The sequence below is a fragment of the Pseudothermotoga elfii DSM 9442 = NBRC 107921 genome (assembly GCF_000504085.1).
GTDB classification, from domain to species: Bacteria; Thermotogota; Thermotogae; order Thermotogales; family DSM-5069; genus Pseudothermotoga_B; species Pseudothermotoga_B elfii.
This window is the reverse complement of the sequence record NC_022792.1, coordinates 1,142,501-1,257,843: the sequence shown is the minus strand read 5'-3', so window position 1 is coordinate 1,257,843 and position 115,343 is coordinate 1,142,501. Positions and strand designations below refer to the sequence as shown.

The following is a 115,343-nucleotide window of genomic DNA, read 5'->3' as shown; positions in this document are numbered from 1 at the left end:
ACCCACAATCCCAAAAGGTTGATGAAGTGCTATTGAATTCAGATAGTTTATCTCTCTGGCCCTGTCCACCAAATATTCTGATTCACCTTCTCTGAGCGGTCTGTCTACCAGAACACTCAAAAGATCGGCTACTGTTCGTTTCACAAAATCACCCCTGTTCTGTTTTCTGTTTTGTTTAGATTATACTACAAATTCCTATCTACATCTCGACATCGTCGACAAACTCGACAGACACCGGACAGGTTCGACAGCTTTCACAGGTAGATGTGACTTGAAAATCAAACACGTCGGTATTTATCGAACAGATCCGATAAAATCGTACGTTTTTATCGAATGAAATAGAAAAATTCGCACGAATATGGTGAAATGAAATGATATCTCTCCAGGAAGTGGTTCGCAGTGAGGATGGACGAGCTTTACATTATGAATCCGTGGTGGCGAGATCTGGAGGTTATAAACACTGATTGGCACATATCGATGTTTGAAAACAGCAAATTCAAATACTTCCCAGAAAATCTCTTTAGGAAGATTCCGCCGAACAAACCCGGGATATACACAATAAGAGGGCCTCGTCAGATAGGGAAGACCACCTTCCTTAAACTCTACATCAAAAGGTTGATCGAAGATGGTGTGAAACCATCCAATATATTCTTCTTCACGTGTGATGGAATAAAAGACAGGTTCGATCTGATAGAAACTGTGAGGGTTTACTTTCAGATGTTCGAAAGAAAACAGGGAGAGATCAGGTATATCTTCATTGACGAGATAACCACCATTGAGGACTGGCAGAAATCGTTGAAGTATCTTGTAGATATCGGCTTGCTCGACGACTGCCTTGTTGTTCTCACAGGCTCTTCCGCTTACGACCTGAAAAGGTCCAGTGAAAGACTTCCAGGAAGAAAGGGTCATGGAAAAGACCTGGTTTACATTCCCATCACGTTCGGAGAATTTCTGAGAAGTTCAGGAATTGAAGTTGAAAGAAAAACGATAGAAGAAATTCTCGAAAGTACCATTAACGATCTGAACAGACTATACCTTAGAAACGCTTTTTTAAAAGAGCACTTCATGAAGTACCTGAACACAGGAGGTTTTCCAAAGGTAATAGATGATTTTCTGAGGAAAGGCAGAATCACCGATACGACAAAGAACGTGTACAAAGACTTCATTCTCGGAGACGCAGAAAAATATCTAAGGGCAAGAACAAACTTGCTGGAGATATTCAGAAAACTTCCAGACATCGTTGGTCAGAGATTTTCCTGGAACTCCCTGGTTGACGTTTTCACAGGTACCGTGGAAAGTGTTGATACGATTCAGAAATACTTCGAATATCTGGGCTACAGTTTTATACTCATGAACGTCTTCTTCATCGATATTTCCAGAAAGACCATCAGACCCAAAAAACAAAAAAAGACCTACCCGATCGATAAAGTGATTGCCGATATAATATCTGACATCAGTGGGAAAACAATCAAACTTCCACAACTCATAGAGATGTTCACGCTGAGGCATCTTTTGAAAGGTTCTGACGTTATCCACCACGGCATGAATCTCTACGACGGGCCGTTCTTCTGGTATTCAGAGAGAGGAAACGAGATCGATTTCATCTACAACCATGAAGGAACCCTGATTCCAGTCGGAGTGAAGTACCAGAGCAGGATAAACAAATCCGACTATACTGGCATGAAAAGGGTGTTCGGGAAAGGAATTCTCATCACCCAGGATACCATCTTCAAAGACGAAGGTATCGTAGGTATTCCCGCATGGCTGTTTCTGGCCCTGGTGGAGGCTGATTGAGATTTTTTACCTGTGCAGGTTTTTGAAATGGTTTTTCAGATAGATCATCTCGTCTCTGTAGAGAAGTAAGATAAGAAATATCCCTGTGACGGATAGAGAAGAAAAGATTAGGGAATTTTGTAGGAAGGTTCCGAAGAATGAGAGAAAGGGAATATTCTTTTTTGTCCTGCAAGGGGCACTCATCGAAAAAATTGTAAACTAGTGGAATACTTTCTTGAGAGATATCTTTACTTTCCCCAAAACAAGTTCGTTGATCTCGCTTCTTAAAAGTTTTTCGATGAGCATGTATGAAACTGTGAGTAAAACACCGTTGATCAATAAAGAAGAAAAACTTCCACCGAAGGATATCCATCTGTTAATGGTTAGATAAATCACCAGAGTTCCAAAAGCACTAAGGAAATGTTTCCAGGAATTTCTCAGAAGCCCAGGAACATCTATGATTTTTCTTATGAACATCATCTGTGATAGAGTTACAAGGAACTCTGCAAAAACAGTTGCAATAGAAGCACCGATAGCACCATACTTTGATATAAGAAATAGATTTAGGGAGAAATTGGTAATAGCGCCAATAAAAACAGAAAGTGTGAATTCTTTTTCAAGTTGCATAGGAACCATGAGCTGTATTCCAAAAAAGTTACTCCACGATATGAATAAGACAATTGGGCATACTACCTTTATTACATGAAGAACTGGTTGAAACTCTTTTCCAAAAAATATCGGAACAAAATCTGGAGTTAGCAAATAGAGTGCCAGCGTTAGGAAAAGCCCTGCGTACGTTACAAAGCCGAAAGTCTTGACAGCATAGTTTTTTATAAGATCTTCTCTTCGATTGGAAACCAGATTTGATATTCTTGGCAACATAACTGTCCCAAGAGCTGTAATTAAAGAAAGGGCTGTCTTAACCAGGGTTAAACCCGGTGTATAAATTCCCACCTGGTCTTTCGAAGACAAAATACCAAGCATGGTCCTGTCAAGTATTGTGTACACCTGAATGGCTATCAATGGCACAAAGAGTTTCAAGGAACCAGGCAGGTGCTTGAATAACCCTTTTATGGATAGCGATATTCCCTTTGAGATATGCCGAAACAGAAATTTCCACACTATCAATTGACTTATCAAATTACCAAGCGCACTGATTGATGTGTAGATTACAAAATCATCTTTCTCTTTCACAAAGACAAATATCAGCCCAGCTGTTATCAAACGAGCAGTGAATCCCCTCAGAGAAACTATTCTGAACTCTTCTATGCCCATGAATAAAAAAGAAAGATCTAAAACAGTAGCTAGTAGGTTCAATATCTGAATCAGATAAACTACCAGAAATGAAGGTTTAAGAAGAAGCAGGAAAATAATGTAAGCACCGCTGGCAATTGAAACTGTGATACACCTCAGCCAGAACAGTTCCCAGAAAGTCTTTGATAATTTCTCCCTATCATCACGAACGTAAGCGATCAATCTGTTACCGTACAAATTCAGGCCCAGCGTTCCAAAGAGTATAAAATATTGAATTATTGAATTAGCGAAAGAAACTATTCCAAAACCAGAAGGATCCAGAACACGTGTTACGTAGGGAGTTGTTATGAGAGGAACCAAAATGTTGGAGATTTGTAGAAGAACGTTATACAAATAGTTTCTGGTTATTCCCATTCATATCACCTGTTTTATCTTCTCCATCGCTCTTTCGATCACCTGATCCATGTTGTAGTATCTGTACTCGGCAAGTCTTCCAACGAAGATGAACTCACCCGTTCTTTCAAGTTTCTCCACTTCCTTCATGTAAAGGTCTCTCTTTTTCATGTTGTCCTGTGTCATGACTATGTAGTAGGGCTCTCCTTCAGGGAGGGGATATTCAAAGCACACGGTGGTTTTGCTGCTCTTTTCGTTCAAAAAGTGCTTGTATTCTGTCACCCTGGTCCAGTCGTAATCGTTTGGATAGTTCACAACCGCAACGGGCTGATAGTACTCTACATCCAGCGTCTTGAACTCGAGTTTCAAAGATCTGTACTCCAGTCTTCCATGAACGTAGTCAAAGAACCTGTCCAGTTCTCCTGTGTAAACGGTGAGCTTTGGTTTCAACTCGTCTTTTATCTCAAAGTAGTCCACTCCAAGAAGAACGGCTATGTTTGGATGGTCGAGCATTCTCTCCACCATCTTCGTGTACCCTTCTTTTGGTATGCCCTGGTATCTGTCCGAAAAGTATCTGTCGTCTCTGTTTGTTCTGACAGGGATTCTTTTTGCTACATCCGGAAGGAGCTCTTCAGGGTCTCTTCCCCACTGCTTGATCGTGTAGTTTTTGAAGAAGAGTTCGTACAGTCTTTCTCCAACCTGTGAAACCACAACGTCTCTGAAGTTCTTTGGTGGGTCGTTGTATTTTGATTTCTTCACTTCTTTTTGCAGAAACTCTTCCACTTCGTATGTGGCAAGTTCTATTCCAAAGATCTGCGCTATTGTGTCTCTGTTTATTGGAAATGGCACAAATTTTCCTTCCACATAGCTGAGCACTCTGTGCTGGTAGTAGTGGAACTCAGCGAATCTGTTGACAAAATCCCAAACTTTTTTGTTGTTCGTGTGGAATATGTGTGGGCCGTATGTGTGAATGGTGATGTTGTTTGTGTCTTTCTGGTCGTGGCAGTGTCCTGCCACGTGTTTGAGTCTCTCGACTACAAGAACTTTATGTCCTGCTTCTGCTAGTATTCGTGCCGCTGTGGATCCAGCAAGGCCGGAACCTACAACTATGAAATTGAACGTCATCGTAAATATACCTCACTCTCCAAAAAATAGTTTTCCGACTTCTTTTCTATACCGTTTTGCAAAAAGTTCTACTGTGTAAAATCGTTCGTATGTTTCTAAGTTTTTTTGGCCTAGTTTATCCAAAACACTTTTGGAACAAGAAGCTACTTCTAATATCTTCTGTGCAAGACTTCGTGGCGTTAGCTCTTCGAAAAGAAGTACTCCTTCGGACTGTCTGGCAACAAACTTATTGCCACCTGTTTTTGATGCAATAACAGGCTTTCCAATAGACATCACTTCCAATAAAACAAGATCAAAATATGTCCTTCTATTAGGTAATACAAAAACGTCTGCGGCATTGATAATACTGCCTGGATCATTTGTCCAACCCACCTCTACCCACCTTTTATCTTTCGGTCCTTTTAAAGGCTCCTGTTTCCCAGCAATTAGAAAATAAATACTGGAATTTTTTTTCCACACTTCCTCAGCTGCTTCACATAGAAGATCATATCCCTTCACTTTTGTATGCCTACCAACGTAGCTTACAACGAATGAATCTACTGGTATGTTGTACTTTTCTCTGATAAAATCTCTTTCTTCAAATACCGGTAGTCTTTCAACTCCTGTTGGTACATAGAATACCTTTTTTTGAGAAAACAATCTTTCAAATTCCTTCCAGGTTTCAAAATAAGGTTCAGTGGATTCCTCACAAGGAAACATCAGGTAATCACTATTCTGAAAAGCTAGGAAATCGATCATTTGATAGTATCTTTCCAATTTATTTATGTATCTTTCCAATTTACGTTCTTTTGATATATCATTTTGCAACAATCTATGAAAATTACCCTGGATAAGATTTATTACTTCGCGATGTGTTGCTTCAGGGGAATGAGATGTTAAAATGACTGGTGTTTCGGAAAAAGGATAGGGTAATTTTTTCCTTACTATGAAAAAACTCATTATATCATATACACTATGAAAGTGAATAAATCTGATATCATTCTCCGTTAATTCCATCAACACCTTTATGATTTGCTTATGTGCAGTATGTTTTAATATTATTTTATGGTTAATGATGTATAACTGTGCTAGCGCACTAGGGAAGATATTTAATAAAGTAGATTTAAGCCATTTTCTTATGGAAAATGCTAAATATCTGTCCTTAATCTCCTTTCTTCCGTTTATGTGGGACTCTTTAGAGGCACTTATTATAAATATGTCGTTTATTTGTGTTCTTTCAAGTCCTTGTCGCAGATTATAAAGATAAGTAGATGGTCCTCCTGCTCGTGGTAGTAACTTAAAAGAAGCAAAAATCAAACCCTTCATTTTTTATTTTTCCCCCTTATCAAACTATAAATCTTTATCTCCCTTTTCACTATCTCTTCCCACGTAAATCCTTTTGCTCTTTCTATCAACCTGTTTCTATCATAGCCTTTCTTCAGAACATCAACCACTTTTCTGGCAAACCTCTCTTCGAAGTTTTCTCCCTCTTTCACCACGTATTCTTCAAAGCCTATTGCTTCTGGAATTCCACCACTACTGCTTCCAACAACACACGTTCCACAGGCCTGGGCTTCCAGCACAACACATGGCCATCCCTCATTTCTGCTTGGAAGAACCATCACATCCATTGCGTTCATGTACTTTGCAACTTCCAGCTGTGGCACTCTTCCAGCAAAAACAACGTCAAGTCCTTTCATCTCTTTTAGTATTTTATCTCTTAGCGCTCCATCTCCGACGATTAGAAATTTGATGTTTGGAAGTTCTTTAGCTATTTTTCTGAATATCTCAGGCAGTTTATCTGCCCTCTTTATGGGTATGAGATTTCCAACAAAACCAACGTAATGTGTGTTTTCTCTGTATATTCCAAGTGCCTTTCTCACATGATCCTTGTCCATTGGTTTAAAGACCTCTGGATCATACCCGTTTGGTATCACAACCGCGTTTTTTCCAGAGTATCCAAAAGATTTTGCCTTCTCAAGAAGTGCTTTACTCACAAAGATACATTTTGAAGCGTTTTCAAGGATCGCAATGTATCTTTCTTTTCTTTTTGGCATTAGCAAATTCACATCACTACCGTGCAATGTTATTACAAAAGGCTTATTGTATTCTTTTGCCAAAAGATATGCAATCTCTCCAGCAGGAATTGAGTACATACCATGAGCATGTATGAGGTCGAATTTGGGGACTTCAAGGAGTGATTTTATTCTATTTGAATATTTTTTTATTAATCCATAGTAAGATATCAAGCCTGTTTTGAACAAAATTGCCTTTGAAAGGTTGCGCCGAATCAAAATTGGTGTAAGTTCCACTTTTCCCATTCGATTCAGAGGTGTGCCAGGATTTTTCTTCAGTATTTTCCTTGCCAGTTTTATGGCCCAGTTGTCTTCAAGCCCAAGCGATACGGCAGAATAATCAACATCAGATTTTGTAAATTGCTCAAGCCTTTTCACCACAAATATTCCGGCCATAGGGTTACTATTGGTTGGTGCAAGATTTGTGATCACTAAAATTTTCATCTTTTTCTCCCCAACAAGACTTGAATTAAATTTACCAAAGAAATTCTACCACATAGATAACACAGAAATGAACTTTTTGCGTTATTCCCAACGACATTTTATTTTAACCAACTTGGTACGTTTGCTGAAACAGGCATGAATAAAGAACAAATACCTCATTATCTTTCATTAGCCTTAACTAAGTTCCAGAACAAGCTTGAACAAAGGATTTTTTCCAGAAAAACATCATTTTTACTGTGATATTCAAAGGTACTCATCCCCAATCTTAGGCAGGTTTGTTATGTCTGCCGCACCCCTCAGGACTGTTTAGACCTGCACGACAGAGCCTGGAACTTGAGCAGCATTCCAGGGTGTCATGACCTGTCTAACGTAGCCACTTGTGTGGCTGAGGGTAGTCAACTAAGGCTTTTCAAGCCTCCGCCTTTACAAGCGGTGGGTAGTTGACTTTAAAACTTGCCAACATAGAGCGTAATTGCAGAGTCTGTTTATCTTGATTTGTATAATTTTAAAAAGTCATTAGGGGTATAAATTGTTAAACCATCAATTGCTTGAAAATGCTTTTCGTTTCCAGTAATTATTGGCACGTTTGTGAATAAAGCTACTTCTATAAATGGCAAATCACCTTCATCTATTAAATCCAGCAAAACCGGCGGTGGAGACACTAAAATCGCCGTGGATTCAATGAAGTCAATTAAATCATCAACTAACTTTTTTGGAAATCCAAACTTATCTCTCAACAACACATTTCTATACTCGTTAATTATCCTACTGTCAGCACATATCAATAGTTTTCCTGAAAGCACTAAATTCAAAACTTTAGCAGGAAGCCCTCCTGGTTTCAATATTCCAGAAACTATTACATTAGTATCAACGACTACCTTCATTTCGCACCTCATCGATTATCTCTTCTATTTCTTTATCACTGAGTTTATCCAAATTTTTTTGTTTTGAAATAAGTCTCATTTCTTCAACTGCTCTCATGGCTTTTACCTGCCTAAATGCGGCTAAATTACTTTCTATATCAAGATCGTTTTCAATACGAATAACAATTGCTATAGGCTTTCCATTTGAAGTAATGATGGTTTCATTTTCTTTCCACAAAATAGCAGGGTTGGAACGTATTTCTTTACTTTTTACATAACGTATTGCACGCATCATATCACCTCCTATATCCTACTTTTAATCATACCATATTCAGTACCTTAGACAACAAATATGGATTATGTTTTGTCTCTTGAACATCTCATTAACCCCCTGAAAATAAAGAGTCACTTCAATGAAATTCACTAAAAGGTTCTATCATACAAAATATATCTTTCCAGGTTCAGAAAGCCTATACTCAAGATTTTTATTTTTTACCCCTACTGGTGTTATCCCCAACAACATTTTATTTTAACCAGATTGGTACGTTTGCTGAAACAGGCATGAATAAAGAACAAACACATTACTGTCCTTCATTAGCCTTAACTAAGTTCCAAGACAGGCTTGAATAAAGAGTTTCTTCCAGAAAAGCGTTATTTTTACCGTGATGTTCAAAGGAAGGGGTATTCTACATAACGTATTCATTCGTATACTATATAGTGGGAAGAACACCCGGGTGCTCCCAAAAAATTTAAGGAGGTGTTATAGTGAAGCAACTTAGAATTGTTTACAACACTGGTGAACTGTCACAAACAGGTCGTCCCATCCTGCGCAGAAACAACATCGATGTAGAAGATTCTGTAGATTCCACAAAGGCTATGCAAATAGCTCAGACTATAGCTGCTCTTACAAACTACACTGTCCAGGAAGTTTATTTGATAGTCACCACACAGGTTATGTAAGGAGGTGTAAAAAATGAAAAGGCTGTTTCTTGATTTTGTGGACCAAGTAGAAGGTAAAAGAAGAAGGATAACTATCCAGTCACCAAAAGAAGATCTAACAAGCCAGCAAGTTTCAGATGCAATGGATACGTTCATAAGCCTTGGAGTAGTGCCAAGTACTTATGTAAAAGACAGAGCAGCGATAGTAGAAACAACCTCTAATGAATTTTTCAACTTACTCTGAGGAAGTGATTGAATGAATCTGTTTGAGACTTTTCAAATTATTGGAAGGATCGTGTCTTTGGGAGTGTTTCTTGTAGAAAGGCCAAAAGATGGAGTAAACAAGAAAGAGGAAGTCAAAAAAATGGTTTTCGATTTTCTGGATGATTTCAACATAAGGCTGCCTATACCAGATATTGTCCTTGATTATGTCCTTGATTTCATGATCGACAATTTAGTGGATTTCCTAAACCAAACTTTATGGAAAAAGCAGGCAGCATAAGAACGAGGAGGGGTCATCCCTCCTCTTTTGAAGAGTATTTTGAAAAATACCAGCCTTTGCTGAAAAAGATCTGTAAAGAGTTCTGGAAAAAGTATTGTTATAAGATTGATTCATGGAATGATTTGTACCAGACAATACAGTATTTGTTTATCTATGCATACAATATCTGGCAGCCTGAAAAAGGTTCTTTTGAAGGTTATTTGGAAAAAGTGATCAGATACAAATTGAAATCTATGATGAACGGAGAATATGCACCGTGGAGTAACAACAGCCCATTTACGTTTTTGAAAGACAGAAAAATGCAGCTTTGTTTTATGGAAGAAGATATTTTAGAACAGTACATGTGAATAAAGATTGAAAGCAAAACCCCCTTTTCGAAGGGGGTTTTTCATTTGCCAAAGTTTCTGAACAGCAAAGAAAAACATTTATCCCTGAACGCCAGCAAAATGGTTGTGAGATCAACTTTGAACTTTGTGTATTTTCAATCTTTTGGTTATGAAGATACCAGAGGGCAGGTTTTTTCTGTTGGAAAGAGGTTGGTGAAGGTAATTGCTTTTCAAAGCCAAACCTTACTTTTCAAAGTGTTTTGAATAAAGGCTTATCCTATTATTCTTGCTTTTTCCAAAATTTCAAGCAATTCTTTTTTTCTACCTTCGTAGGAATAGTAATCAAAATCAATGTTATAATCGATCTTTCCAATTCTTTTGGCAGTTTCAACTTGTTTGGAAAATTCATCAATATCTTCCGCAAAAAGTACTGGTAAATCCCCAAATTCTTCAACCAAGCCTGGTTTGTAGGAAACAATTGGAAGATTAAAGTACATGAATAAGAGATATTTACTGTTTAAACCTATAAACTTGAAAGCTTCTTTTTTTCTATTATAAGGAACAATTGCAAAATCCGCATGTTTTACATATGGCAAATAATCTTCAGGCGTCATGTATCCATGAATAAAGATATTTTTTTTCTTTCTAAGTTCTCTCTTTTCAAAATAAGAAAGGCAATTACCAATTATATGAAATTCTACATCTGAATGGACTGAAGAAATATGCTCAAGGGTTTTGTAGTCAATAGGGGTAAAACCTACGTAAACAGCTTTTTTTAAGCCATTTGAACAATATGGATTATCCATTTTTCTAGGGATTGGTGCACTAAAACCATTTTTCCAAGTAAATACCTTGTTTCGAAAACCAGGGTCTATATAATTAAGGAATATATCTCTTACAATAAGCACTAGGTCGGATTTTTTTATAGCCCTTTCTTCTAGTTTCCTTAAGTACTTACTCTTCATTAAGACCCACACAGGATCAGACTGCCTGTATATTAAACTCACATTTTGGGGTATAATATCAACTAAAAACAAAGGCTTTCCTGATTCTATAACTACGAGATCATATGAGTTAAAATTAATATTCTTAACACTTCTAATGTGATTACAGTGAGTTAATTTCATAGCAATTTTCGGAAGCCAAAACATTGAGTTATCATCATAGGGAATTAAAATACTGTTGGCATATATTTGTTGTACGGGCTTGTTTGAAGGGAATTTTGTGTTTTTTTTCATTCTGTACACAGGAAAAACAAGATGCGTCACACTGTGCCCTTCTTCAGCAAGTGCTTGGCAGAGAATATCAATTCCTCTATTAGAATTACTCCAAGGAATTGATGATATTACTAAAACTTTCACTCAAAGCACCTCCTTATTGAATTGAAATATTTTATTGTGTTTGCGAAAGGATTGTTCAATAACCCATGAGAACATTAAAATGATAAATGGATATATAAATACGTTTAAGAAAAAGTAATTTATTCTTATGCAAGAAAAAGTCCCGGGATAGACTATCGAATATAACAAATTCCAGAAAAAACTGGTTCTCGTAATCAAATACATTTTGTATGAAAACCCTATAAGGAAACCTATTAAGGAAATCACAATAAGCCCACCCCATCCCCAGTCTTCCCAAGTCAGTGCTGTAAAATCTACAGTTCCATGAGGACCAAGATAGTATGATGGAGTAAAATGTGGAGGAGATACTATTTTTTCAATGATGCTATATATCAATCTACTACCTGTGCCAAACATAGAATAAGTAGGGTTACTATCAAAAATGATCATCGCGTTATTTACATTCTTACCTAAATAGGCGACCAAAATATATTTAATGACATCTGAGATATTTTCTAATGAAAATAATCCTATATCCCTTCTTGTTGCGTTTAAAACGCCAAAACGAAGTATTTCGGAAAATACTATTAAGAATAAAAGTAGTATAACCAAAGATAGTATTAGTTTGATACTTATTCTCTTGTTAAAACCTATTTTATATTTGGCATATAAAGCGACAAATACTAACAAAATAACAATTGTTAGTTGCCTGGCACCCCTAAAAAAAAGCATCATAGATACTATGAAAGAGATTACAAGCTTTATTTTGAGCCTTTTTTTTGTAAGGTTATATCTTTCTGCCGGCAGACTTGAAAGAAAATAAGTATATATGCCCACAACTATTGGAAGGAAATTATAAAAGGTTCTAAACCAATTGCTTTCATCCTGTAAAGTCACATAAGCAAGATTAGCTAAACCAAGTCCTTGTGAAAACAATATTGTTGGTTTTTTGAGTAAATCCCACATAATGTAAAAATTAATTATTTCTGAAATCAACACAAGGAGAAGTAATAAGTCTGCAATTTGTATTAAAAAAATATTAGACAATTTAATACATTGCGCTGAATGTTGGGCATTTCTAACTCTCAATTTTTGTATATTTTTAATCGAAAAGAACCCTAATATTATGAAGAAGTATAGGAATCCAAAAAAGAGCATATATTTAAGAAAAGCAGAAGCTGTTAAATGGTAAGAAACACTTTCTAATCCGGGGACAGTATTTTTAAGTCTCTCAAAAGTTAATAACCATATAAAAAATTGACTTAAAAATATCAAGGGTGTAATCACTATTGGTGAAATAAGTGTTTTGATCTTCATTTTTTAAAACCTCCTCGAAGAGATCAGAAATAATTGTGCTCTCTCATAATTTTGTATACCTTTATTAGAGATAAAATAGCTCTTTCCCATGAGTATTTTTCGAGAAGATTTTTGGCTTTATCTTCATCGAATTTTAAATTCTCGAGTGCTTCTTTTAAGCTTGATACATTGAATGGATCAAAGAATGTAACAACATCAGAGAACAATTCTTGAAAAGCCTCTATTTTAGAGGCTATCACGGGTGTTTGTAGTGACAAACTTTCCAATATTGGCAATCCAAAACCCTCGAAAATAGAAGGAACTATGACTGCCTTTGCATATTTAATAAGTGAAAATACCCCTTCATCATTTATATAATTTGTAAAAATGATATTTTTTTGATCGATAGTATTTACCTGTAAATTCAAAGATCTTAAGACTTGATTACTTGGCTTTTGGCCAATAATCACAAATATCTTATCCTTCTCTTCAGAGGCAACTTTCAATACTATTTCAAGATTTTTATGTTTTGTTAAAGTGGCTAAGACCACGTAATATTGATGTTTCTTAACTCCCCATTTTACGCAAACTTCATCACTTAAGTTGTATCGCTTTGTATGTTCCCAACCAGGATATACTATGGAAATTCTCTCTTTTAAGGACGGAAACCACCGCAGTATGTTTAACTTAGTATGTTCAGAGTTAGTCAAAACGAATATATCTTTAGCTTTTGAGACATGATTGACAATGATTTTTTGATATATGCTATATCTTCTTGAGAAGTATTGCTTATATTGGATAGGATGAATATCATGCAAATAATAAACCCCTCTTTTCACAAACAATGGAAAGGCACCTGAGAACGAGAAACAGATTGCATCGTTTTTTTGTACAAATCTTGCAAGATTTATATGCTCCCATAAAGATCCTTTAAGATTGCCTATTGGAATCAATAAGATGTTTTTCAAGCACAAATTTTCAGGAATTTTTTCTCTATTGGGAACTGCAACTACTATCTTATCATTGAAATGGCTGTAATATTCGTCCATCTTTTTCAGAAGTTCGAATGCTACACGTTGCGTGCCTGTTATGTTTTGAAGAAGAAATTTTCCGTTTATAACTATCACGAGATTTACACCTCCGAAATATAACTTACCAAGACAATTTTTGCCAAGAATGTGTCAAACATACTGTTGGATGAATATCCTCTCTTGATTGATAAACCCTCCATCAATCGATCACTTCCTATAGATCGATATATGATTTTCTATGAACCTGTCGTATATCTCTTTATATCTATGACTTACATAGTCGTTTTCATTCAGTATCTTGAGGAGATTTAATGCAAGATCCTCTTTTTTTGAATAAACGCTGTCTATCATCTCTCCCACACATCCTACATCTGTGCTCACAACGGGTACTCCCTGGTTTAACGCTTCAAGTACCACAAGCGGCATTCCTTCAGAATCGGAGGTGAGCAGAAACACATCAAAATCTGCCATGAGTTCCACAGCGTCCTTTCTGAAAGGAAGAAAATACACTTTCTTTGCCACATCCGGATGCTCGTCGAGCCATTTTTGTACGAGTTTTCCGTAACTGTCGTCGACGATGCTTCCACCAATCCATACAAAAACGACATCGTCTCTTTCTTTGAGAACCAACTCTGCCACTTCAAGAAACCTGAGAGGATTTTTTGGGGGATCCAGTCTTGCCACGTTTCCTACTATTTTTGTGTTTTCTGGTATGCCGAGTTCTTTTCTCAGTTTTCCTCTGGATGCAGGTGGCTGAGGAATCAAAGCGTTTGGAATGATAACGTACTGTGAGTCTTTTCCTATATTCCATTCTTTGGCTTTCAAAAGTTCTCTGTGGCACAGCAGTACGATCTTATCACAGAATTTTGCGGCGAACCTTTCGGCAAGGATGAGGAGTTTTCTTTTTAAACCTCTGTACTGTTCTATTCCCCACCATCCATGAACCGTGTAGATCACGTTTTTAACACCGGCTCTTTTTGCGGCTATTCTTCCCAAAAAACCGGCTTTCGAAGAGTGACAGTGAACAACATCGTATTTTCCATCCTTTATGAGTCTTTTTATTTGAAAATAAGCCCTCAGATCCTTAACTGGAGAAATCTCTCTTACAAGATCAGGAATGACATGTACTTTCACATTTATCTTTTTTAATTCTTCTATCAATTGACCGTTCTCTGGACCACAGGCAACTTCAACTTCGAACTGATCTGGATAATACTTTTTCAAACCATAGACTATGGAATAAAGTACTTTTTGACCTCCTGCCCAGTCTGATCGTGTGATCAGTTGTAAAACTTTTATCTTATCTCTATTTTCCACAACATGGCCTCCAGTGTTTGAAATGCCATTTTCACCCAATCTTTCCCAAACCTTCTTTTATTCTTTCAAGTTGTTTTTCATCGGCAATCAATATGCCGTTTTCTGTTTCCACGACGATTACGTCTTTCAAACCAATAACCATCGTTGGCTTTGTAGTTTTAACAAATGCGTTGCTGTCTATTAATACCACACCGGGTGAATTTTTTATTCCAAGGTCTTTTAATGATTTGAAATTTCCAACATCAGACCAGATAAAGTCGCTTTTTACCATGTATATTCTATCTGCTTTTTCCATCAATGCATAATCGATGCTTACAGATGGTACTTTTTGATAAACACTTTCTATATCTGTCTGGTTTAAAAATGGTTCAATTACCTGCGGCGCATGTTTTTTCATCTGTTCTACAAAATAATCTTTTTTGTACATGAACATACCGCTGTTCCAGTAAAAACTTCCTGAATTTACATACTCCACAGCTGTTTCGTAATTTGGTTTTTCCCGAAACAGTTTCACAGAAAATATATCTTGCTCGATCTGTTCATCTATTTCTATATAGCCATAACTTGTTTCAGGCCTTGATGGAACTATTCCAAAAGTAATTATACCTTCGTGATCTTCGAGAAATCTTTGAGCCTTTTCAACACAATGCCAGAATTTTTCCGTCTGGGGTATGTAGTGATCTGCAGGAACTATGAAAATGGTTTCGTTATTCTGAAAATTCAGGCTTGCAAAAGTGCATGCAGGTGCGGTGTTTTTCTTTGAAGGTTCAAGGAGGATGTTTTCTTCAGGAAGCTCGGGTATTTCAGAAAGGGTTTTTTCTTTGTAGTTTTTGTGTGTCACTATGTATATGTCTTTTGGACTGGCTCTGAAGGAGAGTCTTTCAAAGGTCTGTCTGAGTAATGTCTTTTCACCAAAGACTGTTAGAAACTGCTTTGGTGTCTGGACCGTCGACAACGGCCAGAAACGTTCCCCGCTTCCCCCAGCCAAGATTATTGTTTTCATTATATGCCTCCTGATTGTATTGTATCTCTAACTTACAACATTAGTATATCACACAGACATTGCTTTTCAAATCTCACGGTTTTTATTGATATTTGTTGATTACTGTAAGAATAACACCAGATTCTTGTTCTTTCTCGGTGTGGCTTGTAATTACTTGTGCTTATGATGTTTGGTGTGTGAAAATTTTTTCTGTATAATTTTTCAAGGTGATAAATATGTACGAATATGGTGAATTGATCAAGGTAGCAAAATTATATTATTTGAAGAGAAAACCCCTTCGGGCGATTGCAAAAGAACTGAAAACATCTATAGCTACAGTATCAAGAATGCTTGCTGAAGCCAGCCGGGTGGGAATAGTTAAATTTGAAATAACTGACCCCCGCGAGCGCGTGGAGATTCTGGAAAGATCTCTTGCAAGGCGCTTTGAATTGGTAAAAAGTCTTGTTATTTCTCAAAATGTGAATGAGAGCCAGTCGAGTTTGAAGAGATTACTGGCGCTCCATTCTACAAATCTGGTTATCGAGACTTTATCCCCCGGTGTAATTGTTGGTATTGGACCTGGTGAAACAATAGCAGAATTAGTCAGTTCTTTCACCAGAGATCATTTTATGGAAGATATAAAATTGGTGCCACTGATGGGAGGCTGGAGTTTATACGATCTTGAACACGAGACAAACAAGCTTGTGACAGAATTTGCAAGCGTGCTCGGAAGTGATTATCACATTTTGCCTGCACCTGCTTATGTGAGCAGTCAGAACCTTCGAGAATTAATTATGAAAGAACCTCAAATTTCTGCAATAACGCAATTGTGGAAACATATTGACACAGCAATATTTTCAATAGGCCCCGAGATAGAACACGGCCTTTTTCGACAGTTAGTTCCAGATGAAAATCATATCCATGAGGCAAAGAAATTAGGGGCTGTGGGTGATATTCTGGGATATTTAATAGATGAAAATGGGAATGTACTGGATATTGATTTCAACAGAAAACTTGTTTCAATTCCTCTTGAAGAACTTCGCAATATACCTGTGAGAATCGGTATTGGCGGGGGAAGGTTAAAATACAGGGCTATAAAAGCTGCTTTGAAGGCTAAATACGTCAATATTCTCGTCACAGATAGCGAAACAGCATCAAGACTGTTAAATGAAGAAGGGGGTATATCATGACTGAGATGCTTAAAGAAATGTTTGGTACCTCAAAACCTATAATCGGTATGGTGCATTTTCCACCATTGCCTGGATCACCTCTGTACAATCCAGATGTAACTTTGAATGAAATTTCAGATCAGGCTTTGAAAGAGGCATCAATACTTGTAAAACTCGGTTACAATGGTATAGTTTTCAGCAACGAGGGGGATAGACCTTATCTGCGTAATGTTTCGAAATACACTGTTGCAGTAATGGCCAGATTGATAGAAAAAGTTGTCTCAAAGGTGAAGATACCCTTTGGCGTCTCTGTCCTTGCCGACCCAGAGGCAGCCATATCTGTAGCAGAAGCGGTCGAAGCAAATTTTGTGCGAACTTTTCTTTCATGGGTTTATGTTGGTGATTGGGGAATAGTTGACCCTGATGCCGGCAACCTTCAAAGAATTAAGGCAAGCTTGCATGGTAAATGCAAAATCTTCGCAAATGTAAGCGGGCACACTACCCCGCTGGGAGGGCGAAGCATAGGGGATATCACAACGGGAGCTGTTTTCTTTGGCCTCGCTGACGCTATATGTTTAGCAGGAACAACTGCGGGAAAACCGGTGAGTGAATCAGATATTTTAGAAGCCAGAGATCATTCGGCAGGAAAACCCGTTTTTGTTGGAACAGGTGTAAATGTGAACAACATCGAGCGGATGCTGGAGCTTTCAGATGGAATTATTGTTGGTACAAGTATAAAGAAGAACGGAAATACTTTCAACCCAATAGATGAAGAAAGAGCGAGAATCCTGATTGAAAAAGCTAAAAAATGCATAAAGGAGTAACTTCCATGAATGTTGTAGAAATGCTGGGTATAAGCAAACAGTTTCCCGGGATTCTTGCGCTTAATAATGTAGATTTCGACTTGAAAGAAGGCGAAATCCATGGGCTTGTTGGAGAAAATGGGGCTGGCAAATCAACACTTGTCAAGATATTAACGGGAGTTATCAAACCGACTGCTGGATCCATTCTAATTTATGGTTCGAAGGTTTCAAAATGGGATATTTCAGAGGCTTACAAATACATAGGAGCTGTTTACCAGGAAAGAGAGCTGGTGCCCTTTTTCACCGGGCTCCAAAATCTTTTTCTGGGCTTTGAAATTTCTAAGGGCTCCTTTCTCATTGAGCGTGAGATGTTCAAACAAGCAAACAAGCTCTTGAACAGATACAAGATTGAAGTACCACTTGATATACCTGTGAACGAACTCAGTCCGGGGCAGCAGCAGATGGTGACGATTTTGAAAATCCTGTTCAGAAATCCAAAAGTAGTCGTTTTTGATGAACCAACGGCACCTTTAAGTTTATCTGAAAAGAAGAGTTTGTACGAATTGATTAAAAATTTAAAAGCAAAAGGGGTGACGATACTTTACATATCACATTACCTCTCTGAAGTTTTGGACCTGTGCGACCGAATAACTGTTCTTCGCAATGGAATAAAAGTGTCTACAGTAGAAAGTTCAAAAGTTACTGAAGATGAATTAATTGAATTAATGATAGACAAGAGCATTAAGGAACAATATCCCAAAGAATGTGTTGAACCTGGAGAAATAGTTTTCGAAGCAAAAAATGTGAGTTTCGATAAAATGGGTATTCATGATGTTTCTTTCAACATACGCTCAGGTGAGATAGTTGGATTTGCTGGACTTGTTGGAGCTGGAAGAACAGAGCTTGCACGTGCAATTTACCTTGGCAAAAAATTCGATCGTGGCGAAATCTACATTTTTGGTAATAAATTTGTATCTAAGTCAAGCTGGCATTCTATTAAAAATGGAATTGTAATGATCCCGGAAAACAGGAGAACAGAAGGTTTGATACTGGATTTATCTATAAAAGAAAACCTGACCCTGCCAGTATTGAAAAATCTTTCTAATATGGGATTTATTGCTGAATCAGTGGTTGCTCAAATAAGCGAAAGAATAAGAGAAAGACTTTCTATAAGATGTTCTTCATTGCGCCAAATGGTGAGAACACTCAGCGGAGGAAATCAGCAAAAAGTATCTTTGGGAAAGTGGTTTGCCGGTAAAGCAAAGGTGTGGATTTTTGATGAACCAACACAGGGAATAGATGTAGAAGCTAAAAGAGAAATTTATCAAATCATGGGAGATCTTGCTAAAAATGGAGCGGCTATCTGGTTCATCAGCTCTGATCTGAAAGAACTGGTAGCAATATCTGATCGTATATATGTCATGAGAAAAGGAAAAATCATCTCTGAACATCAAAGACCTTTTAATGAAGCGCAAATACTTCGGCAAATGCTGGGGGGTGAGGAGTTTTGATAAAAAAGGAATTCGGAATGACCAGTTTTTTTGCAAAGTACGGCACTATAGCAGCTTTGATTCTTCTGTTTATCGTTTTTTCAATAATTGTGCCTGGTTTTCTCAGTTATTCTAATTTTATAAACATACTTCGCCAGATGTCACTTCTTTTCATATTATCGGTTGGTTTTACTATGTGTCTTATAGTAGGAGAACTGGACCTGTCATTTGCCAATGTGGCAAGCCTTTCAAGTGTTATTGTGGCTAAGTTGATAGTCAGTGGTTTAAATTATTTGATAAGTATAGTTATTGCTTTATCTATAGGAGCTTCTATAGGACTATTCAGCGGATTGCTTGTGACTCTCGTTGGCATTTCTTCTTTGATAACGACTCTGGCTATGGGCATAATAGTGAGTGGCGTTACTTATATGTACACTAAGGGTGTTTCTGTCTATGGTCATATGCCAGCTCCATTTCTCCAGCTTGGCCGAGGGATGATAGGTTCTATTCCTATTCTTGTGATAATCATGTTTATTGTCCTGATAGCAGCACAGGTTTTTGTAAAGCAAACTCGTTTTGGCCGCTATATGCAAGCAACGGGCGGTAATCGTACTGCTGCACTGTTGGCCGGAGTGAATGTGACTGCATATAAAATTCTTGGCTTAGTTTTTTCAAGTCTGGGCGCTGCTTTTACCGGCATTTTATTGACATCTCGGCTTGGAGCTGCTAATCCTGAAGGAGCCGCTGGTTTTCTAATGGATGGGTTTGCAACAGCACTTCTTGGGCAAACTGTAATCAGTGTTGGAAGAGCCAGCCCTATAGGAACTTTTGTGGGGGCACTTCTTGTAGGTATCCTGAACAATGGCATGACTTTATTGGGGGTTCCTTATTATGTACATGATATTGCAAAGGGGATAATTATCATTCTTTCAGTAGTTATAACATCAATCCACGCCCTCAAATTGGAGAGGGCGTAACTGAAAGGGGGTGTTTCAATGAAAGCCACTGTGATTTTTGTGGTTATCTCTTTACTCTTAGTGGGAAGTGCTTTTGCAATTAAAGTCGGATTTATCGCCACGAATTTTGCTGCTGAATCTCAGGCAAGAGTGGCAAACGCATTTGAAAAACTGGCAAAGGCAAATGGCTGGGAACCAGTTATGCTTAATTCAAAAGGTTCATATGAGACACAAGCAAATCAGCTGGAAAACCTTGTTCAAATGAAAGTTGACGCCATAGTTATGGCAATGTCTCATCCTTTGGAAATCAAACCAGCGCTTGAGAAGGCATTTGCCGCGAAAATTCCTGTGATAACAATTGATTCAGGTTATGTTGAAGGAGTTGTTGCGGATATCACCTGTGACAATTTTGTCATGGGTGCGAAGATCTCTACATATTTTGTTGATTCACTGGGCGGTCAGGGCAATATAGTTGTGATCAAGTTTGAAAAACATCATGGTACGAGAAAAAGGGGAAAGGTTTTGGATCAGGTTCTCTCAGAATATCCGGGCATAAAGGTACTGGCTGAATACACTGTACCTGCATCGGCAAGATTTATGGAAGATACCCGCTCGGCAATGGAAACTTATGCGCAGAGATTTGGTAAACAGATTAACGGTGTCTGGTGCGCTTTTGATCAGCTGGCGTATTCGGCTTCTGACGTGCTTCAAGAATATGACCTTAAGGATGTTATCGTTGTCGGTGTTGATGGCAATCAGGAAACCTTCAGGAGGATCAAAGAAGGTATCATGACCGCAACGGTTGCTCAGCCTTTTGAAGAAATGGCGTCTGTTGCAATTGATTTGATCAGGAAAATAGTGGTCGACAAAATACCTGCAGCTGAAGCGGCTCCACGTAAGATTATATATGTGGATGCGCCGCTTGTTGACATTGGTAATGTCGATCAACATCTCACAAAAGGCGAGTAGATTTAAAACAATAAAGGGTGGGCGATTATCGCCCGCCTTTTTAATCAGGAAAGGAGGTTTTAATATTTTTTCTTGGTGTTGATGTTGGAACTTCAACAATCAAAGCAACTGTCTTGAATGAACTGGGAAATATTGTAACTTCTCACAAAAACAAAATCAAAATCTTGAATCCTCAGCCAGGTTTTTACGAAGTTAATCCTGTTGCCTCCTGGTGGAAAGGTTTTGTTGATGTTTTAAGGAAGATATCAAAAGACGTGGATTTATCAGAAATAAATTCTATTTGTTTGAGTTCTGTCTGTGGTTCATTTGTTCCGGTAAATAGCAATTTCGACCCTCTGTACAACGCCATTTTGTACGGAATTGATAAGAGATCAGCTTCTCTTGTTTCAAAACTCAATGATCGTTTTGGCGAAGATTATCTCACAAACCAATTGGGTTCATCGTTCACAACTCATTCTGTTTTGCCAAAAATACTGTGGTTAAAAGAAAATGTCACTGATGTATATAAAAAAACAGTTTTTTTCGTTGAAAGTGTTAATTTTATAACGGGGAAGCTAACAGGGCAAGCTGCTTGGGATTTACCCACAGCAGCTGGATGTCAATTGATCAATTTGCATAAGCTTAATTACCCCATCGAAATACTGGAATCTGTGGGCCTCGAAATAAATAAATTTCCAGAACTTACCTGGCCTTTGCAGTCGTTGGGTACAGTCACTGAAAAAGCAGCAAAAGAAACAGGATTAAAGAAAGGTACGATGGTTCTGACTGGCGCTTGCGATATAAATGCAGAAGCAATTAGTTGTGGAGCTATAAATCCTGGTGATTTGTTGGTTGTGCTTGGTTCCACTGTCAGTATTCTTCTTACTCTTGATGCATTAAATTTCGAAAAAGGTTTTGTTAGCGGAGTATCTGTTATTCCTGGACAGTATCGCTTAGGAGGTGCTACATCGTCGGGAGGAAGATTTGTAAATCATGCAGGTCAACTTTTTACAAGGCCTTCGAAATCTCTTTTACAAAAAATTGATTTATCTCCCACCGGTATAATTGTGCTTCCTTATTTTGATGGAGCGAGATGTCCCTTTCACAACCCTGATGCTACTGGTGTTATATATGGCATTTCAAGTAATAGTTCTTCGAAAGATTTGTATATTGCTGTTAGAGAATCTATTGGTTTTGAACTCGCTGTTATTCTGAAAAAATTAGAAAAACATCTAAAACAATCGGAAAAGATTTATGTAACAGGAGGTCTCTCGAAAGATGATGTGCTTCTTCAGGTAATATCGAATATCACAGGGATGGCCCTTAGAGTTTATCCAGATATTGATGCATCATTTGGAGATGCTTTAATGGCTATGAGCACTCATTTTTCGCTGGATGAGGTTCTGAAAATTCATAGTAGTACTCAAATTAAAATAATTTTGCCAGACCAGAATATTCATAACGTGTATACACACCTTGTAGAAAAATTTGAGATGCTTTATGATGCCCTCACAAAGTTATTTGAATTCAAAACAAATGAGTAAAGTGTATTAAGAAATACATACGGCTGTGCATTATTTCAGAGTGAAAGAATTGCTGAGAAATATTTGTGCAAAATCTGGCGAAGACATTTTTAGGCCTTCTCATACTTTCATTGACGCTTATACCCAAATCTCCCTGGTTGTAATGGAGAATAATAAATCCCTGCTGTTGCCATCTCGTGTAGGTATCTTGTCTATGTATATGTAGTTACCTTCTATGATTTGTTTGTAATCGTTTATTACTATTGGTAGTTTTTTCACTTTAGACCTCCTCTGATTTTATTTTTGCCAAAGGAACGTACAACGAGTTTCACTTGCTAAAAAGCTCATTTATCAAACGCTCTTTGGGTATTTTCAGATATTCTGCTATGTTGTTATTTAAGGTACCTATTTTGAGATAAGAATGATCTGGAATGGTGATTCTATGTTCATAACCCATAATATTTGAGGACAATCTCAGATGACTGCCGCTCTTTCTTGTGATCTCATAACCATACCCGTTAAGTAATTTGGCAAGCTCCCTACCTGAAAGGTTTCGTGGAAGTTTAGCCATATGTAAATGTTTCTTCTCTTACAATGTGGAGTCGAATAATATCTGGTCTGTCATCAATTTTTTCAAAATGGCAATTTATAGCGTCTTTTATATTCTCTTTGAGCGCTTCTAAGGTGTCTGATTCGGTAAAAATACTATAATCTAAAGCTCTGGCGTTATATCCACCCTCCGGATCTTCCTCTACTATGAAAATCATCTCTTTGAGTTTCATTTAACATCACCTTCTATAGACAGAATCTCATGTCTATCTTAACACGAAGCAAAAATTTACTCCTCAGACTCTTTCATATTTCCATTCTTTTATATTTCTTTCTTCACTTGAGATACTTATACCCACTAAATAACATCTTTTGTATCTGTATGATTCATAGTATCTTTTTTGTCTTATCTGTTCTATCGCTTTCCTCGCAGGTTGGTCTATTTTTAATTCGAATATGTACACTGTACCGTTGGTTTTCACCACTAAGTCTGCCCTTCCCGTATTCGTTATCTGTTCTTCTATCACTTTGTACCCAGCGACACCAAGTAAGGTCTTTATATATGTCTGGTAAAATGATTCAAGCTGGGTTATTTTATCTTCTTTCCCTGATCGTTTTATCCTTTCAATAACATCATAACTTATCTCTGCTAATGCTGATTGTATCGCCCCCATCAATTGCTCTACGTCTTCTTTTGCCATTGATTCACGTATTATGTATATCTTTTGGTTTATTTCACTTGTGTTCATGCCATATCTCGCTTCTAACAATACTTTATCTAACCCTGCCTCTACATCTATATTGGGTATACCCAATATGTACATCGGTCCTTGCTTGGGATCTGGTGATACTCTCTTTGTTAGTGTTAAATATCCCGCTTGAGTTAGAAAGATACCAGGTGATGTATCTTCTATTTCTTTGTCAGTAAAATCACTTTCAGGAACTATTTTCCCTACCAGATCATCTCTTGTAACTTTGTGAGTTTTGAAATATTCGAAAATGAACTGTGGAGCTCCAGATTCGTTCCAGTATGAAGCAAATTTTTTGTTGTACAGCGCAAGTAATACAGCATAGGGATTGTATACATGATGAAGACCATCAAAAGAAAAACCATCGTAATAGCTTTTCAAGGTTTCAAGGTATTCTTTTTCTGTCATCTTCATTTCTCTGCTCACTTTTGTTATGTGTTCACTGAAATAGTGTTCTATTTCTCGTTGTGTATATCCAAGCATCTGCGAATAAAATTCACTGAAAGTGATATCTGTGAGATTATTCAACGCGCTGAATACACCCATCTTTGTGAATTTGGTTATGCCTGTTATGAATACAAACCTCAGCGAACTGCCAAGACTCTTTATCTTCCCATAAAACTGCCTTAGTTCATTCCTCATCTCTTCTATCTTTGCCTTGTTTGTTATGTGATCCAATATCGGCTTCTCATATTCGTCTATCAGTAAAACTACAGGCTTTGATGTCTTTAAGTGAATGTTTTTTATCAATTCCTGTATCCTGTTCGATATCGTTTTGGTCTGAAATTCTATACCGTACTCCTTGGAGTAATCTAATAACATCATCTGAATACTCTCTCTCAATGTCTCAAGATCTGTACTGTCTATTTTGTTCATGTCCAATACAACAACAGGATATCTCTCTTTCTCCCAATCCCAGTTGTTGTATATCCATGTATCTTTGAACAGTTCTTTTTGTCCTGTGAATAGATAATAAAATGTGCTGACCGTTAAACTCTTCCCAAATCTCCTTGGTCGTGAGAGAAAATAATATATCCCTGTCGTTGCCATCTCATGCAGGTATCTTGTCTTGTCTACATATATGTAATTACCCTCTATGATCTGTTTGTAATCGTTTATACCTATCGGTAATTTCTTCACAGTTTCACCCCACCTTATTATGTCATGGATATTCTTGAGGATAATGTGACTTGTGTGACAGTTGTCTACAAACTGTGACAGTTGTGACAGATCAGGATGAGATCAAATAGAATATCTTCCCAGAAACCCTTAATTTTTCATCTCTTTCAATTATCAGCCCATCTTCTTTCAGACGGTTTATATAAGTATAGGCGGTTTGCCTTTTTACGTTTTTTTTCTCGAGTTCTTTTACTATAGCATTTCTACTTCCCTGGTGGTCCGCTACTATACGAAGCACCTTCTTCTGAAGATCTGTTAATTCCCAGGAACTTCCAAAATATCTTTTGACTATCTTTTTAATAGTTTCTCTTGCTATTTGTCCTGTTATTCTTTCGTTATCGAGATTATTCTGAACGATCTGTTGAGAAATCCAAAGGGCATCTCTTGGGTTTCCATCACTGTATCTCGCTATTTCATAAAGAGCGTCACCATCGAAATAGTCTGGATAAGCTATCAACCTTTTTGAGATCATTTGCTGTATTTGTTTATCATCGAGTGGCTCTATAAAAAATGTGTCTTTCAGTATATTCTCTAAATTCCCAGATTCGTTCCATCTCAATCTGTCTCTCACGTATTCCCTGTATATCGCAAATGGCAAAGAAAGTATTACCAATAGTCCGTTTTTACCAAAAACAGTTTTGAGCGAATCGAGAATTACAAGCACTTCTTCCTTTTTTTCTTTATCCAGTTCATCTATAAGCAAAACGACTTTATTGTATTTTTTCAATAGAGCCTCAAGGAGTTCATCAAACAATTCATAAGTTTGATAAATATTGAATTTCTTTGTGCGAGTTGTGCTTTTAGAAAAATTTCCTGTCACAAAAACTCCTCCAGCCGCTCCAAGAGAACTGGTTTCACTTCTTTCTTCGACAACGAAATCAATCACTTGCTTTGCAATTTTCGAAAGCTCTGTGGCTTTGCTTTTCTTTACTTCCATAGCGAGTTTGTAAAGCATATCGGCAATTATTATCTCCTTGCTCTCTTTTTCTGTGAGCTTCAGATAAATCCTTTCTCCTTCATCGGGATTAACGAAGTTCAACACAGTTGTTTTTCCAACACCCGTTTCGCCGCACACACCATAAACTCCCGCCGGCTGGAGTGAGCACACCATATTGAGAGAATCTATTTCTTTTTCTCTGTCAACAAGTAGATCCTTAGAGGAGAGGGGTTCATCAAAAAGTGCTTTCAGGATATGTTTTATATCATCTTTTTTCATTTGACCACCAGGTATAATTATAACATCACAGATTGTGACTTATGTGATAGTTGTCTACAAACTGTGACAGTTGTGATTGAAAAATTATCTTGAAAAAAAGATCTTCAGAAAAAGATAGTCAGAGTAAAAGTAAGTTGACATTATTTCGAAATAATGATAACATTTATTAAGCACAAGGGGGTGGTTGTGTGAAAATGGTGTTTCTAACTTTTCTGATTGCGGGCTTATTCGTACTTGCAGGTTGTGGGCTTATTTCTCCAACAGCTACAGATGTCAACCAAACGGCTGAAAATTTGCTAAATACTGTTTTAGATGCCTTCGAATCTGATATCCCTAACCCAGATTCAAGCCCAACAGAGTTCATGCAGTTGATCAAGCAATTCGTTTATATTCCTGATCAAGATGCTTCAGATACAGATGTGATCGATGGGGTAGAGGTGTTTGGTATTTTTCTTTTCGATTTCATTTGGCCCTCTACACTTACAAGTGTAGAGCTCAAAGGGCTCAGCGAAATTGACAGCAAGCTTTTGTCTTATAATTGGGCAAATCCACCAGATTTTGTCCAAAAGACTTATATGATGACTGTTCAAGGTGAGACTGAAGATGGCACAATAACTTCTTTCTCATTACCATTTCTGATAATTAATGATGATGGCTATTTCTTCGCGGTATTTGTCGATGATACAGGCAGTGCTACTGAAGCTATAATTTATCCAATTCCAATGCTGTTTTTATAGTTTTCGGTGATTTTGTGAAATATTAAATAAAAACTTTGAGGCACTGTTGAAACACGAGTATTTATAAAACACAATAAAAAATGGGGCAAGAGCCCCATTTTTTCACATTTTGTCAAATTTGCCGGTATATTAGACATAAAAAGTGAGTTGGAGGTGTTTTCCAACTACTTTGTGAGAGTCGTTAATTTTAGTATTGAGCAAACAGTTTAGATGAAACGTGATTTTGAGAATTCGAAACTAATGAAAAGATATTTCATGATACCAATGCTAAGATGAATAAGAGTTGAAATACTTTATTGCGAACTACCCTCGTTTCTACAAGTTGAGGCTTCCTGAGGAGTTTGCACTTTTTGGGTGCCTCATTCTCGCAGGGTGGTTCACATACACCTTTTGCCGCGTATGCCTTGAGAGGCATTTCGCCATATTTTTTATTACTCCAAAAACTGTACCTTGAATATTACCTTTGCCTTTTCTTACCATCTTTATTATAAAATCATGTCCATTAATTTTTTCAGGTCTTTGTTAAACTATTCATCTCTACCTTACAGAAGGTGGAACCTTCTGACTTAACATTGATAAATTTGCATATTTTGCATAACTCATTTTTTGATTATGTGTAATTTCAATTCTCCTTGTTTCAAGCTATGATATGCTTTATTCAACGAATAAAACAGATGTTTTTGATATTTGCGCTGCTTGACTTTCGATCTAAATATGTTATACTTATAGTGATATTTATTTGCATAATTTGCAAGGAGGATGTTTTGTGGCTGGAACATTGAAAGATATTTCGAAGATTACAGGATTTTCCATTTCAACTGTTTCCAGAGCGCTTAAAAATGATCCACGTATCAGCGACAAGACAAAACGGGAGATCCTCAGGGTTGCTCGCGAATTAGGTTACAAAACCAGTATTGAAATAGGAAACGATAAAATAATAATGCTCCTCGTTGCCAATCCTCATGAATCAATGGAAAGTGATGAGTTTTTTTCAAAAGTTCAAAAAGGCATTCTCGAAAACGCTACTAAGGAGAATTTTCATTACTTAGTTCAAACAGTTTCATCAATTGAAGAGTTCGACAACACTCTTGTGCCTCTAAATCTTGTTGATGGAATAATTGCTGGCGGTATCCCTATGCCAGAGTCCATGAAAAATTTTCTCCTCAAAATAGAGCTTCCAGTTGTACTTATAGGCAAATATGACGGACTTGAATCCTTTCCATCAGTGAATAATGACAATATTCGTGGAGGATACTTAGCGGGAGTCGAGATTCTAAAAACTTATTATGAGAAAGTGTGTGTTATAACTGGTCCAAGATCTATTTCCACCTTTTCCGACAGAGTAGAAGGTTTTCTGAAATCCTTTAAAGAAAGAGGAAAAAGCACTGATGATATTAAGATAATAGAGCTTGAAGAATTCGACGAGAAGGCAGGCAAAAAGGCTGTTTTAGAACATGAAAAATTTCTGAGATCTTACAGAACAGCTCTTTTTTGTACTACTGATTGGCTTGCAAAAGGTGCCCTCGAAGAACTGAATGTTTTAAAATTCAAAGTCCCTAAGGAAGTAGGATTGCTTGGCTTTGGGGGATTGAGTTTTTGCAAACACATCACTCCTAAGATTTCTACTGTTTCGCTCAATCCATATTTATTAGGGAAAATTGCTTTTCTGATGCTACGCGAACTACTTGATGGCAATACTGAAGCTAAAGGGGTTGTCTTTGTCGAGCCCACAGTAATAAATGGGGAGACTTTGGTCAGGGGTGATTTATGTTGAATTTTCATGAGCTTTTATCTTCAGAAAAACCACTTCTTATTGTGAGCCTTCCTGAGAATTCTTTGGATTATGCGAGAGCAGCAATTGATAATGGTGCTGATGCTATCAAGCTGCACGTAAATCTCAAACACAGAGTAACTGGTCAAATCCATACTTCATGGAAGGCAATAAAATCTGAGGTTGAAAAAATAAAGGAATTAAACTGTTGTATGGGCATTGTCCCTGGTACAGAAACAATGGCCTCTCCTTCTGAAATTAAGGAAATGGAAGATTCAGGTTTCTCGTTTTTCGACGTTTATATAGACTATGCTCCACTATATCTGCTTAACAGTAATATGGCAAAAATGTTAGCACTCAATTATACGTATGAACTTTATATGGTCAAACATCTTGTTTTGATAGGTGCTGATGCTGTGGAAGTTTCCATCATAAACCCAAGTGATTATGGAAAACCTCTTACACTCCTCGATATCACAAAATACAAAGAAATTCTTAGCATGACTGAACTACCTGCTTTTGTGCCCACTCAAAAGAAAATATCATCAACGGAATGTGAAAGGCTTTTAGAAATGGGATTTCGGGGAATAATAATAGGCCCTATAGTAACAGGAGTTAATTTAAGAGATTTCAGCAAGGCTGTAAGAGAGTATGGAAAAGTCATTCATGGATGATTTTTGAATATATATTTTTATCCAAAAGGAGGGATAATTATGAAAAAAGTAGTTGTTTCCTTGTTTCTAGTTCTGGCACTTGTGACAGGAATTTCGAAAGAGAAAGTTACCGTATGGTTTGCAGGTACAACGAAAAGTTTTATGGATGTTGTCGAGTCACAAATAGTACCAGAATTTGAGGAAAAAAATCCAGATATAGACATGGTAGTTGATTTTGTGCCATGGGGAGAGCTTTCTACAAAACTGATGACCGCTTTCGCTGGTGGTATAGGTCCTGACATATTCATGCATGGCCAGGCTGCAGTGGCTGGGTTTGCTGAGAAGGAATTGATTCTTCCACTGGATGAGTATCTCTCACAAATCGAAAATAGTGATGACTTTGGTACAGCTTTGAATGTGGGGACTTACAAAGGAAAGACATACTTTATACCTGTTTTTGGCTCTGGAAGGCTTCTTGCTTACAGAAAAGACTTTTTCAAGAGAGCAGGTTTAGATCCTAATGAACCTCCTGTTACTTGGGAGCAACTTAAAGCCTTTGCAGTTGCCACCACAGAATGGCAAGGTTCGAGATTAAAAATTGCGGGCTTAGACCTCCCAGTCTCAGGAATCGATTTGCAACAAGTATGGACAATGTTCTTAATTGCGAATGGTGGCAGGCTCTTTGATGAAGAATTTAATCCAATATTTAACGGACCAGAAGGCACTGAGGCCCTTCAATTTTATGTAGATCTTATACGAAAACACAAAGTTACTTCGGAATATGGACTCTCTGCAGTTGGAAACCTTGAACCAATAGCAGCAGGGACAGCCGCGATGGCATTTGTAACCTCCGAATCCATGAGTGCATTTAAAAAGTATGCACCTGATGCCTTTGACAACATACAGCTGTGTCTTTCACCAGCAAGATATACCAAAGCTGCGTTTTACTCATTTGCTGGTTTTATGGTTTCACGCACAACAAAAAATCTTGACTCCACAATTAAAGTTCTTTCTCATTTGACATCAAAAGATTCCATAATTAAAATCAATAGCTCACTGGGTGGTATCCCACCAAGGCAATCTGCAGCTGAGGCGAGCTTTGTGTCTTCTGACCCTGTAATCAAAATGTTTGTGCTTGGTACAAAATATGCATTTGGAAATCCAAACGTGCCATTCTGGGTACAAGCAAGGGATATTCTATCTAAGTACTTGGAACAGGCAATTAGAGGAGTTGTGAATCCAAAAGAAGCCCTTGATAAAGCTGCAGAGGAAATCAAAAAACTCAAATAAGATTTGCTTTGCCGATCCTTAACGGGATCGGCAAGTTTTCTTTGAGGTGATAAAAAGTGACCGGGAAAAGAAAATTGCACACATTGCAGAAGCGGATAATCTTTACTGCCTTTTTACTTATTGCACCTGTTTTCATATACAATATGATATTCAGAATAGTACCAATCTTTGCTTCGCTTTATCTCAGTTTCACCGATTTCTCGGGATTTGGAAAAGCTAATTTTGTAGGAATTTCCAATTACCTAAGAGCACTAACAGATTCCGAATTCTGGAATGCTGTTCTCAAAACCTCTCAGTTTTCCGCAGAAGTATTGCCACTGAATATGATCATTTCTTTACTACTCGCTCTTCTCGTAAATAATAGTATTAGAGGAGTTGGTATATTCAGAGCAATTTACTATCTGCCGGTAATAACCCCAATGGTAGCTGCAAGTATGATCTGGATATGGCTTTATGATGCACAATTTGGTATTCTTAATTATTTACTTTCGCTTTTCAACATACAACCTATTAATTTCTTAAAGGATACGAAATGGGCGTTACATTCACTGGTAGTGATGAGAGTATGGCGCGGGGTCGGCTGGAATATGCTTATTTATCTTGCAGGTCTTCAAGGAATTCCCAAATTCCTTTATGAAGCTGCTTCGATAGATGGCGCGACAAAATTCAAAAGATTCTTGAAAATCACACTTCCACTTCTAAGACCCGTTCATATATATGTTCTAATAGTTGGTCTTGCAAGCACTTTGCAGACTTTTACAGAAGTTTACGTTATGACCGGTGGAGGACCATTACAGTCCACTACGACAGTAGGATTACTTGTATACAGAACAGCTTTTGACTACATGAACATGGGATATGCCAGTGCAATGTCATTTATTTTAGGCATCATCATAATGGTTCTTTCCATTTTTAGTTTTATGTGGGGAAAGAGAAAAGAGGTGTAAGTGTGAAGAGCAGAAGAGTATGGACAATAATGTTATTGGTTTTCACTGCTATTATAATGGGATTCCCTTTTTTTTGGATGATCACCTCATCTGTGAAATCCAATGAGGAGATTTTCTTATGGCCTCCCACGTTCTTACCAAAAACTCCGACTTTTGAGCACTATCAAAATGCAATTATGACACGAAGTTTTGGTAGATACTTTTTGAATAGTTTCATTGTTGCTTTATCATCTGCAATCATAAATCTCATATTTTGTTCAGTCGCAGGTTATGCTTTTGCAAAACTTGAGTTTCCTTTTAAAAATATTCTTTTTCTCATTTTGCTGAGTACCATGATGGTTCCTATACAGATTACACTCGTTCCAACGTTTCTATTGGTCAAATCGTTCCCTCTTGTCGGCGGAAATGACATATTTGGCAGAGGCGGCACAGGTTTACTTAATACTTATTTTGGACTTATGATACCTCATATAATGAGTGCTTTTGGTGTGTTTGTTATGAGGCAGTTTTATATGCAATTTCCACGAGAATTGATGGAAGCTGCCAGAATAGATGGTGCAAGCGAGCTTAGAATATTTACAAAAATCTTCTTGCCATTAGGAAAACCCTCATTAGCCGCACTTGCAATATTTACTTTCACACAAGCTTGGGATGATTTTCTCTGGCCTTTGGTTGTAACAAGTGATAGCAATATGAGAACCATTCAACTAGGTTTGGAAACTTTTAAAAGCAGGTACACAGTAGATTGGGGACCTCTTATGGCTGCAACAACAGTGAGTATAATCCCGATTGTGATAGTATTCTTCGTTTTTCAAAAATACTTTACGGATATATCTTTAAGCTCAGGAATTAAATAATACTTATCCGAGGAGGAAAGCAGTTATGCCAGATTACGATGTAATAGTAGTAGGTGGAGGAATTGCGGGCGTTTGCAGTGCTGTTGCAGCAAAGCGTATGGGTGTTTCCGTTTTACTTTTAGAAAAAGATATGGCTCTCGGCGGTGTACTAACGAATGCTTTGGTTAATCCCATGATGACTTTTCATTCACCTCTGAGGCAGATAGCTGGTGCTATTGCTCAAGAGATAGTGGATAGATTAGTAAAGATCAAAGGAAGTTATGGACATATAAAGGACCCTATAGGTTTTGTAAAAACCATAACGCCGTTTGAACCGGAAAAACTTAAAACAGTGCTGATAAACATGTTGCATCAGGAGAACGTTGATTATTTATTTGGATGTCTCGTTAGTGATGTTAAAACAAAAAATGGAACAGTAACTCAGATAGAAGTAGCAACAATGCAAAAAAAGATAAATTTAAACGGAAAAATTTACATAGACTCGACAGGAGATGGAAATTTTTGCATAAAAGCTGGTGCCCCATATGTGGAAGGAAATAACGATAGAAAAAGATGCCAGCCTATGACTCTGATAATGAAGTTGAGCAGGGTAAATAAGAAAGAAATAATCAGTTACATACAGACGAATCCTGAGCAGTTTACTCTTGCAAATAGTCCAGATTTTTCTTATCTGGCTGTTTCTGGATTCTTCGATCACATGAAAAAACTTGAAAAATATAATGTGAGATTCAAACGTGATAGGCTCTTATTTTTTGAGGTACCTTTCAGAGAAGACGAGGTCTTCATGAATACAACTCGATATCCTGGATATGCGGCAGATCCAATGGAGTTAACCAGAGCTCAAAGCTGTGCAAGCCTTGATATATGGAACTTTTTGGAATTTCTCAATAATGAGATACCTGGTTTTGAAAGTGCAAAATTAGAACAAGTGGGATGCACGATAGGCATAAGAGAAACCAGTCATATAATTGGAGATTACCAGTTAACAATTAAAGATTTACTTGAGACAAGAGATTTTCAAGACAAAATAGCCATAGGAGCTTACCCTGTGGATTTACATTCACCGAATTCTAGTGGGCTGAAAACAATTAAAATTCCTTATCCGGGAGAATATCAAATCCCTCTAAGATCACTTTTCCCACAAGGGTTGAATAACGTTTTACTATCAGGTAGAAACATAAGCGCGGATCATTTAGCTTTCTCCGCAATTAGAACGAGTCCTCTTGCTGCTTCTATCGGTTTAGCAGCTGGCATTTGTGCCGCGATAGCCGTAAGAGAAAATTGCAATATCAGAGATGTAAGATACCAAGAATTACAAGGTGAAATTAAAAGGATGGGAGGTATACTTTGAAAATAATCATACTACCTATGGATAACAGGCCACCAAATTATCGTTTCTTAATTGATCTTGCAAATATATACAAATTGGATGTAACACTTCCTCCAAAAAATATTCTTGGTTTTTATAGAACACCAGGTGATATAAACTTGCTGATTGAGTGGTTGCTTAGACAAAGAGCAGATTTATACATAATCTCAACTGATATGCTTTGCTATGGAGGATTGATAGCATCAAGGGAAAATTGGACAACTTTTGAAGAGGCAGAAAAGAGATTATCAGTTTTGAAGATTATCAAAAAACTCAATCCGAATAGCAACATACAACTTTCATCAATAATAAGAAGAGCATCAACATCTGTCTTTTCAGAAAGTTCGTACGAGTGCTGGGAGAAAATGAACACATATTTGAGAATTTTCAAAACGAACCCCGAGCAAGCAAAAAAGGTAGAAAAAAACTTTCCAAGAGGCTATATTGAAAATTACTGGAAATCAAGAGAAAGGAATCATAAAATAAACCTGAAATGTCTTGAATTGGTAAAGAAAGGCATAGTTGATTTAATAGTGTTCTCCGTTGAAGATACTTTTCCAGGGGGTCCTCATGAGAGAGAAGAGGAAGCTTTAAAGCAAAAAATTACTGAATATGGAATTGAAGACAAGTGTTTTATACATAACGGGGCAGATGAAGCTTTACAGAATTTGTTAATCAGAACGTTTAACAAAGGTACTATCAATGTGATATACGATAGTGAGGAAACCAAAGTTAAGATAATGGATTACGAAGATAGGAAATTTCTGGAGAACGTAAATTCTCATCTGAGATTGACTGGTTTCAATGTGAGTGAAAATGCTGAAAATGTGGTACTCATCAGTGGTAATAGCAAAGAGAGAAGCTTGAAAATCATTGAAAAACTTAAGAAAACTGGAAAAAAGATCTATATACTTGATGTCTTCAAAGCAAATGGATCTAACCCCGACTTTGTTAACGATGCTCTGGCAATCGGAGGCAGCTCAATAAAGGGATATTCTGCCTGGAACACAGCTTCAAACAGTTTGGGAACAATACTTGCAGAAATAGCAGAGGCACCAAATAAAGATAAGATAGGTTTATTTAAATTTTACCTCGAAAGACTTCTGGATGATCATTTTTATCAGGGTGTTTGGAGAGAATGGCTTGAAAGAGAGTTAATGAAAAATGGAGAAAATATATATGACGTTTCTGAGAAGTCAAAAACATACAGAAGATTCGTCGATGAAGTTTTTAAGCCCTGTTGTAATAAATTCTTAGAGAAATATTTTAATGAAAACATTTGTGTGTGTAAACAGAAATCTTGCATTTTTGTCATTCATAAAATTGAACTCAAAGATTTTAAGCTACCTTGGAACAGAACCTTTGAATGCGAACTCCAAGTGGAATTGAATGGAGAATACAAACATTGAACTAACACGAAAATGGGGCTCTTGCCCCATTTTCATAATGATTTCATCAAATCTGCTGTATTTTCATAGAGTTTTCTGAAGATCTGGTAATATTTGTCATAAACCTGTTTGTTAGATTTGTCAGGAGAAATACTTTCTCTGTATTTTACCCAGTTTTTAATTGCCTCCGGTCTGTCTATCACGCCTGTTCCAAGGCCTGCCAGGAACGCATCGCCAAAAGGAGCTTCTACTAAACTTGCAACCTGCCTCATCTTAAAACCTGTAACATCTGCGAAGATTTTCACCCAAAGATTTGATTTTGCAACTCCACCCACGATCCAGCATTCGTCGTCTAATTTCAGACCAGCTTTGATGCCCTCTTCCATATTGTGTCTCAGCGCATATGCTCCACCTTCCATGAGTGCTCTGTATATGTGTGATCTGCTGTGGTACAAACTCAGGCCAAAAAATACACCTTTTGCAAATGGGTCCCAGATTGGTGATCTTTCACCCATGAAATATGGAAGTACGATTATGCCATCGCTACCTGGTGCAATTTTTTCAACTTCTTTATCAAACAGCTGATAGGGCGATGTGTTCATCCTCTCTGCCACAGCCGTTTCTGATTCACCAAATTGCTCTTTGAACCATCTTGCGAGAGCGCCTGTTGTTGCCGAGCCACCAAAAGTATAGATCCTTTCTGTATCGTAAACTACATATGGGTAATTGACAAGTTGTGGTGCGAGCTTACTGCCGTCATGTACCGTCCCCCAGCAGGTAGAAGTGCCCACCATTGCCACGTGCTCTCCTTCGTTGAGTGCACCTGCAGAAAGCTGGGCTACAGGTGCGTCTATGCCGCCAGCCACAACGGGAGTGCCTTCCAATAAACCGCAGTACTGCGATGCTTCCTTAGTGACACTACCAACCACATCTGATGACTTGACAATTTTTTCAGGAAGATATTCAATAGGTATGCCAAGAATTTCGCACATGTGTTTTGACCAGGTGAGGTTTTTCAGATCAAAAACTCCTCCGAGATTTCCTGCAGATGAATAGTCGATCACTATTCTACCAGTTATTTGATAAATCACATAATCTTTTGGTGATATGAATTTGTATATTTTTTTCCAAACCTCAGGAACATTGTTTTTTATCCACATCATCTTCGGAAATCCGAAATATGAGTCAACGTAATTTCCCGTTATTGAAAAAATCTCTTCTCTTGGGATATTCTTTTTTACCCATTCGGTTTCTTTCACAGCTCTTCTATCCATCCAGATCAAACAGGGGTAAAGTGGCTTTACATCTCTATCTACAGGTATACCTGCACCACCATATAAGCCACTAACAGCAACACCAGCTATTTCTTTTTTTGCTACATTTGATTTTTCTACCACTTCTTTTATAGTTTCAAAAGCGGCTTTTACCCAGATATCTGGCCATTGTTCAGCCCAGTTTGGTCTGGGTGTGTTCACTTCGTATTCTCTTGTTGCTTCACAGATTACCACGCCATTCTCATCCACAAGAACGCTCTTTGTGTTTTGTGTTCCTATGTCGCAACCTATCAAATACATCTTTCATCCCCCATTCTTAATGTTTGCAACTGCACTGATATGAAATAATCTCCCAGCCAAGATATTTTTCGAGTGCTTCTTGAACTATATAACCTACGTTGCTTTTGCTAACTGCCACATGGTGTTCAAAACCATTTTGTGTTATTGTCTTCAAAAGACTCTGCAGATTTGGAATCTCCACAACACCATAACCACCAAAGGTTTTAACATTGTCTTCTGTGAATCTGCCTTCTGCTATAACGCCGGCAATTATGCCTTCGTTATCAAAAGTAGAGAGTCTTAAAAAGGTTGCTGGACCCGGAGAAACTCTTCCCACACAGGTACCATACGTATTTTCTTTTCCAACTGTTCCTGCAATAATATCTTGATAGGACATCTGGCAACTTTCAAAGAAAGAAACCGGGAAATTACTGCAATGGAACATTATTGCTTTGTCTTCTTCGTCGTTGAAATTGTTATTCCAGTCCATCAAAGCAGATGGCTTATTTGATGCAAGTTGAAGTATGTACATTGAAAGAGCGCCCATTACATCTGTTTCGCACGCACTGGGCGTAAGCGATTCAGAGAGCATGCTCATGACGGCACATGGAACTATTCCATAAAGCGCTTCCAATGCTGTCCAGCACTGGATGGCAACTGCATCGATGTGGTTTTGTTCTATCCATTCATTCAGTGTTGCAGACAACCTTGCCATTCTGTCAAGAGATTTTTCTGGAACATTACCTGGTTTGAAAGTATCCTTCAATTTTTGCAGATGCTCTTTGTATTCGAGTGAATTTGAATCAAAACTGTTTGCGCGCGCTATAATTTCTGAAAGATCTATTGTTTCTACACTAATGCCATAGCTTTCTAAAATCTTTTCACTGAAACGCACCGTGTTGAAAGCTGCAGGCCTTGTACCAACAGCCCCTATTTTCAGATTTCTGACACCTTTGACTACTCTGCAAACAGCCAGAAAATCCTGGAGATCTTTCCTGAACTGTTCACTGTCTAATGCTTCTGTATGGTAGGTTGTGTCTGTAAATGGTATATGATACTGGACAAGATTATTGCACAGAGATATTTTCCCGCAGAAAGAATCCCGTCTGTGCTTCAAATCGAGTTTATCTGTTTCGTCTGGAAAGGCATGCACCAAAACAGGAACATTCAATCCAGACAATCTTATGGCTGTTGCGGCAGATCGTTCATCGCCAAAATTTGGAAGAGTCACAATGATGCCATCGATCTCTTCTGCGTGTTGTTTGAAAAGATTTGCACATTTTTCAGCGTCTTGCAAGTTTTCAACTGCTCCATATCTAGTATCTTTTTCTGTAAGCGTTATGACTCTTACATTCATTGATTCAAGAACATTCAAAAAAGCTTTCTTTCCTTCTTCAACTAACCAGCCGGGAAAAAAACCTCTGTTAGCCGCAATCAATCCAACTGTCATCTGCCTTAAATGCTTCATTTTATCATCCCTCCTGAATTTGTTATAAATTTGTGGTTCTCAATTATTTTTTACCACTTCTGAATTATTTTTACAACTATTCAATCTTTATTTCTAAAATCGTTAAAGAAAGCCTCTGCAACTCGATGTCAAAAACCTTCCCGGCAAGCTGAATAATTTTCTGTGAAGGTCTTACGATATTTGGGTTTTCAAAATCGTTTTTTGAAAAAGCATCAGGTCCAGTAAGTTCGTGAACAACAGCCTGTGTCGAGAGAGTTTTGAAGTCGCTTAAATCCACAGTGACTTTTACCGTGCCATCTTTGTAATTTACCAGTGCAAGTGAAACTGTTTTTGTTCTTTCATCATAGGTTGCTGAGCCATCTATATATGGAACATTTTCTAAACTGAAAGAAATACGGCCCTCAAAGAAACTTTTTGCCTTTATAGAATATGTATCACAGGCAAGCTTCATATCAAGGCGTGTACGACCTGTATGATTCACAAACAAATCAAAAACATGGTATATAGGCGTTAAAACAAGTGAAGTTTTATTTGTTTTGATAATTCCAAGGGCATTTACCATCTGTGCTACGTTTGCAATTTCAACAATATCACTCATTCTGTGCATCACGCAAAAAACACCTGCTGCAAACAGAGCATCTTTCAAAGCGTATGACTCTTCAAGAGTTACAATTCCCTGTTCAGCCATTTCTTTTTCGGGAATGGTCTGGTACCAGACGTTCCATTCATCAAATGCAATCTTTACGTGATCGAGTTTGAGATGTTTTATTAGACTTCGCAGGAGTTTCAATCTTTCCTCAATATAATAAACTGAAGAAATGGTTTCGTAGTGATCTTCTGAGCCGTGGTATTGATGAATCGATATGTAATCGATAACTTTCCCGGCGTGTTTTAACACGGTCATATCCCACTCTGGATCATCTGCCCCGACAGCTATGATCTTTATCGATGGATCGATGCCTTTCATAAACTGTGCAAACTGTCTGAGTTTTTCTGCATATTCAGAAGCGCTGCAATGACCAACTTGCCATGGACCATACACTTCATTTCCAATACCCCAATACTTGACATTGTAAGGTTTTTCATGACCAGACTGTTTTCTGAGAGTAGCATATTTAGTTGGTGTGTCAAGATTACAGTACTCTAACCACTGAAGGGCTTCATCAAGTGTACCTGTGCCCAGACTTACGGAAAGATAAGGCTCAGCACCTGCCTCTCTGCAATATTCAATAAATTCATCTGTACCAAATTCATTTGTTTCAATCCCTCCCCAGATGTAATTTAAAAGTTTCGGCCTTTTTTCAACAGGTCCAATACCATCTTTCCAATGATAAGCAGAAGCAAAATTCCCGCCGGGCCATCTTAGAATTGGACATTTGATTTTTTTCACAGCTTCAAGTACGTCTTTCCGAAAACCTCTCTGATCTGACAATGGAGAACCTCTTTCATAGATTCCACCGTAAATACATCTACCAAGATGTTCGATGAAATGCCCATAGACCATGTCACTAATCCTGGCGGTTTTTACATTCGACACCTTCACATAGCCCTGCATATTCTTACCTCCTCGAAAAATAAAAAATTACTGATTATCGTTGACATTCATCCTCAAAATTGTTACAGAGTATTTCTTAAATATGTATATAAAAGGATTTTCCGGTTCACTGATGAATGCATATGGAAAAACATTTTCAGGCGTAATAAAAGAATTCTCATCTGCATAGCTGTTTGAAGTTATTGTTATGGTGCGAGTGTGATGCAGATTTATTTTTCTATTGAATTCTATTTTGACTGTTTTATCATTTGGCCATGGATTAACAACCTTTAAAATAATATCTCCAGATTCATAATCGTAGCTGCAAACCTGGTATAAAGGTTTGTATTGATAGAAATCATTTATGTCATGGATAAGTTGCCTATTTAGATAGCACTTAATATTTTCGCCATTTAACTCTATTCTGATGTCGTACCATTTATTTGTGTCTATCTTTAAAGGCTTTGTTCCTGCCAAAATCATTTTTTCACCATTTATAGATTTTTGTACCGCAGAAATACTGTTGTTCCAGCCTCCAATATTCCAGCAATAATAATTCTGATCATCTTTTACACCAAAAAACACAAGAAAACCTTCAGTCCCAGAAATCTTCCTTGCCCGTACCTCGATTGCGTAATCTGTCCAGTTCTTTTCACCAAAATAAGCACGCCGATCTTCTCCCAAGCTTGTCTGCTTCAAAACGCCATTGTCTATTTTCCAGATACCTCTGTAAGATTGCCATGTTTTCTCATTTTTTGCGAAATCGTCATATAAAAGAATCTTTTCAAAATTGCTGATCTTTATATGATCGAACTCCACCTGTGTCTTCCAGCTGCCAAGCCCTGCCATACCAGATATAATTGGTTGATCTTCAGGGCTCAATATAGAGTAAATTATTACATCGCCGGGATTGGTGCTGAACATTTTCTGAACATAGTAACTCGGTGTACCATATACACGAGAAGCATCAAACCAGATCAAATCAGGTGTCCATTGTGACCACCCCACTCTATTGAACAGAGGAGCATAAGAAGCCATAACCACCACATCGCTGTTTCTTTCTAAGCCAGTCATAAAGGCAGCTTCAGCAAGAGCGGCCTGAAGATTGTTTCTTCTACCAGATACGTGACATGCATATTCTCCGATCATGACTTTGGGTCCGTTTCTGTCGTAACTATCATAACGATCAGCATTTGCAAGAAACCACTCAAAAGGAGCGTATATGTGTTCGTCTATTATTTGAATACCATTCGATTTCGCCCATGTAATTGCCTCGTCAAATATTGGACCTTCGTACTCGGGAGGGCACGAGAAAATCAGTTTAATATCAGGGTATTTTTCCTTTATAACTTGTTGAAAAATCTTGAAACGATTTTGATATTCCTCACCCCAATTTTCGTTTCCAATGCCAAGATATTTAAGATTGAAAGGTTTTTCATGACCGTTTATCATTCTTTTGTTACCCCAAACAGTTGATGTTGATCCGTTAGCATACTCAATGAGGTCCAGAGCGTCCTGAACCCACTCATCAATTTGATCTACAGGGCAAAATTGTGCTCCACGCACCTGACAAGATATACCTGCATTAACTACCGGGACAGGTTCAGAGGATAGATGTTCACATAAAAGAAAATATTCATGAAAGCCTACGCCATAGGATTGATAATATCCCCATAAATTGGCCTTTGTTTTTCTGTATTCAACAGGGCCAATAGTATCTTTCCATCTATATGCATTCTCCAAATTGTATCCCTCAACCAGACAACCACCTGGAAATCTCATGAAACCTGGTTGAAGATTTTGGAGCATCTCAACTAAATCATTCCTCATGATTTTATTCCACGAATTTGGTGAAATCAAAGAAATCATATCTAAGGATACATCAGATGGCTCATTTATCTCGATTGAGAATACCGCATTCTCGCATTTTTCGGCAGGAAAAAGCTCAAGTTCATATTTTCTCCAATTGTTGCTATCGATTTCCAAGCAAACATTTGCATAAATAATACCTGCGTTGTGAAGAATAATATTCAATTTTGACCTGCCTTTTGCAAATACCGAAAATAGATAATTTTTATTCTTTTCAAGTGAAAAACCATCATATCCTGCGTTTGAAAGGATGACCTTTGATTTCTCATCCCGGATAGATATTTTCATATAATTTTTATTTTGTTCACCAATTGGATCAACGCTTTCAATTACTGCATTAGCCTGACCTTCGATATTAATTAACCACCCTTCTAAAGGGTTTGTGTGTTCAAACGAACGATTTCTAACAAGTTCAGAATAAAGTCCACCATCGATGCCGTGATTGATATCTTCTATAAAAATTCCGTAAAGAGCCGGGCTTATTTGGGGACCTTTTCTATCGAGGTCAATGAATAGCTCATAATCAACCGAAAAAACAAATATGGAAACAGCTATTGCGAAAAAACAGAATAGTCTTCTCATTCTTGATCACCATTTATTTTCAAAATGAGTTCACAGGCTTCTTTGCCTACTTTGACTTTGAAGGTTTTTTCTTTATTTGCAGCTCTTACTTTAATTTCATAATCCCCTGAAAATCCCCGAAAATTCAGACTTCCATCGATGTTTGTGGTTAAATTAAGTGAAGTTCTCCATTTTTCCTGGATCAATTCTTTAAGAATATAGTAGATTGGTTTTACTGTAAAATCATCTCTTAAGAATCCACTACCAGACTGCCAGGCTCTGTAGAAATTCCAGTAGATAATTGCTTCAACAGCAGGATGGCTGAAGAAAACAGTGTAAAAAACCTGGGCAATTTCTGCTTGAAGCTTTTCAGCTGTTTCTGTATCTACTTGAAAAGCTTCCACAATTGCTGGTAGGGGTATTTGAAACTCTGTTATATGGATGGGTTTACCAAGTTCGGCTATTTCATCAAGTGCAGCATATATGCCATCGAGGTTTGCAAGTTGTGTTTTTAAATCCTCTCCAGTGAAAATATGCGCTTCAATCCCGATTATATCTATAGGAGCATCGTTTTCTATGAGGCGTTTTGCAAGATTTATAAATCTATTTCTTATGTTTTTATTTGTAAGCACTCCGAATTCATTTAAAACCAGTTTTGCATCGGGGTCAATCTCTCTGGCCAATTTGTAGGCCTCAAAGATGTAGTCATCGCCAATACCGTTGAACCATTCTTGAACAATTGGTTCGTTGACAATATCCCACATCTGCACCATACTCTTAAATTCATTAATTTCCCTTTTAATTCTCTCCATTAACAAAACTTTGACTTCCTGCCAATTTCCAGATTCTCCTATAGATCTGACCCATCCAGGAACGCCTACGCCGGGTGAATTTCCCCAGGCAAGGGTATGCCCCTTTACTGTGATACCACTCTCATTTAACCATTCTATGATTTGCTTACTTGCATCCAGCAAGGGTAGAGTATTTTTTCTTGGTTCGTAATCTGCCCAGTAAAAAGAAGGAACGGTAGCATAGTTGAAAAGATCTGCATATAGGGATTTGTATTGTTCCAGTTTCTCTGCAGATATAGGCGTTATTCCAAATCTTCTACCCCGCATATAATTAAAACGTGCATAGGCAAAAATTAGATACTCAGGAGCATTTCCAAAAAAGAATTGATGTGTTTTTTGTTCTATATGAACATCAACGTTGCTGAGAGGTCTGCCATCAAAATCAATTATATGAATGGTAACAGGTATTTTTCTTGTAGATTCAATAAGCTCATTGTATCTGCTTAAATCTATGTTCAATGAATTTGCAAATAACAATATTCCCTGCAGAAAAATACATAATGTGAAACCAGCAAATTTCAACCATTTCACCCCTTTCCAATAGCACCAAGGGAAATTCCACGTATCAGGTATCTATAAAATAAAACAAAGATAATCAGCACAGGTGCAACAGATATAAATGCAGCAGCCATGGTTGTACCTATCCCTCTGTATGGGTCTCCCCAGCCAGCACTAAAACGAACAAGTGCTATGGGCAAAGTAAACTTACTCGATGTGGTAAGCACAATTAATGGCCAAAGAAAACTGTTCCAGGAACCAAGGAAAGTCATGAGACCAAGGGTAACCAGAGCAGGCCTGATCAAAGGTATAACTATGCTTATCAATATTCTAAATCGGTTGCATCCATCAATCAATGCTGACTCCTCTATTTCTCTGGGAACTCCAAGCATATACTGCCTGAGCAAAAATACACCGAAAGTTCCTCCCAGTCCAGGTAAAATCAAAGCCGCAAAAGAATCCATCATTCCGAGACGGTTCACTATGTAAAAGTTCGGAACCAGAAATAGCACCGAAGGAAAAGCCAATATGGCTACATACATCCAAAAAATGACTTTCTGGCCCGGAAATTTCAGGCGGGCAAGAGCATACGCGGCTGGAGTAGCCACTACAAGACCAGCAATCGTAGCAAGTATGGCTACGATCAAACTATTGAGTAAAGCACGACTTACATTTATACCACTTGCAGCCTGAAAAACATTTTCAAAATTTTCAACAGTAAATGGTTGCGGTATCCAGTGAGGAATTTGTTCGGTAACAGCTGTATTTGTTGGTTTAAGTGAAGTGCTCAGCATCCAAAAGATGGGTGCAAACCAGAAAATACCAAGTACCCATATGCACACTGTGAATAACGTAGTTTTGATGCGTCTTCTTAATTTTTTTGGTATACGGCGTGGCATATTATTCCACCTCCGCTGTTCTGATTGATCTTGTTAGAAGTGCAAGCTGGATCAGGCCAAATATGATAACGACTATGAATATATACCAGGATATTGCAGCAGCTCTTCCCAATTGCTGTCTTTCAAAACCAACCAAGTAAAGGTAATAAACCATCGTTCGTGTGCTACCAGCCGGACCTCCTGCAGTCAATATATAAACCTGATCAAAAAGGCCGAAAGCCAGTATCACGTGCCTGACCACATCAAAAAACAGTACATTTTTCAGCCATGGTAACGTGATATGAAAAAATCTTTTAAAAGGTCCTGCTCCATCCAATTTTGCAGCTTCATATTGTTCTGGTGGTATTCTCTGCAAAGCACCAAGATACAACAAAACGCTGAAACCAACTATCCACCATGCCGTAATTACAATTATCCAGGCCCAGGCCATGGCAGAAGTTGCAAACCATGACATAGGTTCTTTTATTACGCCGAGTTTTCCCAGGTAATAATTTGCTAATGCGGCAGGTTGCGATCCTAAAATCCAGTCCCATGAAAACAAAATTCCAATCGAGCCAAAAAAAGCCGGTGAAACAAAAGCGACAAGTGGCCAGAGTTTTCCATACATTTTCTGATTCAATATTAGAGCAAGTACAATACCAAGAACGACCGTTACAGGCACGCTTATCGCTGCAAAAAAAACAGTATTTTTCACGGTTGCCCAGAATCGCGAATCGTTCCACACACGAATAAAGTTATCAAGTCCAATAAATCGAGCTTCCCCAATTAGTTTCCAATTATAGAAGCTCATAATCATACCATAAATTAAAGGAGCTGCTACAAATAGCGCAAAGAAGATAAGATGGGGGAGGAGAAACAGATAAGCTCCAACCCCCATACGCACCCTTCTGGAGAGTTTTTGTTTCATCAAGCTGCATCTCCTCCCCTCATCTCCTTTTATTTATTTGCCGCGCTCTGCCCAGTAATCGTCAATAATGTCCTGGACTTCTTCTGCAGCTGCTTCCATTGCATCCTCAGGTGTCATATTCCTTGTTATCAGTACATCTTCCAGATACACTGCAATTGAATCAAGCATTTCTGAAATATATGGGAACATCTGGAATGTCTTAACATAAGGTAATTGCTGTGCAACGGTGTAGATGTGTGGAAGTTTTTCTTTCAATTCCTGACTCTGCGCAATTGATATTCTTGCTGGCGTCTGACCAGCTGCATACCATTCTATGGCATGGTCCCAGAGATATTTGACCCAGGTCATTGCTGCTTTTAATACCTCTGGATCTTCCACCATTACTTTTGTCAAAGCCAGAACGTGTGAACCACCAAAGACTGCTTTCTCAGTACCAAGTAATGGTGCTGGCGCGGCACCAAAGTTTTCACCGAGAGCCTCTTTGAAAGCAGCAGCTGTCCAAATTCCGGTGATCAGAAATGTCGATTGACCACCAAGAAAAACTGGGCCTGGATCAACACTGGCTTTTGGTAAATACCCTTTGTCCTGAAGTTCCATCATGAACCTGAGTGCTTTCGCACCAGCTTCCATAAAAGCTGGTTTTTTGAAATCTGGCGTTAAAAGGTCTCCACCAAATTGCCACAGATAGTGTACCCATAACCAGCTCCAACCTGGGTTTTCATAGTATGGAGTGACATCTTTTGGTGTGACCTTTTTGAGAGCTTCCAGTGCAGCTAAAAATTCTTCTCTGTTTGTTGGTGGTTTATTTGGATCGAGGCCGGCTTTGACGAAATTACCACGATTGTATGCCAAGTAGAAAATCCAGCAATCGAGAGGAAATCCATAAATTTTTCCATCCTGCACAAGGCCTTCAATCAGTCCTGGATAGATATCGTTTACATCAATTCCGTATTTAACAAGCTCTTCTGCAGTAAAAGTCTTGAGCTGATCCATCAGCGCAGGTATAACGTATTTACGGCAAAACAAAACCTGCGGAGCCTGTTTTGTACTCACGCCTGTGAAAAACTTGGTCTTGTACTCAAGGTCGTTAACGAGAACAAGATGCACAACTTCAATATCCGGATGTTCGGCATTGAATTTCTGTATGATTTTATCCATATACGCACCATCTTCACCTGCAAGAGGCGTCATGAATGTAATAGTAACTTTTCCACTTACCAGAACCATCAGAGAAATCAACAGCACAGCGACCAGGAAAAATGATCTTTTACCCATTTAATCCACCTCCCCATATGAGTTCCAACAAAGGTTTTCTCAAAACCTTTTTGAACAATATCACCCCCTTAAGATGTTTGAATCAGATATAAACTCCAAAAAACAATCAGAAAACAAGACAACGATTTGGCGAATATCAATATTTATACATATATGTACATACAAATTAGACCACAACATTTAAACTGATTCAAGGCGCTTCTTATAAAAATAAGGATTGATTTCTGGTTATTTTCAGCAGTATTCTTGAAAATATGTTCAAAATCGGATTGTCACGTTTTATATCTTTGATTTTTTTCCCGCTTTAACCTTTGTAATAAATCTGACTTAAATGACGCTCATCCACCTATTTTCACCTTAAAACCGTTGTTTTCGAACAGTTGCTTTATAAGGTTCAACCTTTCCTTGCTGATTTTCTCATTGGTTCCAGTGAAAATCTTCCACAGAGCATCATATTTCTCGTTCACATTGTGATAGGGCAGGAGATTTATTTCGGATCTGAACCTTAATTCGTTCAGAAAATCAATTGTTTTCTGAATATCCTCGTCAGAATCGTTCACAGATGGTATAATGGGCAAACGTATTATCAAAGATTTTCTTTCCGAAAGGAGAAATTTCAAATTCTCCTTGATGATTCTGTTTGACACCCCTGTATGCTTTATGTGCTTTTTTTCATCGATAACTTTCAGATCGTACAAAAATAGATCAACATATGGCAGCACTTTTTTGAGATCCTCTGTTTTTGCATAGCCAGAGGTGTCGATTGCCACGTGCACGGCGCGTCGCTTCAATTCCGGTAGAATTTCAAGTAAGAAATCAATTTGAGATAAAGGCTCACCTCCTGAAAAAGTAACTCCACCGCCTGATTGGTCGAAATAAGTCGTATCTTTTTCAAGCTCTTTCAAAATATCTTCGCAGCTTATTTGTGTACCTACCATTTTCAGAGCAGTTGTGGGGCATATTTCTGTGCACGCACCGCACAGTGAACAGAGATCTTTGTTAAGAAATAATATGTCATCTTTGAAGCTGAGAGCTTCTTTTTTACACGAAACCACACAGCTCTGGCAATGAATACATTTGTGTTGGGTATACATCAATTCCCTGGAAAAACGGATGCCCTCAGGATTGTGGCACCACCAGCAAGATAAAGGGCATCCTTTTAGAAAAACTGTTGTTCTTATACCAGGCCCATCGTGTATGGCAAACCTCTGTATATTAAAAACAAGGGCTTCCATATTACAACTCATCCTGTTCTGTCCGAGCTATGATTTCTTCTTGAAGGCCTTTTGGCAAACTGACAAAATAATCACTGTAACCAGCAACCCGAACCATTAAGTCTTCAAAATCAGCTGGTTTTTTCTGGGCTTCTCTCAATAATTCTGAAGAAACTACGTTGAACTGAACGTGATGTCCACCCATTCTAAAATATGTTCTTATCAATTTACCAAGTTTTTCCAGATTGTCTTTTTCTTTGACTAAATCCGGTGTTAACCTCTGATTCAACAGAGCCCCGCCAGTTTTGTCCCAATCGCATTTACAAACAGAGTTGAAAACAGCTGCTATGCCTTTTCTGTCTACACCCTGGACAGGTGATATACCTTCTGAAACGGGCATACCGGCTTTTCTACCGTCTGGGGTTGCTCCTGTCACGCTGCCAAAATAGACATGAACAGTTGTTGGAAGGAAATAGCATCTTCGAGATGCCTTTCTCACCGGGGAAGGCTCATAACTTTCAACAATCTGGACGATATAATCGACAAGCTTTTTTGCTATATCGTCAGCGTAATCATTGTCATTTCCGTATTTTGGCGTTTTGTTCAGGAAAATCTGCCTCATATATTCAAAACCTTGAAAATCATTATGCAGAGCTTTTAGCATTTCTTCATAAGTAAAAAGTTTTCTATCAAAGATATTCCATTTAATGGACGCAAGTGAATCTGTAACGGTTCCAAGACCCACAAATTGAATGTACTGCGTATTGTATCGGGCTCCACCGGCGTTGTAATCTTTTGCATTTTCCACACAGTCCTGTATCCATAGCGACATGAATGGCACAGGCAGATATTTAGCATACAGAGCTTCGATGATATCGTTACCTTTCATCTTTATGTCTATGAAATATCGAAGCTGTTTTGCAAAAAAATCCCAGAGTTCATCAAAATTTTGTGGTTTTTTCGTTTCAAGCCCTATACGCTTGCCGGTTCCTGGATCTATCCCACCATTGAGTGTTATCTCAAGAATCTTCGGAAGATTGAGATATCCTGTCAGAATATACGCCTCTTTACCAAGTGCACCCGTTTCAACACAGCCACTCACACCTGATTCTCTGGCATCTTCAAGAGTTTTGCCCTGGCGTAGCATTTTTACAACTATCCTGTCGTAATTGAAAAGAGGTGGTTCCCCAAAACCAGGTGAGAGAGCTTCCAGGGCTTTCAGAAGAAAAGCGTCGGGATTCTTGTCACTTATAAGAGCAGCAGTGTTTGGTTGAAGCGTTCTCATCTCGGAAAGTACTTCAAGGATGAGATAGGAAAGCTCGTTCACGGCATTTGATCCATCCGTTTTAAGACCACCGATATTGATCTTTGAAAAATCGTTGTATGTGAAACTTTCTTCGGCGGTTATCTTCACTTTTGGCACCGATGGCTGGTTGTTGAATTTCAACCAGAAAGCCTGCAATAACTCTTTTGCTTTCTCGCGTGTTAAAACACCTGATGCAATATCTTTTGCATAAAATTTGTATACATGCTGATCCAGCCTGCCCGGAGTAAAAGAATCCCATGGATTTGTTTCATAAGTGATACCAACGTGGATAAACCAGTAATGCTGAAGGGCTTCCCAGAAAGTTTCCGGGGCATGTGCTGGGACTTTCTCGCAGATTCTTGACATTTCTAAAAGTTCTTGTTTTCTCTGAGGGTCTTTTTCATTCTCTGAAAGTTTTTTTAATTTCTCGCTGTATCTTTTTGCATATATTAAAATAGCATCACAGGAAATATTCATTGCTTTCAATTCTTCGAGTTTTTCAAAATATTCTGGATCGGAAGCAGAAAGCTGCTGGATTTTTTCTTCTATCCTTTTCTTTATATCCAGAACACCTGTTTTGAAAATCCATCCGCCACCAGAAGTATGTCCGGGGGCTCTTTGTTCCATAAATTCCGTCCAGATGCCAGCTTCATAGGCTCTTTTCCACTCAGCCGGCAAATTTTGAAAGAGAATGTCTCTCATTGCCTGTCCTTGCCAGAAAGGTATTATTTCTTCTTCATACACTTTACGTGTTTGACTATCGACCTGAAATGGCATGTTTTTTCTTGTTGCCAGTGTCTCGAGATCCTCCAGAGTGTGAACGCATATTTCTGGATAAGTGGGAACTTCTTTGGGGCCAGTACCTCTGATGCCAATTATTAACTGCCCATCTTCAACTGGAAGGCTGCAGTTTTCCATGAGGTATTTGAAAGCCAGCGCGCGTAAGACAGGGTATGAAACATTTTTCGGCGCCATTTTGTAAAAATCAGTTATAAGCTTCGCGCGTTCAAGAGAAACTTTAGCTTTAGCGCTTACACTTTCATCTCTGAGTTTTTTGATCCGCTTGTTGATCGGTTTTATAGCGGAGCGCCTTTTTTCAAGCTCTTCGTATATTTTGGTCCTTTCCACACTGGCCACCTCCAGAAATAGATCTTAAAGTACTGTCAGGTCCTCTGACAGAGTTGTTATTGTTTCAAAAGATGAACTTTTTACAATCACGTCGTTTTCGATTCTTATCCCAAATTCACCGGGAATATAAATACCAGGCTCAATAGTTACAACAGCATTCTCTGGCAATGGATCAGTAGCTTTAGGACTGAACCTTGGCTCTTCGTGAACCTCAAGTCCTATACCATGTCCTAAACCATATCTGAAGCAGAACTCGGAATATTTGCTTTTCTGAACAACCTCTCTTGCCACAAAATCGACATCTTTGCCACTCATACCGGCTTTGCCTGCCTCGGTTGCCTTCTTGAGAGATTGCTTTACAATATAATAGCACTCTTTGATTTTTTCAGAAGCACTCCCTATCACTACCATTCGTGTTATATCACAACAGTATTCATCTACTCGTGCACCGAAATCAAATAAAATCAGTTCGCCATTTCTTACCTGCTTATTTGTCGGCTTAACATGCGGCATAGATGTTCTTGGGCCAGAACCTATGAGCGTTTCAAACCCAACCTGCCCTCCAAGCTTTTTAATTCTGTACTCCAGTTCGGCACATATTTCAGCTTCTGTCACACCCTCTTTAATGAACTTTAGAGTTTCTAAAAATGCCTGTTCTGCTACCATGGTTGCTTTGCGTATGGACTCAATTTCTTCCTGTGTCTTGACAGACCTGAGTTGATGAATTGCACTGTCAATTGGGACGAATTTCACATTGATTTTCTCAGTCAGATCACTGTAACTTTTACAGTCCAGTCTCTGTGCTTCAAAACCAACAACTTTTGCAGATAATCTTTCGAGCAGATTTGATACAGTGTCTGCAAGTGTATTGTTTGCATGCCTGACGAGAACAAAATCAGTCTCGCTTTCTGCCTGTTCGAAATACCTTGAATCAGTTACTATATAGCAACTGTCGTCGCGCAAAATTAAGACGCTGAAAGATCCTCTAAAGCCAGACAGATAAATAGTGTTTGCTCTGGAAGAATTTTCGTAATTCCATATCATAATGGTATCTACATCTGGATTAATTGAGGACCTGACAAGATTCAAAAGTTGTTGAGATCTTTTCATTATCTATCCTCCTAATCTTGAGAAAATTTGATCCAGACTACCATGGGGGTAGCTTCTCTGTTAGCCCAGAGGTGGTAAGGTATCAATTTGTAGTTTACGGGTTTCGTTCTCGGATTTTGTGTGTTGACGGGAAGATAAAGTTTACCTTTCCATGCAGACAATTCTTCTACATGCCCATTGCCCGTTATCACAGGAATCTTTCCAAGACCACCGACTTGTTCAAAATCCACACTCATAGATTTATAAGATAATGAAAGAGCTCGAACATCAAAATCGTTGTCAACCCCTTCGGCACAATAAACAACTGGTCCTCTTTTAATAGCCACTCTTCCACGGTTTTCTTCAACATATGGATGACTTTGAATCAACTCAACTGGCATTACAAATTTTAGTTCTATCTGGTCTTTATTCTTCCATATTTTCCTTATTTCAACATAGCCTTTTTCAATTTTGACATCCACGGGTTCGCCATTAATCATCAACGAAAAATCTCTTACCCATCCCGGTATTCTGAGATACAAAGATAGAGATTGTTCTATATTTGATTCTAAAACAGTCAACCTTATATCACCCGACCATGGATATTCAGTTTCCTGCAAAAGTTTCATGGTTCCATGGGATGTGTTGAGATTGATCTCATTCGCTTCGTACAGATTTATCCAGAGCCTGGTTTCATCTTTTGAAAGGCTGTACAAATATCCGGGGAGTGATGTTATAAGCCTTGCTATATTTGGTGGGCAACATGCACACTCGAACCATTCGCGCCTTCGATGAGTTCCATCACTTTCAAGAGGGTTGTCATAAAAATAATGCCAGCCATCCGTAGATATGCCTGAGAGAAGTCCATTGTACAGCGTTTGTTCCATGACATCGGCATATTTTCCATCAGCGGTTGCAAACAGCATTCTGTAATTCCACATGAAATTTGCTATCGCTGCGCAAGTTTCTGTGTATGCCCTTTTGTTTGGTAGTTCATAATTTTCCCCGAACGCTTCCCATTCTGATCTCGAGCCACATCCACCAGTGATATGCATTTTTTTCTCCACCAGATTTTGCCAGAGTCTCTCGAGAGTGGTAAAAAGATCTTCTCTTCCAGTTTCAAGATAAAGATCAGTAACCCCACAGCATAAATAAAGCATTCTAACTGCATGTCCAACCATTTCTTCAAGTTCCACAAAAGGCTTGTGATCTACAAAATATTCAGGCGTTATACCTGGATATTTCTTGCTGCTCGCATTACCCTTGCCTCGCGCTCTGATAAAATAATCTGCAAGATCAAGATATCTTCTGTCAGCTGTTTCTCTGTAGAGTTCCACAAGAGCCATCTCAATTTCTGGATGGCCATCAAGCTCAGGTTTTTTACCCGGTCCAAAAAGTTTTTCGATAAGATCTGCAAACCTTTGAGCCGCTTTAAATAAAGTTTCTTTCCCGGTGATTCTCCTGTGTGCTATAGCACCCTGCAGCAAATGTCCAGCACAGTACATCTCATGAGACCAGCTTAATTCTGTCCATCTTTCATGATTTCTGCTCTTTGGATAGTAGCTGTCAAGATAACCATCTTCATCCTGAGCAGCTATGATTTCGTCTATGACAAGATCGACTTTTTCCTCAAGATCGGGATTTATTCGAGAAGCAAAGAGAAATGAGACTGCCTCAATCCATTTGTATGCATCCGTGTCATTAAATCTAAAGCCCTGAAAAGAACCTTCTTTCCTGTTAGAAGCAAATCTGAAATTGTCAATTCTCCCAGTTTTTTCAAGAGTTTCATACATCTTTGGAAGAGTAACATCAGCTGCTCTGTCAAAATACCTGCCAAGGAAACCTTTCATCACCACAGCGGATAGATCTACGCCTTTCATAACAGAATATGGGCTTTTCTCAGTTCTGATCACTTGTTTATTATCCATAAAGGTCGCCTCCTTTATTTCATACCAGTCATGACTATACCGCGCTGGAAGTATCTCTGACCAATGAAATACAGAATAATTGGCGGGACCATGATAACGGCTGAAGCTGCCATAAGTAAATTCCATTTTGTACTATAAGCACCACGAAATATAGTAAGTCCGACAGCGAGTGTGTATTTTTTTGCATCATTCAGATAAATTATAGGTCCCATCAAATCTCCCCAAACTCCAAGGAATGTAAACACAGCAACGGTAATCAAAGCCGGTTTAGATAGTGGAACGATTATTTTCCACAAAACATTCCACGGTGTGGCTCCGTCAAGATAAGCAGCTTCATCAAGTTCAATTGGGAGACCTGCAAAAAACTGTCTGAGCAAAAATATGTTATAAGCTCCCCCTCCAAACCACGCCGGAACCGTCAACGGTAAATATGTATTAACCCCACCAAGTGTTTTCCAGAGAATAAATGTCGGTATCAACGTAACAGCATAAGGAATCATCAATGAAGTTAATATTATGAAAAACATTAGATCTCTTCCTCGCCAGCGCAGTCTGCAAAAAGCAAAAGCAGCCATAGGTGCTGTGAGTAACGTTCCCGCTTCCACAAAAAATAAAACTATAAGTGTGTTGAACAAATAACGGAAAAAAGGCATAGCAGTGAGAGCCTGAGGGTAATTCTGCCATTTGAAAGGTTTAGGCATCCACTCAAGGGGCATTCGGAAAATCTGGCCAGTTGTCATGAAAGAACTCCTTATAAGCCATAAAAATGGCATCAAATAAATAATTGCTCCCATCACAAGAATGACAAATACGATTATTCTGCCTGTCAGATAATTTGATTTTCTACCAACGGTACTTATCACACTGTATACCCCCTTATCTTCTCAGTGCTTCGTAGTACACCCAGTAACGAGAGGTTCTGAATATTAATACAGTGAGACACATGATAATTAAGAACATTATTACAGATAAGGCGCAGGCATAGCCCATTTTTCCGTACTGAAACCCGTTCAGAAAAATATAGTATGTATAGAACATACTTGCATAATTTGGCCCGCCACTTGTCATAATATAAGCCTGCGTAAATCCCCCTTGAAGAGCACCTATTACACCCATCAGGAGGTTGAAAAAAATTGTCGGTGTCATCATGGGAATTGTGACATGCCTGAGTCTATGCCACCATGTTGCACCATCGAGCATGGCAGCTTCGTAGAGATAATTTGGTATACCCTGAAGGCCTGCCAAAAAAATTGTTATGGTATAACCTATTGTCCAGGTGCTCATCACAATAAAAGCAGGAATCACCTGTTTTTCATCATAAATCCATTTTAGAGCAGGTAAACCTATAGACTTGAAAAGATGATTGAGCAAACCAAATTGAGGATGATAAAGTGTCAACCAAACCATTGCTACTGCAACAGCAGGAGTTATTGATGGTATAAAAAATATGGTTCGAAAAATAGATCTCGCAGGAACTTTGGAATTTAAGAGCAGAGCCCAGAAAAAACTCACGACTAACCCTGCTACGACACTCCCAACAGCGTAGTAAAAAGTTATAAAAATTGATTTTTTGAAAATGAAATCATCAAAGAGCTTTGCGTAGTTTTCAAAACCTATCCATTGAGGATTTCCTGCAAGGGACCAGTTGGTAAAACTCATGAATATCGCAGCAATTGTTGGACCCAGAACCCAGATAAAATATCCGAGAATCCCAGGCAAAGCGAGCAAAATTCCCCATTTACGTTCGAACTTTCTCAAGTGTCCACACCCCTTTGTTCCAAATAAAAGGGGGAAAGCCCCCCTTTATTTTATTTATCGTATCTTCCTGCCAGAAGCGGTTTAATTTTCTCGGCAGCTTCCTTACATACTTTTGCGATATCTTCATTGCCGTAGAAAATCCTGCTCATTTCCTGAACAACTATAGTATTGATTTCGGCAACGTTCTTTAAATAAGCATTTGGATAAGGTCTGGCATATGGATAATAATCAATCACTGCGGCTTTGTATTCAGCCGGATGTATCTCAGGATTCAGCCATTTGTTTATGTATTCTTCTTTTGTGTACCAATCAAGTGTGGTTGGTTGCCATAAACCGCTTCTCACTACGTCAACAACCTGTTCAGGATTTTGAATAAATTTGTAGAATTCCCAGGTCGCCTGTAATACCTCCGGGTCATCTTTTACAGCATCTTTGAATATACCCATAGGGGCACCTTCTACGCCAGTGACGGGAGTTTTGAAATATGGCAGGGGTGCTACACCAAATCTCATGCCTTCTTCCTTTGCCATCTGAGCGGCCTCCTGCATGGCCCACTGCCCATCAAGTACCATTGCAACCTGGCCGGTTTGCAAAGCAACATTCAGACTTGGAAATGCATCTGCGGCAGCAGGTGCTATCGCCGCATGTTCTTTGTAGATAAGATCGTAAATTTTTTGCAATGCTTCCATCGTCTCAGGTGAGTCCAATCTTACCTCATATCCTGATTCATCAACTATATCTCCTCCATTGGACCACAGTAGAGGATAAAGAACCCATGGGCTTGTCCCTCCTCCACCTATTGCTGCACCATATTGAACGATATTTTTTGGATCGAATTTAGGATCATAGGGAGTTCTTCCCTTACTGTCAAAAGTCAGCTTTTTTGCCGTTTCAACAAATTTATCCCATGTCCATTCTTCGGGCTTTGTCGGTGGGTAGGGCACCTTTGCTTTGTCAAATAAATCTTTGTTGTAGTAAGTAATCATGAATTCTGCGGCAAAACTCACGCCAGCGAGTTTCTTTCCTCCGTCGTAATACCAGTAAAGCTGGGGTAATTTATTTTTGATAATAGGGTCAGGGTCTTTCTGCAAAAGTTCTGTTAAATCAACCAGAATACCTTCGGAAGCCCAGCCAAGAACACGACTTTCAACAAGATAAGCTATATGCGGTGGATTTCCTGAGGCAATCATTGCGGATATCTTTTCGAGATATTGAGGTATATGCATTGGTGTAACTTTGATATTTGGATGAGTTTTGTTGAATTTCTCGCAAGCTTCAGTTACTGCTTTTGCTTCTAATTGATCTCCCCAGAATGCAAACGTCAATTCAATGGTTTTAGCTGTTAAAAGAACAGAAAAAAGGACCGTCAATACTAAGATGAAAATTCTAAACCTCATCAAACTAACCTCCCCGAATTCACAGTTTTGTTTTGAAATTACCTGTCGTACCTGCCGACAAGTAATGATTTCAACCTCTCAGCGGCCTCATTGCAGACCTTTACAATATCTTCATTGCCATAAAAAATCCTTGTCATTTCCTGACCAAAAATCGTGTTGATTTCTGCCGAGTTCTTCAAATAAGATATTGGATAAGGTCTGGCGTATGGATAATAATCAATCACTGCGGCTTTGTATTCAGCCGGATGTATCTCAGGATTCAGCCATTTGTTTATGTATTCTTCTTTTGTGTACCAATCAAGTGTGGTTGGTTGCCATAAACCGCAGCGAATCAAAGGAAGAACATTTTCTGGATCCTGAATAAATTTATGGAACTCCAAAGCGGCATTCAGAACATCTGGATCATTCTTCACTGCATCTTTGAAAATTACTATTGGTGTTCCTATAACGCCTGTTACAGGTTTCTTGAAATACGGCATTGGTGCCAGCCCAAGATTGAGGCTCCCTTCTTTAACCATTTCTCCGGCCTCTTGCATAGACCACTGCCCATCAAGTACCATTGCAACCTGGCCAGTTTGCAAAGCTATGTTGCTGCTTGGAAATGCATCAGACACTGTTGGTGGGGCAGCTGCATGTTCTTTATAGATGAGATCGTAAATTTTTTGCAATGCTTCCATCGTCTCGGGAGAATTTATCATTGGTTTTGTTCCAGTTTCATCAGCTATATCTCCCCCGTTGGACCAGATAAGTGGAAGCAATGGGCACCACCATAAGGGTATAACTGCACCGTACTGTACTATGTTGTCCGGATCGAAATTAGGATCATAGGGAGTTCTTCCCTTGCTGTCAAAAGTCAGCTTTTTTGCCGTTTCAACAAATTTATCCCATGTCCATTCTTCGGGCTTTGTCGGTGGGTAGGGCACCTTTGCTTTGTCAAATAAATCTTTGTTGTAGTAAGTAATCATGAATTCTGCCGCTACAGTTATACCTGCAATCTTTTTTCCTCCGTCGTAATACCAGTAAAGCTGGGGCAACTTATCTGACAGCAGCGAATCATTTTTAATGGCTTCTGAAAGATCGTAAAGTATTCCCTGAGAGGCCCAGTCAAGAACCGTTGGTTCATATAAGTAACCTATGTGCGGTGGGGTTCCGGCAGCTACCATTGCGGTAAGTTTCTCGGTATAGTTGGTAGGTATATGCATTGGTGTAACTTTGATATTTGGATGAGCTTTGTTGAATTTTTCGCAAGCTTCAGTTACAACTTTTGCTTCAAGATCGGTACCCCAAAAAGTAAATGTTAACTCGACGACCTTCGCTTTTGCCGCAAATGCTGTAATAGCACATATCATGAGCAGTAAAAAAAGCTTCATTTTCACTTTATCCCTCCTCCCTTAAAGATACATGCCTGAATCAGCTGGTAAAAATAAAAAAGAACAGATAGCAATCAAAAAAGGAAAATGGATAATGTATTTATAGATACGTACATATATCAGTATATATTTGACCATAGATTCCAAAAGGTGTAAACATTCTTTAAGAGTGGATAATACCATTTAACAGAAAAAAGAAGACTCAACAAGGATGATCGTGGGTAAATTCTAAGATTTTCTCCTGTTTACTCAGAATATCTTGGATTTTCTTTTTATTAAACAGATATTGTTAATAATTTGTTTTCAGGTAAGTTCACTTTACTGCACCCAGGGTGAGGCCACGAATTAGATAACGTTGCGTTATCAGAGCGAAAATTATCACCGGTAACATAGTTACCAGCCCTGCAGCCGATAAAGGGCCCCATGCTACTCTCCAGCCTGTGATATATCTGCCAAGATAAACCGGTAAGGTCTGGGCAGATGCATTACTTGTAAGAATCAATGCAAGTAAAAACTCACCCCAGCTTTGAATAAAGGATAGAATGGCTGCTGCGGCAAGTCCGGGGGCACTGAGTGGCAAAACTACTTTAAGAAATGTTTGAGCGTGTGATGCGCCGTCTATGTAAGCTGCTTCTTCTATTTCCTGAGGAATTTCATTAAAAAACGAGATCAACAACCATATTGAAAGAGCCGTTGTAGGGACAAGATACGGCAATATTAATGCCCACCAGGTGTTTAAAAGGGATATCTTTGAAAATATTACATACAACGGAATAGCAGTGGCTATTGGGGGAAGAAATCTCATGGATATAAACCAACCGGCAAGAGCAGTACCGCCTATTTTGGTTCTTGAAATGGCATACGCTGCAAGTGCAGCAATGAAAGTTGAAATTAAAGAAGTTATTGTTGCAACAGCGATACTGTTTCGCAGGAAAGGTACTATACCTGATATTGATGTTGTGGTCGTTCCGAAAGTGGTTGAGCCTGTTCCTAAAAAGTTAGAGATAGTGAAATTAGATGGCCAGAAAATAGGTGGCATGGTAAACCATTCAGCTTCGGGTTTGAATGCAGTTATGAAGATCCAGTATATAGGAAAGAGGAAAACAGACAAAACGATAATAGCCGCACAAAATTTTATTGCCATTTTTATTTTTCTTTTCATTTATCTCACTCCTTAGAAAGCCCAAGCTCCCTACCTATATTCAAAACCTTTGTGAGGGTGTTTATCAAAATAGCACTGACAATTATTAAAATTACGCACAACGCCGAACCATATCCTATATTCCATCCATAAGATACTGTAACCTTGTACGCATAGAAACTCCAGGTTGAAGTTGCAGAACCAGGTCCTCCATATGTTGTCATATAAACAATATCGAAAGTTCTTAAAACGTCTATTACTCTCAACAATAGAGTCACATAAAATATAGGCCTGAGTAGCGGTAATTCTATATGAAGGAAAAGTTTCCAGCCACCTGCCCCATCAACCTTTCCTGCATCAAGGATATCCCTTGGTAATGCCTGAAGGGCAGCATAAAGTATCAGAAAAACAAAAGGCGCCCATTGCCAGATTTCAACTATCAATACAGCTATACGAGCGCTACCGGGCCTTCCAAACCATTCTACAGACTGAATTCCAAAAAGATTGAGAAAATAATTAACAGGACCAAAGATGAAATTGAAAAGCATTTTCCACCCGAAACCACCCACAGCAGCCGGTACCATCATTGGAATGAGAAAAAGGGCTCTCAGAATCTTTTCCCCAACCAGATTGCGAATCAGGTAAGATAGAGCCAGGCCAAGTACCATTTCTACAGGAACAGCTATCAAAACCATCAAAGCGGTAAATTCTATTGAAGAAATAGCAAGCTGATCTTTGAAAATATCTAAATAATTCCTTAATCCAATTATTTTGCCTGTGTTTGCTCTGGAAAGATCAAGATCAGTAAATGAAGCGTAGATCATATAAGCAAAGGGGTAGATGGTCATGATTATAAAAAGTATTATAGCTGGCAGTACCATTAGCAAGCCTATTTTCTTTTTGTTGGCCGTAATCACTGCGACTCCCTCCTGGCATGAATAAGATAGGGAGCAGGAAAAACCTGCTCCCCACCTGATCTACTTTGATAACACATCTTCCCACTGCGTGGCAATATTCTGTAGAGTTTCCAGCGTAAGAGGTAACTCGCCGGCAAGTATTTTTGCAAAATTGATGTTCGATATATCTTCCAATCGAGGTTCCTCAGGAATTCTTGGCCTGAATGTCTCATCAGCATAGATTGATGGAAGAACCTTTACCCACGGTATAGCATTCTGCGCTTCTGCATCTTCGAGCGTAGATTTTCTCACAGGGGCTATGGCAAACCTGATGAGTTTTTCCTTATCTGCCCATTTAGATGTGGCAAATTGAATGAATTTGAAAGCCGCTTTTTGTTTTTCAGGAGAAATAAATTTGTTAATTCCAAGGGCCCAGTTGCCCGCCACAGAACGACCCGGCATTGGTGCGATGCCTATCTTTTCTTCGTCAGGTTGAAGAGCCGGAGAAGACTTGAATTGCAAATATGGGTTGGTCCATTGTGGCACCATTGCGACTATACCTTTTGAAAAATACTCTATTGTTTCACCGTAATCAGAGCCAAGCGGGTCTGGTGAATACGGCATAAGGGCTTTCATATCTTCAAACGCTTTTAAGCCTAAATCGCTTGCGAAAGCTGGTTTTTTGCTGGCGGTGAAATAATCGCCATAATCCAGGTCCACTTCACCAAAACGAGTTATTCCTTCCACACTTCTTCTGTATGGTCCAAAGAAAATAAGATACATGTAAAACATCGTGTGTGTTGTTGGAAACATCAGTGCTATACCATATTGTGTTGGGGAATTTTTGTTATAAGATTTTGTGAAATATCGTGCAACGTCCACGGCTTCTGCCCATGTTGTTGGAACCCTTAATGGTCTACCAAACATTTTTTGAAATTCTTCTTTGTATTTTGGATTTTCAAAGAGGTCTTTGCGGTAATAAAAAAGCATAGTGTTGTTGAAATACGGAAAACCAACCAGTTTACCATCCCAGATGCCTAAGTTCTTCGCAAGTGGCAATAAATCGTTCATATCGTAGTTTGGGTCTACAAGATCTGGATTTTGCTTCATAAACTCGAATAAATCTACACACCCCTGGCTGACAGCTCCTGCTGTCATAACATCCCAGTTGAAAACATCAAATGCCCCTGATTTAGCGCTTATGTCTGCGAGAATTCTTGGATACAGTACTTCCCAGGACAATGTAGTGACTTCAACCTTGATGTCTGGATTTTGTTTCATAAACTCCTGAGCTAACCATTTCAGTGAATCAGCATTGTCAGAACAGGCAACAACACTTATGGTGATCTGGGCTAAAGTAAGCATAGAAAGCATAACCATGACTGCAAACAATAATTTGAGTTTCATGAAACCACCTCCCCTGATTTTAGTCGCAACAATCATTGATAAACGACAAAAATTCTAAGAAATAAAGCAAAGTGGAGAAACAACCACGGCTATGTTAATTAATTTTGTAATTTTCTAACCAATCTCACATCACAAATCATCAAGTACTGTCTAAAACAGCATTAGCTGCAATACGTATTGGTACGTACATTACTACACAAATTATACTCAATTGTAAACTCAAAGTTCAAACTCCAAATTTGGTTAGATAATGCCCAAAATACGTGTCTTTAGCCAGAGAAATGATCTTATTGACTAATTACTTCGATTTTTTTGAATTATCTTTGGCTATAGTGGGTTTTGGCAAGAACAAATAAAATATCCCTATCTTTCAGGGATATTTTACTGTCCGTATTTTGTGTGGTACTGTTGGTGTAATTTATTTATTTCATCTATATCGAGTGGGGTGACTTGCTGTTTTGCAAGAGCAAAATAGCTCATTTTCGCCACTTCTTCCAGAAAAATTGCCTTTTTGAGAGCGTCTTCAATTGAGGTTCCAACAACTATTACGCCGTGCTTTCTCAAAAGAACTGTTCCTGATTTTCCCATTACCTTTAAAACAGCCTTTCCAATTGCTTCAGATCCTACCGGGGCATACTCAGTAATTGGAATCTCTTCACCAAAAACATCTGCATGTGCAGTGCATAAAACAGGCAATGGTTTTTCGCGTACAGCAAAAACAGTTGCAAAGGTAGAGTGTGTGTGTATGATAGATTTTGCCCATTCTATATTTCTGTATAGATACAAATGCGTAGCTGTATCAACTGATGGCTTCATATTTCCATCTAAAATCTTCCCGCCTAAATCCACAAGAACCATGTCAGATGGTTTAAGAGAAGAGTATGGCACACCAGAGGGTTTAATCAAGACCTTATCGTCGATTCTCAAGCTAACATTTCCACTTGTATAAGCTACCAGACCATATTTTTCAAGGGTCAAATGAGCCTCATAAAGTAATTGTTTTTCTTTTTCGTACATGAAACCCCTCCTGATTATTCTGATGGTGAAGAAACAGAACTTCTTTCTATCAACTCCGGTTGTAGAATTATTTTCTCTGCTCTTCCACCATGAATCATTTTCAAGAGAATGTCTACCGCTTTTTTGCCTACGTCTTCTTTGGGGTGAGCAAATGTTGTCAGAGTTTCTCTGAAATCTCCCAGAGGAGCATCATCAAATCCTATAACTGAGACATCTTCCGGAATTCTCAGGCCAAGTCGTTTTGCAACAAGCTGTAGCTGAAGTGCCGTCGCATCATTATAGCAGAAAATAGCTGTGGGGCGCAGTTGCTTTGGCAGGCTGAGAAGCTCAAAAGAACCCTGCATTGGAGCTCCTGTAAATTCGGAAACATTGAATGATTTTTCATAAATTTTTTCAAACCCCAGCTCATTTGCTCTCTCCACAAAACTTTTTGCTCTTATAACACTTGGCAGGTGAATTGATTTATATAGTACAGCAACTTTTTTGTGACCAAATTGATGAAAAATCTCTGCAGCTTTTTTACCCCCGTATGAATCATCAAGAACAACACTGCCAGTACCATTTATATTCCAATCGCTGTGAACAAGAACTATTTTTATTCCTTCTTTTACCAGCGATTCTACATACTCTTTATTTGCCCTTTTTGTTGCGCTGCACACAGGGTCTATTATTAAACCGGTTACTCCCGATTCAATCCACTCACCGATAACTTGCTTTTCTTTGTTGGGATCTTCCGATGCGTTCCCAAGCAACATCTTGTAGCCATTTCTGAATAGATAATCTTCTGCTCCAAAAACTATATAGGGAAATATGTAGCTCGTTATCTGCTGAACTATTATACCAACCATGTGGTTTTCTTTCCCGAGGTTCACAAATGTCCCTACACCAGGTTTGCGGGTAATAATACCTTTGACAGCCAATCTATCAAGCGCTTTTCTCACAGTTTCTCTGCTGGCTTCAAACCGCTCCATCAATTCTTTCTCTGTAGGAAGTTTATCGCCAGAATTGTATTTCCCGGATTTCAGCTCTTTTATCAAAGTTTGCTCTATTATTTTGTATTTTGGTACTATTGATACCACCTCCACAGCATACGTAAACGTACGTACATAAATTGTACGCTTTTTTTCAATATTAGTCAAGTTAGGAAGAAGAACAGTTCCTGCTATCAATCAGGTTTCGATATCAACAAAAACCAATTTACCAGATCCTGAATTTTCAACAACTATTTTTGGTACTTCATTAGCACTGTTTAATTTGTAATTGTAAAACTGGCGTGGCTCAAAGACTGGCTCTGATTCCCTCAAGAACTTCACTTGTGGCTCTTTACAGTAGACAAAAATATTTTCAGCCTCGTTATTTCCCAAACTCAGATAACCTTCAGGGGACGAACCCGCTGTTACGGTTGTTGGAATAAATGCAACATTGGCCTCTTCCATTAATTTTGCCCCAAATCCCATGAAATAGTTTGCTTCGACATGAACTCTGGCATTTGTAGTAGAAGCAATCGCATACAATGGAACGACATTCCCGGAAACATTTGTTCTGAAACCTGCACTGTAAAAGTTGTTGAATACATGAACCGTGCCAAAACGCACCCTTGGCATCCGCTGAATACAGTTTTTGAAATAATTATGATGATAAGTAACTTTATAGCTATCTGAAGCCTTTTGAGGATCTTCTCTGTCACTACTTCCCACAAGTGATACTTTGTCATGATCGACAAATTTACACCAGGAGACAGTTACATAACTCGAAAATTTCGTGATATCTACTGCTCCATCATTTCCATTTACAAATGTGCAATGATCAATCCATACATGATGAGAACCTTCGATATTGATATAATCGTAATCGTATTTCTTCCCCTGTGGATCATCTTCCATATAGAAACCTTCAAAATGAATATTTCTTATAACGATGTTTTCTTGATTTTTAATGATAAAACCTGCTCCGATAAGTTTTGCATTGTTAATTCCAATAACAGTTTTGTTTGAGGTTAGCTTGATCTCTCTCCTTGGTTCAAAAATAATTTCACCGTCGATTACGATTATGTATTTTTCTTCTGAGCTGCTCCATTTTTCAAGTTCTTCACCTGTTTTAACATAAACTACTTTTCCACCCAGACCGCCGGTTGTCCCATTTAAACCAAGAGCATCGACTGACGCAAACCCAACAGGTTGCTCAGAAAGCGTTGTTTCCAGAGCAAAGCACATGTTTAGAGTTATCAAAATAGTTACACAGAGTAACAATCTCTTCATTGAAGATCCCCCCTTCAAAATTTAGCAAAAAATTTCTTTCTACCACGTATATATTATAATGTACAATCTGGATGCTTTTTAACCATAAAAATTGCTTATATTAAGCTGGAAAATCTGATTGAAATACTGTGATAAAATTTGATAAAATTTTTTTGGTTCACATCTTATCAATGGGGAGGGGTTATTATGAAGCGTTTTCTGATTGCTTTTATGCTTACGGCTCTATTCATATCAGGTATGGCGGCTGTGAAACTTGTTGTCTGGTGTGGCGGTGGTACGGAAAGAGAAGGCCTTGAAGCAGCGATAGCAGAATACAAAAAACTTAATCCTGATGTAGACTTCGAACTGGTTGATGTACCGTATGCCCAATATGAGCAAAAAGTCAGATTGGGTATAATGAGCGGTGATTTACCAGATCTTGTAACAATTACTTATCCTTATGCCCCCGGATACATGCAATATATGATCGATCTTGGCCAATACGTCCAGAAATATTTGAACATCAGCCTTGAAGAATTTAAAAACGCCATGTATGATGTTGTGCGAATTCGTGTTTCTGAAGGAGATGCTGTAAAATATGTTCCATTACATTTCACTTTGCAATGTTTGTGGGTGAACGATGATTATTTTAAGAAAGCAGGTATACCATATCCTCCGTTTGGCGGCAAACAGGAACCCTGGACCTGGGAAGAATTCATAGATGTACTTAAAAAAGTAAAAGAAGCCAACAATTTGCCATATGCGTTATCTATGCAGCGTACTGCTGAAAGGTTGTTCTGTTACCTTGGTATAAGAGGAGTCAAGATTCTTGATGAAAATCTTGACTATACCTTAGACAGAGATCCTAAAGCAAAACAGCTGTTCATAGAATTTGTAGATTTGTTCAAACAAAATATAATGGTGTCGGCTGAGTGGATAAGCGCACAGGATCCAAATATGGCTTTCACAGGTGGGTTGACTGCCGTTCTCTGGGCTGGTAGCTGGAGTACACTGGATCTTTTAAAAGCTGAAAAGAATTTCGTTCCCGCTTATCTTCCGAAAGATGTGGAGTGGCTCAGTTTGGAAGGCGGGAGATTTTTCGGGGCATTCAAAACAGGCAAAAAAGACAGAGAGGAAGCAGCTGCCAAATTTGCACTGTGGATTGGATGGAAGGGACTTGGTTATGACATTTATTTAAAAAAGACCTATCACATGTCTGCTTATAAAAATCACAAAGTTCAATACGATGCTACCGTGATGGATCAGGTGCAGAGCGTATGTGGCAAACTCGCTGAAGTGACTCCAGAATGGGTTGTTACTGTGAGAAATTCGACAATTTACTCAAGATTACAATCTCCTATAGTTAGCCAGATGTCTGCCGCGGTTGCCGGGCAGGTTTCTATCGATCAGGTTATAGAAAATTTGAAAAAAGAATACGAAAAATTGCTGTCAGAACTTGGAGAAAAGAAATAATGAGAAAGGGTGCCTGAGCACCCTTTCTTATCTGGGAGAGGATTATCTTGAGTGCCCTGGTGAAAAGCAGATTCATTTTTGTTTTACCTGCTTTGATCTTCCTTGGAATTTTTGTTCTGGCTCCTATCGTGAGTGTTTTTTTCACAAGTTTTTATAGCTGGGATCTTCTCAGTCCGGCCAGATTCACCGGACTGAGCAATTTCAAAAGGATGCTTGAGGATAAATGGTTCTGGAATTCTATCTGGGTTTCCATAAAACTTCTACTCTTAACAGTCCCTCTTACCTTCTTTGTTCCACTTGCTCTTGCGCTTGCTTTACACAGGGAAAATACCTCTTCGAAAATACTCAGGGCATTGTTTTATTGGCCTTATATGATGCCTGCCGTTGCAGGAACAACAATGTGGAAATGGCTTCTATCTTATGACCTTGGATTATTGAATCACATCTTGAAATCTTTGGGCATGAAACCTGTTGCATGGTTATTGAAACCTACACCTGCCCTTTTTTCCATAGCATTTCTCAGAACATGGGGCATGACAGGTTTGTTAATGATGATGTTTATAACAGGGCTTCAAAATATTTCCCAAGAATATCATGAAGCAGCAAAAATAGATGGGGCAAACAGATGGCAGATATTCTGGTATGTCACCTTCCCTTTGCTTAAAAATACCAATTTACTTGTCTTAACAACATCTATAGCTCATGTGTTCAGAGATTTTGCGGGTGTTTACGTTTTGACAGGCGGTGGCCCCGGTTATTCCACAATGGTAACGCCTCTGTATATTTACAACACTGCTTTTACACAATTTAGAATAGGATATGCCTATGCAATGTCAGTTGTATTTTTGCTGATATCGTTTGCAATAGCAATGGTTACTTTGAGAGTACGCGAATCTAAGTGAGTCTTCTGGGGGGAATTAAATGGCAAAGTTCATAAAATGGTTTTTCTTAATAGTTGCTTTGATTTTTTATATGCTACCTGTTTATTATTCAATTGCTTCGTCTTTCAAAAGCTTGAAAGAGGTTTATTCATACCCTCCTTCTATATTCCCAAAATCCCTGACTCTTGATGGATACCGTGAGGCCATAAAAAATCAGGAGCTTTTGACATATTTAAAAAATACTATTTTTGTTGCAACTACCGCAACAGTTATAACTGTACTTGTTTGCGTGATGGGAGGTTATGGTTTGGCAAAAGGTACATTCGTGAGTAGAATTGCTCTGAATAGATTGATAGTAATGACACTTTTTGTGACTGCTCAGGTCATAATGGTGCCTCTTTTCGTGGTGATAAGACGCCTGGAGCTGATCAACAGCCTCTGGGGTTTGATTCTACCTGCGATTTATACACCAACAGGTATGTTCACAGCTATACAGTATATGAAGGATATGCCAGATGAATTGCTCGAAAGTGCAAAAATAGATGGCGCTAACGAATGGCAGATCTTCTGGCGTATTGTTATGCCCCTTTCCAAGCCTTTAATAGCCGCACTTTGTATATTTTCTTTCACATGGAGGTGGAATGATTTTGTCCTGCCATTGCTTGTTGTAAATAGAAGGAGTCTTTATACACTTCAACTGGCACTTGCTGTTATTCAGGGCGAATATGGGGGTGTACCCTGGAATACGATTCTCGCATTTTCAACTCTGACTATAATACCAACACTGGTCATTTTTCTTGTCTTCCAGAAATTCTTTATGAAAGGTATTATGGCAGGTGGCTTGAAATATTAGGGTGGTGTTATTGATGAAACAAATATCGGTTGTTTTAGCAGGCATTGGTGGTTATAGCGCTAAATATGTGGAAAACATTCTGAAGAAAACTGACAGCTGGTTCAGAATAGCTGGAGTAGTGGATCCTTACCCAGAGAAAAGCACTATGTACAGCAGATTGGAAGATATGGATATACCGATATTCAAAACCCTCAAAGAATTTTATCGGCATAAAAAAGCAGATCTTGCCATTATATCTTCTCCTATACATTATCACTGTGAGCAAACTTGCGAAGCACTTGAAAATGGCAGTAATGTTCTGTGTGAAAAACCAGCAGCTGCAACTGTTCAAGAGATCAAAGAAATGATATACCAGAGAGAACGTCACAGAAAACTTGTTGCAGTAGGATTTCAGTGGGCTTATGACCCTGTTTTTTTAAAATTGAAACAGGACGTGATTGCAGGAAAATTCGGTGCTCCTTTGAGACTTAAAGCGCTGGTTCTCTGGCCAAGGGATATTTTCTATTACAAAAGAACGTCCTGGGCTGGGAGATTGATAATGAACGGAAAATTTGTACTGGATAGTGTTGCAAACAACGCAACATCCCATTTCTTGCATGCCATGCTTTTTTTAATAGGCAATGATTTACAAAATTCAATTACCCCCAAAGCTGTCGAAGCAGAACTTTACAGAGTAAATAAAATAGAAAGCTTTGACACCTGCTGCATGAAAATTAAAACCCTTTCTGCAGAAATTATGTTTTATGCATCACATGCAGTTAATGAACTCTGGGGGCCCCAATTTGCTTTTGATTTTGAAGGTGCAAAAATTGTCTACAATGATCCAGAAATACCGGAAAGCCAGGGAAAAATAATTGCAATTTATAAAAACAGAAAAGAGATTTATGGTCCGGTAGAACATGGCAGCATGAGAAAATTATGGGTGGTTATGGAAAACTTGGGAAAAGGCAGAAATGAACCTGTATGTACTCTTGAATCAGCTCTTTCTCAAACTCTCGTTATAAACGGTGCTCATGAGTCTTCTGAAATAATCGATTTTCCAGAAGCCGTAGTGAAATTCGATAAAGATAAATCGCTTTTCTGGGTTAAAGGACTTTCTGAATTTATGAAAAGTTGTTTTGAAAAAAATAAGCTTTTCTCAGAAATGGGCATATCGTGGGCAAAGCATGGCAGAAAAATAGAGCTTGACAATTACGAATTTTTCAAAGGTGGTACGAAATGAAAATTTGCATAATAGGTGCAAGTGGTCATTATGGGTATGTGCTTAAATCTTTAAGCAAAGGTATGAAAATATCTGGTATTGCACCTGGTTCAGCCGGGGAAAATATCGGTGTATTGAGAAACGATATGAAAAAAATGGGACTTTTGGCAAAAGAGTACAGTGATTACAGAAAAATGCTTGATATAGAAAAGCCTGATATAGTTGTTGTAAACACGTTTTTTTCCAATAATGGAAAAATCCTTAAATATTTGCTTGAAAGAAAGATAAATGCTTTTGTGGAAAAACCCATTGCGGCTTCTCTTGAGGAATTGAACGAGATTAAAAATCTGTATGAGAAAGTGAAAGAAGAAATGTTTTTCACTGCAATGTTTGGTTTACGTTATAAAGCACATTTTTTGACAGCAAAACTTTTAATAGACTCCGGTAAAATTGGTGAAATAAGACTTATAAATACTCAGAAATCATACAAACTTGGTACAAGGCCGGATTTTTACAAAAGACGAGACACTTACACAGGAACTATTTTATGGGTTGGCATACATGCAATTGATTGGATTAACTGGTTTTCAAAAAAGAAATTCTTAAAAATCTATGCAACTCATTCAAGAATAGCAAATAAGAACCATGGGGAACTTGAAAGCACGGCGCTCTGCCATTTCACGCTCGAAGACGAGGTCTTTGCCTCATTGAGTATTGATTATCTAAGGCCATCCAGTGCTCCTACTCATGATGACGATAGAATAAGAATTGCGGGGACAAAAGGGGTAATGGAAGTGATCAACGGGCGAGTTTATTTGATCAGCGATGAAGGGCCTGTAGAGCCAGATCTGGTTGAAGAAAAACAGATATTCACTGATTTCATTGCGCAGATAACTGGAAAAGGTCCTTGTATGGTTACACCACAGGATTCTATATTAGCAACAGAGATTGCGCTTCTGGCAAGAGAATCTGCCGATACAGAAAAGATAATAGAATTGAAGGAGGGAGATGATGAGTAAAAAAATAGTTTTCATAGGAGCAGGTAGTGTTAGATATACAATAAAGTTAATCGGTGATCTGGCAAAAACTTGTGAGCTGAATAACGTAGATATTGGATTAATGGATATAGATGAAGAACGTCTGAGAGCCACTCATATTCTGGCAGAAAAATATTCTGAGGAACTTGGGGCAAATTTGAATATACAGAGCACAACTGATTTAGAGGAAGCATTAAAAAATGCTGATTTCATTATCAATACTGCGCTTGCCAGGGCGGAAGGTCATGAAGATGGATATGTACAATACGAAATCGTGAGAAAAATAGGCGAGGAGCACGGTTATTACAGGGGTATAGATAGCCAGGAATTCAATATGGTTTCAGATTATTATACTCTTAGCAATTACAACCACCTGAAAATGAGTCTGGATATAGCGAGAACAATTGAAAAAGTATGTCCAGATGCCTGGCTTCTGCAAACTTCAAACCCTGTTTTTGAAATAACACAGCTGATCAAAGACCTTACAAAAGTGAAAGTAGTCGGCTTCTGTCATGGATATGCGCACATTTTCAAGGTAACCGAGGCACTCAACATAGATCCCGAAAAAGTTGATTGGCAGGTTGCCGGAGTTAACCACGCCATATGGTTAAACAGATTCTATTTTGAAAACTTGAACGGCTATGAGATACTCAAAAAATGGATCAAAGATAAATCCGAAAAATGGCAACCAAAAGATCCCTGGGATGTAGATTTATCTTTTGCTGCAATAGACATGTACGAATTCTACGGAATGCTTCCCATAGGAGATACTGTCAGAAGCGGAACGTGGAAATACCATTATGATCTTGAGACAAAAAAGAGATGGTATGGAAAATTTGGTGGTATAGACAATGAGATAGAAAGACCAAAATTTTATGATCAATTGAGAAAAACACGATCAAAACTCATAAAACTTGCTGAGGAATTGCGCGAGAATCGTAACTTGAAATTGACTGATGTTGCCCCTGAAATTTTTCCAGAATCAATTGACAGTCAGGAACAGCATATTCCATTCATAAATGCGCTTATTAACAACAAAAAGGCACGACTGGTGCTGAATGTTGAAAATAACGGTACGCTGAAAAACCTTCCCGACGATATTGTTGTTGAAATTCCTGTTACTGTTGATGAAAGCGGCATACACCCTGAAAAAATAGAACCGGATCTAACAGATAGAATAAAAGAGTGGTATTTAATGCCAAGAATTTTGAAAATGAAATGGGCACTTGAAGCTTTTAAAACAGCAGATTTGCGAGCCATAGAGGAGATTCTCCTGAGAGATCCGCGAACCAGATCATATAAACAGGTCAAAGGGGTTATCAAAGATATCTTAGATCTGCCCTTCAACAAAGAGATGAAAAATTACTACAGTTAGCTGCTTTCTCTTTCGATGAGCTCGACATCAAGAACTATCTGGGCAGGCTCAGTTCGTTTTTCGGTTAATCTCTCATGTAAAAGATCGAAAGCGATCATGCCCTCTTTGTACTTGTCGATTCTCACAGTTGTAAGCGACGGATTAACAAACGATGCATATGATATATCATCATAACCTACAACAGCAACGTCTTGAGGAACTCTTTTGTTGAGGGCTTTAAGCGCTTTGAGAGCCGCTATGGCAAAGACGTCATTGAAACAAAACACAGCATCGTAGCTCATGTTTTTAAGTTCCAGTATTTTATTGAAACACGACTCATACCCTTCTTCTATTTCCACCATAAAATAAGGTTGCAATCCAGATTCTTCAAGTGCTCTTTTATAACCGAGGTATCTCATTTTTGCTACAGATTTATACATATAGGCGTTTATCATCAAAATTTTTTGCTTTCCTCTTTCAAGCAGATGTCTGGTGGCTAAATAACCTCCCTTTAAATCATCTGAATAGATCTCATCAAATTGTGAGTTTTCGAAATGAACTCCCAGAACTACAAACGGATAATTCAAATTGATTAGATGCTCGATATCTTTTTTATCGAATTGGGTTGGGGAAATTATTATTCCATCCACCCGCTTTTCTATAAGGGTTTCAACAGCCTGGATTTCTCTTATGTAATCTCTTTCGGTGTTCATCAATATAACCTGGTAACCGTATTTTCTTGCCTGGTGCTCCACACCTTTAAAAACTTCCGCATAAAATGGGTTCGAACTATCTTCAAAAACAACTCCGATGGTTCTTGTCACACCATTTTTTAAAGACAGAGCGCTTAAATCTCTTATATAACCAAGTTCCTTAGCAATTTCGAGGACTTTTTTCTTTGTTTCTGGATTTATATCGGGTTTGTTGTTAAGGGCTCGAGAAACCGTGTTAATTGATACGCCAGCTTTCTTGGCAATATCTTTTATTGTGACAAATTTTTTCATCTAAAAACCCCCTTGAAAGTTATTCTACTCTTTTACACTTCCCATGGTTAGACCTTCTATGAAATACCTTTGAAACAAAAGAAATACGATAATCGGGACAACAGCTGCCAGAAGAGCACCGGCAGCAATAACATTCCAGCTTGAGATCCATTGACCTTGAAGTGACGTTAATCCAAGAGTAACAGTCTTTTTACTATCGCTCTGAATAAGTATGAGAGACCAGAGGTAATCGTTCCATATCCAGGTAAATTCCAGTATTGATAGAGCAGCTATTGCAGGTTTAACGAGTGGCATAATTATCTTCGAATATATCCTGAAAGCATTTGCACCGTCTATTCTGGCGGCTTCGAATATACTCGTCGGAATAGTTACCATAAAATTTCTGAGAAAAAATGTGCAAAATCCTATTTGAAAAGCCGCGTGGAATAGTATCAATCCCCAGAGGGAATCGTAAAGCCCAGTAGACAGAGAAAATTTGTATACAGGTATCAAAAGCATTTGAAAAGGTATAAGCATTCCAGCAACAAAAATCACAAGAATAGCAGTTCTCAATTTGAACCTATACCATGATAAGGCAAATGCACTCAAACTTGATAAAAACAAAGTCAAAACCACTGATACTGCGGTTACAAAAAAAGTATTTATGAAATATCTCCCCATATTTCCTTCAACCCAGGCTGTTTTGAAATTATCAAAAGTCCACGATTTCGGAACAGACCAGAAATTTCTGAGCATGAATATCTCATCCATTGTCTTAAATGCAGTAAAAATGGCTATGAGAAAAGGAATCATCCATAAAACAACAATGCTTGTTGAGAGAATATAAAAAGTCATAGCTCTGATGGATTTCTTCACTAACGTTCCTCCTTTTTAAGAACATTTATCAAATATAAGAGGATAAAACTAAATGTTATGAGAAATTGGACTACTGCTACAGATGCTCCATAGCCCATCCTGTAATTGTGAAAGGCCTGGACATACATGTAGTTAGCCATCACACTTGAGGAATAGTAAGGACCACCACGAGTCATGACAAAAACTATATCGAATGCCCTCAAAGAATCTATTATATTGACAGTTATGGCAATAACCATCGCGGGTTTCAACGCTGGTAATATAACATAAAAGAATCTTTGAAAAGCATTTGCGCCATCAACAACTGCTGCTTCAACTAACTCGCTCGAGACATTTTTTAATCCTGCTAAAAACAGGACCATCGCGTAAGGTATCTGCCTCCACAAGGCAGCAGCTATGAGTGAATAAGTCACAATTTTTGGATCACTTAGCCATGGTTTTGCCAGATTACCCAAACCAATGAAATTCAAGAATGCGTTGACAATACCACCAGTTGGCTCTAATATCCATGACCATATTTGACCTATAACAACAAAAGATAGAGCCATTGGTAAGTAAACAAGAGATTTATATATTTTATGACCAGCAAATTTCTGATCCATCAAAATAGCAAAGAATAATCCCAGGGGTATAGAAAGGATAACAAAACCTATCATCCATTTTATATTGTTCACAAGTGATAAACCAAAATATTTGTCATTGATCAATCTTTTGAAATTTTCTATACCTATGAATTTCATTTGTGTCATACCATCCCATTTTGTGAAAGAAACTATGAAGGTTTGTAAAATAGGAAAAATAACCCATATACAGTACATTAAAAAAGGAATTGCGAGAAATAGGTATGGTGTGATATTTTTTCGCATCATATACCTCCAAGAACCCGTGGGGGATTCCCACGGGCAAAGTCATTTGATTCCGTAAATTCTCTTTCTTTCCATCTCCAGATTATCGAGTATGGAGTTTATTTTTCCAGGATTCTGTAGAAATTCTATAAGTGCATTCATTCCAATTTCAGCCATCTCTGGATTGGTATCTCTATCGTAGAATTGCGAAACACCGGCAGAAGCAAGTATCATGTCAAGACCTTTTTTGGCATGTTCATCAGGCGGGGCAACTTCGATATTTGCAGCAAGCCTTCCAAGATCTCTGGCAAATTTCTCCTGTGCTTCTTTGGAAGCAATGAATTTCAAAAACTCTATTGCTCCCTTCCTGTTTGGAGCATTGGCTGGAATCATGAAACCATCGATGGGCGTTTCTTCATAAAGCGGTACAGAAGGATCGATGATTGGGAATCTGAAGAAATCCAGATCATTCTTCACTTCTTCCGGGGCTACATCTTTGATAAACTGCCCCATGTAATACATACCTGCCTGACCTCTAAAAAGAAAAGTAGCGCCTTCCTGCCATTCATAAGACGTGTGATTTGGCAATAAATATCCGTTATCCACAAGCTGTTTCCAGTATTCAAATACCTTTAAAAGTTTTGAATCGTTGTACGGGATTTTACCAGCCGTAAGATCAATATGATAATCAAGGCCGTTAATTCTGAGATTCAAGATATCAAACCAGCCAGCTGCAGTCCATGGAAATTTGCTACCAATCGCGATTGGCGATATTCCATTTGCCTTTAGAGTTTCGCAAACTTTCAGGAATTCATCCCATGTTTTTGGCTCTTTTATCCCATATTTCTCAAAGACCGATTTTCTGTAATAGACTCCCCACCAATACCAGCTCTGAGGTATGAAATAGATTCTGTCGTTATAGGAGCAGGTGCTTTTAAAGGATGCAGGAAAATAATTTTCCCAGGATGACTCTTTGAATACTTCTTCTACAGGTGTGATCAACTTCATTTCGGCAAAATATCTCATGCGTTCGCCTGCAAACCATGTTACTACATCAGCAGTTCCTTTTGGAGCAGCAAGCCATGTTCTTAAGAGTGTTTTGAAATCTTCATGGGCGAAAGTGTTCACAGTAACCTCGTATTCTGGATACTTCTCCTGAAAAATCTTCACAAGTTCAGCGAATGCTTTTCTTGGAGCTGGGTCCGACATATAGCTGTTGATAACTATTTTTTCTTTTGCAAAAATAAAAAGCGCAAGCAGTGTTAGAAGTAGGAAAATAAAAGTCTTCCTCACCTGAAACACCTCCCCTTGGTTTATAACGGTAACGTTACCGAGAAACAATTAGTAAAATACACATTTTTTGCGTTTTTGTCAAATAACATTACTATCTTATAAATAATCATTTGACAGGATTATTAACCAAAATCAGCAAATATCCACCTAATTCTAAATATTTCTCGCGATTACAATCTATTACATCTACGATAACTTCAAAGATTTTTAAGTTACCATTATGTAAACAAAAGATATTTTGTGAAGATACATTAAATGTGTAAAATCTAAGATGCCTGTACACAAAATAGCTGAATAAAGGTGATATGTTTGAGTAGAGATTTGACGCAAGGTAACCTGACCAAGAATTTATTTTATATGGCACTGCCCACAATGGGCGGTTTTGCGTTGCAAGCATTGTATGACGTTGTCGACATGTTCTGGATAGGCAGAATTTCCGCCAAAGCAATTGCCGGAGTAGCCGTTTTTTCAACGGTATTCTGGTTGATAGAAGTTCTCAATGAAATAATAGGCGTTAGTTCAATATCTCTCATTTCGCAAAATTATGGTGCAAAAGATTATGAGAGAACAAACAGGGTTATAGAACAAACTATTGTTTTTAAAGCTTTTGTTGCATTAATAGCTTCGCTTCTTTTGGTTTTGTTCCTCAAGCCATTGATGAGCTTTTTTAGTAAAGACAGGGAAGTAATACAAGCAGGCCTTGAATATGGATACTGGCGAAGTTTTTTCATGCCAATCTTTTTTGCAACTTATTCAACGTATACAGCGCAGCGAACCACAGGCGAATCAAGACTGCCTATGATTATAATGGGAGCAAGTGCCGTATTGAATATAATTCTTGATCCGGTATTTATGTTTGAAAAAATACCTGGTATCAACATGAAAGGATTCGGTCTTGGTGTAAGCGGTGCAGCAGTTGCGACAGTTATATCAACATGTGTGGCATTTATATGGGGATTTGGTCTTTTGCTGAAGGGAAGAGGAGAAATAAAGATTTCAATTCGTGGGCTTTTCAGGCTTGACAGAGAAATCGATAAAAAACTTATGACTATTGGGCTTCCAAGCGGCGTCGAAGTGTTCATGAGGAGTCTGTCAAATGCCGTTTTGATGAAATTTCTGGCAGCTTACGGCTCGACTACATTAGCAGTAGTAGGCGTTGTTAGCAGACTTATGGGGCTTGCATTCATACCTTTGATGGGTTTTTCAATGGGTGCAAGCACAATCATCGGACAAAATCTTGGCGCCAATAAAATTGAAAGAGCCGAAAAGACTGTGTTACTTGCAGCTATCTATAGTTCTCTGTTTGTTCTTGGATTTGTTGTTCTGGCAAACATTTTCCCCGAGACAATTATGAATTTTTTTGTTCATGAACCAGAAGTAATTGCCGAAGGAGTCAGTGCTGTGAGAATTGGTTCCTGGTCTATTCTTATCGCTGCTTTTGCAGTCGCACTAATGAGTAGTTTCTTCGGCGCTGGATATACGTTGCCAGCAATGTTATCGAGCATCATCGGCAGATGGTTTGCACAGCTACCTTACGTTGCAATCGTTACTCTGCTGTTCAAACTACCAAGCCTATACGTCTGGTTTTCTTTCATAATTGCAGAAATTGCCGAATTAGCATATGCCGCAATTGTTTTCTCAAAAGGCAAGTGGAAAGAGTATCGAGTTAGGTGATTTAATCTTTCCAATCAAGCAATCTCTTTTCGCCTTCCAATTTTTTTATATCGGTTATATCCTGCACTAATTCGATGGTGCCTGAATAATCTCCTTTGCTGTCATACACAGGAATATATCTTATGTAAACAAATCTACCATTCATTTGTATCCAGAATTCTGCAAAATTTTTTTCACCGTTTTTGAACGCTTTGAGAATTTTGTTTACTATAGGGACACTTTTTGGTGGATGGCAATGTTGAACAAACCTACCTATGATAGATGGAGTTCTTGGAAAAATTCTGTGGTTTGAGGAAAAAAATCTAACTCTGTCACTTTTGTCTATAAAAGTTATATCAAACGGAAGGTTGTTGAGTATGGTGTTGAGTTCTTCGATAGAAAGATAACCTATATCAAGCTTAATATCGCCCTCTCTTTGAATGGCCAGCTGTTCGGCTCGAGGTTTTGCGTTCTGCAAAACCATCTTTATCTCATCTGGTAATTTTTTAAATTGTTCATCGTCTATTTCATCTTGTGTTTCAAATGGCTGCAAAGGCTTATCTAAGGTTTGCCATTGATCTTCTGGTTGAATTTTGTAATATCCAAAAACGTGCTCTTGCTCTTTTATTGCTAACCATTCGCCTTCATTTAATAAAATATTTATCGTTGGATACAGAATATTATTTTCACGGAAAACCATGTCTATTATGGCACTTGAAAGTTTGTATGTTTTTTCATGAACTGACTTGAGGAATTCATCAGTTATATTGTTATTACTTCTTAGAAAATATAGCAATAATTTTATTTGAACTCTTATTTCATCGTGTTTTGTCCATAAAACTGTCGGTACAGCAGTTATCCCACGTCTTTCAAGGTACGGAAAGATTAACATTTCTTCACGACTGTAATGTGTTTTTCCTATTGAAGAAAGATCTTCCAGTATTTGGACCAGTTTATCAAGCAAATCTTTTTTAAGATCGCTGCCTGCTTTAATTGAAGCTGATATAAGGCTTGCTAATTCCGCATCTTTCACTATTTCTCTGTTTTCCAGAATCAATGTTTTCAAAGGATGCCCATCCGGTAAATTTTCAAGATTTTTAACAGAGTCAGAAACTGCATCTCTAAATAACTCAACGTGAATATCGCACATCTTTGCTATTTCTTTTGCCGTGATGCCTTCTTTCAAAAGTTCCTGTTCAAGCACCGGTATTTCAAGTGGGGAAATACCGCTCAGGAAATCTTTAAATTCTTTCTTTATAATTTTCACATCTTCTCCATCGTGGATCTTTTTCAAGAATTCCTTTATTTTTTGCTTTTTAAATTCACTATTTTTTAAGAATTCACTCATTTTATCACCTCACAATCGCATGGTAACATATTAAAAGAAGATTCACTGTATCAATTGTTACCACTTTTGGAGGTGAAAATATGAAGATTTTCCTTGACACTGCAAATCTGGAAGAGATAAAAACAGCTGCAGATTGGGGTGTAATAGATGGAGTGACAACAAATCCCACACTGGTGGCAAAAGAAAATGTGCCTTTCGAGAAAAGAATAAAAGAAATCTGTGAAATCGTCAAGGGGCCGGTTTCAGCTGAAGTAACAGCTTTAAACTGGAATGGAATGATTGAGGAAGCAAAAAAATTGGCAGAAATTGATAAACACGTGGTTATAAAAATTCCCATGACAAAAGATGGTTTGAAAGCAACAAAAGTTCTGAGCGAAGAAAATATAGCGGTAAATATGACGCTTATATTCTCTTCTGCACAGGCTCTTCTGGCAATGAAAGCAGGAGCAAGGTACGTTAGCCCATTTGTAGGCAGATTGGACGATATTTCTTCTGATGGTATGAAATTAATAGAAGAGATCGTGCAGATTATAGAGAATTATGATTTTCGCACAGAAATAATAGTTGCAAGTGTTCGCCATCCAATGCATATCGTTCATGCTGCTTTAATCGGAGCAGATATAGTAACTGTACCGTTCAAGGTGCTCCAATCAATGTTTAATCACCCGTTAACTGATATAGGAATAGATAGATTCATGAAAGACTGGAAAGATTATCAGAATAGAACAAAATAGTTTCACAAACCGAGATAAGCTTTCCTGACAAGTTCGCTATTTAGAAGAGCTGTGGCGCTATCTGCCGCCACAATTTTTCCTGTTTGTATTACATAACCCCTATCAGCTATCTCGAGTGCCTCTTGCACTTTTTGTTCGACGAGTAAGATAGCTACTTTTTTTTCTACATTGATCTTCTTCAATGTTTCGAGCACTTTATCGACCATGACTGGCATTAATCCCAAGGACATCTCATCAACAAGAAGCAGCTTTGGATCAACCATGAGTGCCCTTGCTATAGCAAGCATTTGCTGTTCTCCACCAGAGAGAGTTTCACTTTTTTGATTTTCTCTTTCTTTCAACCTGGGAAAAAGATCATATATGTCTTGTAAAAGTTTGTGTATTTTCTTTTCGTCTTTGATAGTATACGCTCCCATTAAAAGATTATCTTTGACAGTCATTTTTGCGAAAATATGCCTGCCTTCCGGAACATGAGCAATTCCAAGCTTTACTATTTCGTGGGGAGTCAATTTGTGGATCTTTTTACCCAGAAACTCTATTTCCCCAGAAAAGGGTTTCAGCAACCCTGATATTGTTTTCAAAATGGTTGATTTACCAGCGCCATTCGATCCAACGATTGCTACTAATTCCGATTCAGCAACTTCAAGTGAAATATTGAAAACAACAGGCACGGTGTCATAACCTGCTGTTAGATTGCTTAACCTTAGCATAATATCTCTCCCCCAAGTAAGCAGTTATTACTTTTTCGTTATTTACAATCTCCTCTGGTGTGCCTTCGGCGATTTTTTCTCCCGCACTCAAAACTATTACTCTCTGCGATATGGGCATGATAGCTTCCATAACGTGCTCTACTATCAAAAGTGTTATACCCTGTTTGTTGAGATTCACACATAACTCCATTGCTTCTTTTATTTCTGATTGGTTCAAACCCGCCATCACTTCATCAAGCATTAACATTTTCGGCCTGGTCGCAAGGGCTTTCGCAATCTCCAGTCTTTTCTTGTCTGCTATTGTGAGGCTTCCGGCTAACATATCTTTTTTTGGCAAAAGATTGGTCAATTTTAAAACACGATTTGCGATATCCTCGGCTTCCTTTCTGCTTGAAGTTCTTAGGAAAGCACCTGTTATAACATTTTCCATAACTGTCATATCTTTGAGAGGTTTCACAATCTGAAAAGTTCGAACCAATCCCATACTGGCTATCTCGTGCGGCTTTTTGTTTGTTATATCGGTGTGGTTGAAAAATATTTTTCCAGAGGTTGGTTTATAAAACCCACTGATGCAGTTAAAAATTGTGGTCTTACCTGCGCCGTTGGGTCCTATTAGACTGACTAACTCTCCTTCTTTTATTTCAAATGAAATATTGTTGTTCGCCACAAGATTGCCAAATTTCATTGTTACATTTTTGACTTCAAGCAGAACTTCTGCCATATACGGCACCCCGCTTTTTGCGCTTTGTTAGAATACCAATAACACCTTGGGGTTCAAAACATGCTATCAATATTATCAATGCGCCGTAAATCATCAAATCTATCCCCTTGCCTGTTCCCCCTAAGTAATTTCGTGTGTATTCTGAAAGTGGGATAAGAATAGAAGCGCCTATTATAGGTCCATAAACATTTCCAAGTCCTCCAAGCACAGTTAAAAGAACTATTTTCATTGAAATCTCCAGGCTGAAAACCATGAATGGATCAATATACAAAATATATTGTGCATAAAGAGTACCAAAGAGTGAGGTCAAAGCAGCACTTGTTATCATTGCAAAAAGTTTGTATCTGGTAGTATTGATCCCTAAAGCTTCTGCCGCCTCATGACTTTCGCGTATCGCTTTCAAATAGTATCCCGTTTTGTTTTTTTCAATCGTTATAGCAGCAAAGAGGCTGAGACAAAAAAGTGCATATACAATTAAAATGTAAGGAATTTTAGAGTTGTGAAATTGCATTAACCAGAAACTGTTATCAACAACAGGGATTGAAATGCCAGTAGCACCTTCAACATAGTCCCAGCTCACAAAAAGCTGTTTTATTATCTCCGCGACTGCCAATGTTGCTATGGCAAAGTAATGGCCTTTCAATTTGAAACATGGATAACTCACCAGAAAAGCAATCACAGCTGCAATAATCGAACCTGAAATCATGCCAACCCATGGCGAAATTCCAAATTTGTAAAACAGAACCGTGGAGGTGTAAGCTCCTATTCCAAAAAAAGCGGCATGCCCAAAAGATGTCTGACCTGCAAAGCCAGTAATTATGTTCCAAGATTCACCAAGACCTGCAAATAAGAGCAACATAATCATGATGTGTTGAAAATTTACATCTGGAATGATCAGAGGTAAAAGAAAAAACGCTGTTAGAATCACATACAAAGGAAGTTTTTTCATTTTATTTCACCATCCAAATAAACCTTTTGGTCTGAACTGTAAAACCAAAAGATATATCAGAAATGCTATTGCATATTTAAATTGAGTCCCAAAATAAAATCCCCCCAAAGCTTCGGCAAGGCCAATGAGTATACCTGCATAAAATGCCCCCCATATGTTTCCAAAACCACCAAGTGCTACTATAACGAAAGCAAGTAAACCATACATTGCTCCAGATTCAGGATAAACGGGAAAGATTCCCGAAAGAAGTGTACCAGCCACACCAACACAAATACCAGAAATTGCAAATGTAAGCATGTAAATTTTCTCAGTATCAACCCCCATTAATTCGGCAATATCCCTGTTCTGTGCTGTTGCCTGTATAGCTTTCCCTATTCTGGTTCTTTTTATAAAAAGTGCTATCAATAAGGTTATTAAAATACTTCCAACAGCGGCAAAAAGTTGTGGAAAGCCAATAATTATGTCGCCAAAAATGATCCGCTTTCCAGAAAGAATCGATTCACCGATGAATCTGTAATTCGGGCTCCAGAGAAATTGAGCAAAATTTCTTATAAACAAACTCAGCCCAAAAGTGGCAAGCAAAGCCATAAGACCTGGAGCATTTACCAAACGTTTGATGATAAGTTTATACGTGGTTAATCCAAGTGCAGCTGCAACTATAACTGCAATTGGAAGAGATATGAATGGATCCCATTTAAACAAGCTGTAAAGCCAGAAAACTGTGTACATAGAAATCATCATAAAATCGCCGTGAGCAAAATTTATGATATCCATCAATCCCCAAACAAGTGTAAGCCCAACTGAAACCAGCGAATATACACATCCTACAAGTATCCCTGTTAGGGCAATCTGAAGAATCATGGACATCCTCCTTACAAAACATCGGGGAAGGCCCCCGATGTTCACCTCTTATTCCATTCAGGAAAGTATGGAACTGGCTCCTTTGTCTGGAAAGCTTCTGGCCAGACAGCTTCATAAATACCATCAAGAATTTGAGTCATAACCGACGCAGAATAGAGATTCTGCCCATCGGGACCGAATTTGATTTTTCCAGAGACAAAATACGGTGCTGAAAAAGTTTGAGTTTGCAGTATTTCGAGTATTTTTGACGGATCTGTAGATTTTGCAATATTTATCGCTTCAGCTATAACCATTGCAGAAGCGAAATCTTCCAATGTTGGTCCGTCGATATCAACACCAGATTTTGCTTTGTAAAGCTGGTTTATTTTTGCAAGGATTGCCATTTTTGAAAAGAGTGCTGAAGTCGTTGCATTTGTTCCAGAGAAGAAATTGGCATCTTTTCCAAGGTTTATAACGAACTGTGGGTCCTGATATCCTCCGCAAAATGATAAAACTACTTTTGGCATCACATTAAATTCCTTGTATTTTTTCACAAACATTGTCATATCCCCTATATAAGAAGCATGGATAATAACATCTGGTTTAGCTGCTCGGATTTTTTGAACCTCAATATCAACATTAGTTACATTAGCAGGATATTTGATATCAGCTACTAAATTGAATCCACTGTATTTCTTTATTTTTTCTTTGACCATAAGAGAAGCATGGACGCCATATTCATTATCGATGTACACTACTGCCACTCTGCTCAGGTTCGCGCCGTATTTTTCCTTAAGATAATTAAGATACAGGAAAAAGAAATCTGTCTCCATTCCATCATGAGGTGCTATTCTGAAAAACCACTTCAAACCTCTTTCTGTGAGTGCTGCCGAACTCGAAGAACCAGCGACAAATGGTATTCCATATTTTTCTGCAATCTGACTTGCCGGCTTTGTTGCTGAAGAGTGGTAACAACCAATTAAGGCAACAACTTTTTCATTTTGAATAAGTCTTTCAGCTTCTGCCATAGCAAGTTCCGGATTTGCTTGATGATCTGCAAAAATGAACTGAATTTTTGCTCCATTCAAATTGCTGAGTCCCTGAGATTTTGCAAGATCAAGATCGACGTCAGGATAAACCCCATTGATTATTTCCTGAGCAACTTCTATGGCGTATTTTATTTTCACTCCTGTGGCTGCTGCTGGTCCAGTCAGAGGAAATATGGCCCCAATTTTGATGACATCTTCGGCAAAAATCAGAATGGATATAAACATAACAACCAGAGTGAAAAATTTTTTCACCTCAAACACCCCCTTGTGAAAAGTTAAACATGGCTAAAGTATAACATACAATATTTAAAAAATCAATAATTACGTAATGTGAAGAAATTAGATCGTCATATTAAAATCTTTCTTTTTAAAAAATTATCTGCCATACGCTCTTGCAAGGATAATATTTGAACCGCTTTTTTACGGCAAAATCAACAAGACATTTAATTAAGATCTTTTGTTGGAAACTAATTTATTGTTATCTTGTTGAAAATGCAAGAATTTTGAAGGTAAACAAAGAATATGTACGCAAATTTCTAATAAATGCTTTTTGTCAATTATTGTATGGTTTTATTGAATTTGACAGATCACGCGGTTTGTGTCTACAGTTAGTAAAGAAAGATAACTAACATACAAGGGGGCATATTTCTTGATACAGAAAAACTCCGAACGCGAGATTCTGAGAATTTTAAGAAGGTCAGGTCATATCTCGAGATCGAAATTATCCCTTCAAACTGGTTTGAGTAAACCCGCTGTTTCCGAGATTGTATCAGGGCTCATCAGTTTGGGAGTGATAAGGGAGGTGAAAAAGGGAAAAAGTTCTTCGAAAGGTGGTAAGAGACCTATTTTGCTTGAATTTAAACCAGACTACCGTTACATAATTGCAATCGATGTTGGTGGAACCAAGTTAAGAGTTGCCCTTACAGATCTGGAAAGCAGAGTAATTGAAACCAGAGTGGTTTCTTCAAAGGGCGTTACGAGAAAAGACGATCTTCTCAACTTAATTTGCAAAAATATTTCTCCTTTTCTTGAGGAAAGAGAAAAAATCCTTGGAATAGGCATTGGAGTTCCTGGAACAGTTGATATGAAAAATGGATTCGTATATTATATGCCAGCATTTAATCTCAGAAACATTGAATTAAAGTCGATGGTGCAAAAAGAGGTCGATCTCCCTACATTAGTTGCAAATGATGTAAATTTGAACGCACTTGGCGAAATGTGGAAAGGAGCTGCCAGAGGACACAAAAATGTTTTACTTATTTCACTTGGTACCGGTACCGGTGCTGGGATCATATTAGATAGGCACATGTGCAACGGCTCAAGAGGCATGGCAGGGGAAATAGGATACATGATTACTGATTGGTCGCGTGAAAAATATAATGATTTTCCATTCGGCAACTTAGAAAAATGGTTCTCTGGATATGCACTTGAGAAAAAATTAAAAGAAATCGGAGAAAATATGTCTTTAAAAGACTTTTTTGGAAGAACGGCAAGCTCAGAAGATTTAAACAACATCTTAAATGAAGCATGCGAACATCTTGCTCTTGCTATGGTAAATGCTATTTGCCTGCTTGATCCGGAAGTTGTGGTTATCACGGGTGGGATTGGTTTTAATCAATACGACAAAATTATTGAAAAAATCATGCCTGTTTTTGAAAAAACAGTACCGGCAGAAATATTCCAAAGCATATCGTTCAAAAAATCAGAGCTTGGAGATATGGGAGTGATTGTTGGCGCAAATTATTTGGTTCAAAAGGAGTTCTTTGTGGTGGATTGAGGAGGTGGATCATCATGAAAAGGGCATTTTGGGTGATTCTTTTGGTAATGTTTTTCTTGATTTCTGTTTCAGCAAAAACAAAGATTGTGTACTGGCAGTATTATTTCGAAACGAAAGTCAAAGCGATCGATGAACTGATAAAGGAATTTGAAAAACTTTACCCGGATATTGAAGTTGAACACGTTACATTCCCTTACGAGACATTCAATGAGAAAGTAGCCGCATCAGTTCCGGCTGGTACAGGACCAGATGTAGTGAACTTATATTATGGATGGATCCCGAAATATGTCACATCTGGATATCTTCAACCACTTCCAAGAGATGAATTCAACGATGAGTATTTTAATCAAAACTTCTTCGCTTTTGTACAAAAAGGAGTGGAATTTCTTGGAGAATATTATGCACTTCCAATAGCGGTCAGAAGTCTTGCATTGTTCTGGAACAAAGATCTTTTCAAAGAGGCCGGACTGGATCCAGACAGGCCACCGAAGACTCTTCATGAATTGGTTGAATATGCCAGAAAACTCACGAAATATGACAAGCAGGGTAATATCGTTCAGGCAGGTATGGCCACACAACCTTCGGGGCAAGGTCACCATTGGATCAGAGAAGTACTTGTAAGACAATTTGGTGGAGCCCCTTACAGCGAAGATTATAAAAAAGTTACGTACCAGAATGTACCGGAAGCACTCAAATTTTACACAGATTTGATAACTGTTCACAAAGTTGGTTATCCAGGTTTCATGAATGATGACATAACAGCTTTTATGTCCCAATCAGCAGCTATGAATATTGATGGCTCTTTCCGGATAGGCGCACTCAAGAATGCAGGGATAAACTTTGGTGTAGCAGAGTTACCTGAATACAACGGTATTAAATCCAATTTTGCCTCTTTCTGGGCAAATGCTATCACGAAGAACGCAACCGGTGAGAAATTAAGCGCTGCGATCAAATTTCTTAAATTCCTTGCAAGTGAAAAATCTATGCAATTATGGCTCGAGAAAGTAGGCGAATTGCCAGCAAATCCGAAAGTTGCGGAAAAATACTATGATGATCCAGTATATGGTCCTTTCTTGAAAGGACTTGAGTACGCCCATGCAACATTCTTTGTTGATGAAAAAGAGCAAAGACAGGTAATAATGGATGCTGTAGATAAGGTCTGGTTGAAGGGTATTTCTCCGGAAGAAGCTTTCAAGCAATCAGCAGAAACAGAACAGAAAGTACTTGATGAGTTCTGGAAAGGCATCGGCAAATAACACAAGCGCGGCTTGAAGCCGCGCTTTTTTGAGAGGTGATGGTTTTGAAACTCCGCCAAAAAAAAGTTTTGACCGCCTATATGTTTCTAAGTCTACCTTTAGCTTTTTTCATTTTTATACGTTTTTACCCTATGATTTACGCTTTTTATATAAGCTTTACTAACTGGAACATAATATCGCCCGTAAAAAAATTCGTGGGAATAGAAAATTATGTGAAAATTTTTCAAGATGAGGTTTTTAGAATATCGCTTTTCAACACGCTTAAATATGTTATCCTTGGGGTCCCAGTTGTGATAATTCTATCACTTGGCCTGGCGTTACTCTTAAATAACATAACGAAATTTCAAAGTTTATACAGGCTGGTATACGTAATACCGTACATAACACCCCTTGTGGCTGTAAGCTGGGTCTGGCGGTGGATGTATCAAAGACCGCCAATTGGTGTTATAAACAACTTTCTTTCTGCCATTGGTTTGCCGACCGGGACTTTTCTTTCAGATACAGCGCAAGCTTTACCATCAATAGTCGCGACAACTGTCTGGGTTGAACTTGGCTACTGTGTGATTATATTTTTAGCTGGATTGCAGACTATACCAAAAGAGTATATAGAAGCCGCCAGGATAGATGGCGCAAATAGAAGGCAAGTTTTAGTCAGAATAACTATTCCACTTTTAAACCCTGTGATTGTGTTTCTCACCGTCATGGAGACTATTATTTTTCTGAGAATCTTTACTCAAGTCTATAATATGACGGATCAAGGGTCTGGAGGTCCTTTAAATTCTACCAAGCCGCTCGTTTTGTATATTTACCAGAAAGCATTCAAATCTTTTGAGATGGGTACCGCGTCAGCAGCAACAACTATTCTTTTTTTGATAATACTTGGAATAACTGTGCTTCAATTAAGGGTGCTAAACAAAAAGGTTCAGTATTGAGGCGGTGATGTTGTGTCGAAGATGGATAAGACAGTAAAGATTTTGAGTTATGTAATTTTGACATTGCTCATTGTTGTGATGGTTTTTCCATTTGTATGGATGGTTCTTTCGTCTCTAAAGCCTTTTAGAGAGGTATATCGCCCAAAGATTCTACCAGAAAATCCTACACTCAGTAATTACAGGCAGATCTTGAGCTACTCATTGTTTCCAAAGTGGTTTTTGAACAGTCTGATCGTGGCTCTGTCAACAACGCTATCTGTTTTATTTTTCGACTCTCTCGTTGGTTATACTCTTGCAAAATTCAAATTTCCTGGCAGAAATATAATCTTTATATTCATACTCAGCACTCTGATGATTCCCACAGAAATGCTGATAATTCCCTGGTATGTGATGTCATCGAAGCTGGGGTGGATTGACACTTACTGGGGCATCATGTTTCCTGGCATGATAACGGCTTTCGGAATTTTCTTGATGAGGCAATTTATGGAAACGATACCGGATGATCTCCTCGATGCAGCAAGGATTGATGGAGTATCAGAATTTGGAATATTTTACAAAGTGGCTTTACCATTAGTAAAACCAGCTTTAGCCTCTCTTGCAATACTGAATTTCATAGGTAACTGGAATGCTTTTCTCTGGCCTCTTATAGTGGCTTCAAATTCTAAAATGTATACTTTACCTGTTGGCCTTTCATATTTTTCAAGCGAAAACCTAATGAGATGGGAGTTAATAATGACTGGAGCGACTGTCTCAACATTTCCCTTGATAATAATATTTTTGATATTCCAGAGACAAATAATACGGGGAATAATGCTTTCAGGGCTGAAAGGGTGATCTGATGAAGCTAATCGATTCGCATGTTCATTTTCCTTATATGTTTAAAATAAAAAAAGATATCGAAGAGCCATGGTTAAGACATGAGAACGAAAAATGGTTTAAGGCATGGAGATTTGAAAAACCAATCGAAATCAGCAATTTTGATGAAATTGCGGAACTCTGGTATCAGGAAACTTTGAAATATGACATCGAAAAAGTCGTTTTTGTAACGTCTGGTGGAAATGAGAACATGATAAATCTTGTGAAAAAACACCCTGATAAATTTATTGGCTATGCGCACCATGATCCTTCAACAAAAGACGCAGCAGAAATTTTAGAAAAATCTGTTGAAAAAGGGCTTAAAGGATACAAAATATTGGGTCCAACTGTCGATACACCGCTGAATGATAAAAGTTTGTATCCAGTCTGGGAAGTTGCGAATCACTTTGAACTGCCTGTGCTGATTCATTTCGGGATAATGGGCGCTGCAGGAGGGATTGCTTATCATGTGAATATCAATCCTTTGATAATCCACGATGTGGCAAAAAAATTCAGAAAAATTAAATTTATCGTACCACATTTTGGTTGTGGCTATGTCTTTGAGACATTGAATCTATGCTGGGCGTGCCCAAATGTTTATATCGATACAAGCGGCTCCAATCAATGGATGCGATGGATGCCGTATGAAGTTAATCTCGAGGCACTTTTTAGAAAATATCGAGAAACAATAGGACCAGAAAGAATTATTTTTGGAACAGATTCAAGCTGGTTCCCGAGGGGTTTTTGCAAGGCTTATCTTGACGAACAAATCAGAGCTATGGTCCATGTCGGCTATAGTGATGAGGAAATTGATATGGTTTTATACAAAAACGCTGCACAAGTACTGGAGCTGGTTCCATGAGATTTTCACAGGTTTATAAAAACATCGTTCTGGATAGCTCTTTTGAAAACTGGAAAAAGATGATCGACCATTATCATCAGCTGAATAAAGCTCATCTATTGATGCTTCATAAGTGTAGAATTCTTCCAGATGACGTGGTATTCAAAATAGCCACCGGGTTGAAAAAATTGCAGAATGAAAAAGTGAAAGAATTACCTGAGAATGTTGAAGATCTGGTTTTACTCTTTGAAAAAAAGCTTGGCGATCTCATGGGCGAAGATGTGGCGGGCTTTTTGCATACAGCAAGGAGTAGAAATGATATTGATGCAACAATATTTCGAATGGCTTTGAGAAACGTTTTAATCCAGTTTGAGAAAGAATTACTTAATTTGATAAAACAATTTATCAGGAAAGCTGGGCAAAATATCGACACAGTATTTCTTCTCTACACGCATGGTCAGCCAGCTCAACCATCAAGTTTTGCCCATTATCTGCTCGCTTTTTCAGGAGAATTGACTCAAGTATCGAAAAAGCTTATTGAAACATTTGACATTGTCAACGAGTGCCCTATGGGTGCTGGAGCGATAACCACTACTGGTTTTTCCATAGATAGGAATCTTGTGAGCAATTACTTAGGTTTCAACAGGCCTCTGGAAAATTCGTATCAGGCTATATCAACCTCTCACTGGATTACTTTACCAGGTGCATTGTTGAGAAATCTAATGATTGATATTACCAGGTTCATTCAAGATATAATGCACAAATCATCGAGCGAAGTGGGCGTGTTGCAATTTCCGAATGAACTTGTTCAAATCAGCAGCATAATGCCTCAAAAAAGAAACCCGGTTGTTTTAGAACATCTTAGACTAAGGGCAAACATGGCAGCAAACGCCTTCAGCAATATTGAAAATGTCTTTCTGAATGTACCGTATCAAGACGTAAATGAAAATGGAGATTTTGTCCTTCGTGAGTTTTTGAACGCGATGGATATTTCAAACCAGGTTCTAATTTTGCTGAGTGAAATGGTTGAAAAAGTCATCGTGAGAACAGATAGAGTGAGAGAAATAGCCGCCCAGTTTGGGGCAACATCCACTGAACTCGCTGACGAACTGGTCAGGCGTTTTGGAATAAGTTTCCGTAAAGCCCACCTGATAGTCTCTGAGGTTGTCAAAACTGGTTTGAACTTCGAAAACTTCAGCAATGTAATCAAAGAACATCTAAAAGAAAAACCAGAAATGGAAATCAATCCGGAGGAATTTCAACACATTTTATCGTGCGAGCATTTTATAGAGATCAGAAAAGTATTGGGAGGACCAGAGAAAAGCAGCATTATTTCAATGATAAATAAACTGGAAAACCTTATAATTCAGCATGAACAATTTATTGAATCTTTTGAAAAACAAATCGCAACATCTTTTGAAAACCTGAATCATGATTTTAACTTGCTCTTACTGTAACAGCTTCTCTGATCGGGGTGAGTTTACCGATATTGACATCAACCAAATTTACAATTCCCCCCCGGGAAGCCCTCTCTTTATTTAAAGGCTGAATGAAAGGCAAGCGCCCTGGTTTGAACTATATATAACGCAGAGTTGTAGTATAATAAAACGCAAACGAAAACTTGATAATTTGTCAATCAGTTGAGTTCAATGGAAGATCAAATCAAAAGTACTTATGGTATAGGAATCATTTATAAAATCCTGAAAAATCAATACCTCTACCTTGTATTATATTGATTTTATCTCTTATGTTATAATTTCCTACATGAAAAGATGACATTGGAGGGGTTGGAATGAAAGCAAGGATCCTTATAGTTTTGTTTGTTTTAATCTGTATGTTTTTGCTTGCAAAAGACGTGTTTTATATTACGGAATTCGAAAGCAAAACTGAGTACGAAATTGAATATATGCTCGATTCAGAGTTGCATACCTGGGTGGGAAAGAAAGAGTATATCGATATACACAGCGAGAAATTTGATCTAATTCTGTCGATTCTTCAGAAAAACAAAGGATATGTTGACAAGCTGGAAAATCAATTAGAAACATCGAACAAGCAGGTAGAAGATCTTCAAAATCAGCTTGAAAGTATGACTGCCAGTGTAACAAATCTGCAGACGTCTTTACATGAAAGAGACAGGTTAATAGCTGACCTGGAAAATCAGCTTAGAAAAAAAGATGATATGATAAACAATTTGAAACAGCAACTCCAGAATCAAGAAAATATCAACAAAAGTCAAAAAGAGTTAATTGAGAAAAAAGATGAATATATTTCTATTTTAGAAGGTACAGTACCTGCTACAGCAACAAAGCTTGTAAAAGAAAAAGATGAGCAAATATTCATGTTAACTGATCAACTCTCGGATGCACAAGCTTCCATAACAACTTTGCAGGAAATGCTTTATCAAAGAGAGAAACAAATCGAAGAATTGGAAGAAGAATTGGCAAATGCAAACGAACAAATTCAGTCTCTCACGATGCTTCTTGAAACAGCCGAGGGTTCTGTGACAAATCTGACAGATGCCCTGCAACAAAAACAAGATCAGATAGATGCTTTGGTAAAGAAGTTGGCAGATTCGCAAAAAAGGGAAGAACAGCTGCGAAATAAGTTATCAGAATCTTTATCAACATTGAATTCACTTCGGGAACTGTGGCTAAAGGCTCAGGATGCTGTATTTCAGTGGAAAAATTTCAATGAGGAAGCCAAACAAATGATAGAGCAATTGGGCAATAGTTTGTCGAGCGAATAATGTAAAATATAATCTATAAATTAAAATAAGCCGTGCGAACTCTATAATAAAGCAATATATCAATGTTACAAAATTAGAATTTAATCCACATTTTTTCATTATTTGACCGCCACAGTATTCCTGAGATATAATTTTCGTGGCAAAAATTATTTCAAATGGAGGAATACTGTGAAGAAGCGGTTTATGTCCTTGAAAACGTCGGTGTTTTTATTACAATTGTTTTCTTTGATAGCTGTTCAGCTATTAATAATCCCGTGGAGAACTTTTTACATATATGCTTTCTTAAATGTTTTTTTATTTGTTGTCATTTACTCTTTCAAGGGTTATGAAGTGGATATACTTTCCAGTCTGAGTAGCTGTTTCATATCTTATATTCTTGGCTCATTTTTTGCTCATCTCATTATGTTACTGATAGTTTTGTTAACCTCAGTTTCTTTCTCACAGAAAATGTTTCTGGTATCATTTTTGCTCAGTGCTATTTATTTTCCAATAATTTCAAATATTTTATGGAATATTCAGTTCAAGAAGATAAAACCTCAGTACTATCTTGTAATCGGTACGAACGAAAGAATTAAGGCAATCATGGCAGAAATAGAAAAAGCATCTTTGGGAAAGATAAGAGTTTATGCCTACACAAATCCTCATACGGTTGCTATGGAAGAAAAAATAAAGCTTTCTGCGGTAATTGATAAATTGTTGATTGCTGATCCTTCCTTGGAGCCACAGGCACAAGATTTAATAATGCAAGCCAGGCAGAATGGAAAGCGGGTGATCTACTTACCTCATTTAGCTGAAGACACCCTTAAAAGAATCCCTGTTGAATTGCTGGAGCTTTTCGAGGAATACTACAAAGCGGTTTTTCAACGAGAATATATGCCAAGTCCTGCAAAGAGAATTTTAGACATAGCTGGAAGTATTGTTGGACTGGTTCTTTTTTCTCCACTGGTGATTCTTATATCAATTTGCATACTGCTTGAAGATGGCCTACCTGTTATTTTTCGCCAGAAGAGAATTGGATTAAATTTAGAACCATTTACAATACACAAGTTCAGAACCATGAAAGGAGAGAACAAAGAGGCAAAATTGGCCAGTCAAGAAGTCCATAGAATGATGAAAATAAGTAAATGGATGCGGCCATTCAGGCTTGATGAAATTCCACAGTTTTATGACATTTTAATAGGAAAAATGAGTATAGTAGGTCCAAGACCGGAACAACCAGAATTTGTTGACCGCTATAGTGCCCTGATACCTTTTTATAGTTACCGTCATAACATAAAACCGGGCCTGACTGGCTGGGCGCAGATAAACTATCCTTATTCAGAAACAATAGAAGAAACCAGAGTCAAGCTAAGCTATGATTTGTGGTACGTAAAAAACCGAAATATATTGATCGATCTGAAAATCATATTACAAACACTTTATACAGTATTCTTTAAAAAAGGTGGTAGATAATCTTCACTCTTCGGGGTATTTGAACACCAGTATTCTCAGAACATCATTACCTATGTTTTCAATCTCATGCATTACATTTTTTGGAAATTCAACTATTTGGTCTTTCGATAAAAGTACCGTTTGATCATTTATTGTGACTTTCGCTTTTCCCTCAAGGACATACATCAAAGCATCTGTATCAGAAGAGTGTTTCTCCAGAACTTTATTGGGCTGTATGGAAATGTGCGCTACAACAACATGTTTTTCGTATATTTTTCTTGCATCGACGGCTTCGTTTTTTACAACAATCTTTGCGCTGTTCATATCATAAATCATATACACACCTCCTACATTAAGCTTACCAGTTGCACAGACCTGATTCTGTAACATATGCTACACTGGAAGATATTTCGATCTTGTTTGACATAAATCATGACATCATGGTATGATAATGATACCAAAAGAGGAGGTGAGTTCATGAGGCGTTTTTTAACAATCTCTCTGGTATTTTTTGCTGTCGTATTCATGTTTAGCATTACACTTACAATGGTTGAAACAATTACAAGTCCTGCCAGAACAGAATTGCTCAGGCAACTTCTTGACGAATTTGAAAAGGCACACCCAGATATCAAAGTTGAACTGATTTCCCCACCTTACGAAAGTTCAGATCAAAAGCTTATAATGATGCTGAACACAAAACAGAAAGTTGATGTGTTTGAAGTAAGAGATAATTTTCTGGCAATTCATGCAAACAACAAGAACCTGGCAGATTTAACCGATTTTGCCACTTCCTGGAGTGGATGGGACGATCTTTTAGATCTGACAAAGAAAGCCGCTACTAAAATTGATGGGAAAGTTTATTACATACCTTATGGATTTTTCATAAAAGCACTTTTCTACAGAAAAGATATCCTTGAACAAAATAACATGCCTGTTCCAAAAACTATGGAAGAACTTTATGAATATGCTAAAAAATTGACCAGCCCTTCTGAAAATAAATACGGTTTTGCTTTCAGAGGAGGATCAAGTGAGCACTCTTTTTCAGAGATAGTTATAATGTCATATGTTCCCAATATCGACCCTAACCCAGACAGAGGATATCTTACAACAGACGGAATTCCGTATCACGATACACCTGGCGCAATTGAAGGGTTAAAAATGTGGATTAATCTGTACAGGGATTGCTCGCCAAAAGATTCGCTTAACTGGGGATGGGCAGAACAGGTAAATGGTTTTGTTTCTGGCATGACGCCTTTTTTGATACAGGATCCCGATACTGTTCCAATAGTTGAGCGAAGACTTGGGGATAGCAATCTTTACGGTGTTGCCCCAATGCCTGTCGGACCTCACGGAAAAGTTTATTTAGACTATGGAAATGCTGGTTGGGGTATTGCTTCTTATTCAAAATATAAAAAAGAAGCCTGGGAATTGATTAAGTTCCTGTCTTCACCAGAAGTGAACGCTCGTTTTTCAAAACTCAACGGTACAATACCAAATTGCAAATCTGCGTTTTCTGATCCATACTACGCGACAGGCCCATACAAAGCCTGGTATGAGGAACTGACAAATCCTGATAAATACGTTTTTTACGAAAGACCTGTCCATATGCCGGGTTTCCCAGCTTACGCAGAGAAGCACAAAAACGACATTCAAAATATCATACTTGGAAGAAAAAATTTGAATGAAGCCGTAAAAGAGTGGGCTGATTTCTGGAAAAAAGAATACAACCTAGCAAAATGAGATTCAGGCGGGGTTAATACCCCGCCTTTTGAGGAGAGAGTGGTAACGTGCGAAAAGAGAAAAACTTCGTATTGAACATGATTCTCCCTACACTGCTTTTAATTTCTCTTGTCATTTTTGTACCTGCCATAAGATCTTTACTTATGGCATTTCAGGATTACAACATGTACTTTTTAACTAAAAAATTCATTGGCTTCAAAAACTTTTGTGATGCTTTCAAAGATCCTCTGTTTTTGTTAGCTATAAAAAATACATTTATATGGGTTTTTGTTTCTTTGATTGTGCAGTTTTCACTGGGTTTTTCACTGGCTCTTTTGCTCAGAAAACCTTTCAAAGGGAGAAGTATTTACACAGGACTCGTTTTTTATCCATGGGCTGTTTCTGGCTTTGTAATAGGACTTCAATACAGGTGGATGTTTCACGGGTCTGCCGGTGTGATAAACGATCTTTTATTGAGAGCTGGATTGATAAGTGAAAGAATAGCTTTTCTTTCTGATCCAAAATATGCACTTTATTCTGCGATTATCGCAAATATCTGGTATGGCGTGCCATTTTTTGCAATAATGCTTCTCGCTGCTCTACAATCGGTACCTCAGGAACTGTATGAAGCAGCCAAGATAGATGGGGCCAATTCTTTCAGGCGTTTTATCAGCGTAACTATTCCATACGTGAAGCCAGTGATAGTAAACACGACGCTGATCAGATTTATCTGGATTTTCAATTTTCCCGATATCATTTTCTCAATGACCAATGGAGGACCAGCCGGAAGCTCACACATACTTTCTACTCTCCTCATAAGCAAGGTCTACAATGAATATAATTACGGAATTGCCTCGGCAATAGGAGTAACTATAATGGCAATACTTGTTTTGTATTCGTACTTTTATCTCAAGTTTTCACGCAGTGAGGGTGGATTTTGATGAAAAATCTTCTTCTGGTTTTAAAAATCATTGCTCTTGGTATTTTTCTAATTTGTGCTTTGTTTCCGCTTTACTGGACACTAATAACTTCATTAAAGGATGCCACAGAAATTTATACTTACCCGATCACATACTGGCCAAAAAATGTATCTTTTGAAAATTACAAATATCTTCTGAGATCGCTCAATTTTAGCAAGTACACGCTTAACAGTGTCTTTGTTTCAATTGTCTCTGCCCTGAGTGCATTGATCGTTGCTTCTTTCAGTGGCTATGTGCTCGCGAGGAAAAAATTCCGCGGCAGCAAAATGATTTTTTTCACGCTCTTTATTACTCAGATCATCCCCGGATTTATGCTGATGTCTTCTATCTACGTTATGCTCGGACCAATTGGAATGGTTGACAATTTGCTGGTTTTAATTTTCATATATACTGGAATGATGACACCATTTTCATCTATAATGATGAAAGGCTTTTTTGAGAGAATACCTGAAAGCATCGAAGAAGCCGCGTTGATAGATGGATGTAAAAGACACCAGATGCTTTTCAAAGTTATCTTTCCTGTTACTGCTCCTGGACTTGCAGCCACATTTTGTTTTGCTTTTGTCAATTGCTGGAATGAGCTTTTTTTAGCGATAATGCTCTTAAACAGCGAACACAAAAAAACAATACCTGTTGGGCTAAACTCCTTTGTTGGAAAAGCAGATATAGACTGGGGAGCCATGTCAGCAGGTGTCATTATCGCATTATTGCCGGCGATGCTTATTTTCGCTTTTGCTCAAAAATATATTGTTCAAGGTTTAACTCAAGGTGCTGTTAAGGAGTGAGAGGAGGAAACCAATGGATATAACAAAAATTCTGCATAGCTTCGGTGAAAATGGATTTTCGTACTCTCCAGTCAGTATACCGATTTACGAAACCTCTATATTTTCTTTTGAAAGTTTCGAGCAATTTCAGGAATCTTTGCTAAGTGAATTTGATGCACATCTTTATACGCGAGGCAAAAATCCCACAGTTGAAGTGCTTGAAAAGAAAATTGCCGCGCTTGAAAAAGCAGAAAGTGCAAAACTTTTTTCATCCGGAATAGCCGCTGTCAGCGCAGCTACAATGGCTTTCTTGAAGAGTGGAGATCATGTTGTATGTGTGAAAGATGCTTATGGCTGGACCAACAGGCTTTTTTCGCAATATTTAAATCGTTTTGGTGTGGAAGTCACTTTTGTAGATGGAAAAAATCCGGACGATTTTATAAAAAGTACAAAATCTAATACAAAATTGTTTTTTTTAGAAAGTCCAACAACTTTTACTTTTCAACTTCAAGACCTATCAGCCATCGCAGAGTTCGCTAAGGACAAAAATATAAAAACAGTTATTGATAATACCTGGGCAACACCATTGTTTCAAAACCCAATAGAGCTCGGGATAGACATCGTTGTTCATTCTGCAAGCAAATATATAGGAGGCCATAGCGATGTCGTAGCTGGTATCGTTGCAGGAAATGAACGGGATATTCGCTATATTTTTAACACAGAATTCATGAATATCGGTGCTGCTCCAGGGCCATTTGAAGCCTGGCTTTTGCTCAGGGGATTACGCACTATCCATGTGAGGATGCAAAAACACATGGAAAATACTTTGAAGATTGTGGATTTCTTAAAAACAGTTAAAGAAGTAGAAGACATTTATTACCCACTGTATGAAAAACATCCTCAATATGAACTTGCAAAGAAACAGATGAGAGGCGGCAGTGGTTTGCTGAGTATCAAACTCAGAGTGGATAGTATCGAGAAAATTATCAAATTTACAAATGCTCTGAAAATCTTCAGAAAGGCTGTAAGCTGGGGAGGCTACGAAAGCCTTGTTATGCCCTATGCTGCTACTAATAGAGAAGGTTTAACTGAGAAAAACAAAATCGTGCGTTTGCACATAGGGTTAGAGAATTCAGAGATACTTATCGAAGATCTCCAGCAAGCTTTTTTTGCTATGAAGAAATCAGGATTTTGATATCTGTTTCTATAATCTTTCTAACTGCATCTTTCGCAGAATGCAAATTTCTATCGGCGATGGCCTGGAGAAGATCTTTATGGTAGGGTAGGCTTGCCCTACCAAAAGTTCTTTCGACAAACGGTGGATGCCATATCACACTTAATAGATCATTAAAAGCCTCAAAGAAATTCATCAAAACCGCATTTCCAGACATCTCAAAAAATCTTCTGTGAAATTTCATATCCTGATCTGGGTCAACCAGGTTAAGGGTCTTAAGATCTTCAACAGCTCTGAATATTTCGGCATCTCTTGAGTTCATTATAGTAAGTTCTACTGCAAGCTCCTCCATTGCACCTCTAACTCTGAGCAGATCTATTATGAAATTTTTTGTAGGGGCAAATTTTGTCGAAAAAGAGACTTCGAAAATCAATTCATGTGGTTCACTTGAAACAAATATTCCCTTTGGAGCTTCTACTTTAACAATCCCTTTCTCTTCTAACATTTTCACCGCTTCACGTACCGTAGTTCGACTTACAGAAAACATCTCTGAAAGTTCTCTTTCAGAGGGAAGTTTCTCGTCTGGTCTTAAACCCATTCTCACTATATATCTGATTATCTCGTTTTTTAACCACTCAGACGAAGTCTTTTTCATCATAAACCAGCGCAGGAAACTTCATCTTTTTTAAGATGAAAAAAAGTGCGCTGATTCCTCCTTTCCACTGAAATTACATAAACCACACAATCACTCCAATCGTCTTTTGACGATAACTCAGAGATTATCCCTGTAATGTGCTCATCCCCAATGTTAGACAGGCTTGTTATGTCTGTCACTGTCCCTACCTCTCAGGACTGTTTAGACCTGCACGACAGAGCCTGGAACTTGAGCAGCATCCCGGGGTGTAACTGTCTAACGTAGCCACTTGTGTGGCTGAGGGTAATCAACTAAGCTTTTCAAGCCCCCGCCTCTATAGGCAGTGGGTAGTTGACTTACACCACCGCATGTACACCGCAATCGCTTTTTATATGGATCAACTCCGGCGTTATTCCAAACATTTTGTAATATCTGTCCCTCAACTCGTGATAAGCTTCTTCTATACAGCCTTTTCTTCCAAAAACAAGTACACTTCCCCCGAATCCTCCTCCAACTATGCGTGCCCCAAGTATTCCAAGTCTTCCTCTAAGGAACCCAACGATAAAATCTATTTCTTCACAGGAAACTTCATAAAGATCTCGCAAACTAACATGAGATTCATATAAAAGATTACCAAGTAAAAACATTTCAGATTTTTTCAGCGCCCTCACAGCCATATTTACACGCTTATTTTCGTCAAGAACATGCCTTGCTCGCTTTCTCAAAGCAGGCTCTAACTGATTGAGATCTTCGTAAGTAATCTCCCTGAAAGAATTTTTATGCAGCGCTTTTAGTATTCTTTCACACTCTTCACGTCTTTTGTTGTACTCAGAAGACGAAAGTTCATGTTTGGTATTTGAATCGATCAAAGCAAATTCATATTCTCCGAGGTTCAGTGGCACATATTCGTAGCTTAAATTAAATGTATCCAGGAAGATGGCATGATCTTTTTTTCCAAATACAACCGTAAATTGGTCCATGATTCCGCACTGTACTCCAACAAACTCACGTTCTGCACGGACACACACATCGACAATCTGCTTTTTGCTGAGGTTTAGATTCATAACTGAATTCAGTCCGTAAGCAACAGCTGTTTCCAGAGCTGCAGAACTCGACAAACCAGCTCCTAAGGGAAGAGTCGATGACACATCAATTCTTACCGGTTTGACTTCACAACCAGATTTTTCAATTGCCCAGATAACTCCCATCAGGTAGTCAGTCCATTTGCCGAGTTTTTCATATTTCTTCAGCCCAACAGTTTCATTCATAGTATGTGAAACAAAAACGAACTCATTTGATGAACTTACATCAACCTCAATGTACTTATCAATAGCGAAAGGCAAAACAAACCCATTATTGTAATCTGTGTGCTCTCCTATTATATTTACCCTGCCAGGCGATCTGAATTTTGTCATTCAATTCCCTCCACCTCAGTATTTCTTAGCATTTTTGCTGCTTCTTCAGGTACCACAGGGTTTATAAACGTCCAGGTACCTGTCTCAACACTTGCCATCCACTTAATTTTGTCTTTATCTCTTTTTGGTGGATTAAATTCAACATGAAAATGAAACAGACCATCGTCATTCATGTTAAATGGCTTTTGAAAAAACATCATCATATAAGGAAATTCCTGGTCGAAAAGGTTATCATATTTAGCGGTTACAACCTTGAGCGTCAGGGCAAAATCTCTTTGTTCTTCCAAGGATAATTCATACAGAGCGCCCACATGTTTTTTAGGATAAATATGAATTTCAAAGGGAAACCTTGCATAAAACGGGACTAAGGCAACAAAATTATCTGTTTCATAAACCAGCCTTTCTTTGCGCTGTAATTCAACATCTACAATTTGGCAGATAGGACATTTTTTATTGGCCTTATAGTATTTTCTGAAAGAGTCAAGTTTGACCTGTATTCTTTTTGGGAGAAATGGAAATCCATAAATTTGTCCATGTGGATGAGGAAGACTGGCTCCTACCTCTTTTCCCCGATTTTCAAAAATAAAAACATATTTGATGAACTCATATTTTGATAACTCAACAGTTCTGTCAATCCACATATTGACGAGTTTTTCTATTTGCTGTACTGGCATTCCAGGCAATGCGGTGTTGTGATCTTTTGTGTATACAACTACTTCGCAAATACCAAAGGATCTGTCTTTTTTGAAAAAGCCATCCTGTTCGATCTCCGGTGGATTTTTCTTCAATGAAGGAAACCTATTCTCAAATGCCACCAAATCGTAATCCTCAGGAAGCTCTATGCCACCAACACAAATAGGACAGCTTTTTTGCGATGGCTGTACAGGCCTTTTTTGTGTTTCTGCAGAAACTATTATCCATTCATCAGTTAAAGGATTATACCTTAATTCAAACACCCTTATCACCCGTTCTGTAAAAATGGAAAAATCTACCGTCATCACGAACTACTGTTGATTTAAACAATCCTGAATTTGCTACATTTTTCACTCTGATGTTTCCATTTTCCATCGTGAGTTTTTTCGGCTCTTCACTCAGGCATATTGCCTCAAAACCATCGAATATCTTTTTTATTTCAACAGATTGTGGATAATACGTTTCGAAAATTTCGCTGCACACCAAGCCATAGTTAAGTAAAGAAGAAATTTTTAGCAAATCTTTGTTTTGTGCAGTGATCTCAATATAAAACCTTACAAGACTGTTGTTAAAGAGGCTGTATAAAATGAGATTATTGACGTTCAAACCATTTAGCACGATACCATCTGCCAATCCAGCTGCAGCAAGAGGTGGTATATTTTTTGCCACCAAAATTGAATTTTTTAAAATTGCTCTTGCAGCAGCTATATCTTTGTAACTGTTTTTTTCAAAAGAAACTATGAAAAAGTCGAACCCTAAGGATCTCATTTGCTCAAGCTTATTCAAATTAAAAGTTGCCTCAATGCCTGCGAGAAACCCTTCTTTATGGCAGATGTTGACAAAGTTACCTTTATCATCGATATCTTTCGCCATAATTACATGGTAATTGTATTTTTTCGCATCACCTACAACTTTTTCCAGTTTGTTTGAAGCGGCAAAAAAAACTTTCAAAGGTTTTACAGATTTGGTTATATTATTTTCCTGAGATACCAGCCTGACATATTCTTTGATAAGGAAGTTATTTTCATACCCGTGCAATATTACGATGGGATCGAGGTCATTACCCTGTCCAGGTTCCACATAGGCAATGAAATTATTTTGTATTTTTTCAATCGAAATAAGCGTGTTTTGTTTTAGAAAACCTACCACATAATTTTCACCAACGATAGCTGTATCGCAAAAAACTTTTGCTTTATCGCAATTTATTCTGAATGCTTCTATTTTTTGATCACACGGCACTTTCGGAATAATTTTGTAGCCAAAATCAACTTTCTCGACATAAGAGTGTATTGTGTGGGAGTTAATTTTAAAAAGAGTTCCATTTTTAAACTCGAAATCGTAAACGTTCACGATAATCTCTCCCTGCAGATCCCTGAAGCAAAATCATTCTACTGTAAATTCTACCTCAAATTGCACATTTTGACTATCCGAAAGTGTACAAATCACCTTGTATTCTCCAGCATCAAGCGGTCCATCAATCTTTATAAGAGCAGCAGGATATGTAATAACCTGAATGACTGGAGTATTGGGCGAAGGGGATTCAACATGCGCAGAAATTTTGATTGTTCTACCCTCAATATTTAGCGAATCTACACTCACTCTATATCCTCCTGTATTTTTTCTGCCAGCGCTCACTTTCACAAAAATCTGTTCACCATAGTCAAAAACCGAGGATGGTTCAAATGAGCTGTTAAGAATTTCGATACCGGGAGTATCCCGCCCTCTTGTTTCTTCAACAGAATATTCGAGAGAAAAAAGAGGTATTTCTATGCTGTTTACACTCACCTTTTTTGTATTTTCTGGTAGAACAAAAAGGTGTTCCGGCAGATTTAAATAAATTCCTTTTCTCACGGGAGGAATTTTTATCTGGTAAAAACCATCTTCTGTTGTGACTTCAACAATAAAAGATTTTGGTTGAACAACTTCAGCAGGCTGAAAAAGCCATCCTTTAAGAATTATGGCAAAACAGTTAGATTTCGAAAGAACTATATACTGAAAATTGGCAGTTCTTGATCCTACACGTTCATAAAATTCATCAGGGAAGGTGAAATTCACCGGTACATAATATATAAAATTTGACATTGCCAGCACTCCTATAAGTAAAAAAATAGAAGATAAAATACGCATACGAACCGCCTCACAATTCAATTGATTCTCCAGGTTTTAGGGCACGGCATTTCAATCCTAATTTTTCTACCTCTTTCTGGAATATAGCTGGATCAGATTTTATTACTTCCCATGTGTTGTAGTGTATTGGAACAACAATTTCTGGATAGATCATCTTGACTGCCTCGACAGCATCCCAAAGATCCATAACAAAATTGCCTCCGATTGGCAGAAATGCCAGATCAATATTCTCGCGCCTGAGTAGTTCCATATCTTTCGTTAGCCCTGTGTCACCAGCGTGGTAAATTTTTTTATCATGAATTTCTATCAGAAAGCCGCATGGATTACCGGCATAAACAGGGGTATCTCCCTCGGAAATGCTTGACCCATGAAGGGCAGGTGTTAATTTAACTGAGCCAAATTCAAAGGTGTATCTTCCGCCAATATGCATTGGATGGGTTGAAATTCCATGTCTTGATATAAGGCTGCTCAATTCAAAATTTGTTATAACAGTTGAGCTATCTCTTTTTGCAATTTCAACAGTATCTCCAAGATGATCTCCATGTCCATGGGTAACAAGGATATAATGGATTTTTGGTAAATCCTGGACTTTGATCGGGCACGACGGATTTTCGTTTATAAAAGGATCGATCAGTATATTTCTTTCTCCCGTCTGTAACAAAACCGCAGCGTGGCCCAAATAAAGTGCTTTCATTTTTCATCAACCTCCCATAGCAATTTTATATCATTTGGCGGCAAATTTATTTTACTCGCGTTGCAAACTGTGTTGACATTTTTTAAGAAAAAGTATATCATTTGTCTTGAAAGTAAATAGAAATTTGCTTATACGATATGGTGGAGAATAGGAGAAGACCATATCTCAATGTGAGGTATGGTCTTTTTGTTTTTCAAAATTCGCGGGAGGTGTGTTTATGAAAAAGGCGGTAGGTTGGCTTTTGTTGTCGCTGCTCATAGTCTTCATGGGTTCTCTGATCGCTTTCCTTGTTCAAACAAATTTCACGGCAGTTAAAGTTAAGGAAGTAAAAATTGCCAGCGAAGATGGAAAAATTCTAAGCGCATTCTTATTTATTCCTAAAGGAGTATCAGCTGAAAATCCGGCACCTGCTGTTTTGACAATGCATGGCGGTATCAACTCAAAAGAAACACAAAGTGGTTTTAATATTGAGTTTGCCCGGCGAGGTTATGTTGTCCTTGCTATGGACATGGCAGGACATGGATATTCTGAACAGGTAAAAGGTGGGGTAGCAAATCCAGCAAGAGGAGCAGATACAGGTCTTTTGTATCTTGCAAGTTTGCCATTTGTGGATAAAAATAATATAGCTGTAGAAGGTCATTCTATGGGAGGATTGTCTGTTTTAAGTGCAGCTGGAAAATATCCAGAACTTGTAAAAACAGTGATACTTGAGGGGTCATCTTCAGAAACTTATGGAGCTCCTAAGGTCACGGCAGAATCAGGATTTAATTTTGCTGTTGTATTCAGTAAATACGATGAATTCAGCCAGTTGTTGTGGGGGGTAAAAATACCTTCAGATATTGTAAAAACGGAAAAATTAAAAACCGCATTCGGGGTAACAGAAGATGTCGTTGTTGGGAAACTTTATGGATCTTTTGAGAACGAATCTGCACGGAAACTGTACATACCGAATTGTACTCATCCTGGTGACCACCTTTCGAAAGAAGCCATAGGGTATGCAATAGAATTTTTACAGAATTCTATAACACCACCAAAATTTATAGACCCGAATGATCAAATTTGGCCATGGAAAGAATTCGGCACATTACTTGGATTGATTGGTGGCATCATGTTCATGATGAGCTATGGAGTTTGTATGCTGAAAACAGAGTATTTCTCATCGCTTGCTGGTAAACCTGTTGTGTTTCAAACAAAAAATACTATTCTGGACAAAATAGCTTGGTGGATAGGTTTTGCGCTTATTACTTCTATTCCTGCCATAACTTTCTTCAAATTTCAACAACCTGGTGGAAGAAGTCCTGCACCAACATCGTTCTGGCCACAAAGTTTAACTATTGGCTTCGCCAGATGGGCAACATTCAATGCTCTAATTGCAATCTGTCTGTTTGTAGTATGGCATTTTATTTATCACAGAAAAATTGGTGGAAACCTGAGTACGTATGGTTTAATAACAGACGTTCAAAACAAAAAATTCAGCCTGAAACAACTGTGGAAAGCTTTTGCTTTTGCTGTTTGTATAGTTTTTGCTACACACATAGTACTGTCAATGGTCCAATGGGCATTCAAAGTTGATTTTCGTTGGTGGGTTATCGCTCTCAAACCAATGGATTTTTCAAGATTCTTAATATTCCTAAGATATCTCCCTCCATTTGCATTCTTTGCATTTGTCAATGCACTTGTTCTCAATGGGCAGTTAAAAGCGAAACAGTTCAAAAGCGAATCGGTTTCAACTATCAGCTGGATGATATCTTCAGCACTTGCTAATTGCCTTGGAATAGCTATACTCGTCATATTGCAAGTTGGAAAACTCTACACTACACAGACACTATTTTTCCCAACTCAATCATTGCTCGGTATAGTTGCCTATCAGTTTGTTTTTCTTACCGCTTTGTCAGGAATCATTTCATCATTTTTCTATAGAAGAACTGGTAGCATATATGTAGGAGCCTTTATTAACAGTTTGTTCATTACATGGTATATTGTGGCTGGCCAAGCAATAGAATTTGCTTCATAAGGGGGTTCTGAGGTGGCTGAGAAGTATATTCTCGCACTTGATCAAGGAACAACAAGTTCGAGAGCGATAATTTTTAACCAGGCTGGTGAAACAGTGTGTATGGTAAATCAGGAATTTCCCCAGTTATATCCAGAGCCAGGATGGGTTGAGCATGATCCTGTAGATATAATTGAGTCGCAGATCAGTGTCGCAAAAAAAGCTATAGAGATAGCTTCAATCAACCCTGATCAGATAGCTGCCATTGGTGTTACGAATCAAAGAGAAACTACTATTGTTTGGGATAAAAATACATCAAAGCCTGTTTACAATGCAATAGTCTGGCAATGCAGAAGAACAGCAAGTATGTGCGACCAGTTCAAAAAGCTTGGCTATGAAGATACAATCAGGAAAAAGACCGGATTGGTTCTTGACGCTTACTTCTCAGCCACCAAGCTTAAATGGATTCTGGATAATGTTGAAGGTGCAAGGCAAAAAGCAGAAAGGGGAGAGTTGCTTTTTGGAACCGTTGATTCCTGGCTAATATGGAATTTAACTGGCGGGAAAATCCATGCAACTGATTATTCAAATGCCTCAAGGACAATGCTTTTCAATATTCATTCATTAAATTGGGATGAAGAATTGCTGGAATTGTTCAATATACCAGAGCAAATGTTACCCGATGTTCTACCATCAAGTACAGTTTATGGTTATACGCATAAGGAAATCTTTGGCGTAGAGATACCTATTTGTGGTAATGCAGGCGATCAGCAAGCGGCTCTTTTCGGTCAAATTTGCTGTGAGCCTGGCATGGTTAAAAATACATATGGCACCGGATGTTTCATATTGATGAATACAGGAAACAAGATTGTAGATTCAAAGCACGGTTTGCTCACAACTATTGGCTGGGTTTTAAATGACAAGAGCATGTGTTACGCTCTGGAAGGGAGCGTTTTTTCTGCAGGCGCCACGGTTCAGTGGCTCAGAGACGGACTAAAAATTGTAGAAAAAGCCTCAGACACAGAATATCTTGCCAAAAGTGTCAAAGATTCGGCTGGTGTATATTTCGTTCCAGCTTTTGTAGGCTTGGGTGCACCCTACTGGGATATGTATGCGAGGGGAACAATAATTGGAATTACCAGAGGTTGCACGAGAGAGCACATTGTCAGAGCGGCTCTTGAATCTATCGCATATCAAACAAGAGATGTTGTCGAAGTAATGTCTGAAGAATCTGGTATAAAACTGCATTGTTTAAGAGTTGATGGTGGCGCATCGGCGAACGATTTTTTAATGCAATTTCAAGCAGATATACTGGGAGTCCCTGTTGAGAGACCTACTGTAAGCGAAACAACGGCTCTGGGCGCGGCGTATCTTGCTGGTCTTGCGGTGGGGTACTGGAAAGATCACAGTGAAATTAAAAAACAATGGAGATTGGACCGAAGATTTGAACCACAGATGGACCCTGAAACACGAGAAGAATTATATAAAAAATGGAAAAATGCAGTGACTCGATCTCTTGGGTGGGTGGAAAAATGAAAAATTATTTTGAGTATCCAATAGTCCCAGCTCTTAGAGACGAACAGCAAATTAAGAAGGCTCTATCCTGTAAAGCCACTTCTGTTTTCCTTCTGACAGGCGACATAGTTGATTTGCAGCAAATTATTCAGACTTTCCATAATTCGTCCAAATTCGTTTTTGTTCATATAGATTTGGTTAAAGGACTTGGTAGAGATGAAGCTGCGGTGAATTTTCTAAAATACCAGCTCAAAGCTGACGGCTTGATAACTACTAAAGGAAATCTTGTCAATATGGCAAAAAAGATTGGATTGATTTCTATACAGAGAATATTCCTCCTGGATTCTCAGTCTTTGATAACAGGTATTGCCCAAGCAAAATCACATAAGCCGGAGTATGTCGAGGTTCTCCCCGGATTAATACCAGATCTTTTAAAACAAATAAATGATGAAACATCGATATCTGTTATAACGGGCGGGCTTATCAAAACGGTAGATCAGGCAAAGTTTGCTCTCGCGAGAGGAGCGATAGCAGTATCGACAAGTGAAGATTCTCTATGGAATATATCAATTTGAACCCTGTTTTTGTGGAACAGTCCTTGTTGCAATAATATCTGCACCTGTACCGAAGACATTTTTTAAAATAACGTCGCCCGATTTAACAGGAGCTTGGACACTAATTTTTTTGATTTCATTCATCAGCTCTGATATGTATTTTTTTGGTACAGGCTTAGAGGTTTTCACAGAAACTAACGGGAAAACACCATTAATCACTTTCACACTTGTTGGAACAATTCTTCTGGGTTCTTTGAGTTCATCGTGCAAATAAGCTATACCACGCGGGCACCTGTTACCGTCTATTTTGATTATCTTGCCGTCTTGCTGTTCAAATTTTATTTTACAGCCAACCGGGCATTGCACACATACTATTTTGTTCATCTTTATTCCTCCCTTAAGGAAACTGTCAATTTTTGAAAAGAGTCGATTTTCTTTCTTGGGACAACTATTCTTATCATTTCACTTGGGACAATATCTTCAAAAACTTTTTCAAATTCGCCAACAGTTATTGTGGCTTTTTCAATAGGTTTATTGCTCCTAACGTACAATGTCAAATCTTCTAAACCAACATACCGATTTGGAAAAAGTACACCGACATTTTCTCCAGCTTCGATAGGAATACCCGAGTCGAATTTCTCACCTTGAGCATATAGTGCGGCATATTTACCCGCTTTTTCTCCTTCCATAGTGACGTAATCTACAAGATCATAAATAATCGTGCAATTTCCTGCTGCGAAAATCCATTCATTTGTGCTTTGGGCAATATTAGAGCATAAAACACCTTTTGAATTTTTGTTGAAGTCAACCATGCCCTGAAGTAACTCAACCTGTGGAATAAGCCCCACGGACAAAACAAGTGTGTCAACTTTGAATATTTTTTCCGTTCCCGGAATGGGTTTATAGTTTTCATCCACTTGCGCGACAACAACTTCGCTGAGTCTTTCTTTTCCCCTAACTTCTGTTATTGTACTTGATAATAATAAAGGAATATTATAATCTTCAAGACACTGAATTACGTTCCTCAAAAGACCACCAAAATAAGGCAATCTTTCAACAACTGCTACAACTTCTATTCCCTCAAGGGTCAATCGGCGTGCCATTATCATTCCAATATCTCCAGATCCGAGAATCAATGCTCTCTTTCCTATAAGCCTGTTTTCTATATTCACATATTTTTGAGCAACCCCAGCTGTAAAAATCCCTGAGGGCCTGTCACCTGGTATCATGAGTGCTCCAAAAGGTCTTTCTCTTGCACCTGAAGCATAGACAATTGCTTTCGTTTCAAGCTCAAAAATCCCTTTGGGAGAAACCAGTATAGCTCTCTTATCAGGCGATAATTTATGAACATGACAATCTGTTAAAACCTCGATTTTATTATTATTTATCATTGATAAAAATCGTTCTGCGTACTCTGGTCCTGTTAATTCCTGCTTGAAATAGTGAAGGCCAAAACCATTGTGTATGCACTGGTTTAATATTCCGCCAAGAATTTCATCCCTATCTACGAGAACCACACTTGCTCCCATTTTAGCTGCACTCAGTGCGGCTGCCATGCCCGCAGCACCTGCTCCTATAACAAGCACATCTGTTTTCATTCTCTGACCCTCCCACTAACAATCCAGCTGTTGTAGGATTTCTGAACAATTTGTGACATATCGACATTCAATTCTCTTTCAAGAATTTTCATGATCTTTATAGAACAAAACCCCCCTTGGCACCGGCCGAACATCGCTCTCGTTCTGAACTTCACACCGTCCAGTGTTCTCGCACCTCTTTTTATCGCTTCAACTATCTCAGCTTCCGTAACCTCGTTGCAATAACATATAAGTCTACCTGCCAATGGATTTTGTTCAACGTGCTTTTGCCATTCTTTCGGTGATAATTTTGAAAAACTTTTTATTCCCTTCCTTATGGGATTGAAATCTTTCCTGGCTGATAGAGAAATTTTGAGCCTTTCCTGAATGATTTCTTCTACAACATGTTTTGCTATTGCTGGAGCTGCAGTTAACCCCGGGGATCGCATTGCCATAATGTTGATAAAATTTTTCACCCGTTCACTGTTGTTAATAAAGAAGTCTTTTTGAGGACTTTCAGGACGTAAGCCGGAGAAAGTTTTTACAGTTTGCGAAAAATCGAGCGATGGGACAAACCGTTTCGTGAAAGATATGATCTCCTTTAATCCCTCGCTGGTTGTCGATAAATTATCTTTCATGTCACTGGCCAAATCCACCGCTGTTGGGCCCAAAAGCAAACCACCATCTATCGTTGGAAGAACGAGAATACCCTTAGACAAAATGGTTGGTGTTGGAAAAATTACAGAAGAAACCATATTGCCAATTTTTTTGTCGAGAAGTATGTATTCTCCACGCCTTGGGTGTAATGGCACATACTCTGCACCTGCAAGTTCAGCTATTTCGTCAGCAAAAAGACCTGCCGCATTTATAACAACATCTGCTTCATAAGATGATTTATCTGTGATAACCTTCGTTATTCTGTCATAGTGTTTTTCAAAATCAACAACTTTTTCACCAAGAATCAGTTTTGCCCCGTTGTCTACTGCATTCTCTACTGCTGCGATTGCGATCATCCACGGTTCAGTTATGCCAGCCGTCGGTGCCCACAAACCGTATTTTATTTCTTTACTTAAATTTGGTTCTTTTTCAAGGATAATTTCCTTTTCATGAATCTCCAAACCCGGAACCCCATTAACTTCACCTTGGCGGAGTAATTTTTTTAGGGTATCTAATTCTTGTTCATCAAAAGCTATCACATATGATCCTATACGTTTTATTTCGAAATCAAGCTCTTTTGCAAGCTGAGTATAAAGTTCATTTCCCTTTGCACAGAACTTTGCTCTTACTGAACCGATTGGATCATCATAACCAGCGTGCAATATAGCTGAATTAGCCTTTGTAACACCCCAGCCTATATCAAGGTTTTTTTCTATTAAAGTTATTTCCAGATCATACATAGAAAGCTCTCTTACAATTAAAGCTCCTACCACTCCTCCACCAATCACTACTACTTTCATCAAGAACACCTCCAAAGAAAAAAGCCACACCCCAAAAGGGATGTGGCTTTCTCCGGGTCTCTTTACCACACCACTTATATTATGCCACGATTTTCCAGAAAATCAATATTCAGGAAAAATAAGTTCTGATATTCTAAGGTTCGATTGAAACCAGAATGGGATCCAGATGCATCAGATTTTTTAGGTACGTTTCCATCCCTCTAAGGTTCGATTGAAACGGATAAAAATTTTGCAAAACCTGCAGGATCGATTTTGTTTCCATCCCTCTAAGGTTCGATTGAAACGGATAAAAATTTTGCAAAACCTGCAGGATCGATTTTGTTTCCATCCCTCTAAGGTTCGATTGAAACGGATAAAAATTTTGCAAAACCTGCAGGATCGATTTTGTTTCCATCCCTCTAAGGTTCGATTGAAACTGGTGAAGGCTTTATTAGGCAACATATTAAGGGATAGTTTCCATCCCTCTAAGGTTCGATTGAAACTGGGTACGGAAAGAAAATCTTATGTCCGTTTCATGAGTTTCCATCCCTCTAAGGTTCGATTGAAACCCGAAAAAAGGCGTTATTAGAATTTTCAGTTTTAACGTTTCCATCCCTCTAAGGTTCGATTGAAACAACCTTTTATTTTGCGAAGGACTAAAAAGATACTTGGTTTCCATCCCTCTAAGGTTCGATTGAAACTGGTGAAGGCTTTATTAGGCAACATATTAAGGGATAGTTTCCATCCCTCTAAGGTTCGATTGAAACCAGTATAAACTGCAAAATCTTAAAGGAGGAATGAACAGTTTCCATCCCTCTAAGGTTCGATTGAAACTATTGAAAACAGTTGTATCACCACAAACCTTGGTTGGTTTCCATCCCTCTAAGGTTCGATTGAAACTATTGAAAACAGTTGTATCACCACAAACCTTGGTTGGTTTCCATCCCTCTAAGGTTCGATTGAAACTTGTGGTTGTGAGTTGACAAATCCCGACTTTGAAAAGTTTCCATCCCTCTAAGGTTCGATTGAAACCCATCCCCAGTATTACCATTCACATGGCTAATTTTAGGTTTCCATCCCTCTAAGGTTCGATTGAAACGCTAAATGTTGTGCTTATGTGAATACCGAAAACTTGTTTCCATCCCTCTAAGGTTCGATTGAAACAGCTTTATACTGCTTAAAAGGGGTTGAAAATATGGTGTTTCCATCCCTCTAAGGTTCGATTGAAACTTGGCAAATAGAGAAGTTCTCTCTCAAAATCTACTCGTTTCCATCCCTCTAAGGTTCGATTGAAACTCTATATTCACACAAAAAGAGGGCTTAGCAAAATTGGTTTCCATCCCTCTAAGGTTCGATTGAAACAGCGATATGCAATATAATCTATATGATGATCCATTTCAGCAGGCAGAGTATGCTTATAGTCTTATTAAGAGCGAGGTGATTTCAGATGGCAATCAGGAATGTTACGGTAATCCCTGCTCGTAAACGGATTGGAAATAGTGCAAAGGCTGAAGAATTGCCTAAGCTTCGGGTAGCAGCCTATTGCCGCGTATCTACGGACAGCGAGGAGCAGGCAACCAGTTATGAAGCGCAAATTGAGCACTACACAAACTACATTAAAAGCAATCCGGAATGGGAGTTAGCTGGCATATTTGCGGATGAAGGGATTACTGGAACCAACACGAAAAAGCGTGAAGAGTTTAACCGGATGATAGAAGAATGTATGCAGGGCAAAATCGATATGATAATTACGAAATCTATCAGCCGTTTTGCAAGAAATACGCTGGACTGCCTAAAGTACATAAGGCAGCTTAAAGAAAAAAATATTCCAGTTTACTTTGAAAAGGAAAATATAAACACATTGGATTCCAAAGGGGAAATCCTGCTGACCATTATGGCTTCTTTGGCGCAGCAAGAAAGCCAATCGTTAAGCCAGAATGTAAAACTGGGTATTCAGTACCGATATCAGCAAGGAAAAATCCATATTAATCACAACCGGTTTCTTGGCTATACAAAGGATAAGGATGGCAATTTAGTTATCGTACCTGAAGAAGCAGAGATCGTTAAACGCATTTACAGAGAATACCTTGAAGGTTCCAGTATGCTACAGATAGCAAGAGGTCTGGAAGCTGACGGAATTCTGACAGGTGCAGGCAATCACAGATGGCATACCAGCACCATCAATAAGATTTTGAGGAATGAAAAATATATCGGTGATGCGCTGTTGCAGAAAACCTATACAGTAGATTTTTTATCGAAGAAAAGGGTGGCCAATAACGGCATAGTTCCTCAATACTATGTAGAAAACAGCCATGAGCCCATAATCCCGCGTGAAATTTATATGCAGGTTCAGGAAGAGCTTGTCCGCAGAAGATGTGTGCATATAAGTAAGAACGGAAAGAAGAGAAACTACAGCAATAATCATCCCTTATCCCAAATGGTGTTCTGCGGCAAGTGTCATGAAGTATTCCGCAGGGTTCATTGGAATAACCGAGGAAAGAAATCAATCGTATGGAGATGCGTCAGCAGATTGGAAAACACCGGTTTGTTTTGTACCGCTTCCACTATACTTGAAGATACTCTCAAAGAGAAGATTGTAGAAGCTATCAATATAGCCGTCAGCGGGAAAAACTCTTTCCTGGCCATACTGAAAAAGAATATTGAAACCGTATTAAACGAGGATTTGGACGAGAGTACGGCAGATATTGATAAAAGGCTGGAAGAGCTTCAAGCCGAGTTGATCCAATTGGCAAATTCAAAGGAAGCATATGATAATATTGTCAATGAGATTTACCGCTTACGGGACTTAAGGCAAGAAACCCTTTCAAGAAACGCTCTCCGTCAAGATAAGCGGGATCGGATCGCTGAGATGACGGACTTCCTTAATATGCAAACCGGTGGTATTACGGAATTTGATGATAAACTGGTTAGAAAACTAATTGAAAAGGCAACTGTATATAATGACAGGCTAGTGGTAGAGTTTAAGTCAGGGTTAGAAATAGAAGTAAACCTATAAGCTCGTATTAAGATAGCCGCCAGTAGGGGAAGAGTACTTATACTATTATAAATAACTACAGGAGACATAATTGGATTACCGATTGCGGGAGCAGAAGCAAAATGCGCTGGTTAAAAATGCAGAGCGTGAAGGAAGAAGCAGCGAATAGCTGAAATGACAGACTTCTTGAATGAACAGTCCTATGAGCTGGAGGAATATGATGAGCAACTGGTAAGGCGGCTTATTGAAAAAGTTACGGTATTTGATAATAAGCTGACCGTTGAGTTTAAGTCTGGAGTAGAGATTGATGTATTAATTTAAAATGAACTTGACCGCCGATTGAGGAGAAATACTTCTTGATGGGCGGTTCTTTTCTATTTATACTTGGGGATAATCTAATAAATAAACACACTTGAACAATTACTCATATGTTTTTATTGACAAACGGAGAATTGAGGTTTATAATATATATGAAAGCTTATTCAAGTGTTCAATTGAATGATAAGGAGGTGATATAAATATGGCAAAAAAAATTCAACCAATTGAAAGATGCGACTGTGATGTAATACATGAGGAAATTGTAAATAAAGTGCGAGAAAAAATGCCTCAAGAAGAAACTCTATATGATCTAGCAGAACTATTTAAAGTTTTTGGAGATTCAACAAGAATTAAGATACTCTGGGCATTAGGTGAATCAGAGATGTGCGTTTGCGATATTGCATTCTTATTAAATATGACCCAATCAGCAATTTCACATCAGCTAAGAGTCTTAAAGCAGGCTGGACTAGTAAAGAGCAGAAGAGAAGGAAAGATTGTATTCTACTCTCTTGAAGATGAACATGTAAAGCAAATATTTGACCAGGGATTAATTCATATTTCAGAAGAAAGTAAGTAAAGGAGGGTCAGTAATGTTAAAGAAGGAAGTAATTTTAGAAGGTTTAGATTGCGCAAATTGTGCAGCTAAAATTGAAGAAGAGGTTAATAAATTAAATGGAGTCAAAGCCTATATGAACTTCATGAACAAGACATTGACTTTAGAAATTGAATCAGAGCAAGAGTATAAGAATATATTACAGCAAGTTAAAACCATAGTGCACAAGCACGAACCGGATGTGGTAGTGAAAGAAAAATCCGTTAACAAGAACAATAAAAAGGTGAACAAAAGCATAGTAATACTTGAAGGACTTGGCTGCGCGAATTGTGCAGCTAAAATAGAAAAAGAAATAAGCGGTCTAGAAGGAGTTGAATTTGCTGCAGTAGATTTTGTTTCGAAGAAACTAACACTGGAAATAAGTCCGAAAGTCAACCGCTCTGAGTTAAATGAGAAGATTGAAGGCATAGTAAAGAAAATAGAGCCAGATGTAAAGGTCATTTTTGAGGAGAATACATCTAAGGCCAACGTAAAAGAAAATAATGAAGAGGAAGAAGAAGGTGTCAACAAAAAAGAAATCATAAGACTTGTGGTCGGTGGAGCAATATTTGCCGTGGGAATCATCTTTAATTTCCAAAATTGGCTTGAGCTTACCTTGTTTATTATTAGTTATATCATAGTTGGTGGAGAGGTTGTCTTAAGAGCAATAAAAGGTATTGCCCGCGGTCAGGTATTCAGTGAGCATTTTTTGATGAGTATTGCTACCATTGGTGCTTTCTTCATTGGAGAGTATCCAGAAGGTGTAGCAGTTATGCTGTTCTATCTGGTAGGTGAATTGCTTCAGAATATAGCTGTAGGTCACTCCAGAAAATCAATAAGTGCTTTGATGGATATTCGTCCTGACTATGCAAATCTTAAAGTTGGCGATGAGATCAGGAAAGTATCTCCTGAAGAGGTAAACATAGGTGACATCATTATTGTTAAACCAGGAGAAAAAGTTCCCCTCGATGGCAAGGTTATAGAAGGAAACT

The 115,343-nt window shown here is 38.2% G+C and carries 106 protein-coding genes and 1 CRISPR repeat array (2 of these 107 running past the window's edge); of the genes, 46 read left to right on the top strand and 60 right to left on the bottom strand.

Features of this window, described 5'->3' with window-relative positions:
• Positions 1 to 144 carry the 5' portion of an AAA family ATPase gene (locus tag TEL01S_RS06090; RefSeq protein ID WP_012003235.1) on the bottom strand. It extends 1,014 nt beyond the left edge of the window, so 144 of the gene's 1,158 nt are visible here — the first part of the coding sequence; it begins with the start codon at positions 142 to 144; its stop codon lies beyond the left edge, outside the window.
• A 255-nt stretch (positions 145 to 399) separates the two neighbouring features.
• Here TEL01S_RS06090 and TEL01S_RS06085 point away from each other — a divergent pair, with 255 nt between their 5' ends.
• On the top strand, positions 400 to 1,794 hold the full coding sequence (locus TEL01S_RS06085) for an ATP-binding protein (protein WP_028844003.1): 1,395 nt from the start codon (positions 400 to 402) through the stop codon (positions 1,792 to 1,794).
• A gap of 198 nt (positions 1,795 to 1,992) precedes the next feature.
• Here the strand turns inward: TEL01S_RS06085 and TEL01S_RS06080 are convergent, their stop codons facing one another.
• The 6 genes from TEL01S_RS06080 to TEL01S_RS06055 form a co-directional block, all read right to left on the bottom strand.
• Positions 1,993 to 3,441, bottom strand: a complete 1,449-nt coding sequence (locus tag TEL01S_RS06080) for a flippase (RefSeq protein ID WP_051366187.1) — start codon at positions 3,439 to 3,441, stop codon at positions 1,993 to 1,995.
• Positions 3,442 to 4,545, bottom strand: coding sequence for a UDP-galactopyranose mutase (gene glf / locus TEL01S_RS06075; protein ID WP_028844004.1), 1,104 nt, complete (start codon positions 4,543 to 4,545; stop codon positions 3,442 to 3,444).
• A gap of 12 nt (positions 4,546 to 4,557) precedes the next feature.
• The gene (locus TEL01S_RS06070) at positions 4,558 to 5,850 is read right to left on the bottom strand and encodes a glycosyltransferase family 4 protein (protein ID WP_028844005.1); all 1,293 of its coding nucleotides are present in this window, start codon (positions 5,848 to 5,850) and stop codon (positions 4,558 to 4,560) included.
• Entirely contained in the window at positions 5,847 to 7,043 is a 1,197-nt protein-coding gene (locus TEL01S_RS06065; protein ID WP_028844006.1) for a glycosyltransferase family 4 protein, read from the bottom strand. The genes TEL01S_RS06070 and TEL01S_RS06065 overlap by 4 nt, the downstream gene beginning before the upstream one ends.
• 485 nt (positions 7,044 to 7,528) lie before the next feature.
• Entirely contained in the window at positions 7,529 to 7,927 is a 399-nt protein-coding gene (locus tag TEL01S_RS06060; protein WP_028844007.1) for a putative toxin-antitoxin system toxin component, PIN family, read from the bottom strand.
• The gene (locus TEL01S_RS06055) at positions 7,911 to 8,201 is read right to left on the bottom strand and encodes a hypothetical protein (protein ID WP_232504342.1); all 291 of its coding nucleotides are present in this window, start codon (positions 8,199 to 8,201) and stop codon (positions 7,911 to 7,913) included. The genes TEL01S_RS06060 and TEL01S_RS06055 overlap by 17 nt, the downstream gene beginning before the upstream one ends.
• 470 nt (positions 8,202 to 8,671) lie before the next feature.
• Here TEL01S_RS06055 and TEL01S_RS06050 point away from each other — a divergent pair, with 470 nt between their 5' ends.
• From TEL01S_RS06050 to TEL01S_RS06030, 5 genes are read left to right on the top strand one after another with little or no spacing between them, the layout of a single operon-like run.
• Positions 8,672 to 8,866, top strand: coding sequence for a DUF1659 domain-containing protein (locus TEL01S_RS06050; protein ID WP_028844009.1), 195 nt, complete (start codon positions 8,672 to 8,674; stop codon positions 8,864 to 8,866).
• Positions 8,867 to 8,879: 13 nt separating this feature from the next.
• Positions 8,880 to 9,089 (top strand): DUF2922 domain-containing protein, encoded by a 210-nt coding sequence (locus TEL01S_RS06045; RefSeq protein ID WP_028844010.1) that lies wholly within the window; start codon positions 8,880 to 8,882, stop codon positions 9,087 to 9,089.
• 12 nt (positions 9,090 to 9,101) lie between these two features.
• Complete coding sequence (locus TEL01S_RS06040) at positions 9,102 to 9,347, top strand: hypothetical protein (protein WP_028844011.1); 246 nt, start codon at positions 9,102 to 9,104, stop codon at positions 9,345 to 9,347.
• Complete coding sequence (locus tag TEL01S_RS06035) at positions 9,326 to 9,694, top strand: RNA polymerase sigma factor (RefSeq protein ID WP_028844012.1); 369 nt, start codon at positions 9,326 to 9,328, stop codon at positions 9,692 to 9,694. Before TEL01S_RS06040 ends, TEL01S_RS06035 begins: the two co-directional genes overlap by 22 nt.
• A 45-nt stretch (positions 9,695 to 9,739) precedes the next feature.
• Positions 9,740 to 9,937: a hypothetical protein gene (locus TEL01S_RS06030; protein ID WP_028844013.1), complete on the top strand. Its 198-nt coding sequence runs from the start codon at positions 9,740 to 9,742 to the stop codon at positions 9,935 to 9,937.
• Between the two features lie 8 nt (positions 9,938 to 9,945).
• On the opposite strand, the gene TEL01S_RS06025 is transcribed toward TEL01S_RS06030, so the two are convergent.
• The 5 genes from TEL01S_RS06025 to TEL01S_RS06005 form a co-directional block, all read right to left on the bottom strand.
• Entirely contained in the window at positions 9,946 to 11,034 is a 1,089-nt protein-coding gene (locus tag TEL01S_RS06025) for a GumK N-terminal domain-containing glycosyltransferase (RefSeq protein WP_028844014.1), read from the bottom strand.
• Complete coding sequence (locus TEL01S_RS06020; RefSeq protein ID WP_028844015.1) at positions 11,035 to 12,330, bottom strand: O-antigen polymerase; 1,296 nt, start codon at positions 12,328 to 12,330, stop codon at positions 11,035 to 11,037.
• Between the two features lie 23 nt (positions 12,331 to 12,353).
• Positions 12,354 to 13,436: a glycosyltransferase family 4 protein gene (locus TEL01S_RS06015; protein WP_028844016.1), complete on the bottom strand. Its 1,083-nt coding sequence runs from the start codon at positions 13,434 to 13,436 to the stop codon at positions 12,354 to 12,356.
• A 111-nt stretch (positions 13,437 to 13,547) separates the two neighbouring features.
• Positions 13,548 to 14,657 carry a glycosyltransferase gene (locus TEL01S_RS06010; RefSeq protein WP_028844017.1) on the bottom strand — a complete coding sequence of 370 codons (1,110 nt, stop codon included), beginning with the start codon at positions 14,655 to 14,657 and terminating at the stop codon, positions 13,548 to 13,550.
• A gap of 31 nt (positions 14,658 to 14,688) precedes the next feature.
• On the bottom strand, positions 14,689 to 15,660 hold the full coding sequence (locus tag TEL01S_RS06005) for a mannose-1-phosphate guanylyltransferase (protein WP_028844018.1): 972 nt from the start codon (positions 15,658 to 15,660) through the stop codon (positions 14,689 to 14,691).
• Between the two features lie 215 nt (positions 15,661 to 15,875).
• On the opposite strand from TEL01S_RS06005, the gene TEL01S_RS06000 reads away from it, so the two are divergent.
• From TEL01S_RS06000 to TEL01S_RS05975, 6 genes are all read left to right on the top strand, one after another.
• Positions 15,876 to 16,829, top strand: a complete 954-nt coding sequence (locus TEL01S_RS06000) for a sugar-binding transcriptional regulator (RefSeq protein ID WP_028844019.1) — start codon at positions 15,876 to 15,878, stop codon at positions 16,827 to 16,829.
• Positions 16,826 to 17,632: a BtpA/SgcQ family protein gene (locus tag TEL01S_RS05995; protein WP_051366185.1), complete on the top strand. Its 807-nt coding sequence runs from the start codon at positions 16,826 to 16,828 to the stop codon at positions 17,630 to 17,632. Before TEL01S_RS06000 ends, TEL01S_RS05995 begins: the two co-directional genes overlap by 4 nt.
• A gap of 5 nt (positions 17,633 to 17,637) precedes the next feature.
• Complete coding sequence (locus TEL01S_RS05990) at positions 17,638 to 19,122, top strand: sugar ABC transporter ATP-binding protein (RefSeq protein WP_028844020.1); 1,485 nt, start codon at positions 17,638 to 17,640, stop codon at positions 19,120 to 19,122.
• Positions 19,119 to 20,078, top strand: coding sequence for an ABC transporter permease (locus TEL01S_RS05985; RefSeq protein WP_028844021.1), 960 nt, complete (start codon positions 19,119 to 19,121; stop codon positions 20,076 to 20,078). Before TEL01S_RS05990 ends, TEL01S_RS05985 begins: the two co-directional genes overlap by 4 nt.
• Before the next feature lie 18 nt (positions 20,079 to 20,096).
• Complete coding sequence (locus TEL01S_RS05980; RefSeq protein ID WP_051366183.1) at positions 20,097 to 21,026, top strand: sugar ABC transporter substrate-binding protein; 930 nt, start codon at positions 20,097 to 20,099, stop codon at positions 21,024 to 21,026.
• A 62-nt stretch (positions 21,027 to 21,088) separates the two neighbouring features.
• Complete coding sequence (locus TEL01S_RS05975) at positions 21,089 to 22,549, top strand: FGGY family carbohydrate kinase (RefSeq protein ID WP_269764071.1); 1,461 nt, start codon at positions 21,089 to 21,091, stop codon at positions 22,547 to 22,549.
• Positions 22,550 to 22,666: 117 nt separating this feature from the next.
• Here the strand turns inward: TEL01S_RS05975 and TEL01S_RS11030 are convergent, their stop codons facing one another.
• The 5 genes from TEL01S_RS11030 to TEL01S_RS05955 all read right to left on the bottom strand — a co-directional run bounded on the left by TEL01S_RS11030 (position 22,667) and on the right by TEL01S_RS05955 (position 26,221).
• Positions 22,667 to 22,807: a hypothetical protein gene (locus tag TEL01S_RS11030; protein WP_154654504.1), complete on the bottom strand. Its 141-nt coding sequence runs from the start codon at positions 22,805 to 22,807 to the stop codon at positions 22,667 to 22,669.
• Between the two features lie 49 nt (positions 22,808 to 22,856).
• Positions 22,857 to 23,099, bottom strand: coding sequence for a type II toxin-antitoxin system HicA family toxin (locus tag TEL01S_RS05970; RefSeq protein ID WP_028844023.1), 243 nt, complete (start codon positions 23,097 to 23,099; stop codon positions 22,857 to 22,859).
• Positions 23,092 to 23,310: a type II toxin-antitoxin system HicB family antitoxin gene (locus TEL01S_RS05965; protein ID WP_028844024.1), complete on the bottom strand. Its 219-nt coding sequence runs from the start codon at positions 23,308 to 23,310 to the stop codon at positions 23,092 to 23,094. The genes TEL01S_RS05970 and TEL01S_RS05965 overlap by 8 nt, the downstream gene beginning before the upstream one ends.
• A gap of 63 nt (positions 23,311 to 23,373) precedes the next feature.
• Positions 23,374 to 24,966, bottom strand: a complete 1,593-nt coding sequence (locus tag TEL01S_RS05960; protein WP_028844025.1) for an ATP-binding protein — start codon at positions 24,964 to 24,966, stop codon at positions 23,374 to 23,376.
• 91 nt (positions 24,967 to 25,057) lie between these two features.
• Positions 25,058 to 26,221 carry a P-loop NTPase fold protein gene (locus TEL01S_RS05955; protein WP_028844026.1) on the bottom strand — a complete coding sequence of 388 codons (1,164 nt, stop codon included), beginning with the start codon at positions 26,219 to 26,221 and terminating at the stop codon, positions 25,058 to 25,060.
• A gap of 188 nt (positions 26,222 to 26,409) precedes the next feature.
• Here TEL01S_RS05955 and TEL01S_RS10715 point away from each other — a divergent pair, with 188 nt between their 5' ends.
• From TEL01S_RS10715 to TEL01S_RS05915, 8 genes are all read left to right on the top strand, one after another.
• The gene (locus tag TEL01S_RS10715; RefSeq protein WP_051366181.1) at positions 26,410 to 26,958 is read left to right on the top strand and encodes a hypothetical protein; all 549 of its coding nucleotides are present in this window, start codon (positions 26,410 to 26,412) and stop codon (positions 26,956 to 26,958) included.
• A gap of 766 nt (positions 26,959 to 27,724) precedes the next feature.
• Complete coding sequence (locus TEL01S_RS05945; RefSeq protein WP_012003203.1) at positions 27,725 to 28,732, top strand: LacI family DNA-binding transcriptional regulator; 1,008 nt, start codon at positions 27,725 to 27,727, stop codon at positions 28,730 to 28,732.
• A complete protein-coding gene (locus TEL01S_RS05940) occupies positions 28,726 to 29,403 on the top strand; it encodes a hypothetical protein (protein WP_012003202.1) in 678 nt (225 codons plus the stop codon). Before TEL01S_RS05945 ends, TEL01S_RS05940 begins: the two co-directional genes overlap by 7 nt.
• A gap of 39 nt (positions 29,404 to 29,442) precedes the next feature.
• Entirely contained in the window at positions 29,443 to 30,672 is a 1,230-nt protein-coding gene (locus TEL01S_RS05935) for an ABC transporter substrate-binding protein (RefSeq protein WP_012003201.1), read from the top strand.
• A 56-nt stretch (positions 30,673 to 30,728) separates the two neighbouring features.
• Positions 30,729 to 31,619: a carbohydrate ABC transporter permease gene (locus TEL01S_RS05930; RefSeq protein ID WP_012003200.1), complete on the top strand. Its 891-nt coding sequence runs from the start codon at positions 30,729 to 30,731 to the stop codon at positions 31,617 to 31,619.
• A 2-nt stretch (positions 31,620 to 31,621) separates the two neighbouring features.
• Positions 31,622 to 32,476 (top strand): carbohydrate ABC transporter permease, encoded by an 855-nt coding sequence (locus tag TEL01S_RS05925; protein ID WP_144313077.1) that lies wholly within the window; start codon positions 31,622 to 31,624, stop codon positions 32,474 to 32,476.
• Positions 32,477 to 32,501: 25 nt separating this feature from the next.
• Positions 32,502 to 33,827 (top strand): FAD-dependent oxidoreductase, encoded by a 1,326-nt coding sequence (locus tag TEL01S_RS05920; protein WP_012003198.1) that lies wholly within the window; start codon positions 32,502 to 32,504, stop codon positions 33,825 to 33,827.
• Positions 33,824 to 35,254, top strand: coding sequence for a DUF4127 family protein (locus TEL01S_RS05915; protein ID WP_028844028.1), 1,431 nt, complete (start codon positions 33,824 to 33,826; stop codon positions 35,252 to 35,254). Before TEL01S_RS05920 ends, TEL01S_RS05915 begins: the two co-directional genes overlap by 4 nt.
• 32 nt (positions 35,255 to 35,286) lie before the next feature.
• On the opposite strand, the gene TEL01S_RS05910 is transcribed toward TEL01S_RS05915, so the two are convergent.
• The 22 genes from TEL01S_RS05910 to TEL01S_RS05805 all read right to left on the bottom strand — a co-directional run bounded on the left by TEL01S_RS05910 (position 35,287) and on the right by TEL01S_RS05805 (position 64,557).
• Positions 35,287 to 36,807 (bottom strand): FGGY-family carbohydrate kinase, encoded by a 1,521-nt coding sequence (locus tag TEL01S_RS05910; RefSeq protein ID WP_012003196.1) that lies wholly within the window; start codon positions 36,805 to 36,807, stop codon positions 35,287 to 35,289.
• Between the two features lie 16 nt (positions 36,808 to 36,823).
• Entirely contained in the window at positions 36,824 to 38,254 is a 1,431-nt protein-coding gene (locus tag TEL01S_RS05905) for an L-fucose/L-arabinose isomerase family protein (RefSeq protein WP_028844029.1), read from the bottom strand.
• 76 nt (positions 38,255 to 38,330) lie between these two features.
• The gene (locus tag TEL01S_RS05900) at positions 38,331 to 39,809 is read right to left on the bottom strand and encodes an alpha-N-arabinofuranosidase (protein ID WP_012003194.1); all 1,479 of its coding nucleotides are present in this window, start codon (positions 39,807 to 39,809) and stop codon (positions 38,331 to 38,333) included.
• A gap of 27 nt (positions 39,810 to 39,836) precedes the next feature.
• Positions 39,837 to 42,239 (bottom strand): alpha-L-arabinofuranosidase C-terminal domain-containing protein, encoded by a 2,403-nt coding sequence (locus tag TEL01S_RS05895; protein WP_028844030.1) that lies wholly within the window; start codon positions 42,237 to 42,239, stop codon positions 39,837 to 39,839.
• Positions 42,236 to 43,600, bottom strand: coding sequence for an endo-1,4-beta-xylanase (locus TEL01S_RS05890; RefSeq protein WP_144313076.1), 1,365 nt, complete (start codon positions 43,598 to 43,600; stop codon positions 42,236 to 42,238). The genes TEL01S_RS05895 and TEL01S_RS05890 overlap by 4 nt, the downstream gene beginning before the upstream one ends.
• Complete coding sequence (locus TEL01S_RS05885; RefSeq protein WP_028844031.1) at positions 43,597 to 44,466, bottom strand: carbohydrate ABC transporter permease; 870 nt, start codon at positions 44,464 to 44,466, stop codon at positions 43,597 to 43,599. Before TEL01S_RS05885 ends, TEL01S_RS05890 begins: the two co-directional genes overlap by 4 nt.
• Position 44,467: 1 nt before the next feature.
• Positions 44,468 to 45,373 carry a carbohydrate ABC transporter permease gene (locus tag TEL01S_RS05880; RefSeq protein ID WP_012003190.1) on the bottom strand — a complete coding sequence of 302 codons (906 nt, stop codon included), beginning with the start codon at positions 45,371 to 45,373 and terminating at the stop codon, positions 44,468 to 44,470.
• Between the two features lie 33 nt (positions 45,374 to 45,406).
• Positions 45,407 to 46,648: an extracellular solute-binding protein gene (locus TEL01S_RS05875; RefSeq protein WP_012003189.1), complete on the bottom strand. Its 1,242-nt coding sequence runs from the start codon at positions 46,646 to 46,648 to the stop codon at positions 45,407 to 45,409.
• A 338-nt stretch (positions 46,649 to 46,986) separates the two neighbouring features.
• The gene (locus TEL01S_RS05870) at positions 46,987 to 47,883 is read right to left on the bottom strand and encodes a glycyl-radical enzyme activating protein (protein WP_012003188.1); all 897 of its coding nucleotides are present in this window, start codon (positions 47,881 to 47,883) and stop codon (positions 46,987 to 46,989) included.
• A 1-nt stretch (position 47,884) separates the two neighbouring features.
• Positions 47,885 to 50,296 (bottom strand): trans-4-hydroxy-L-proline dehydratase, encoded by a 2,412-nt coding sequence (gene hypD, locus TEL01S_RS05865; protein ID WP_012003187.1) that lies wholly within the window; start codon positions 50,294 to 50,296, stop codon positions 47,885 to 47,887.
• Between the two features lie 24 nt (positions 50,297 to 50,320).
• Positions 50,321 to 51,406 (bottom strand): M24 family metallopeptidase, encoded by a 1,086-nt coding sequence (locus TEL01S_RS05860; RefSeq protein ID WP_028844032.1) that lies wholly within the window; start codon positions 51,404 to 51,406, stop codon positions 50,321 to 50,323.
• An 11-nt stretch (positions 51,407 to 51,417) separates the two neighbouring features.
• Positions 51,418 to 53,313, bottom strand: a complete 1,896-nt coding sequence (locus TEL01S_RS05855; RefSeq protein WP_028844033.1) for a glycoside hydrolase family 127 protein — start codon at positions 53,311 to 53,313, stop codon at positions 51,418 to 51,420.
• Between the two features lie 14 nt (positions 53,314 to 53,327).
• Complete coding sequence (locus tag TEL01S_RS05850; protein WP_198407815.1) at positions 53,328 to 54,176, bottom strand: carbohydrate ABC transporter permease; 849 nt, start codon at positions 54,174 to 54,176, stop codon at positions 53,328 to 53,330.
• A 13-nt stretch (positions 54,177 to 54,189) separates the two neighbouring features.
• Positions 54,190 to 55,071: a carbohydrate ABC transporter permease gene (locus TEL01S_RS05845; RefSeq protein WP_028844035.1), complete on the bottom strand. Its 882-nt coding sequence runs from the start codon at positions 55,069 to 55,071 to the stop codon at positions 54,190 to 54,192.
• A gap of 50 nt (positions 55,072 to 55,121) precedes the next feature.
• Positions 55,122 to 56,468: an ABC transporter substrate-binding protein gene (locus TEL01S_RS05840; protein ID WP_041426456.1), complete on the bottom strand. Its 1,347-nt coding sequence runs from the start codon at positions 56,466 to 56,468 to the stop codon at positions 55,122 to 55,124.
• A 38-nt stretch (positions 56,469 to 56,506) separates the two neighbouring features.
• Complete coding sequence (locus TEL01S_RS05835; RefSeq protein WP_232504381.1) at positions 56,507 to 57,838, bottom strand: ABC transporter substrate-binding protein; 1,332 nt, start codon at positions 57,836 to 57,838, stop codon at positions 56,507 to 56,509.
• Between the two features lie 313 nt (positions 57,839 to 58,151).
• Positions 58,152 to 59,000 (bottom strand): carbohydrate ABC transporter permease, encoded by an 849-nt coding sequence (locus TEL01S_RS05830; protein WP_028844037.1) that lies wholly within the window; start codon positions 58,998 to 59,000, stop codon positions 58,152 to 58,154.
• A 5-nt stretch (positions 59,001 to 59,005) separates the two neighbouring features.
• The gene (locus tag TEL01S_RS05825; RefSeq protein WP_028844038.1) at positions 59,006 to 59,896 is read right to left on the bottom strand and encodes a carbohydrate ABC transporter permease; all 891 of its coding nucleotides are present in this window, start codon (positions 59,894 to 59,896) and stop codon (positions 59,006 to 59,008) included.
• Positions 59,897 to 59,956: 60 nt separating this feature from the next.
• The gene (locus TEL01S_RS05820) at positions 59,957 to 61,282 is read right to left on the bottom strand and encodes an ABC transporter substrate-binding protein (protein WP_028844039.1); all 1,326 of its coding nucleotides are present in this window, start codon (positions 61,280 to 61,282) and stop codon (positions 59,957 to 59,959) included.
• A gap of 381 nt (positions 61,283 to 61,663) precedes the next feature.
• Entirely contained in the window at positions 61,664 to 62,299 is a 636-nt protein-coding gene (locus TEL01S_RS05815; protein ID WP_012003185.1) for an L-ribulose-5-phosphate 4-epimerase, read from the bottom strand.
• A gap of 14 nt (positions 62,300 to 62,313) precedes the next feature.
• A complete protein-coding gene (locus TEL01S_RS05810) occupies positions 62,314 to 63,369 on the bottom strand; it encodes a GntR family transcriptional regulator (protein WP_081430104.1) in 1,056 nt (351 codons plus the stop codon).
• Between the two features lie 99 nt (positions 63,370 to 63,468).
• Complete coding sequence (locus TEL01S_RS05805) at positions 63,469 to 64,557, bottom strand: pectate lyase family protein (protein ID WP_012003183.1); 1,089 nt, start codon at positions 64,555 to 64,557, stop codon at positions 63,469 to 63,471.
• Between the two features lie 186 nt (positions 64,558 to 64,743).
• Between TEL01S_RS05805 and TEL01S_RS05800 the strand changes: the two genes are divergently transcribed.
• The 6 genes from TEL01S_RS05800 to aglA are packed head-to-tail and all read left to right on the top strand — an operon-like array spanning position 64,744 to position 71,356.
• On the top strand, positions 64,744 to 66,009 hold the full coding sequence (locus TEL01S_RS05800) for an ABC transporter substrate-binding protein (RefSeq protein WP_028844041.1): 1,266 nt from the start codon (positions 64,744 to 64,746) through the stop codon (positions 66,007 to 66,009).
• Between the two features lie 47 nt (positions 66,010 to 66,056).
• Entirely contained in the window at positions 66,057 to 66,911 is an 855-nt protein-coding gene (locus tag TEL01S_RS05795; RefSeq protein WP_012003181.1) for a carbohydrate ABC transporter permease, read from the top strand.
• Between the two features lie 19 nt (positions 66,912 to 66,930).
• On the top strand, positions 66,931 to 67,743 hold the full coding sequence (locus TEL01S_RS05790) for a carbohydrate ABC transporter permease (protein WP_028844043.1): 813 nt from the start codon (positions 66,931 to 66,933) through the stop codon (positions 67,741 to 67,743).
• Positions 67,744 to 67,756: 13 nt separating this feature from the next.
• Positions 67,757 to 68,965 (top strand): Gfo/Idh/MocA family protein, encoded by a 1,209-nt coding sequence (locus tag TEL01S_RS05785; RefSeq protein WP_012003179.1) that lies wholly within the window; start codon positions 67,757 to 67,759, stop codon positions 68,963 to 68,965.
• Complete coding sequence (locus tag TEL01S_RS05780; protein ID WP_012003178.1) at positions 68,962 to 69,963, top strand: Gfo/Idh/MocA family protein; 1,002 nt, start codon at positions 68,962 to 68,964, stop codon at positions 69,961 to 69,963. Before TEL01S_RS05785 ends, TEL01S_RS05780 begins: the two co-directional genes overlap by 4 nt.
• Positions 69,956 to 71,356, top strand: a complete 1,401-nt coding sequence (aglA, locus tag TEL01S_RS05775) for an alpha-glucosidase AglA (protein ID WP_012003177.1) — start codon at positions 69,956 to 69,958, stop codon at positions 71,354 to 71,356. Before TEL01S_RS05780 ends, aglA begins: the two co-directional genes overlap by 8 nt.
• Here the strand turns inward: aglA and TEL01S_RS05770 are convergent.
• Genes TEL01S_RS05770 through TEL01S_RS05755 form a run of 4 tightly spaced genes read right to left on the bottom strand, consistent with a single transcriptional unit; the run spans position 71,353 to position 75,332 of the window.
• Positions 71,353 to 72,339, bottom strand: a complete 987-nt coding sequence (locus TEL01S_RS05770; RefSeq protein WP_012003176.1) for a LacI family DNA-binding transcriptional regulator — start codon at positions 72,337 to 72,339, stop codon at positions 71,353 to 71,355. The genes aglA and TEL01S_RS05770 overlap by 4 nt on opposite strands.
• Positions 72,340 to 72,363: 24 nt before the next feature.
• Positions 72,364 to 73,194 (bottom strand): carbohydrate ABC transporter permease, encoded by an 831-nt coding sequence (locus tag TEL01S_RS05765; protein ID WP_012003175.1) that lies wholly within the window; start codon positions 73,192 to 73,194, stop codon positions 72,364 to 72,366.
• Entirely contained in the window at positions 73,194 to 74,063 is an 870-nt protein-coding gene (locus TEL01S_RS05760; RefSeq protein WP_028844044.1) for a carbohydrate ABC transporter permease, read from the bottom strand. The genes TEL01S_RS05765 and TEL01S_RS05760 overlap by 1 nt, the downstream gene beginning before the upstream one ends.
• 39 nt (positions 74,064 to 74,102) lie before the next feature.
• Positions 74,103 to 75,332 carry an ABC transporter substrate-binding protein gene (locus TEL01S_RS05755; RefSeq protein WP_012003173.1) on the bottom strand — a complete coding sequence of 410 codons (1,230 nt, stop codon included), beginning with the start codon at positions 75,330 to 75,332 and terminating at the stop codon, positions 74,103 to 74,105.
• A gap of 309 nt (positions 75,333 to 75,641) precedes the next feature.
• On the opposite strand from TEL01S_RS05755, the gene TEL01S_RS05750 reads away from it, so the two are divergent.
• Positions 75,642 to 77,006, top strand: coding sequence for an MATE family efflux transporter (locus TEL01S_RS05750; RefSeq protein WP_012003172.1), 1,365 nt, complete (start codon positions 75,642 to 75,644; stop codon positions 77,004 to 77,006).
• Between the two features lies 1 nt (position 77,007).
• On the opposite strand, the gene TEL01S_RS05745 is transcribed toward TEL01S_RS05750, so the two are convergent.
• Complete coding sequence (locus TEL01S_RS05745) at positions 77,008 to 78,333, bottom strand: DUF438 domain-containing protein (RefSeq protein ID WP_012003171.1); 1,326 nt, start codon at positions 78,331 to 78,333, stop codon at positions 77,008 to 77,010.
• Between the two features lie 80 nt (positions 78,334 to 78,413).
• On the opposite strand from TEL01S_RS05745, the gene fsa reads away from it, so the two are divergent.
• Positions 78,414 to 79,067: a fructose-6-phosphate aldolase gene (gene fsa, locus TEL01S_RS05740; protein WP_028844045.1), complete on the top strand. Its 654-nt coding sequence runs from the start codon at positions 78,414 to 78,416 to the stop codon at positions 79,065 to 79,067.
• A gap of 2 nt (positions 79,068 to 79,069) precedes the next feature.
• Here the strand turns inward: fsa and TEL01S_RS05735 are convergent, their stop codons facing one another.
• From TEL01S_RS05735 to TEL01S_RS05715, 5 genes are read right to left on the bottom strand one after another with little or no spacing between them, the layout of a single operon-like run.
• A complete protein-coding gene (locus tag TEL01S_RS05735) occupies positions 79,070 to 79,777 on the bottom strand; it encodes an ABC transporter ATP-binding protein (RefSeq protein WP_028844046.1) in 708 nt (235 codons plus the stop codon).
• A complete protein-coding gene (locus TEL01S_RS05730; protein WP_012003168.1) occupies positions 79,743 to 80,498 on the bottom strand; it encodes an ABC transporter ATP-binding protein in 756 nt (251 codons plus the stop codon). Before TEL01S_RS05730 ends, TEL01S_RS05735 begins: the two co-directional genes overlap by 35 nt.
• Positions 80,479 to 81,447 carry a branched-chain amino acid ABC transporter permease gene (locus TEL01S_RS05725; RefSeq protein WP_012003167.1) on the bottom strand — a complete coding sequence of 323 codons (969 nt, stop codon included), beginning with the start codon at positions 81,445 to 81,447 and terminating at the stop codon, positions 80,479 to 80,481. Before TEL01S_RS05725 ends, TEL01S_RS05730 begins: the two co-directional genes overlap by 20 nt.
• A gap of 6 nt (positions 81,448 to 81,453) precedes the next feature.
• The gene (locus TEL01S_RS05720; RefSeq protein ID WP_012003166.1) at positions 81,454 to 82,308 is read right to left on the bottom strand and encodes a branched-chain amino acid ABC transporter permease; all 855 of its coding nucleotides are present in this window, start codon (positions 82,306 to 82,308) and stop codon (positions 81,454 to 81,456) included.
• A gap of 41 nt (positions 82,309 to 82,349) precedes the next feature.
• A complete protein-coding gene (locus TEL01S_RS05715) occupies positions 82,350 to 83,588 on the bottom strand; it encodes an ABC transporter substrate-binding protein (protein WP_051366177.1) in 1,239 nt (412 codons plus the stop codon).
• Positions 83,589 to 83,985: 397 nt separating this feature from the next.
• Between TEL01S_RS05715 and TEL01S_RS05710 the strand changes: the two genes are divergently transcribed.
• From TEL01S_RS05710 to TEL01S_RS05675, 8 genes are all read left to right on the top strand, one after another.
• Positions 83,986 to 85,113 (top strand): ROK family transcriptional regulator, encoded by a 1,128-nt coding sequence (locus TEL01S_RS05710; RefSeq protein WP_012003164.1) that lies wholly within the window; start codon positions 83,986 to 83,988, stop codon positions 85,111 to 85,113.
• A 14-nt stretch (positions 85,114 to 85,127) separates the two neighbouring features.
• Positions 85,128 to 86,369: an extracellular solute-binding protein gene (locus TEL01S_RS05705; protein ID WP_012003163.1), complete on the top strand. Its 1,242-nt coding sequence runs from the start codon at positions 85,128 to 85,130 to the stop codon at positions 86,367 to 86,369.
• A gap of 44 nt (positions 86,370 to 86,413) precedes the next feature.
• The gene (locus TEL01S_RS05700; protein ID WP_012003162.1) at positions 86,414 to 87,301 is read left to right on the top strand and encodes a carbohydrate ABC transporter permease; all 888 of its coding nucleotides are present in this window, start codon (positions 86,414 to 86,416) and stop codon (positions 87,299 to 87,301) included.
• A gap of 21 nt (positions 87,302 to 87,322) precedes the next feature.
• Positions 87,323 to 88,135, top strand: a complete 813-nt coding sequence (locus tag TEL01S_RS05695) for a carbohydrate ABC transporter permease (protein WP_038051934.1) — start codon at positions 87,323 to 87,325, stop codon at positions 88,133 to 88,135.
• Positions 88,136 to 88,139: 4 nt separating this feature from the next.
• Entirely contained in the window at positions 88,140 to 89,018 is an 879-nt protein-coding gene (locus TEL01S_RS05690) for an amidohydrolase family protein (protein WP_012003160.1), read from the top strand.
• Positions 89,015 to 90,454: an argininosuccinate lyase gene (gene argH, locus TEL01S_RS05685; protein ID WP_028844050.1), complete on the top strand. Its 1,440-nt coding sequence runs from the start codon at positions 89,015 to 89,017 to the stop codon at positions 90,452 to 90,454. Before TEL01S_RS05690 ends, argH begins: the two co-directional genes overlap by 4 nt.
• Before the next feature lie 335 nt (positions 90,455 to 90,789).
• Positions 90,790 to 91,743 (top strand): coiled-coil domain-containing protein, encoded by a 954-nt coding sequence (locus TEL01S_RS05680; protein WP_038051619.1) that lies wholly within the window; start codon positions 90,790 to 90,792, stop codon positions 91,741 to 91,743.
• A gap of 168 nt (positions 91,744 to 91,911) precedes the next feature.
• Positions 91,912 to 93,195, top strand: coding sequence for an exopolysaccharide biosynthesis polyprenyl glycosylphosphotransferase (locus tag TEL01S_RS05675; protein ID WP_012003157.1), 1,284 nt, complete (start codon positions 91,912 to 91,914; stop codon positions 93,193 to 93,195).
• Positions 93,196 to 93,198: 3 nt separating this feature from the next.
• Here TEL01S_RS05675 and TEL01S_RS05670 read toward each other — a convergent pair whose 3' ends face one another.
• Positions 93,199 to 93,510 carry a cupin domain-containing protein gene (locus TEL01S_RS05670; RefSeq protein WP_049753350.1) on the bottom strand — a complete coding sequence of 104 codons (312 nt, stop codon included), beginning with the start codon at positions 93,508 to 93,510 and terminating at the stop codon, positions 93,199 to 93,201.
• Positions 93,511 to 93,651: 141 nt separating this feature from the next.
• Between TEL01S_RS05670 and TEL01S_RS05665 the strand changes: the two genes are divergently transcribed.
• From TEL01S_RS05665 to aar, 4 genes are read left to right on the top strand one after another with little or no spacing between them, the layout of a single operon-like run.
• Positions 93,652 to 94,914, top strand: coding sequence for an ABC transporter substrate-binding protein (locus tag TEL01S_RS05665; protein ID WP_012003155.1), 1,263 nt, complete (start codon positions 93,652 to 93,654; stop codon positions 94,912 to 94,914).
• Positions 94,915 to 94,961: 47 nt separating this feature from the next.
• Positions 94,962 to 95,834: a carbohydrate ABC transporter permease gene (locus TEL01S_RS05660; protein WP_012003154.1), complete on the top strand. Its 873-nt coding sequence runs from the start codon at positions 94,962 to 94,964 to the stop codon at positions 95,832 to 95,834.
• Positions 95,834 to 96,658: a carbohydrate ABC transporter permease gene (locus TEL01S_RS05655; RefSeq protein WP_012003153.1), complete on the top strand. Its 825-nt coding sequence runs from the start codon at positions 95,834 to 95,836 to the stop codon at positions 96,656 to 96,658. Before TEL01S_RS05660 ends, TEL01S_RS05655 begins: the two co-directional genes overlap by 1 nt.
• Positions 96,659 to 96,671: 13 nt before the next feature.
• Positions 96,672 to 97,832, top strand: coding sequence for a bifunctional L-alanine/L-glutamate racemase (gene aar, locus TEL01S_RS05650; RefSeq protein ID WP_028844053.1), 1,161 nt, complete (start codon positions 96,672 to 96,674; stop codon positions 97,830 to 97,832).
• Here aar and TEL01S_RS10710 read toward each other — a convergent pair.
• From TEL01S_RS10710 to TEL01S_RS05615, 7 genes are all read right to left on the bottom strand, one after another.
• Positions 97,810 to 98,469, bottom strand: coding sequence for a FadR/GntR family transcriptional regulator (locus TEL01S_RS10710; protein WP_012003151.1), 660 nt, complete (start codon positions 98,467 to 98,469; stop codon positions 97,810 to 97,812). The two genes, aar and TEL01S_RS10710, sit on opposite strands and share 23 nt — an antisense overlap.
• The gene (locus tag TEL01S_RS05640) at positions 98,466 to 98,645 is read right to left on the bottom strand and encodes a hypothetical protein (protein ID WP_028844054.1); all 180 of its coding nucleotides are present in this window, start codon (positions 98,643 to 98,645) and stop codon (positions 98,466 to 98,468) included. Before TEL01S_RS05640 ends, TEL01S_RS10710 begins: the two co-directional genes overlap by 4 nt.
• Before the next feature lie 156 nt (positions 98,646 to 98,801).
• On the bottom strand, positions 98,802 to 99,860 hold the full coding sequence (locus TEL01S_RS05635) for a galactokinase (protein ID WP_012003150.1): 1,059 nt from the start codon (positions 99,858 to 99,860) through the stop codon (positions 98,802 to 98,804).
• Positions 99,857 to 100,816 (bottom strand): galactose-1-phosphate uridylyltransferase, encoded by a 960-nt coding sequence (galT, locus tag TEL01S_RS05630; protein ID WP_012003149.1) that lies wholly within the window; start codon positions 100,814 to 100,816, stop codon positions 99,857 to 99,859. Before galT ends, TEL01S_RS05635 begins: the two co-directional genes overlap by 4 nt.
• The gene (locus tag TEL01S_RS05625) at positions 100,809 to 101,903 is read right to left on the bottom strand and encodes a hypothetical protein (protein ID WP_012003148.1); all 1,095 of its coding nucleotides are present in this window, start codon (positions 101,901 to 101,903) and stop codon (positions 100,809 to 100,811) included. The genes galT and TEL01S_RS05625 overlap by 8 nt, the downstream gene beginning before the upstream one ends.
• Positions 101,904 to 101,936: 33 nt before the next feature.
• Entirely contained in the window at positions 101,937 to 102,680 is a 744-nt protein-coding gene (locus tag TEL01S_RS05620; protein ID WP_041428418.1) for a protease complex subunit PrcB family protein, read from the bottom strand.
• Between the two features lie 10 nt (positions 102,681 to 102,690).
• Positions 102,691 to 103,374, bottom strand: a complete 684-nt coding sequence (locus TEL01S_RS05615) for a metal-dependent hydrolase (protein WP_012003146.1) — start codon at positions 103,372 to 103,374, stop codon at positions 102,691 to 102,693.
• 217 nt (positions 103,375 to 103,591) lie between these two features.
• Between TEL01S_RS05615 and TEL01S_RS05610 the strand changes: the two genes are divergently transcribed.
• Genes TEL01S_RS05610 through TEL01S_RS05600 form a run of 3 tightly spaced genes read left to right on the top strand, consistent with a single transcriptional unit; the run spans position 103,592 to position 107,454 of the window.
• Complete coding sequence (locus tag TEL01S_RS05610) at positions 103,592 to 105,388, top strand: alpha/beta hydrolase family protein (protein WP_028844056.1); 1,797 nt, start codon at positions 103,592 to 103,594, stop codon at positions 105,386 to 105,388.
• Positions 105,389 to 105,400: 12 nt separating this feature from the next.
• Entirely contained in the window at positions 105,401 to 106,900 is a 1,500-nt protein-coding gene (gene glpK, locus TEL01S_RS05605) for a glycerol kinase GlpK (protein ID WP_012003144.1), read from the top strand.
• On the top strand, positions 106,897 to 107,454 hold the full coding sequence (locus tag TEL01S_RS05600; protein WP_012003143.1) for a glycerol-3-phosphate responsive antiterminator: 558 nt from the start codon (positions 106,897 to 106,899) through the stop codon (positions 107,452 to 107,454). Before glpK ends, TEL01S_RS05600 begins: the two co-directional genes overlap by 4 nt.
• On the opposite strand, the gene TEL01S_RS05595 is transcribed toward TEL01S_RS05600, so the two are convergent.
• The 3 genes from TEL01S_RS05595 to TEL01S_RS05585 are packed head-to-tail and all read right to left on the bottom strand — an operon-like array spanning position 107,446 to position 110,467.
• On the bottom strand, positions 107,446 to 107,817 hold the full coding sequence (locus TEL01S_RS05595; protein ID WP_012003142.1) for a DUF1667 domain-containing protein: 372 nt from the start codon (positions 107,815 to 107,817) through the stop codon (positions 107,446 to 107,448). The two genes, TEL01S_RS05600 and TEL01S_RS05595, sit on opposite strands and share 9 nt — an antisense overlap.
• A gap of 2 nt (positions 107,818 to 107,819) precedes the next feature.
• Complete coding sequence (locus TEL01S_RS05590) at positions 107,820 to 109,031, bottom strand: NAD(P)/FAD-dependent oxidoreductase (protein WP_012003141.1); 1,212 nt, start codon at positions 109,029 to 109,031, stop codon at positions 107,820 to 107,822.
• Positions 109,028 to 110,467, bottom strand: coding sequence for an NAD(P)/FAD-dependent oxidoreductase (locus tag TEL01S_RS05585; protein WP_012003140.1), 1,440 nt, complete (start codon positions 110,465 to 110,467; stop codon positions 109,028 to 109,030). The genes TEL01S_RS05590 and TEL01S_RS05585 overlap by 4 nt, the downstream gene beginning before the upstream one ends.
• Before the next feature lie 188 nt (positions 110,468 to 110,655).
• Positions 110,656 to 111,808: direct repeats of the CRISPR family, unit length 30 nt; unit sequence GTTTCCATCCCTCTAAGGTTCGATTGAAAC.
• 85 nt (positions 111,809 to 111,893) lie between these two features.
• On the opposite strand from TEL01S_RS05585, the gene TEL01S_RS05580 reads away from it, so the two are divergent.
• The 3 genes from TEL01S_RS05580 to TEL01S_RS05565 all read left to right on the top strand — a co-directional run.
• Positions 111,894 to 113,462: a recombinase family protein gene (locus TEL01S_RS05580; protein WP_013782344.1), complete on the top strand. Its 1,569-nt coding sequence runs from the start codon at positions 111,894 to 111,896 to the stop codon at positions 113,460 to 113,462.
• Positions 113,463 to 113,961: 499 nt separating this feature from the next.
• On the top strand, positions 113,962 to 114,336 hold the full coding sequence (locus TEL01S_RS05570; protein WP_011916063.1) for an ArsR/SmtB family transcription factor: 375 nt from the start codon (positions 113,962 to 113,964) through the stop codon (positions 114,334 to 114,336).
• 13 nt (positions 114,337 to 114,349) lie between these two features.
• Positions 114,350 to 115,343: the 5' end (the start) of a heavy metal translocating P-type ATPase gene (locus TEL01S_RS05565; protein ID WP_028844058.1), read on the top strand. The gene runs 1,379 nt beyond the window's last position; only the first 994 of its 2,373 coding nucleotides appear in the window; the start codon lies at positions 114,350 to 114,352; its stop codon lies off the right edge, out of view.

Excerpts from the sequence above, each read along its gene's own strand:
- TEL01S_RS06080 (WP_051366187.1), bottom strand. The coding sequence starts at position 3,441 with ATGGGAATAACCAGAAACTATTTGTATAACGTTCTTCTACAAATCTCC.
- glf (WP_028844004.1), bottom strand. The coding sequence starts at position 4,545 with ATGACGTTCAATTTCATAGTTGTAGGTTCCGGCCTTGCTGGATCCACA.
- TEL01S_RS06070 (WP_028844005.1), bottom strand. The coding sequence starts at position 5,850 with ATGAAGGGTTTGATTTTTGCTTCTTTTAAGTTACTACCACGAGCAGGA.
- TEL01S_RS06065 (WP_028844006.1), bottom strand. The coding sequence starts at position 7,043 with ATGAAAATTTTAGTGATCACAAATCTTGCACCAACCAATAGTAACCCT.
- TEL01S_RS06060 (WP_028844007.1), bottom strand. The coding sequence starts at position 7,927 with ATGAAGGTAGTCGTTGATACTAATGTAATAGTTTCTGGAATATTGAAA.
- TEL01S_RS06055 (WP_232504342.1), bottom strand. The coding sequence starts at position 8,201 with ATGATGCGTGCAATACGTTATGTAAAAAGTAAAGAAATACGTTCCAAC.
- TEL01S_RS06045 (WP_028844010.1), top strand. The coding sequence starts at position 8,880 with ATGAAAAGGCTGTTTCTTGATTTTGTGGACCAAGTAGAAGGTAAAAGA.
- TEL01S_RS06040 (WP_028844011.1), top strand. The coding sequence starts at position 9,102 with ATGAATCTGTTTGAGACTTTTCAAATTATTGGAAGGATCGTGTCTTTG.
- TEL01S_RS06035 (WP_028844012.1), top strand. The coding sequence starts at position 9,326 with ATGGAAAAAGCAGGCAGCATAAGAACGAGGAGGGGTCATCCCTCCTCT.
- TEL01S_RS06020 (WP_028844015.1), bottom strand. The coding sequence starts at position 12,330 with ATGAAGATCAAAACACTTATTTCACCAATAGTGATTACACCCTTGATA.
- TEL01S_RS06005 (WP_028844018.1), bottom strand. The coding sequence starts at position 15,660 with ATGAAAACAATAATCTTGGCTGGGGGAAGCGGGGAACGTTTCTGGCCG.
- TEL01S_RS06000 (WP_028844019.1), top strand. The coding sequence starts at position 15,876 with ATGTACGAATATGGTGAATTGATCAAGGTAGCAAAATTATATTATTTG.
- TEL01S_RS05995 (WP_051366185.1), top strand. The coding sequence starts at position 16,826 with ATGACTGAGATGCTTAAAGAAATGTTTGGTACCTCAAAACCTATAATC.
- TEL01S_RS05990 (WP_028844020.1), top strand. The coding sequence starts at position 17,638 with ATGAATGTTGTAGAAATGCTGGGTATAAGCAAACAGTTTCCCGGGATT.
- TEL01S_RS05980 (WP_051366183.1), top strand. The coding sequence starts at position 20,097 with ATGAAAGCCACTGTGATTTTTGTGGTTATCTCTTTACTCTTAGTGGGA.
- TEL01S_RS05970 (WP_028844023.1), bottom strand. The coding sequence starts at position 23,099 with ATGGCTAAACTTCCACGAAACCTTTCAGGTAGGGAGCTTGCCAAATTA.
- TEL01S_RS05965 (WP_028844024.1), bottom strand. The coding sequence starts at position 23,310 with ATGAAACTCAAAGAGATGATTTTCATAGTAGAGGAAGATCCGGAGGGT.
- TEL01S_RS05955 (WP_028844026.1), bottom strand. The coding sequence starts at position 26,221 with ATGAAAAAAGATGATATAAAACATATCCTGAAAGCACTTTTTGATGAA.
- TEL01S_RS05940 (WP_012003202.1), top strand. The coding sequence starts at position 28,726 with ATGTTGAATTTTCATGAGCTTTTATCTTCAGAAAAACCACTTCTTATT.
- TEL01S_RS05935 (WP_012003201.1), top strand. The coding sequence starts at position 29,443 with ATGAAAAAAGTAGTTGTTTCCTTGTTTCTAGTTCTGGCACTTGTGACA.
- TEL01S_RS05920 (WP_012003198.1), top strand. The coding sequence starts at position 32,502 with ATGCCAGATTACGATGTAATAGTAGTAGGTGGAGGAATTGCGGGCGTT.
- TEL01S_RS05910 (WP_012003196.1), bottom strand. The coding sequence starts at position 36,807 with ATGTATTTGATAGGTTGCGACATAGGAACACAAAACACAAAGAGCGTT.
- TEL01S_RS05905 (WP_028844029.1), bottom strand. The coding sequence starts at position 38,254 with ATGAAGCATTTAAGGCAGATGACAGTTGGATTGATTGCGGCTAACAGA.
- TEL01S_RS05900 (WP_012003194.1), bottom strand. The coding sequence starts at position 39,809 with ATGCAGGGCTATGTGAAGGTGTCGAATGTAAAAACCGCCAGGATTAGT.
- TEL01S_RS05895 (WP_028844030.1), bottom strand. The coding sequence starts at position 42,239 with ATGAGAAGACTATTCTGTTTTTTCGCAATAGCTGTTTCCATATTTGTT.
- TEL01S_RS05885 (WP_028844031.1), bottom strand. The coding sequence starts at position 44,466 with ATGCCACGCCGTATACCAAAAAAATTAAGAAGACGCATCAAAACTACG.
- TEL01S_RS05880 (WP_012003190.1), bottom strand. The coding sequence starts at position 45,373 with ATGAAACAAAAACTCTCCAGAAGGGTGCGTATGGGGGTTGGAGCTTAT.
- TEL01S_RS05875 (WP_012003189.1), bottom strand. The coding sequence starts at position 46,648 with ATGGGTAAAAGATCATTTTTCCTGGTCGCTGTGCTGTTGATTTCTCTG.
- TEL01S_RS05870 (WP_012003188.1), bottom strand. The coding sequence starts at position 47,883 with ATGGAAGCCCTTGTTTTTAATATACAGAGGTTTGCCATACACGATGGG.
- TEL01S_RS05860 (WP_028844032.1), bottom strand. The coding sequence starts at position 51,406 with ATGAAAAGATCTCAACAACTTTTGAATCTTGTCAGGTCCTCAATTAAT.
- TEL01S_RS05855 (WP_028844033.1), bottom strand. The coding sequence starts at position 53,313 with ATGGATAATAAACAAGTGATCAGAACTGAGAAAAGCCCATATTCTGTT.
- TEL01S_RS05840 (WP_041426456.1), bottom strand. The coding sequence starts at position 56,468 with ATGAGGTTTAGAATTTTCATCTTAGTATTGACGGTCCTTTTTTCTGTT.
- TEL01S_RS05835 (WP_232504381.1), bottom strand. The coding sequence starts at position 57,838 with ATGAAGCTTTTTTTACTGCTCATGATATGTGCTATTACAGCATTTGCG.
- TEL01S_RS05830 (WP_028844037.1), bottom strand. The coding sequence starts at position 59,000 with ATGAAAAGAAAAATAAAAATGGCAATAAAATTTTGTGCGGCTATTATC.
- TEL01S_RS05820 (WP_028844039.1), bottom strand. The coding sequence starts at position 61,282 with ATGAAACTCAAATTATTGTTTGCAGTCATGGTTATGCTTTCTATGCTT.
- TEL01S_RS05815 (WP_012003185.1), bottom strand. The coding sequence starts at position 62,299 with ATGTACGAAAAAGAAAAACAATTACTTTATGAGGCTCATTTGACCCTT.
- TEL01S_RS05805 (WP_012003183.1), bottom strand. The coding sequence starts at position 64,557 with ATGAAGAGATTGTTACTCTGTGTAACTATTTTGATAACTCTAAACATG.
- TEL01S_RS05800 (WP_028844041.1), top strand. The coding sequence starts at position 64,744 with ATGAAGCGTTTTCTGATTGCTTTTATGCTTACGGCTCTATTCATATCA.
- TEL01S_RS05790 (WP_028844043.1), top strand. The coding sequence starts at position 66,931 with ATGGCAAAGTTCATAAAATGGTTTTTCTTAATAGTTGCTTTGATTTTT.
- TEL01S_RS05785 (WP_012003179.1), top strand. The coding sequence starts at position 67,757 with ATGAAACAAATATCGGTTGTTTTAGCAGGCATTGGTGGTTATAGCGCT.
- TEL01S_RS05780 (WP_012003178.1), top strand. The coding sequence starts at position 68,962 with ATGAAAATTTGCATAATAGGTGCAAGTGGTCATTATGGGTATGTGCTT.
- aglA (WP_012003177.1), top strand. The coding sequence starts at position 69,956 with ATGAGTAAAAAAATAGTTTTCATAGGAGCAGGTAGTGTTAGATATACA.
- TEL01S_RS05770 (WP_012003176.1), bottom strand. The coding sequence starts at position 72,339 with ATGAAAAAATTTGTCACAATAAAAGATATTGCCAAGAAAGCTGGCGTA.
- TEL01S_RS05760 (WP_028844044.1), bottom strand. The coding sequence starts at position 74,063 with ATGATGCGAAAAAATATCACACCATACCTATTTCTCGCAATTCCTTTT.
- TEL01S_RS05745 (WP_012003171.1), bottom strand. The coding sequence starts at position 78,333 with ATGAGTGAATTCTTAAAAAATAGTGAATTTAAAAAGCAAAAAATAAAG.
- fsa (WP_028844045.1), top strand. The coding sequence starts at position 78,414 with ATGAAGATTTTCCTTGACACTGCAAATCTGGAAGAGATAAAAACAGCT.
- TEL01S_RS05735 (WP_028844046.1), bottom strand. The coding sequence starts at position 79,777 with ATGCTAAGGTTAAGCAATCTAACAGCAGGTTATGACACCGTGCCTGTT.
- TEL01S_RS05730 (WP_012003168.1), bottom strand. The coding sequence starts at position 80,498 with ATGGCAGAAGTTCTGCTTGAAGTCAAAAATGTAACAATGAAATTTGGC.
- TEL01S_RS05725 (WP_012003167.1), bottom strand. The coding sequence starts at position 81,447 with ATGAAAAAACTTCCTTTGTATGTGATTCTAACAGCGTTTTTTCTTTTA.
- TEL01S_RS05720 (WP_012003166.1), bottom strand. The coding sequence starts at position 82,308 with ATGATTCTTCAGATTGCCCTAACAGGGATACTTGTAGGATGTGTATAT.
- TEL01S_RS05705 (WP_012003163.1), top strand. The coding sequence starts at position 85,128 with ATGAAAAGGGCATTTTGGGTGATTCTTTTGGTAATGTTTTTCTTGATT.
- TEL01S_RS05695 (WP_038051934.1), top strand. The coding sequence starts at position 87,323 with ATGGATAAGACAGTAAAGATTTTGAGTTATGTAATTTTGACATTGCTC.
- TEL01S_RS05690 (WP_012003160.1), top strand. The coding sequence starts at position 88,140 with ATGAAGCTAATCGATTCGCATGTTCATTTTCCTTATATGTTTAAAATA.
- argH (WP_028844050.1), top strand. The coding sequence starts at position 89,015 with ATGAGATTTTCACAGGTTTATAAAAACATCGTTCTGGATAGCTCTTTT.
- TEL01S_RS05680 (WP_038051619.1), top strand. The coding sequence starts at position 90,790 with ATGAAAGCAAGGATCCTTATAGTTTTGTTTGTTTTAATCTGTATGTTT.
- TEL01S_RS05670 (WP_049753350.1), bottom strand. The coding sequence starts at position 93,510 with ATGATTTATGATATGAACAGCGCAAAGATTGTTGTAAAAAACGAAGCC.
- TEL01S_RS05665 (WP_012003155.1), top strand. The coding sequence starts at position 93,652 with ATGAGGCGTTTTTTAACAATCTCTCTGGTATTTTTTGCTGTCGTATTC.
- TEL01S_RS05655 (WP_012003153.1), top strand. The coding sequence starts at position 95,834 with ATGAAAAATCTTCTTCTGGTTTTAAAAATCATTGCTCTTGGTATTTTT.
- aar (WP_028844053.1), top strand. The coding sequence starts at position 96,672 with ATGGATATAACAAAAATTCTGCATAGCTTCGGTGAAAATGGATTTTCG.
- TEL01S_RS10710 (WP_012003151.1), bottom strand. The coding sequence starts at position 98,469 with ATGATGAAAAAGACTTCGTCTGAGTGGTTAAAAAACGAGATAATCAGA.
- TEL01S_RS05635 (WP_012003150.1), bottom strand. The coding sequence starts at position 99,860 with ATGACAAAATTCAGATCGCCTGGCAGGGTAAATATAATAGGAGAGCAC.
- TEL01S_RS05620 (WP_041428418.1), bottom strand. The coding sequence starts at position 102,680 with ATGCGTATTTTATCTTCTATTTTTTTACTTATAGGAGTGCTGGCAATG.
- TEL01S_RS05615 (WP_012003146.1), bottom strand. The coding sequence starts at position 103,374 with ATGAAAGCACTTTATTTGGGCCACGCTGCGGTTTTGTTACAGACGGGA.
- TEL01S_RS05610 (WP_028844056.1), top strand. The coding sequence starts at position 103,592 with ATGAAAAAGGCGGTAGGTTGGCTTTTGTTGTCGCTGCTCATAGTCTTC.
- TEL01S_RS05600 (WP_012003143.1), top strand. The coding sequence starts at position 106,897 with ATGAAAAATTATTTTGAGTATCCAATAGTCCCAGCTCTTAGAGACGAA.
- TEL01S_RS05595 (WP_012003142.1), bottom strand. The coding sequence starts at position 107,817 with ATGAACAAAATAGTATGTGTGCAATGCCCGGTTGGCTGTAAAATAAAA.
- TEL01S_RS05590 (WP_012003141.1), bottom strand. The coding sequence starts at position 109,031 with ATGAAAACAGATGTGCTTGTTATAGGAGCAGGTGCTGCGGGCATGGCA.
- TEL01S_RS05585 (WP_012003140.1), bottom strand. The coding sequence starts at position 110,467 with ATGAAAGTAGTAGTGATTGGTGGAGGAGTGGTAGGAGCTTTAATTGTA.
- TEL01S_RS05580 (WP_013782344.1), top strand. The coding sequence starts at position 111,894 with ATGGCAATCAGGAATGTTACGGTAATCCCTGCTCGTAAACGGATTGGA.
- TEL01S_RS05570 (WP_011916063.1), top strand. The coding sequence starts at position 113,962 with ATGGCAAAAAAAATTCAACCAATTGAAAGATGCGACTGTGATGTAATA.